Annotated in this window: 97 protein-coding genes, 7 tRNA genes and 1 pseudogene (2 of these 105 cut by a window edge); 56 read left to right on the forward strand and 49 right to left on the reverse strand. The window is 60.7% G+C overall.

Annotated features, from left to right (window positions below):
• From ccoP (P7C00_RS10440) to ccoN (P7C00_RS10475), 8 genes are all read right to left on the reverse strand, one after another.
• Positions 1-647: the 5' portion of a cytochrome-c oxidase, cbb3-type subunit III gene (ccoP, locus tag P7C00_RS10440; RefSeq protein ID WP_404938864.1), read on the reverse strand. 331 nt of this gene lie to the left of the window's left edge; 647 of the gene's 978 nt are visible here — the first part of the coding sequence; it begins with the start codon at positions 645-647; its stop codon lies off the left edge, out of view.
• Positions 644-829, reverse strand: a complete 186-nt coding sequence (locus tag P7C00_RS10445; RefSeq protein WP_011060239.1) for a CcoQ/FixQ family Cbb3-type cytochrome c oxidase assembly chaperone — start codon at positions 827-829, stop codon at positions 644-646. Before P7C00_RS10445 ends, ccoP (P7C00_RS10440) begins: the two co-directional genes overlap by 4 nt.
• Before the next feature lie 5 nt (positions 830-834).
• Entirely contained in the window at positions 835-1,443 is a 609-nt protein-coding gene (gene ccoO / locus P7C00_RS10450; RefSeq protein ID WP_011060240.1) for a cytochrome-c oxidase, cbb3-type subunit II, read from the reverse strand.
• On the reverse strand, positions 1,443-2,885 hold the full coding sequence (gene ccoN / locus P7C00_RS10455; RefSeq protein WP_159897364.1) for a cytochrome-c oxidase, cbb3-type subunit I: 1,443 nt from the start codon (positions 2,883-2,885) through the stop codon (positions 1,443-1,445). The genes ccoO (P7C00_RS10450) and ccoN (P7C00_RS10455) overlap by 1 nt, the downstream gene beginning before the upstream one ends.
• 494 nt (positions 2,886-3,379) lie before the next feature.
• Positions 3,380-4,321 carry a cytochrome-c oxidase, cbb3-type subunit III gene (ccoP, locus tag P7C00_RS10460; protein WP_123725348.1) on the reverse strand — a complete coding sequence of 314 codons (942 nt, stop codon included), beginning with the start codon at positions 4,319-4,321 and terminating at the stop codon, positions 3,380-3,382.
• The gene (locus P7C00_RS10465) at positions 4,318-4,548 is read right to left on the reverse strand and encodes a cbb3-type cytochrome c oxidase subunit 3 (protein WP_123725347.1); all 231 of its coding nucleotides are present in this window, start codon (positions 4,546-4,548) and stop codon (positions 4,318-4,320) included. The genes ccoP (P7C00_RS10460) and P7C00_RS10465 overlap by 4 nt, the downstream gene beginning before the upstream one ends.
• A gap of 3 nt (positions 4,549-4,551) precedes the next feature.
• Positions 4,552-5,160 carry a cytochrome-c oxidase, cbb3-type subunit II gene (gene ccoO / locus P7C00_RS10470; RefSeq protein ID WP_123725346.1) on the reverse strand — a complete coding sequence of 203 codons (609 nt, stop codon included), beginning with the start codon at positions 5,158-5,160 and terminating at the stop codon, positions 4,552-4,554.
• A 10-nt stretch (positions 5,161-5,170) separates the two neighbouring features.
• On the reverse strand, positions 5,171-6,595 hold the full coding sequence (gene ccoN, locus P7C00_RS10475) for a cytochrome-c oxidase, cbb3-type subunit I (protein ID WP_346631799.1): 1,425 nt from the start codon (positions 6,593-6,595) through the stop codon (positions 5,171-5,173).
• 99 nt (positions 6,596-6,694) lie between these two features.
• On the opposite strand from ccoN (P7C00_RS10475), the gene P7C00_RS10480 reads away from it, so the two are divergent.
• Entirely contained in the window at positions 6,695-7,390 is a 696-nt protein-coding gene (locus tag P7C00_RS10480) for an alpha/beta family hydrolase (protein WP_346631798.1), read from the forward strand.
• Between the two features lie 166 nt (positions 7,391-7,556).
• Here the strand turns inward: P7C00_RS10480 and P7C00_RS10485 are convergent, their stop codons facing one another.
• The 3 genes from P7C00_RS10485 to acnA form a co-directional block, all read right to left on the reverse strand.
• Positions 7,557-9,122 (reverse strand): PAS domain-containing methyl-accepting chemotaxis protein, encoded by a 1,566-nt coding sequence (locus tag P7C00_RS10485; protein ID WP_346631797.1) that lies wholly within the window; start codon positions 9,120-9,122, stop codon positions 7,557-7,559.
• A gap of 217 nt (positions 9,123-9,339) precedes the next feature.
• Complete coding sequence (locus tag P7C00_RS10490; RefSeq protein WP_346631796.1) at positions 9,340-10,131, reverse strand: CPBP family intramembrane glutamic endopeptidase; 792 nt, start codon at positions 10,129-10,131, stop codon at positions 9,340-9,342.
• Positions 10,132-10,309: 178 nt separating this feature from the next.
• Complete coding sequence (gene acnA, locus P7C00_RS10495) at positions 10,310-13,051, reverse strand: aconitate hydratase AcnA (protein ID WP_404938866.1); 2,742 nt, start codon at positions 13,049-13,051, stop codon at positions 10,310-10,312.
• Positions 13,052-13,259: 208 nt separating this feature from the next.
• On the opposite strand from acnA, the gene rlmM reads away from it, so the two are divergent.
• Both rlmM and tusA read left to right on the forward strand, forming a co-directional pair.
• Complete coding sequence (gene rlmM / locus P7C00_RS10500; RefSeq protein ID WP_404938868.1) at positions 13,260-14,333, forward strand: 23S rRNA (cytidine(2498)-2'-O)-methyltransferase RlmM; 1,074 nt, start codon at positions 13,260-13,262, stop codon at positions 14,331-14,333.
• 218 nt (positions 14,334-14,551) lie between these two features.
• Entirely contained in the window at positions 14,552-14,803 is a 252-nt protein-coding gene (gene tusA, locus P7C00_RS10505) for a sulfurtransferase TusA (RefSeq protein ID WP_047302965.1), read from the forward strand.
• Here the strand turns inward: tusA and P7C00_RS10510 are convergent.
• The gene (locus P7C00_RS10510) at positions 14,800-16,209 is read right to left on the reverse strand and encodes an MATE family efflux transporter (RefSeq protein ID WP_404938870.1); all 1,410 of its coding nucleotides are present in this window, start codon (positions 16,207-16,209) and stop codon (positions 14,800-14,802) included. The genes tusA and P7C00_RS10510 overlap by 4 nt on opposite strands.
• A 188-nt stretch (positions 16,210-16,397) precedes the next feature.
• On the opposite strand from P7C00_RS10510, the gene pdxB reads away from it, so the two are divergent.
• Positions 16,398-17,540, forward strand: coding sequence for a 4-phosphoerythronate dehydrogenase PdxB (pdxB, locus tag P7C00_RS10515; RefSeq protein WP_346631792.1), 1,143 nt, complete (start codon positions 16,398-16,400; stop codon positions 17,538-17,540).
• A 75-nt stretch (positions 17,541-17,615) separates the two neighbouring features.
• On the opposite strand, the gene P7C00_RS10520 is transcribed toward pdxB, so the two are convergent.
• Positions 17,616-17,795 carry a PA1571 family protein gene (locus tag P7C00_RS10520; protein WP_346631791.1) on the reverse strand — a complete coding sequence of 60 codons (180 nt, stop codon included), beginning with the start codon at positions 17,793-17,795 and terminating at the stop codon, positions 17,616-17,618.
• Between the two features lie 259 nt (positions 17,796-18,054).
• On the opposite strand from P7C00_RS10520, the gene P7C00_RS10525 reads away from it, so the two are divergent.
• A complete protein-coding gene (locus P7C00_RS10525; protein WP_404938872.1) occupies positions 18,055-19,833 on the forward strand; it encodes an ABC transporter transmembrane domain-containing protein in 1,779 nt (592 codons plus the stop codon).
• 135 nt (positions 19,834-19,968) lie between these two features.
• Here the strand turns inward: P7C00_RS10525 and P7C00_RS10530 are convergent, their stop codons facing one another.
• Positions 19,969-21,897, reverse strand: coding sequence for a transglycosylase SLT domain-containing protein (locus tag P7C00_RS10530; protein WP_346631789.1), 1,929 nt, complete (start codon positions 21,895-21,897; stop codon positions 19,969-19,971).
• A gap of 213 nt (positions 21,898-22,110) precedes the next feature.
• Between P7C00_RS10530 and P7C00_RS10535 the strand changes: the two genes are divergently transcribed.
• Positions 22,111-24,030 carry an ATP-binding cassette domain-containing protein gene (locus P7C00_RS10535; RefSeq protein ID WP_404938874.1) on the forward strand — a complete coding sequence of 640 codons (1,920 nt, stop codon included), beginning with the start codon at positions 22,111-22,113 and terminating at the stop codon, positions 24,028-24,030.
• Positions 24,031-24,117: 87 nt separating this feature from the next.
• Here the strand turns inward: P7C00_RS10535 and P7C00_RS10540 are convergent, their stop codons facing one another.
• Complete coding sequence (locus P7C00_RS10540) at positions 24,118-24,555, reverse strand: universal stress protein (RefSeq protein ID WP_123724037.1); 438 nt, start codon at positions 24,553-24,555, stop codon at positions 24,118-24,120.
• Between the two features lie 101 nt (positions 24,556-24,656).
• Between P7C00_RS10540 and P7C00_RS10545 the strand changes: the two genes are divergently transcribed.
• From P7C00_RS10545 to P7C00_RS10590, 10 genes are all read left to right on the forward strand, one after another.
• On the forward strand, positions 24,657-25,094 hold the full coding sequence (locus P7C00_RS10545) for a hypothetical protein (protein WP_346631788.1): 438 nt from the start codon (positions 24,657-24,659) through the stop codon (positions 25,092-25,094).
• A 557-nt stretch (positions 25,095-25,651) separates the two neighbouring features.
• A complete protein-coding gene (gene fadB / locus P7C00_RS10550; RefSeq protein ID WP_404938876.1) occupies positions 25,652-27,799 on the forward strand; it encodes a fatty acid oxidation complex subunit alpha FadB in 2,148 nt (715 codons plus the stop codon).
• Between the two features lie 28 nt (positions 27,800-27,827).
• Positions 27,828-29,003: an acetyl-CoA C-acyltransferase FadA gene (fadA, locus tag P7C00_RS10555; protein WP_346631786.1), complete on the forward strand. Its 1,176-nt coding sequence runs from the start codon at positions 27,828-27,830 to the stop codon at positions 29,001-29,003.
• 99 nt (positions 29,004-29,102) lie between these two features.
• On the forward strand, positions 29,103-29,339 hold the full coding sequence (locus P7C00_RS10560; protein ID WP_019093731.1) for a DUF1653 domain-containing protein: 237 nt from the start codon (positions 29,103-29,105) through the stop codon (positions 29,337-29,339).
• A gap of 114 nt (positions 29,340-29,453) precedes the next feature.
• Complete coding sequence (gene topA, locus P7C00_RS10565) at positions 29,454-32,066, forward strand: type I DNA topoisomerase (RefSeq protein ID WP_404938878.1); 2,613 nt, start codon at positions 29,454-29,456, stop codon at positions 32,064-32,066.
• A 165-nt stretch (positions 32,067-32,231) separates the two neighbouring features.
• Positions 32,232-32,756 (forward strand): DUF6586 family protein, encoded by a 525-nt coding sequence (locus P7C00_RS10570; RefSeq protein ID WP_346631785.1) that lies wholly within the window; start codon positions 32,232-32,234, stop codon positions 32,754-32,756.
• 50 nt (positions 32,757-32,806) lie between these two features.
• Positions 32,807-33,850 (forward strand): hypothetical protein, encoded by a 1,044-nt coding sequence (locus P7C00_RS10575; RefSeq protein ID WP_404938880.1) that lies wholly within the window; start codon positions 32,807-32,809, stop codon positions 33,848-33,850.
• Positions 33,850-34,866 (forward strand): hypothetical protein, encoded by a 1,017-nt coding sequence (locus tag P7C00_RS10580; protein ID WP_404938882.1) that lies wholly within the window; start codon positions 33,850-33,852, stop codon positions 34,864-34,866. The genes P7C00_RS10575 and P7C00_RS10580 overlap by 1 nt, the downstream gene beginning before the upstream one ends.
• A 3-nt stretch (positions 34,867-34,869) precedes the next feature.
• On the forward strand, positions 34,870-35,427 hold the full coding sequence (locus P7C00_RS10585) for a LemA family protein (RefSeq protein ID WP_346631782.1): 558 nt from the start codon (positions 34,870-34,872) through the stop codon (positions 35,425-35,427).
• A gap of 157 nt (positions 35,428-35,584) precedes the next feature.
• A complete protein-coding gene (locus P7C00_RS10590) occupies positions 35,585-35,818 on the forward strand; it encodes a hypothetical protein (protein ID WP_011060267.1) in 234 nt (77 codons plus the stop codon).
• 106 nt (positions 35,819-35,924) lie between these two features.
• On the opposite strand, the gene sulA is transcribed toward P7C00_RS10590, so the two are convergent.
• Together sulA and lexA are read right to left on the reverse strand one after the other, a co-directional pair.
• Entirely contained in the window at positions 35,925-36,398 is a 474-nt protein-coding gene (gene sulA / locus P7C00_RS10595) for an SOS-induced cell division inhibitor SulA (RefSeq protein ID WP_346631781.1), read from the reverse strand.
• A 10-nt stretch (positions 36,399-36,408) separates the two neighbouring features.
• A complete protein-coding gene (lexA, locus tag P7C00_RS10600) occupies positions 36,409-37,014 on the reverse strand; it encodes a transcriptional repressor LexA (protein WP_123724029.1) in 606 nt (201 codons plus the stop codon).
• A 251-nt stretch (positions 37,015-37,265) separates the two neighbouring features.
• Between lexA and P7C00_RS10605 the strand changes: the two genes are divergently transcribed.
• Entirely contained in the window at positions 37,266-37,973 is a 708-nt protein-coding gene (locus tag P7C00_RS10605; RefSeq protein ID WP_016967101.1) for a TetR/AcrR family transcriptional regulator, read from the forward strand.
• Between the two features lie 200 nt (positions 37,974-38,173).
• Positions 38,174-39,172, forward strand: coding sequence for a beta-N-acetylhexosaminidase (gene nagZ / locus P7C00_RS10610; protein ID WP_404939947.1), 999 nt, complete (start codon positions 38,174-38,176; stop codon positions 39,170-39,172).
• A 52-nt stretch (positions 39,173-39,224) separates the two neighbouring features.
• On the opposite strand, the gene P7C00_RS10615 is transcribed toward nagZ, so the two are convergent.
• The 3 genes from P7C00_RS10615 to mfd are packed head-to-tail and all read right to left on the reverse strand — an operon-like array spanning position 39,225 to position 45,953.
• Positions 39,225-41,915 (reverse strand): SNF2-related protein, encoded by a 2,691-nt coding sequence (locus P7C00_RS10615; RefSeq protein WP_404938884.1) that lies wholly within the window; start codon positions 41,913-41,915, stop codon positions 39,225-39,227.
• An 11-nt stretch (positions 41,916-41,926) separates the two neighbouring features.
• The gene (locus P7C00_RS10620) at positions 41,927-42,493 is read right to left on the reverse strand and encodes a CsiV family protein (protein WP_346631779.1); all 567 of its coding nucleotides are present in this window, start codon (positions 42,491-42,493) and stop codon (positions 41,927-41,929) included.
• A 10-nt stretch (positions 42,494-42,503) separates the two neighbouring features.
• Positions 42,504-45,953, reverse strand: coding sequence for a transcription-repair coupling factor (mfd, locus tag P7C00_RS10625; protein ID WP_346631778.1), 3,450 nt, complete (start codon positions 45,951-45,953; stop codon positions 42,504-42,506).
• A gap of 353 nt (positions 45,954-46,306) precedes the next feature.
• Between mfd and P7C00_RS10630 the strand changes: the two genes are divergently transcribed.
• A complete protein-coding gene (locus P7C00_RS10630; protein ID WP_346632073.1) occupies positions 46,307-47,770 on the forward strand; it encodes a glyceraldehyde-3-phosphate dehydrogenase in 1,464 nt (487 codons plus the stop codon).
• 159 nt (positions 47,771-47,929) lie between these two features.
• Here the strand turns inward: P7C00_RS10630 and P7C00_RS10635 are convergent, their stop codons facing one another.
• On the reverse strand, positions 47,930-49,222 hold the full coding sequence (locus tag P7C00_RS10635) for an MFS transporter (RefSeq protein WP_346631777.1): 1,293 nt from the start codon (positions 49,220-49,222) through the stop codon (positions 47,930-47,932).
• Between the two features lie 383 nt (positions 49,223-49,605).
• On the opposite strand from P7C00_RS10635, the gene P7C00_RS10640 reads away from it, so the two are divergent.
• Together P7C00_RS10640 and sthA are read left to right on the forward strand one after the other, a co-directional pair.
• Entirely contained in the window at positions 49,606-50,526 is a 921-nt protein-coding gene (locus tag P7C00_RS10640) for an FAD:protein FMN transferase (protein WP_346631776.1), read from the forward strand.
• Positions 50,527-50,727: 201 nt separating this feature from the next.
• A complete protein-coding gene (gene sthA, locus P7C00_RS10645; RefSeq protein ID WP_011060278.1) occupies positions 50,728-52,122 on the forward strand; it encodes a Si-specific NAD(P)(+) transhydrogenase in 1,395 nt (464 codons plus the stop codon).
• Between the two features lie 42 nt (positions 52,123-52,164).
• Here the strand turns inward: sthA and P7C00_RS10650 are convergent, their stop codons facing one another.
• Complete coding sequence (locus P7C00_RS10650) at positions 52,165-52,887, reverse strand: glycerophosphodiester phosphodiesterase family protein (RefSeq protein WP_016967735.1); 723 nt, start codon at positions 52,885-52,887, stop codon at positions 52,165-52,167.
• A gap of 49 nt (positions 52,888-52,936) precedes the next feature.
• A complete protein-coding gene (locus tag P7C00_RS10655; protein ID WP_404938886.1) occupies positions 52,937-53,524 on the reverse strand; it encodes a PilZ domain-containing protein in 588 nt (195 codons plus the stop codon).
• Between the two features lie 94 nt (positions 53,525-53,618).
• Between P7C00_RS10655 and P7C00_RS10660 the strand changes: the two genes are divergently transcribed.
• The 3 genes from P7C00_RS10660 to P7C00_RS10670 all read left to right on the forward strand — a co-directional run bounded on the left by P7C00_RS10660 (position 53,619) and on the right by P7C00_RS10670 (position 56,876).
• A complete protein-coding gene (locus P7C00_RS10660) occupies positions 53,619-54,869 on the forward strand; it encodes a lipoprotein-releasing ABC transporter permease subunit (protein ID WP_102863763.1) in 1,251 nt (416 codons plus the stop codon).
• Between the two features lie 7 nt (positions 54,870-54,876).
• Complete coding sequence (lolD, locus tag P7C00_RS10665) at positions 54,877-55,560, forward strand: lipoprotein-releasing ABC transporter ATP-binding protein LolD (protein ID WP_404938889.1); 684 nt, start codon at positions 54,877-54,879, stop codon at positions 55,558-55,560.
• 71 nt (positions 55,561-55,631) lie between these two features.
• Positions 55,632-56,876: a lipoprotein-releasing ABC transporter permease subunit gene (locus tag P7C00_RS10670; RefSeq protein WP_404938891.1), complete on the forward strand. Its 1,245-nt coding sequence runs from the start codon at positions 55,632-55,634 to the stop codon at positions 56,874-56,876.
• Between the two features lie 54 nt (positions 56,877-56,930).
• On the opposite strand, the gene P7C00_RS10675 is transcribed toward P7C00_RS10670, so the two are convergent.
• Positions 56,931-58,292 carry a heavy metal sensor histidine kinase gene (locus tag P7C00_RS10675; protein WP_404938893.1) on the reverse strand — a complete coding sequence of 454 codons (1,362 nt, stop codon included), beginning with the start codon at positions 58,290-58,292 and terminating at the stop codon, positions 56,931-56,933.
• Entirely contained in the window at positions 58,292-58,972 is a 681-nt protein-coding gene (locus P7C00_RS10680; protein ID WP_346631770.1) for a heavy metal response regulator transcription factor, read from the reverse strand. Before P7C00_RS10680 ends, P7C00_RS10675 begins: the two co-directional genes overlap by 1 nt.
• 212 nt (positions 58,973-59,184) lie before the next feature.
• On the opposite strand from P7C00_RS10680, the gene P7C00_RS10685 reads away from it, so the two are divergent.
• The gene (locus P7C00_RS10685; protein WP_404939949.1) at positions 59,185-59,682 is read left to right on the forward strand and encodes a plastocyanin/azurin family copper-binding protein; all 498 of its coding nucleotides are present in this window, start codon (positions 59,185-59,187) and stop codon (positions 59,680-59,682) included.
• 68 nt (positions 59,683-59,750) lie between these two features.
• Complete coding sequence (gene queF / locus P7C00_RS10690; RefSeq protein WP_402891288.1) at positions 59,751-60,581, forward strand: NADPH-dependent 7-cyano-7-deazaguanine reductase QueF; 831 nt, start codon at positions 59,751-59,753, stop codon at positions 60,579-60,581.
• Between the two features lie 60 nt (positions 60,582-60,641).
• Here the strand turns inward: queF and P7C00_RS10695 are convergent, their stop codons facing one another.
• Both P7C00_RS10695 and P7C00_RS10700 read right to left on the reverse strand, forming a co-directional pair.
• On the reverse strand, positions 60,642-60,905 hold the full coding sequence (locus P7C00_RS10695) for a DUF4404 family protein (RefSeq protein ID WP_102863756.1): 264 nt from the start codon (positions 60,903-60,905) through the stop codon (positions 60,642-60,644).
• Between the two features lie 122 nt (positions 60,906-61,027).
• A complete protein-coding gene (locus P7C00_RS10700) occupies positions 61,028-61,648 on the reverse strand; it encodes an HAD family phosphatase (RefSeq protein ID WP_404938895.1) in 621 nt (206 codons plus the stop codon).
• Between the two features lie 204 nt (positions 61,649-61,852).
• On the opposite strand from P7C00_RS10700, the gene P7C00_RS10705 reads away from it, so the two are divergent.
• Positions 61,853-62,539, forward strand: coding sequence for a VacJ family lipoprotein (locus P7C00_RS10705; protein ID WP_346631766.1), 687 nt, complete (start codon positions 61,853-61,855; stop codon positions 62,537-62,539).
• A gap of 66 nt (positions 62,540-62,605) precedes the next feature.
• On the opposite strand, the gene P7C00_RS10710 is transcribed toward P7C00_RS10705, so the two are convergent.
• Positions 62,606-62,905 carry a PilZ domain-containing protein gene (locus P7C00_RS10710; protein WP_346631765.1) on the reverse strand — a complete coding sequence of 100 codons (300 nt, stop codon included), beginning with the start codon at positions 62,903-62,905 and terminating at the stop codon, positions 62,606-62,608.
• A 277-nt stretch (positions 62,906-63,182) separates the two neighbouring features.
• On the opposite strand from P7C00_RS10710, the gene rssB reads away from it, so the two are divergent.
• Both rssB and rssC read left to right on the forward strand, forming a co-directional pair.
• The gene (gene rssB, locus P7C00_RS10715) at positions 63,183-64,364 is read left to right on the forward strand and encodes a two-component system response regulator RssB (RefSeq protein ID WP_102864100.1); all 1,182 of its coding nucleotides are present in this window, start codon (positions 63,183-63,185) and stop codon (positions 64,362-64,364) included.
• On the forward strand, positions 64,364-64,846 hold the full coding sequence (gene rssC / locus P7C00_RS10720; RefSeq protein ID WP_102863752.1) for an anti-sigma factor antagonist RssC: 483 nt from the start codon (positions 64,364-64,366) through the stop codon (positions 64,844-64,846). The genes rssB and rssC overlap by 1 nt, the downstream gene beginning before the upstream one ends.
• A gap of 72 nt (positions 64,847-64,918) precedes the next feature.
• Here rssC and tal read toward each other — a convergent pair whose 3' ends face one another.
• The 9 genes and pseudogenes from tal to P7C00_RS10765 form a co-directional block, all read right to left on the reverse strand.
• Positions 64,919-65,845: a transaldolase gene (gene tal / locus P7C00_RS10725; RefSeq protein WP_317072265.1), complete on the reverse strand. Its 927-nt coding sequence runs from the start codon at positions 65,843-65,845 to the stop codon at positions 64,919-64,921.
• A 178-nt stretch (positions 65,846-66,023) separates the two neighbouring features.
• Positions 66,024-67,025 carry a tRNA dihydrouridine(20/20a) synthase DusA gene (dusA, locus tag P7C00_RS10730; protein ID WP_404938897.1) on the reverse strand — a complete coding sequence of 334 codons (1,002 nt, stop codon included), beginning with the start codon at positions 67,023-67,025 and terminating at the stop codon, positions 66,024-66,026.
• A gap of 427 nt (positions 67,026-67,452) precedes the next feature.
• Positions 67,453-68,556 (reverse strand): hypothetical protein, encoded by a 1,104-nt coding sequence (locus P7C00_RS10735; protein ID WP_404938899.1) that lies wholly within the window; start codon positions 68,554-68,556, stop codon positions 67,453-67,455.
• Entirely contained in the window at positions 68,553-70,634 is a 2,082-nt protein-coding gene (locus P7C00_RS10740) for a glycosyltransferase (RefSeq protein WP_404938901.1), read from the reverse strand. The genes P7C00_RS10735 and P7C00_RS10740 overlap by 4 nt, the downstream gene beginning before the upstream one ends.
• Positions 70,635-70,684: 50 nt before the next feature.
• Positions 70,685-71,377, reverse strand: a complete 693-nt coding sequence (locus tag P7C00_RS10745) for a 2OG-Fe(II) oxygenase family protein (RefSeq protein WP_346631726.1) — start codon at positions 71,375-71,377, stop codon at positions 70,685-70,687.
• A gap of 5 nt (positions 71,378-71,382) precedes the next feature.
• Entirely contained in the window at positions 71,383-72,759 is a 1,377-nt protein-coding gene (locus tag P7C00_RS10750) for a polysaccharide pyruvyl transferase family protein (RefSeq protein WP_404938903.1), read from the reverse strand.
• On the reverse strand, positions 72,756-74,030 hold the full coding sequence (locus P7C00_RS10755; RefSeq protein WP_346631724.1) for an ABC transporter ATP-binding protein: 1,275 nt from the start codon (positions 74,028-74,030) through the stop codon (positions 72,756-72,758). The genes P7C00_RS10750 and P7C00_RS10755 overlap by 4 nt, the downstream gene beginning before the upstream one ends.
• A 20-nt stretch (positions 74,031-74,050) precedes the next feature.
• Positions 74,051-74,299 (reverse strand): annotated as a pseudogene (locus P7C00_RS10760) (ABC transporter permease); the annotation flags it as partial.
• Between the two features lie 282 nt (positions 74,300-74,581).
• Positions 74,582-75,232, reverse strand: a complete 651-nt coding sequence (locus tag P7C00_RS10765) for an NAD(P)H-dependent oxidoreductase (protein ID WP_346631723.1) — start codon at positions 75,230-75,232, stop codon at positions 74,582-74,584.
• 99 nt (positions 75,233-75,331) lie between these two features.
• Between P7C00_RS10765 and P7C00_RS10770 the strand changes: the two genes are divergently transcribed.
• Both P7C00_RS10770 and P7C00_RS10775 read left to right on the forward strand, forming a co-directional pair.
• Entirely contained in the window at positions 75,332-76,192 is an 861-nt protein-coding gene (locus P7C00_RS10770) for a LysR family transcriptional regulator (RefSeq protein ID WP_346631722.1), read from the forward strand.
• A 183-nt stretch (positions 76,193-76,375) separates the two neighbouring features.
• On the forward strand, positions 76,376-77,947 hold the full coding sequence (locus tag P7C00_RS10775; RefSeq protein ID WP_346631721.1) for a diguanylate cyclase: 1,572 nt from the start codon (positions 76,376-76,378) through the stop codon (positions 77,945-77,947).
• Between the two features lies 1 nt (position 77,948).
• Here P7C00_RS10775 and P7C00_RS10780 read toward each other — a convergent pair whose 3' ends face one another.
• Both P7C00_RS10780 and P7C00_RS10785 read right to left on the reverse strand, forming a co-directional pair.
• Positions 77,949-78,473, reverse strand: a complete 525-nt coding sequence (locus P7C00_RS10780) for a GNAT family N-acetyltransferase (protein WP_346631720.1) — start codon at positions 78,471-78,473, stop codon at positions 77,949-77,951.
• 30 nt (positions 78,474-78,503) lie between these two features.
• Entirely contained in the window at positions 78,504-79,088 is a 585-nt protein-coding gene (locus tag P7C00_RS10785; RefSeq protein WP_346631719.1) for a GNAT family protein, read from the reverse strand.
• A gap of 241 nt (positions 79,089-79,329) precedes the next feature.
• Between P7C00_RS10785 and P7C00_RS10790 the strand changes: the two genes are divergently transcribed.
• The 3 genes from P7C00_RS10790 (at position 79,330) to P7C00_RS10800 (ending at position 82,958) form a co-directional block, all read left to right on the forward strand.
• On the forward strand, positions 79,330-80,154 hold the full coding sequence (locus tag P7C00_RS10790; RefSeq protein ID WP_346631718.1) for an arylamine N-acetyltransferase: 825 nt from the start codon (positions 79,330-79,332) through the stop codon (positions 80,152-80,154).
• Between the two features lie 117 nt (positions 80,155-80,271).
• Positions 80,272-81,093 carry a hypothetical protein gene (locus P7C00_RS10795; RefSeq protein ID WP_346631717.1) on the forward strand — a complete coding sequence of 274 codons (822 nt, stop codon included), beginning with the start codon at positions 80,272-80,274 and terminating at the stop codon, positions 81,091-81,093.
• A 323-nt stretch (positions 81,094-81,416) separates the two neighbouring features.
• The gene (locus P7C00_RS10800; protein ID WP_346631716.1) at positions 81,417-82,958 is read left to right on the forward strand and encodes a nucleobase:cation symporter-2 family protein; all 1,542 of its coding nucleotides are present in this window, start codon (positions 81,417-81,419) and stop codon (positions 82,956-82,958) included.
• A gap of 62 nt (positions 82,959-83,020) precedes the next feature.
• Here the strand turns inward: P7C00_RS10800 and P7C00_RS10805 are convergent, their stop codons facing one another.
• From P7C00_RS10805 to P7C00_RS10815, 3 genes are all read right to left on the reverse strand, one after another.
• Complete coding sequence (locus P7C00_RS10805) at positions 83,021-83,602, reverse strand: SH3 domain-containing protein (protein ID WP_346631715.1); 582 nt, start codon at positions 83,600-83,602, stop codon at positions 83,021-83,023.
• Between the two features lie 95 nt (positions 83,603-83,697).
• Positions 83,698-84,855: an MFS transporter gene (locus P7C00_RS10810; protein ID WP_346631714.1), complete on the reverse strand. Its 1,158-nt coding sequence runs from the start codon at positions 84,853-84,855 to the stop codon at positions 83,698-83,700.
• Positions 84,856-85,459: 604 nt separating this feature from the next.
• A tRNA-Asn gene (locus tag P7C00_RS10815) sits at positions 85,460-85,535 on the reverse strand.
• A gap of 270 nt (positions 85,536-85,805) precedes the next feature.
• Here P7C00_RS10815 and P7C00_RS10820 point away from each other — a divergent pair.
• Complete coding sequence (locus tag P7C00_RS10820; protein ID WP_346631713.1) at positions 85,806-86,039, forward strand: hypothetical protein; 234 nt, start codon at positions 85,806-85,808, stop codon at positions 86,037-86,039.
• Positions 86,040-86,045: 6 nt separating this feature from the next.
• Here the strand turns inward: P7C00_RS10820 and P7C00_RS10825 are convergent, their stop codons facing one another.
• Positions 86,046-86,243, reverse strand: a complete 198-nt coding sequence (locus P7C00_RS10825; RefSeq protein ID WP_253167079.1) for a hypothetical protein — start codon at positions 86,241-86,243, stop codon at positions 86,046-86,048.
• A gap of 131 nt (positions 86,244-86,374) precedes the next feature.
• Positions 86,375-87,571, reverse strand: a complete 1,197-nt coding sequence (locus tag P7C00_RS10830) for an amino acid aminotransferase (protein ID WP_346631712.1) — start codon at positions 87,569-87,571, stop codon at positions 86,375-86,377.
• Between the two features lie 336 nt (positions 87,572-87,907).
• Between P7C00_RS10830 and uvrB the strand changes: the two genes are divergently transcribed.
• The gene (gene uvrB, locus P7C00_RS10835; protein ID WP_346631711.1) at positions 87,908-89,923 is read left to right on the forward strand and encodes an excinuclease ABC subunit UvrB; all 2,016 of its coding nucleotides are present in this window, start codon (positions 87,908-87,910) and stop codon (positions 89,921-89,923) included.
• 112 nt (positions 89,924-90,035) lie between these two features.
• On the opposite strand, the gene P7C00_RS10840 is transcribed toward uvrB, so the two are convergent.
• Positions 90,036-91,526 (reverse strand): MDR family MFS transporter, encoded by a 1,491-nt coding sequence (locus P7C00_RS10840; RefSeq protein WP_404939951.1) that lies wholly within the window; start codon positions 91,524-91,526, stop codon positions 90,036-90,038.
• Positions 91,527-91,575: 49 nt separating this feature from the next.
• The gene (locus P7C00_RS10845; protein WP_346631710.1) at positions 91,576-92,622 is read right to left on the reverse strand and encodes an HlyD family secretion protein; all 1,047 of its coding nucleotides are present in this window, start codon (positions 92,620-92,622) and stop codon (positions 91,576-91,578) included.
• Positions 92,623-92,852: 230 nt separating this feature from the next.
• Between P7C00_RS10845 and gltX the strand changes: the two genes are divergently transcribed.
• From gltX to P7C00_RS10905, 12 genes are all read left to right on the forward strand, one after another.
• Entirely contained in the window at positions 92,853-94,334 is a 1,482-nt protein-coding gene (gene gltX / locus P7C00_RS10850) for a glutamate--tRNA ligase (RefSeq protein WP_346631709.1), read from the forward strand.
• A 279-nt stretch (positions 94,335-94,613) separates the two neighbouring features.
• A tRNA-Ala gene (locus P7C00_RS10855) sits at positions 94,614-94,689 on the forward strand.
• An 80-nt stretch (positions 94,690-94,769) separates the two neighbouring features.
• Positions 94,770-94,845 (forward strand) — tRNA-Glu (locus P7C00_RS10860).
• Positions 94,846-94,897: 52 nt separating this feature from the next.
• Positions 94,898-94,973: transfer RNA gene (locus tag P7C00_RS10865), tRNA-Ala, on the forward strand.
• Positions 94,974-95,051: 78 nt separating this feature from the next.
• Positions 95,052-95,127, forward strand: a tRNA-Glu gene (locus P7C00_RS10870).
• Between the two features lie 52 nt (positions 95,128-95,179).
• A tRNA-Ala gene (locus P7C00_RS10875) sits at positions 95,180-95,255 on the forward strand.
• 78 nt (positions 95,256-95,333) lie between these two features.
• Positions 95,334-95,409: transfer RNA gene (locus P7C00_RS10880), tRNA-Glu, on the forward strand.
• A 183-nt stretch (positions 95,410-95,592) separates the two neighbouring features.
• A complete protein-coding gene (locus P7C00_RS10885) occupies positions 95,593-96,132 on the forward strand; it encodes a TetR/AcrR family transcriptional regulator (RefSeq protein WP_346631708.1) in 540 nt (179 codons plus the stop codon).
• A 29-nt stretch (positions 96,133-96,161) separates the two neighbouring features.
• Entirely contained in the window at positions 96,162-96,995 is an 834-nt protein-coding gene (locus P7C00_RS10890) for an alpha/beta fold hydrolase (RefSeq protein ID WP_346631707.1), read from the forward strand.
• Positions 96,996-97,041: 46 nt separating this feature from the next.
• Positions 97,042-97,476, forward strand: a complete 435-nt coding sequence (locus tag P7C00_RS10895; RefSeq protein ID WP_404938905.1) for an acyl-CoA thioesterase — start codon at positions 97,042-97,044, stop codon at positions 97,474-97,476.
• A gap of 179 nt (positions 97,477-97,655) precedes the next feature.
• Positions 97,656-98,615 carry a tRNA-dihydrouridine synthase gene (locus P7C00_RS10900; RefSeq protein WP_346631705.1) on the forward strand — a complete coding sequence of 320 codons (960 nt, stop codon included), beginning with the start codon at positions 97,656-97,658 and terminating at the stop codon, positions 98,613-98,615.
• 113 nt (positions 98,616-98,728) lie between these two features.
• Positions 98,729-99,175 (forward strand): Hsp20 family protein, encoded by a 447-nt coding sequence (locus tag P7C00_RS10905; protein WP_346631704.1) that lies wholly within the window; start codon positions 98,729-98,731, stop codon positions 99,173-99,175.
• A gap of 49 nt (positions 99,176-99,224) precedes the next feature.
• Here P7C00_RS10905 and P7C00_RS10910 read toward each other — a convergent pair whose 3' ends face one another.
• A complete protein-coding gene (locus tag P7C00_RS10910) occupies positions 99,225-102,503 on the reverse strand; it encodes an EAL domain-containing protein (RefSeq protein WP_346631703.1) in 3,279 nt (1,092 codons plus the stop codon).
• An 84-nt stretch (positions 102,504-102,587) separates the two neighbouring features.
• Positions 102,588-103,478 (reverse strand): LysR family transcriptional regulator, encoded by an 891-nt coding sequence (locus P7C00_RS10915; protein WP_346631702.1) that lies wholly within the window; start codon positions 103,476-103,478, stop codon positions 102,588-102,590.
• A 153-nt stretch (positions 103,479-103,631) separates the two neighbouring features.
• Between P7C00_RS10915 and leuC the strand changes: the two genes are divergently transcribed.
• The 7 genes from leuC to P7C00_RS10950 all read left to right on the forward strand — a co-directional run bounded on the left by leuC (position 103,632) and on the right by P7C00_RS10950 (position 112,849).
• Positions 103,632-105,050: a 3-isopropylmalate dehydratase large subunit gene (gene leuC, locus P7C00_RS10920; protein WP_123723620.1), complete on the forward strand. Its 1,419-nt coding sequence runs from the start codon at positions 103,632-103,634 to the stop codon at positions 105,048-105,050.
• Between the two features lie 10 nt (positions 105,051-105,060).
• Positions 105,061-105,705: a 3-isopropylmalate dehydratase small subunit gene (gene leuD / locus P7C00_RS10925; RefSeq protein ID WP_346631701.1), complete on the forward strand. Its 645-nt coding sequence runs from the start codon at positions 105,061-105,063 to the stop codon at positions 105,703-105,705.
• A gap of 95 nt (positions 105,706-105,800) precedes the next feature.
• Positions 105,801-106,565 carry a class I SAM-dependent methyltransferase gene (locus P7C00_RS10930; RefSeq protein WP_404938907.1) on the forward strand — a complete coding sequence of 255 codons (765 nt, stop codon included), beginning with the start codon at positions 105,801-105,803 and terminating at the stop codon, positions 106,563-106,565.
• Positions 106,566-106,616: 51 nt separating this feature from the next.
• Positions 106,617-107,699 (forward strand): 3-isopropylmalate dehydrogenase, encoded by a 1,083-nt coding sequence (leuB, locus tag P7C00_RS10935; protein WP_102863665.1) that lies wholly within the window; start codon positions 106,617-106,619, stop codon positions 107,697-107,699.
• A gap of 54 nt (positions 107,700-107,753) precedes the next feature.
• A complete protein-coding gene (gene asd / locus P7C00_RS10940; RefSeq protein WP_102863663.1) occupies positions 107,754-108,866 on the forward strand; it encodes an aspartate-semialdehyde dehydrogenase in 1,113 nt (370 codons plus the stop codon).
• A gap of 181 nt (positions 108,867-109,047) precedes the next feature.
• A complete protein-coding gene (locus P7C00_RS10945) occupies positions 109,048-110,058 on the forward strand; it encodes an aspartate-semialdehyde dehydrogenase (protein ID WP_346631699.1) in 1,011 nt (336 codons plus the stop codon).
• A 205-nt stretch (positions 110,059-110,263) separates the two neighbouring features.
• Positions 110,264-112,849, forward strand: a complete 2,586-nt coding sequence (locus P7C00_RS10950; RefSeq protein WP_404938909.1) for a FimV/HubP family polar landmark protein — start codon at positions 110,264-110,266, stop codon at positions 112,847-112,849.
• A gap of 73 nt (positions 112,850-112,922) precedes the next feature.
• Here the strand turns inward: P7C00_RS10950 and P7C00_RS10955 are convergent, their stop codons facing one another.
• Entirely contained in the window at positions 112,923-113,582 is a 660-nt protein-coding gene (locus P7C00_RS10955) for a M24 family metallopeptidase (RefSeq protein ID WP_346631697.1), read from the reverse strand.
• Positions 113,583-113,800: 218 nt separating this feature from the next.
• Between P7C00_RS10955 and truA the strand changes: the two genes are divergently transcribed.
• On the forward strand, positions 113,801-113,844 hold the beginning of the coding sequence (truA, locus tag P7C00_RS10960; RefSeq protein ID WP_346632067.1) for a tRNA pseudouridine(38-40) synthase TruA. 781 nt of this gene lie beyond the right edge of the window; only the first 44 of its 825 coding nucleotides appear in the window; its start codon is at positions 113,801-113,803; its stop codon lies off the right edge, out of view.

Genomic DNA, 113,844 nt, shown 5'->3' on the forward strand with positions numbered 1-113,844 from the left:
GCAACGTCACTGACGCCCTGTTCCTTGATCACGTCCACCCAGGCGGGCATCACCGCGTGGCGACCGCCCATGATGGTGGCCTTGATGGTTTCCGGCTCGCCGCCCCAGCGCCAGTCGGCGTCGGTCAGGTTGGGGAAGCCATAGGCGCCCTTGGCGTCGGAACCGTGGCAGACCGAGCAGTTGGAAGCGAACAGGCGACCGCCCATTTTCAGGGCTTGCGGGTCCTTGGCCACTTCTTCGATAGGCATGGCGGCGTACTTGGCGAAGATCGGACCGAACTTGGCGTCCGACTTGGCCATTTCCTTTTCCCATTCATGCACGCCGGTCCAGCCGGACTGGCCGTTGGCGAACGGGGTCTGCTTCTCGTTATCGAGGTAGTTGTAGCCAGGCAGGACGCCTTTCCAGTTGCCCAGGCCCGGGTACAGCACCAGGTAACCCAGGGCGAAGACGATGGTGCCGACGAACAGCATGAACCACCACTTCGGCAGGGGGTTGTCGTACTCCTCGATCCCGTCGAAGGAGTGGCCGACCGTCTCGTCGGTCTGCTCGGTGCGCTGGCCCTTGCGGGTCGACAGCAGCAGCCAGGTCAGGGCGAAGATGGTACCCAGACTGAGGACTGTGACGTACAGACTCCAGAACGTAGTCATTCTTTGTTACTCCTAGAAGCTTGCTCGACGTGCTTGATGGCGTCGGGATCATCCGCGAACGGCAGCAAGGTCGCGTCTTCAAACTCGGACTTGCGCTTGGGGCTGAACACCCAGAGCGCCAAGCCGATGAAGGCCACCATCACAACAAGGGTGCCCAGGCCACGAATCATCCCGATATCCATCTAGATCACCGTTTGCTTTTGATGATGGTGCCCAGGCCTTGCAGATAGGCCACCAGCGCGTCCATTTCGGTTTTGCCCTTCACGGCATCCTTGGCACCGGCGATGTCTTCGTCGGTGTAAGGGACGCCGAGCGTGCGCAAGACTTCCATTTTCTTCGCGGTGTCTTTGCCGTCGAGCTTGTTTTCTACGAGGAACGGATAAGCCGGCATCTTCGACTCGGGAACAACGTTGCGCGGGTTGTACAGGTGCGCACGCTGCCAGTCATCGGAGTAGCGGCCGCCGACACGGGCCAGGTCCGGGCCGGTACGCTTGGAACCCCACAGGAACGGGTGGTCCCAGACGCTTTCGCCGGCCACCGAGTAGTGACCGTAGCGTTCGGTTTCAGCACGGAACGGACGGATCATCTGCGAGTGGCAGCCGACACAGCCGTTGGCGATGTACACGTCGCGGCCTTCCAGTTCCAGTGCGGTGCGCGGCTTCATGCCTTCCACCGGCTTGTTGGTGACGTCCTGGAAGAACAGCGGGACGATCTGGGTCAGGCCGCCGATGCTGACGGCGATGACCATGAAGAAGGCCAGTAGGCCAATATTCTTCTCGACTACTTCGTGCTTCATCAGTGAGCTCCAACTACAGCGATCTGAGCGGCGGCTTCAGCTTCAGCCGGGTTCGAGGCGCGAACGGTACGGAACACGTTGTACGCCATGATCAGCATGCCGGTGGCGAAGAACGCACCGCCCAGAGCACGGACGATAAAGCCCGGGTGGCTGGCTTGCAGTGCTTCGACGAAGGAGTAGGTGAGGGTGCCGTCATCGTTGATTGCACGCCACATCAGACCCTGGGTAATACCGTTGACCCACATCGAGGCGATGTAGAGCACGGTACCGATGGTAGCCAGCCAGAAGTGGGTGTTGATCAGGCCGGTGCTGTGCATCTGCTGACGACCGAAGACTTTCGGAATCAGGTGATACAGAGCGCCGATGGAGATCATCGCTACCCAGCCCAGAGCGCCGGCGTGTACGTGGCCGATGGTCCAGTCGGTGTAGTGCGAGAGCGAGTTGACGGTCTTGATCGCCATCATCGGACCTTCGAAGGTCGACATGCCGTAGAACGCCAGGGATACCACCAAAAAGCGCAGGATCGGGTCGGTGCGCAGCTTATGCCAGGCGCCCGACAGGGTCATCATGCCGTTGATCATGCCGCCCCAGCTGGGTGCCAGCAGGATGATCGACATGGCCATGCCCAGGGACTGGGCCCAGTCCGGCAGAGCGGTGTAATGCAGGTGGTGCGGACCGGCCCAGATGTACAGGGTGATCAGCGCCCAGAAGTGCACGATGGACAGGCGATAGGAGTAGATCGGACGCTCGGCCTGCTTGGGTACGAAGTAGTACATCATCCCCAGGAAGCCGGTGGTCAGGAAGAAGCCCACGGCGTTGTGGCCATACCACCACTGGATCATGGCATCAGTCGCACCGGCATAGGCCGAGTAGGACTTGAAGAAGCTGACCGGCAGGGAGGCGTGGTTGACGATGTGCAGCATCGCGGTCACCACGATGAAGGCACCGTAGAACCAGTTACCGACGTAGATGTGCTTGGTCTTGCGCTTGGTGATGGTGCCAAAGAACACCAGGCCGTAGGTGACCCAGACGATCGCCAGCAGGATAGCCAGAGGCCATTCCAGTTCGGCGTATTCCTTGGTGGTGGTGTAACCCAGTGGCAGGGTCACGATCGCACCGACGATCACCGCTTGCCAACCCCAGAAGGTGAAGGCCGCAAGGCTGTCGGAAATCAGTCGCGTCTGGCAGGTTCGCTGCACGACATAGTAAGAGGTGGCAAACAATGCACATCCACCGAAGGCGAAGATCACCAGGTTGGTGTGCAGCGGGCGCAGGCGTCCAAAGGTCGTCCATGGCAGACCGAAGTTCAACTCCGGCCAGACCAGTTGCGAGGCGATGAAGACACCGAGCCCCATGCCAAGGATCCCCCAGACCACCGTCATGATGGCGAACTGGCGGACTACCTTATAGTTATAAGCAGTCGGACTGATTGCTGTGCTCATTCTAAGGTTCCACGGTTTGGGTGTTTTATTAGGGATAAAAATCGGCCGCAAGTATGGAGAAAGCAGGGGGTCATTGCAACGCGCCATGACCTGGGTCAATGCGTTCCATGCCTGATTCTGCGGCCTTTCCCTATGCCGAGTAGGGACAAAAAATGCCCTCGGACAAAATGTCGCAGTGGACAAAAAACTCGGGGTGTCAGGTCAGATGTAACCGGGTGTGTGGAAGCCCGCGGATCAGCTGACAGGCGGTAAGCCAGTCGACAGCCGGTATAAACCAGCCTTTGCGGCCTGTCATCGAGCGAAAGCTTCGAACGTCTAGGATACCGATGGCCTGTGACCGGTCATTACCAGTGCGCTTCGGGGCAAGCTTAGACCTGATTCGGATCAGTGCAAACGCGGCGGGGGAGAGGGGTGCGACACTTGGTCGCAAAGAGGCAGGGGGAACTTCAAGTGACAGGCTGCAAGTTGAAAACCTGCAGCCTGCGGATGTTGCCTTACTGGTCGTTTGCGGCTTGTTGCTTGTTGCCGTGGGAGAGGCTGTACACGTAGGCGGCCAGCAGTTGCACCTTGTCATTGCCGAGCAGTTCGCTCTGCGCCGGCATATGGCCCTGGCGACCGTGGCGGATGGTCTGTTGCAGTTGCGCCAGGCTGGTGCCGTAGATGAAGCCGGCAGGCTGGGTCAGATCGGGCGCGCCCATGATCTCGGTGCCCTTGCCGTTGGCGCCGTGGCAGGCTACGCAAGTGGTGCTGAATGCTTGCTGTCCGGCCAGCAGGTCAGCATCGCTGTCTGCAGGCAGAGGCAGGCCGGCCAGTTCATGACGAACATAGGCCGCAACGTTCTTCACCCCGTTTTCCTTGAGCACTTCACCCCAGGCCGGCATGGCCGCCATGCGGCCGCCCATGATGGTGGCCTTGATGGTGTCAGCGCTGCCGCCCCACCGCCAGTTGTCGTCCGCCAGGTTGGGGAAGCCGAAAGCACCCTTGGCGTCAGAGCCGTGGCACACCGAGCAGTTGGAAGCGAACAGGCGTCCACCCATCTTCAGTGCTTGTGGGTCCTTGGCCACTTCTTCCACGGGCATGGCAGCGAATTTGGCGAAGATCGGCCCAAATTTCACGTCCGCCTTGGCCATTTCCTTTTCCCATTCCTTGGTCTGGGTCCAGCCGTCTTCATAGCCCGGCAGGATGCCTTTCCAGTTGCCCAGACCCGGGTAGAGGATCAGGTAGCCCACGGAAAACACCAGGGTCCCGGCGAACAACAGGAACCACCATTGCGGCAGGGGGTTGTCGTACTCCTCGATGCCATCGAAAGCGTGGCCCATGGTCTGGTCCACGCTGCCCTTGGTTTCACCCTTGCGGGTGCCGACCAGCAGCCAGGTCAGGCCGATCAGGCTGCCGATGGTCAGTACGCAGATCCACGTACTCCAGAAGGTGGTCATGGCCGAATGCTCCTTGTCGCAGGCTCTTGAGGTTGAGCGTCATCAGATGAATGGCCGGCGTGCGCCGCGCCCGGCGCCGGATCGTCGGCGAAGGGCAGCAGGCGTGCCTGGGCAAACTCGGGGTTGCGTTTGGCGTTGAATACCCAGATCGACAGGCCGATGAAGGCGATCATCACCACCAGGGTCCCGAGCCCGCGGATCATGCCGCTATCGAGTTCAAAACCCATGGCTCACCTCTTGCTCTTGATCGCAGTGCCAAGCACTTGCAGGTAGGACACCAGGGCGTCCATCTCGGTCTTGCCCTTGAGCGAGGCGGTGGCCCCGGCGATGTCGTCGTCGGTGTAGGGCACGCCGAGGGTGCGCATGACCTTGAGCTTGGTTTCGGTATGGCTGCTGTCCACCGGTGCTGTTACCAGCCACGGGTAGGCCGGCATCTTCGACTCGGGCACGACGTTGCGCGGGTTGTACAAGTGCGCACGGTGCCAGTCATCGGAGTAGCGGCCGCCGACACGGGCCAGGTCCGGACCGGTACGCTTGGAACCCCACAGGAACGGGTGGTCCCAGACGCTTTCACCGGCCACCGAGTAGTGACCATAGCGTTCGGTTTCAGCGCGGAACGGACGGATCATCTGCGAGTGGCACTGTACGCAGCCTTCGCGGATGTAGATGTCACGGCCTTCCAGTTGCAGGGCGGTGTAGGGCTTCATGCCTTCCACCGGCTTGTTGGTGACGTCCTGGAAGAACAGCGGGACGATCTGGGTCAGACCGCCGATGCTCACCGCGAAGACCATCAGCAGCATCAGCAGGCCGACGTTTTTTTCAATCGTTTCGTGTTTCATGGCGGACTCCTCAGGCCATCTGCGCAGCGGCGTTGACTTCGGCTGGCACGGCGGCACGTACGGTGCGCCAGGTGTTGTAGGCCATCAGGAACATGCCGCTGAGGAAGATCGCACCACCCACCAGTCGCACGATGAAGCCTGGGTGGCTGGCCACCAGGGTTTCGACGAACGAGTAGGTCAGGGTGCCGTCTTCGTTGACTGCACGCCACATCAGGCCCTGGGCGATGCCGTTGACCCACATCGAAGCGATGTAGAGCACGGTACCGATGGTGGCGAGCCAGAAGTGGGTGTTGATCAGGCCGACGCTGTACATCTGCTCGCGACCGAAGACTTTCGGGATCAGGTGGTACAGCGCGCCAATGGAGATCATCGCCACCCAGCCCAGAGCGCCGGCGTGTACGTGGCCGATGGTCCAGTCGGTGTAGTGGGAGAGGGCGTTGACGGTCTTGATCGCCATCATCGGACCTTCGAAGGTCGACATGCCGTAGAACGCCAGCGACACAACCAGGAAGCGCAGAATCGGGTCGCTGCGCAACTTATGCCAAGCGCCCGAGAGGGTCATCATCCCGTTGATCATGCCGCCCCAGCTTGGCGCCAGCAGTACCAGGGACATCACCATCCCCAGGGATTGTGCCCAGTCCGGCAGAGCGGTGTAGTGCAGGTGGTGCGGACCGGCCCAGATGTACAGGGTGATCAGTGCCCAGAAGTGCACGATGGACAAGCGATAGGAGTAAACCGGACGCTCGGCCTGCTTGGGTACGAAGTAGTACATCATCCCCAGGAAGCCCGCGGTCAGGAAGAAGCCCACGGCGTTGTGGCCGTACCACCATTGCACCATCGCATCGGTCGCACCGGCATACACCGAGTAGGACTTGGTGAAGCTGACCGGCAGTTCCAGGTTGTTGACGATGTGCAGGATGGCCACGGTGATGATGAAGGCGCCGAAGAACCAGTTACCCACATAAATGTGTTTGGTCTTGCGCTTCACCAGGGTGCCGAAGAACACGATGGCGTAGGCCACCCAGACAATGGTGATCAGGATATCGATCGGCCATTCCAGTTCGGCGTACTCCTTGGAGCTGGTGTAGCCCAGTGGCAGGCTGATAGCCGCCAAGAGGATGACCAGCTGCCAGCCCCAGAAGCAGAACGCGGCGATTTTCGGCGCGAACAACTGGGTCTGACAGGTGCGTTGCACCGAGTAGAACGAGCTGGCAAACAGTGCGCAGCCGCCAAAGGCGAAGATCACTGCGTTGGTGTGCAGCGGACGTAGACGGCCGAAGCTGGTCCACGGTAGATCGAAGTTGAGTTCGGGCCAGACCAACTGGGCAGCGAGAAAAACCCCGAGCCCCATGCCGACGATGCCCCACACCACCGTCATAATGGCGAATTGGCGGACCACCTTGTAGTTGTAGGCGGTACTGATAGAAGTGTTCATGGTTCCCCATCCACGGTTCAGCTGAAGTGAAAGCGACTGCGCACGGCAAGGCGCGCTCACTTCGTCTGGAGTTATAGGCAGACTAAAAGCGAGGCAAGCATGAGCAATGAGCACAAGGCCAGTATTGACGGGGATCAATGGGCGCAGTGCGTGCGCGAGCGGGGCTGGTTATGGGAGGTCGCCGCTGTTGCCGACCCGTTGCAGGCACCGACCCTGATCCTGGCCCACGGTGCCGGCGCGCCAATGGACAGCGGGTTCATGAGCGACATCGCTGCACGCCTTGCCGGGCATGGGGTGAACGTCTTGCGCTTCGAGTTTCCCTACATGGCCCAGCGGCGCCTGGACGGTGGCAAGCGACCGCCCAACCCGGCACCCAAGCTTCTGGAGTGCTGGCGCGAGGTGCATGCCTTGGTGCGACCTTATGTCACTGGGGTTTTGGCGGTGGGCGGCAAGTCCATGGGCGGGCGGATGGCCAGCTTGCTGGCCGATGAGCTGGCTGCCGATGCCCTGGTGTGCCTGGGCTATCCCTTCTATGCCGCCGGCAAGCCGGAGAAGCCGCGAGTGGCGCACCTGGCCGAACTGGTGACACCGACCCTGATCGTGCAGGGCGAGCGTGACGCCCTGGGTAATCGCCAGGCGGTCGAAGCCTACTCACTGGCACCTGCTATCGAGTTGCACTGGCTGACGGCCGCTGATCACGATCTCAAGCCCCTGAAGGCTTCCGGTTTCACCCACGAGCAGCACCTGGAGTCCGCGGCGACCAAGGTCGCTGCGTTCCTGCAAGCGCCGACCTGATCCTGTAGGAGCGAGCTGGCTCGCGAAGTGTTCACTCGGTCCTCGAACTTGTATCGCGGTGAAGATTTATCGCGAGCAAGCTCGCTCCAACATTTGTTGGGCGGGTTTGCGGGCATAAAAAAACCGGAAGCCTTGGCTTCCGGTTTTTTGTCGCCAGTCCAGGGACTCAGCGGTTGAAGCGCTCCACCAGCGAGTACTGCGTGTGCGCCGTGCGGGTCAGGGCTTCGCTGAGTTCGGCCGAGTGCTGGGCCTGCTCCGAAGTCTGGTCCGCCAGTTGCGCGATGGTGCTGATGTTGCGGCTGATTTCTTCGGCCACCGAGCTTTGCTCTTCGGTGGCTGCAGCGATCTGGGTGGTCATGTCGGTGATGTTGGCCACCGCTTCACTGATGCCCACCAGCGCCTGGTCGGCTTCCAGCACCCGGGCCACGCCTTCTTCGGCCTGACGGTGACCGGCATCCATGGTTTGCACTGCGGTGGCGGCGGTTTGTTGCAGCTTGGCGATCAGGGTGTGGATCTGTCCGGTGGACTCGCTGGTGCGTTGCGCCAGCTGGCGCACTTCATCGGCGACCACGGCAAAGCCGCGGCCCATTTCCCCAGCGCGCGCCGCTTCGATGGCGGCGTTCAAGGCCAGCAGGTTGGTCTGGTCGGCGATGCCCTTGATCACATCCACTACGCCGCCGATCTCGTCGCTGTCCTTGGCCAGTTGGGTCACGGTCAGGCCGGTTTCGCCCACCACCACCGACAGGCGCTGGATGGCTTCGCGGGTTTCCCCGGCGATATCCCGGCCGCGACCGGTGAGACGATTGGCCTCCTGGGTAGCGTCAGCGGTGCGTTGTACGTGACTGGCCACTTCCTGGGTGGTGGCGGCCATCTGGTTGACCGCTGTGGCCACCTGCTCGGTCTCGACCCGCTGACGTTCCAGGCCGCTGGAGCTGTTGTGGGCCAGGGTGTCGGACTGTCGAGCCTGTTCGTTGAGGTGCTCCGCAGTGTCCTGCAAGCGGGTCAGGCAAGTCTTCAGGCGGGCTTCCTGGCTCAAGATCGACATTTCCAGGCGCGCCTGGGCGCCACGGCTGTCGGTGTACATCTGGGCGATCAGCGGGTCGGAAGTGGTTTGTTCGGCCAGGCGCAGCAGGCGCTTGAGGCCTCGTTGCTGCCAGCTCAGGCCCAACAGGCCCAGCGGCACCGAGAGGGCTGCGGCCAGGGCAAAGCCCCAGTGGGAGTTGAGCCAGGCGCCGATCATGAAGCTCAGTTGGCTGACCAGAATGAACGGCAGCCAGTCCTGAAGGATCGGCAACCACTTGTCACGCTTGGGAATGGCCGACTTGCCCTGGTTGATGCGCTGATAGAGGGCTTCGGCGCGGCGCACCTGTTCGGCAGTGGGCTTGACCCGTACCGATTCGTAGCCCACCACCTGGTTGCCTTCGAACACTGGTGTCACATAGGCGTTGACCCAGTAGTGGTCGCCGGTCTTGCAGCGGTTCTTGACGATGCCCATCCATGGCAAGCCTTGTTTCAAGGTGCCCCACATGTGCGCGAACACTGCCGCGGGTACATCAGGGTGACGGACCAGGTTGTGCGGCGCGCGAACCAGTTCTTCACGGGAGAACCCACTGATCTCGACAAAAGCATCGTTGCAGTAGGTGATCACGCCTTTGGCGTCGGTGGTGGAAATCAACCGTTGTTGAGCCGGGAAGGTACGTTCGCGCTGAGTGACAGGCTGGTTATTACGCATGGTTTTTCAATCCGCAAGGCTTTGATGGGTTGTCGGCCGCTTCAGCCGATTATTGAAATTATTTTTCAATAATCGGCGCTGGGTCTCATTGGCAGAAGCTGTCGCTTGCAAAATGCGCCACCGAGGTTCCGGTGGCTTTGGCGAGGCGCTAATCATTGACCTTCTTCCTTGATAGTCAATTGTCCTGAAGTACTGGTTTTGACAACTTTTCGCTGGGTTATCCGGCGAGCATCGGATAGGTGAACAAGCCGAAATGCAGCAGATTGAGAGCAAAGTGAGTGGCGATTGCCGCACCCAGGCCACCAAAGCGATAGGCCAGACCGTAGCCGACCCCGGCGATGGCCGCCAGTAGGGTCCATTGCCAGCCAGCACCCAGGTGTACCAGGCCGAATAGCAGGGCCGCACACAGCAGTGCCAGGTTTTCGCCATAGGGAAGGGCCTTGAACCTCCGGCCCAGGCCGCCCTGGATGTAACCACGGAACAGCGCTTCCTCCACCAGGGTCACCAGCAGCAGATTGTTCAATACCCACAACCAGGCCTGATCCGGCCATTTCGGCGCCCAACTGATGATTCCCAGCAGCAATGCGCCACCCAATGCGGCGACTGCGCACACCGCCAGGGCCAGCACCGTGGCGTAGAGCGACAGGCGCAGCGAGCGCCGACCGACGATCCAGGGGCAGACCAGCAGCAGCCAGAAGCCGATCAGCGGTTTGTCCTGATTCAGGTACATGGAGAAGGGCACGGCGTCGTCGGTAAAACGCTGCGGATCAATGGCCCGGCCGTTGTAAAAGCCTGGCAGCCAGTGCATGGCCAGGGCCAGGGCGATCACCACGAACAGGCCGTGGCCCAGGTATTGGCCGATGCGGCTGCGTTGCTGGCGTACGGCGAATCCGGCGCAGAGCAGCAGGAAGATCGAGAGGGCGGCCAGCAGTCCCAGTTGCCCGTAGCTCAGAGCCAGTGCGTAGCCAATAGAAAGGAGTGCCAGATACATCCATGGCAAAGCGGTCATGTGGAATCCTTGTTGCAAAAGAAAGGGGTGTTGCAGAAACGTTGTTCAGCGCCGGATCTGTAGTCGCCATTGCGACCGGTGAGTCAGCTTCGGCGGGCGGCAAGTATAACCAGCTGAGTTTTGTACGACAGCCCGACGAAAAACACCGCCCTAAGGCGGTGTCTGGTTTCGTAGCGGATCAGGATGCAATCAGCTGTCGCAACACGTAGTGCAGGATCCCTCCAGACTTGAAGTACTCGACTTCGTTCAAGGTATCGATGCGGCACAGCACCTCGATTTTCTCCTGGCTGCCATCCTCGCGGGTGATCACCAGGGGCAGGTTCATCCGTGGAGTCAGTTCCACATCGCTCAGGCCAAGGATGTCCAGGGTCTCCTTGCCGGTGAGTTTCAGACTCTTGCGGTTCTGGTCGAGCTTGAACTGCAAGGGCAAGACCCCCATGCCCACCAGATTGGAGCGGTGAATACGCTCGAAGCTTTCGGCAATCACCGCCTTGACCCCCAGCAGGTTGGTGCCCTTGGCGGCCCAGTCACGACTGGAGCCGGTGCCGTACTCCTGACCGGCGATGACCACCAGCGGCGTGCCCGAGGCCTGATATTTCATGGCTGCGTCGTAGATCGACATTTTCTCGCCGCTGGGGATGTAGAACGTATTGCCGCCTTCTTCGCCGCCGAGCATTTCGTTGCGGATGCGGATGTTGGCGAAGGTGCCGCGCATCATCACTTGGTGATTGCCCCGACGCGAGCCGTAGGAATTGAAGTCCCGGGGTTCCACGCCCTTGTCCCGCAGGTAACGGCCGGCAGGGCTGTCGGCCTTGATATTGCCGGCGGGAGAGATGTGGTCGGTGGTCACTGAGTCCCCCAGTAGCGCCAGTACCCGGGCACCGCTGACGTCCTTGATTTCCGGCAGGGGGCCGGCAATGTCGTCGAAGAAAGGGGGATGCTGGATGTAGGTGGAGTCGTCCTGCCAGACATAGGTGGCGGCCTGGGGCACGTCAATGGCTTGCCATTGGGCATCACCGGCAAACACCTCGGCGTATTCCTTGTGGAACATCCGCGTGTTGACCTGGGCCACAGCCTCGGCGATCTCCTTGCTGCTGGGCCAGATGTCCCGCAGGTACACCGGCTGGCCGTTCTTGTCTTGACCCAGCGGTTCGCTGCTGATGTCGATACGCACTGTGCCGGCCAGGGCATAGGCCACCACCAGGGGCGGGGAGGCCAGCCAGTTGGTTTTGACCAGCGGGTGCACCCGGCCTTCGAAGTTGCGGTTGCCCGACAGCACTGAAGCCACGGTGAGGTCGGCTTGCTGGATGGCTTTCTCGATCGGCTCCTGTAGCGGACCGGAGTTGCCGATGCAGGTGGTGCAGCCATAACCCACCAGGTCGAAGCCCAACTGGTCCAGGTAAGGCGTGAGCCCGGCGGCCTTGTAGTAGTCGGTGACCACCTTGGAGCCAGGGGCCAGTGAGCTCTTGACCCAGGGCTTGCGTTGCAGGCCTTTCTCTACAGCTTTTTTCGCCACCAGCCCGGCCGCCATCATCACGCTGGGGTTGGAGGTGTTGGTGCAGGAGGTGATTGCGGCAATGACCACCGCACCGTTTTTCAGGCGGTAGGTCTGGCCTTCGTACTGGTAGTCGGTTTCTCCCACCAGATCGGCATTGCCCACGGCGACACCGCCGCCGCCCTCGCTTTCCAGGCGACCCTCTTCCTTGCTGGTGGGCTTGAACTGCAGGTCGAGGAAGTCAGTGAAAGCCTGGGCCACATTGGGCAGTGCAACCCGGTCCTGCGGCCGTTTTGGTCCGGCGAGGCTGGCTTCCACGGTGCCCATGTCCAAGGCCAGGCTGTCGGTGAACACCGGCTCCTTGCCCGGCAGGCGCCACAGGCCCTGGGCCTTGCTGTAGGCCTCGACAAGTTTCACCAGTTCGCTCGGGCGCCCGGACAGGCGCAGGTAGTCGAGAGTGATCTCATCCACCGGGAAGAAGCCGCAGGTGGCGCCGTATTCCGGGGCCATGTTGGCAATGGTGGCGCGGTCTGCCAGGGGCAGGTCGGCCAGGCCATCGCCATAGAACTCGACGAACTTGCCCACTACGCCCTTCTTGCGCAGCATCTGGGTCACCGTCAGCACCAGATCGGTGGCGGTGATGCCCTCCTTGAGCTTGCCGGTGAGTTTGAAGCCGATGACTTCCGGGATCAGCATGGACACCGGCTGGCCCAGCATCGCCGCCTCTGCTTCGATCCCGCCCACGCCCCAGCCCAGCACGCCGAGGCCGTTGATCATGGTGGTGTGGGAATCGGTGCCCACCAGGGTGTCGGGGAAGGCGTAGGTGCGGCCGTCCTCGTCCTTGGTCCAGACCGTGCGCCCCAGGTACTCCAGGTTGACCTGATGACAGATGCCGGTGCCCGGCGGTACCACACTGAAGTTGTCGAAGGCGCTCTGGCCCCAGCGCAGGAAGGCATAGCGTTCGCCGTTGCGCTGCATCTCGATGTCGACGTTCTGTTCGAAGGCGCTGCTGCTGGCGAACTTGTCCACCATCACTGAGTGGTCGATCACCAGGTCCACGGGGGACAGCGGGTTGATCCGTTGTGGATCGCCACCGGCCTTGGCCATGGCGGCGCGCATGGCGGCCAGGTCGACCACGGCGGGCACGCCGGTAAAGTCCTGCATCAGGACACGAGCGGGGCGGTACTGGATTTCCCGGTCGGAGCGACGCTCCTTGAGCCAGGCGGCGAGGGCCTTGAGGTCGGCACCGGTGACGGTCTTGTCGTCTTCCCAGCGCAGTAGGTTTTCCAGCAGGACTTTCAGTGACATGGGCAGGGCGTCGATATCGCCCAGGCTCTTGGCGGCGTCCGGCAGGCTGAAATAGTGATAAGTCTTGTCGTCGACTTTTAGGGTTTTAAGGGTTTTCAGGCTATCGAGGGATGGCATTGAATGACTCCTTGTGGCCCGCACGGCTACGGGCCTGTGATACGGACAGAGAGTTAACCTAGCTCTGTTTGGGGCTTATAGCTAATCACTGGACTCCTGGGTTCAGTCCAAGGTTCCGAACTCGGTTATCATGCGCCGGTTTTCGTGACAGGCTTTGCTACAGGGCAGGTTTGCGCATCGATTCGTCGCCATTTGCCCAGGAGATTCAATGAACACCCTGTTTATCCATTGCCGGCCCGGTTTCGAGGGTGAAGTCTGCTCCGAGATCGCCGACCACGCGGCCCGGCTGAATGTTGCCGGCTACGCCAAGGCCAAACCCAGCACCGCCTGCGCCGAGTTCATCTGTACCGAGGACGACGGCACCCAGCGCCTGATGCAGGGGCTGCACTTTGCCGACCTGATCTTCCCCCGGCAGTGGGCCCGTGGCGGTTTCGTCGAGCTGCCGGAAACCGACCGCATCAGTGTGATCCTCGCCCATCTGGCCCACTTCCCCCAGTGCGGCAGCCTGTGGCTGGAAGTGGTGGACACCAACGACGGCAAGGAACTGTCGAACTTCTGCAAGAAGTTCGAAGGTCCGCTGCGCAAGGCCCTGACTGCTGCCGGCAAGCTGGTGGAGGATGCCGCCAAGCCGCGCTTGCTGTTGACCTTCAAGAGTGGGCGTGAAGTCTTTGTCGGACTGGCGGATGCCGGCAACTCGGCCATGTGGCCGATGGGCATTCCACGGTTGAAGTTCCCGCGGGAAGCGCCAAGCCGTTCGACCCTGAAACTGGAAGAGGCCTGGCATCACTTCATCCCCCGGGATCAGTGGGACGAGCGTCTGCACAGCGACATGACCGGAGTCGACCTGGGCGCGGCGCCGGGCGGCTGGACCTGGCAGTTGGTCAATCGCGGCATGCTGGTGACGGCCGTCGATAACGGCCCGATGGCCGAAAGCCTGATGGACACCGGCCTGGTGCAGCACCTGATGGCGGACGGCTTTACCTTCAAACCACGGCAGCCGGTGGACTGGATGGTCTGCGACATCGTCGAGAAGCCGGCGCGCAACGCCGCACTTCTGGAAACCTGGATCGGCGAGGGTCATTGTCGCGAGGCCGTGGTCAACCTGAAACTGCCGATGAAGCAGCGTTACGCCGAAGTGAAGCGTTTGCTGGAGCGGATTGAAGAGGGCTTTAAAGCGCGGGGGATTCGTGTGGCGATCGGCTGCAAGCAGCTGTATCACGACCGCGAGGAAGTCACTTGCCACCTGCGCCGTCTGGATGTGAAAAAGCCCAAATCGGCGTAGCCCCGCCATACCACGCAACGCCCCGTAGGAGCCGGCTGCCGGCGAAAGGGCCCTGGAGCCTTGTGTTGCCCAGGAGGACGTTTTCGCTGGCAAGCCAGCGCCTACACCCGCCAGCTCTTGCGGGCGCGGGGTGTTGTGGTGACGCCCGCAGGATCACCGCAACAGATGACCGGATGGCGCCATTGCGCGACAATGGCCGCCTGTTTCAGGAGTGAACCATGAGTCAAATCATCGATACGCCGGTTGACGGCACCCTCGACGCCACCGGTCTCAATTGCCCCGAGCCGGTGATGATGCTGCACCAGCACATTCGTGACCTGCCCGCCGGCGGGTTGTTGAAAGTGATCGCTACCGACCCCTCCACCCGCCGCGACATTCCCAAGTTCTGTGTGTTCCTTGATCACGAACTGGTGGCGCAGCAGGAAGAGGCTGGCACCTATCTCTACTGGATTCGCAAGAAGCTCGATTAACCCGCCGAACGGCCGATGCGGATCTGCTTGCGCGCACTGCGTGTCAGGCGGATCAACAGCATCAGCGCTGCGCAGGTCAAACCGGCAATCAACCCCTCCCACAGACCGCTCGGGCCCCGCGCCGCTCCGAACCAATCGGTCAGGCCCAGGGCGTAGCCCACCGGCAAACCAATCCCCCAGTAGGCGAACAAGGTCAGGATCATGGTCACCCGGGTGTCCTGATAGCCCCGCAGTGCGCCGGCGGCGGTGACCTGAATTCCATCGGAAAACTGGAACAACGCCGAGTACACAATGAGCATCGAGGCCACCTGGATCACCATCGGGTCGTTGGTGTAGATCGAGGCGATGGGTTCGCGCAGCAGGTACATCAGGCTCGCCGACAAGCAGGCGTAGGCCAGTGCCGCGCCCATGCCGACTCCGGCGCTGAAGCGTGCGTCGCGCGGTTGCTGGCGCCCCAGAGACTGGCCGACCCGTACCGTTACGGCCATGGCCAGGGAGTAGGGGATCATGAACATCAGGGCGCTGACGTTGAGGGCGATCTGGTGTCCGGCCACTACTGTGGCTCCCAGGCTGCCGATCAACAGGGCAATCACCGCGAAGATGCTCGACTCGGCGAATACCGCGATGCCAATGGGCAGACCGATACTCACCAGGCGCTTGATCACCGCCCATTGTGGCCAGTCGAACTGGCTGAACAGCTGGATCTTGCGATAGGCCGGCGCCCAGTGAACCCAGCCGGCCATGCCCAGCATCATGACCCACATCACGATCGCCGTGGCCCAGCCACAGCCGACGCCACCCATGGCCGGCACGCCGAAGTGACCATAGATGAAGATGTAGTTGATGGGGATGTTGAGGGCCAGGCCACAAAGCCCGATGACCATGCTCGGCACTGTGCGGCCCAGTCCGTCGCTCAAGCAGCGCAGCACGTAGTACAGCGCGACTGCCGGCAGGCCGCTGGCGATGCCGTGCAGATAGCCCATGCAGGGTTTGATCAGTTCCGGGTCGACCTTCATCAGGTGCAGTATCGGTTCGGCGCTGATCAGTATCAGCGTGGCCGAGATGCCGGTCACTACAGCCAGCCACAAGGCCTGGCGCACCAGCGGACCGATCTCATGCAGCGTGCCGGCACCAAAGCGCTGCGCCACCTTGGGTGTGGTGGCCAGCAGAGTGCCGGTCATCAGCAGGAACACCGGAATCCAGATCGAGTTGCCCAGGGCTACGGCCGCGAGATCCCGGGGACTGACCCGACCGGCCATGACGGCGTCGACAAAGCCCATGGCGGTGGTGGCCACCTGGGCAATCATGATGGGCAAGGCCAGGCGCAGCAGGTCGCGCAGTTCGCGCCCGACCCGGGCAGGGCGGCTGGTGGCAGGGGTGAGGGGGGTGTCGGTCACGGAATTCACGGGGCGTAGCGTCCATAGGTGTGTTGCGCGGGACGCGACAGTCTACGCGTTGACACTCTGGTCAGGAAAAAATCCAGTGTTGTGGATTTGTAATGGCACGCCGCCGGGAAATGAGCGCTCGGCCTCAAGCCGTGCTGGCTCGCCCTGTCATCTGCGCCTACACTGCGGCTCCGCACGAGGAGCCTGCCATGTTGATTGTTGCCGACGAAAATATTCCCCTGATCGAAGAGTTCTTTGCCGGTTTCGGCGAGATCCGGCGTTTCCCCGGGCGCGCCATTGATCGGGCTACCGTGGAGCAGGCGGATGTGTTGCTAGTGCGCTCGGTGACACAAGTCGACCGCCAATTGCTGGAAGGCAGTCCGGTGCGGTTTGTCGGCACTTGCACCATCGGCACCGATCATCTGGACCTGGACTACTTCCAGCAAGCGGGGATCAGTTGGTCCAGTGCGCCGGGCTGCAATGCCCGTGGTGTGGTGGATTATGTGCTGGGCAGTCTGTTGACCCTGGCCGAGATCGAAGGGGCGGATCTGGCTCAACGCTGTTACGGCGTGGTGGGGGCCGGTGAAGTCGGCGGGCGTTTGATCAAGGTCCTGCGTGGTCTGGGTTGGCAGGTCCTGGTCTGTGACCCGCAGCGACAGGCAGCGGAAGGCGGTGACTACGTCAGCCTGGAGCAATTGATTGAACGTTGCGACGTCATCAGCCTGCATACGCCTCTGGCTCGGCAGGGCGAGCATTCCACCTGGCACCTGCTGGATCGGCAGCGCTTGAATCAGCTCAAGCAAGGTACCTGGCTGATCAATGCGGCCCGTGGCCCGGTGGTGGATAACCAGGCGCTGCGTGAAGTGTTGCTGCAGCGTGAGGATTTGCAGGCGGTGCTGGATGTCTGGGAAGAGGAGCCGACAGTGGATCGCGAGCTGGCGGACCTCTGCGTGCTGGCTACGCCCCATATCGCCGGCTACAGCCTGGATGGCAAGCAGCGTGGCACGGCGCAGATCTACCAGGCCTATTGCCGCTTCCTCGGTCAGGCTGAACAGGTCGGCCTGGCCACCTTGCTGCCGGCGCCGTGGGTGTCGCAAGTCAGCCTGAATGCCAATGCCGACCCGGCCTGGGCCCTTGCGATGATCTGTCGGGCGGTGTACGACCCGCGCCGTGATGATGCGGATTTTCGCCGCAGCCTGGCGGATGATGTTGCCCAGCAACGCAGCGCCTTTGATGGCTTGCGCAAGCATTATCCGGAGCGTCGCGAGATCGACGGGCTGCAAGTGCGGATTCAGGGTGATTCGCCAGCTCTGAGCCAGATCGTCCGAGCCCTGGGCGCCAGCGAACTCTGAACCCGTGCAAGCAGTATTGCGCGCGCATAAAAAACCCGGCCGTCTGGCCGGGTCAAGAGGACGTGAGGCTGAGTGTCAATCTTGCTGAGCAGGCTTGACCAGTCGCTTTTCCAGTTCGCGGCAGGCGTTCTGGATCATGTCTTCAGTAATAGGTACTTCGCGACCCTGGGCGTCGATGATGGCACACCCCAGAGACTGGTTCGGCTGGGTACGGATCACTTGAATCTTGTCATTGCTGCTGTGTTGCAAGGACATGGCCTGTCTCCTCATCAGGTTGTGTGCTTACTCTAGAATGGCCGGGTGACCAAGCTGTTACAGAACTCCGCAAGGGCTGGCCCGGCGACTTCACTCCAACAGAAATGCCCGGGGAGTGCCAGCCACAGATTAGACCGATAATCTCTAGGCTCTAGTGTCAGCGGTCATAATCAACCTGACTCATTGTGATTTAGCAAAGTTCCTGCGAATTCCTCTCGTTGCTGCCGCTACAACGGGTCGGTCGCCGGTGCGCCAATGGATGAACTGCATGCTCTCTTCTCGTCATCGCCGGGCGTTGCATCTGGCCAGCCGTTTTATCGCTCCCTACCGTTGGCAGGCGCTTGGTGCCTTGCTGGCATTGATTGTCACTGCGGGCATCACCCTGTCCATGGGGCAGGGGATTCGCCTTTTGGTGGATCAGGGTTTCATGACCCAGTCCCCGCATTTGCTGAATCAGTCCATTGCTCTGTTCCTGCTGCTGGTCCTGGCCCTGGCGGTAGGCACTTTCGTGCGTTTCTATCTGGTGTCCTGGATCGGTGAGCGCTGTGTAGCGGATATCCGGCGCCAGGTGTTCAATCACCTGATCTACCTGCATCCCGGATTCTACGAGAACAATCGCAGTTCGGAGATCCAGTCGCGACTCACGGCGGACACCACCTTGCTGCAGTCGGTGATCGGTTCTTCGTTGTCGTTGTTCCTGCGTAATGCGCTGATGGTGTTGGGGGGGATCGTCTTGCTGTTCGTCACCAATCCCAAGCTCACCAGCATAGTGGTGGTGGCCTTGCCTCTGGTGCTGGTGCCGATCCTGATTTTCGGCCGTCGGGTGCGTAGTCTGTCGCGGCTGAGCCAGGACCGGGTCGCCGATGTCGGCAGCTATGTGTCCGAGACGCTTGGTCAGATCAAGACGGTCCAGGCCTACAACCACCAGGCCCAGGACGAGCAGCGTTTTGCCGTGACGGTGGAGCAGGCCTTCGATACCGCGCGCAAGCGTATTGTCCAACGTGCCTGGTTGATCACCCTGGTGATCGTGCTGGTCTTGGGCGCGGTGGGGGTGATGCTCTGGGTCGGTGGCATGGATGTGATCGCCGGGCGCATTTCCGGTGGTGAGCTGGCGGCGTTCGTGTTCTACAGCCTGATCGTCGGTAGCGCCTTCGGCACCTTGAGTGAGGTCATAGGCGAACTGCAACGCGCTGCCGGGGCTGCGGAGCGGATCGCCGAACTGCTGCGGGCGGACAACATTATCCAGGCACCCAGTAGCGGCCTGGTGAGCTTACCGGCACGCGTGCGGGGTGATCTGGAACTGGACGGCCTGGGCTTTTCCTATCCGTCACGGCCGGACCGCTACGCCGTCGATGGCCTGAGCCTGAAGATCCATGCCGGAGAAACCCTGGCGTTGGTCGGGCCGTCCGGGGCGGGCAAATCCACCCTCTATGATCTACTGCTGCGTTTCTACGACCCGCAGCAGGGGCGGATACTGCTGGATGGCGTGCCCCTGACCCAGCTCGATCCGCTGGATCTGCGGCGCTGTTTTGCCCTGGTGTCGCAGAGTCCGGCGCTGTTCTACGGCAGCATCGAAGAGAACATTCGCTACGGCAATCCTGATGCGACCCTGAGCCAGGTCCAGGACGCGGCGAAGATCGCCTATGCCCACGAGTTCATCGAGCAGATGCCAGAGGGTTATCAGACTCATCTAGGGGATGGCGGGCTGGGGCTTTCCGGCGGACAGCGACAACGCCTGGCAATCGCTCGCGCGCTGTTGGTGGATGCGCCGATCCTGTTGCTGGACGAGGCCACCAGCGCCCTGGATGCGCAGAGTGAGCATCTGATTCAGCAAGCCTTGCCCAGCCTGATGAAGAACCGTACCACCCTGGTGATCGCTCATCGCCTGGCCACGGTGAAAAATGCCGACCGGATTGCGGTCATGGACCAGGGCAGGCTGGTGGCCGTGGGCACTCATCAGCAACTGATTGCCAGCAACCCGCTGTATGCGCGCCTGGCGGCCCTGCAATTCAACGACGGCCCTCAGGCACCTGTGTAGGAGCCGGCTGGCCGGCGAGAGCGGCCATCAGGTTGGCGCCGAGCTCGAAGGCCTCTTCGCTGGCAAGCCAGCTCCCGTGGGGGTGGCAGCCCAATAAAAAGCCCGCATCACTGCGGGCTTGTGGGGAGGCTGGCTTCACTGATCGTCGAAGTAGCGCTCATGCCAGTCGACCAGCGGCTGTGGCGAGTTGAGCTTCTGGCCGTAGATCACCGAGTAGGACAGCACGTTCTGCACATACTGGCGGGTTTCGTCGAAGGGAATGCTTTCCACCCACACGTCGAAACTCAAGTGGTCGGCGCCCTTGAGCCATTGACGCACCCGTCCAGGCCCCGCGTTATAGGCGGCAGATGCCAGTACCCGGTTGCCGTTGAACTGGCTGTGGACCTGGCTCAGGTACGCCGCACCCAGTTGGATGTTCTTGTCCGGGTCCAGCACTTGCTGGGGAGAGGCCAGGGGAATGCTGAACTTGCGCGCGGTCTCCTTGGCAGTGCCGGGCATCAATTGCATCAGGCCGCTGGCGCCCACGTGGGAACGGGCATCGTCCATAAAGGCGCTTTCCTGGCGGGTGATGGCGAACACCCAGCTGGAATGCAGGCCACGGACCTTGGCTTCGCGCACCAGGGTGTCGCGGTGAGCCATGGGGAAGCGGATGTCCAGGTCATCCCAGTACTGGGCCTGGCTGATGGTGCGAATGGCCGGGAAGTACCATTTCAGGTCGTAGGCCAGCCTGGCCTGGGCCACCATTTCGTCGCGGTTGAAGTGCCGGCTGACGTGGTACCACTCACGGCGACCGTCGACGATCTGGCCTCGGGCATGAAACTCCAGGGCGCGACGCACGCCTGGGGTATTGCGCACCTTGTTGATGACCGCCTGGCTCAACATCAGCGGCTGGTTGTTCAGCTGATAAGGGGCCTTGGCGTGATCGGCGGCGAGGAAACCGTAGAAGTCACGCTCCCGGGCCAGGCCTTTGAACAACACCAGGGCCTGGGGGTTCTTTGGCTGGGCCAGTTCCAGGCTGCGCGCCTGCCAGTAGCGCCAGCGGTTGGTGCTGGCCAGGTCCTGAGGCAGCTTGCGGGTCAACTGGTAGGCATCTTCCCAGCGCGCCAGACGCAGCAGCAGGCGCAGGCGCCATTCGGAGACGGTGTTGTCCCGCAGCTCGGGGTCGTACTTGGTCATGACGTCCAGAGCGCGGCTATCGAAGCGCCGGGCCAGGGTCAGGCCGATTTCGCGGGCAATGGCCACTTTTTCGTCACGGGAGAAGTGCATGCTGCTGGCATAGCCGTCCAGCAGGGCCATGGCCTTGTCCGGGTCCTGGCGAGCCAGGCGGCGCAGGCCCAGGCCGACCACGTCGGACATCGCTTCATCGGCGGGCTGGAAGCGCGAAGGCTGGCTCAGTAGCTCCGGTTTTTGTGCCACGTCCACCAGCAGGCGGCCCTGGGGCGCGAGGGTGGTCATGCTCTTGACCAGGCTGTTGGCCAGGGGATAGTTGCGGGCTTCGGCCGCCAGCTTGGCCCGCTGCCAGCGCTTCTGTTCGGTCAGTTGGCCTTCGGCGGCCCATTGGGCGAACAGCGCGTCACAGGCGGCCGGTTGGGATTTGCCGGTCAGCCAGAGCTTTTCGGTGGCGGCGTAGCCCTCGGCCTTGAGGTTATGGCCCAGTTGGTACTGGCCGTTGAGGCAGTCCAGCTCGGTGAAGTTGAGTTTTGGGTCGTAATACCGGGTGAAGGTGGCCCAGTCGCCGCGTTCCGCCAGCCAGCGCAACCAGCGCAGTTTCATCCAGTTGGCTTGAGGCAGGTCGCCATGTTCGGCGAGGAATTTCTCGATCTCGGCGTTGCTGGCGCTCTTCAGGCGGGCGGTAAGTTCGTCATAGGCCAGGTAAGGCTCCAGCGGGTAGTCGCGCAGGGCATCGGCATAACGGAAGTAAGGGCCTGAATCGCCCTTGGCCAGGGCGCGCTTGGCTTCATCGTAATATTGGCGTTGCTGGGTCAGGTCCGCCGCCTGTGTGGATTGGACGGCAGTGGCGGAAAGAAGCAGACAGGATAAAAGGCTGAAAAGGCGACTGCGCATGAGACATCCGGGCAGAGAAATCATGACAAGTGCCGACAGGGCCAACACTGATTGTTCACTAGCTTAGCCTTTTGCCAGCAACCGGTGAAAGCTTTGCCGAGCCCTTGGCATCAGTTGGCAACAAAAGTGCCTTCGGGGTCGCCGGTGGCGAAATAGCGGGCCTTCTGAGGGCGCAAGTCAGGTAGAATGCGCGCCCGGTTTTTGGAGAAGAACATGACCCTGCTCAAATTCAGCGATGTGTCCCTTGCTTTCGGCGCCATGCCGTTGTTGGACAAGGTGTCCTGGCAGATCGCCCGTGGTGAGCGGGTGTGCATCATCGGCCGTAACGGTACTGGCAAATCCAGCATGATGAAGCTGGTCAAGGGCGATCAGAAGCCCGACGACGGCTCCGTATGGCGCGCACCCGGTCTGAAGATCGGCGAATTGCCCCAGGAATTGCCTGTGGCCGACGAGCGGACCGTGTTCGACGTGGTTGCCCAGGGCCTGGACGGTGTTGGCGAGCTGCTGGCCCAGTACCACCATCTGAGCCAGAACATCGTCACCGACGCCGATCTGGAAAAACTGATGCACGTCCAGCACGACCTCGAAGCCCGTGACGGCTGGCGCCTGCAGCAACTGGTGGACAGCACCCTGAGCCGCCTCCAGCTGCCCGCCGACAAGACCCTCGCCGAGTTGTCCGGTGGCTGGCGGCGTCGCGTGCTGTTGGCGCAGGCCCTGGTATCCGAGCCGGATCTGCTGCTCCTCGACGAGCCGACCAACCACCTGGACATCGGCGCCATTGCCTGGCTGGAAGAGGCGCTGAAGGATTTCCAGGGCGCCGTCCTCTTTATTACCCACGACCGTTCCTTCCTGCAGAACCTGGCCACCCGCATCCTCGAACTGGACCGCGGTGGCCTGATCGACTGGAACGGCGACTACGCCAGCTTCCTGGTACACAAGGAAGCCATGTTGGCGGCTGAAGAGACCGCCAACGCACTGTTCGACAAACGTCTGGCCCAGGAAGAAGTGTGGATTCGCCAGGGCATCAAGGCCCGGCGTACCCGTAACGAGGGGCGTGTGCGGGCCCTCAAGGCGCTGCGCGTGGAGCGTAGCGAACGTCGCGAGCGTACCGGCAAGGCCAATATCCAGCTGGAAACCGCCGACAAGTCCGGCAAACAGGTGATGGTGCTGGAGAATGTCAGCTTCGCTCACCCGGACGGCCCGTTCCTGGTCAAGGACTTCTCCATGGTCCTGCAGCGCGGCGACCGCATTGGCCTTCTGGGCGCCAACGGCACCGGCAAGACCACGTTGCTCAAGCTGATGCTCGGCGGCCTGGTGCCTAGCAGCGGCAAGGTGGAAGAGGGGACGCGGATCGACGTGGCCTACTTCGACCAGTTGCGCCATCAGTTGGACCTGGAAAAGACCGTGATCGACAACGTTGCCGAAGGTCGTGACTTCATCGAGATCGATGGGCAGAGTCGTCACGTCCTCAGCTACCTCGGTGACTTCCTGTTCAGCCCGCAACGTGCTCGTACGCCGGTCAAGGCATTGTCTGGCGGTGAGCGTGCCCGGTTGTTGTTGGCGAAGCTGTTCAGCAAGCCGGCCAACCTGCTGGTCCTCGACGAACCGACCAACGACCTTGATGTGGAAACCCTCGAGCTGCTGGAAGAGGTGTTGCTGACCTTCCAGGGCACCGTGCTGATGGTCAGCCACGACCGGGCCTTCCTCGACAACGTGGTGACCAGCACCCTGGTCTTTGAGGGTGAAGGCAAGGTTCGCGAGTACGTTGGCGGTTATCAGGACTGGCTGCGCCAGGGCGGCTCGCCGCGGTTGCTGGGGGTTACCGAGAACAAGTCCGGCAAGGCCGAACTGAATTCCGCCGTGGTTGCGCCGGTGCAAGCCGCAGCGCCAGCCCCTGTGCAGGACGCTCCGGCGAAGAAGAAGCTCAGCTACAAATTGCAGCGTGAGCTTGAGGCGTTGCCGGGGCAGATCGATGCCATGGAGCAACAGATCGCCGGGGTCGAGGCGGAAATGGCCGATGCCGGCTTCTATCAGCGCCCGGCGGCTGAAACCGCTGCGGTCATTGCCCGGTTGGAGCAGTTGAATGCCGAGCTGGAGCAGATGGTCGAGCGCTGGGCCGAACTGGATGCCTGAGTGACTGGCGAGTGATAAAAAAGCCCGACTTCAGCGTCGGGCTTTTTTTCGCAGCAGTTACCGGTTTGGCAGCTGTCGGGCGAGGGCTTAGCGTTTGGCCAGGTGCACAGCCAGCACGTCACACGGTGCGCCGTGCAGGACGTCATTGGCGGTGGAGCCCAGCAGCAGGGCCAGGCCATGACGGCCGTGGCTGCCCACCACAATCAGGTCGCATTCCTGTTCCTTGGCCAGATGGTGTATTTCCTGGCGCGGCTGTCCATAAGTCAGGTGACTGTATTCCTTGGTCAGCTCTGGGTACTTGTGGATCAGTCGATCCAGGCGTTCCTTGGCTTGGTCGAACTGTTGCTGCTGCAGTTGCGAAAGATCCATGGGCACGTCACCGCCGAAGGCCATGGCCATCGGTTCGACGATGTGCACCAGGGACAGCTTGGCCCCATTGCTCACCGACAGCTCGCGAGCGCGGTGGATAACAGGATCGCACTCTTCGGTTAAATCTACGGCGACCAGAATATGGTGGTAGGACATGAGGCGCTCCTCCTGAGGATTGCAATAGTTTCAAGTATGGCTGGTTTCAAGCGGGTTGGTTTCACCCAGGCCCCGCTCATCAAAAAATCGAGAGTACTGATATGACGGTCTGGATAGTGGTGTCAATCCTTGCGGTGGTTCTGAGCCCGTTGGCGTGGCTGCGGCCCTCGCGCCGCCAGAGCGGCTTGATCGCCTTGCGCATGGAGGCGCGGCGCATGGGGTTGGCCATGCAACTGGCACCCCAGGAATGGCCGCATTGGCTGGGTCAGGAGCCGCCCAATCCTTGCCCGCAATACCACCGGCCGAGGCGCAGCGCACAATCGGCCTGCTGGAGTTACTGGCAGATAGCCCCCGGGAGCTGGGTCAATCAGTGGCGTGAGCCCTGTGTCGATGAGTCGCTGCTCCAGCATCTGCAGACCTTGCCGCCAGGGGTCTTCAAGGTTGAAGCGGACAAGCAGCTGATTGCCCTGTACTGGAGCGAGCGCGGCGAGGTCAGTGTTCTGCAGGATATCGCCTCGGTGCTCAAGGCCTTGGCCTGAAGCCATGGATGAGGGCACCCGCCGCAATCGTGGGTGTTTGGCAATAAAAAGCCCGACTCAGCATCGGGCGGGATGGCCAGGCAGGCCGGTAATCTTGTTTGAGCCACTCTCGGGTGGCTTCTTGCTGTCTGGGCTGTGCCCCTATTCGATAAAAACTTTCTGATCTTTTCTTCAGATATATCCCCAGCTTAGTCGTTATCGTTCCCTGTGGGCGGACGATTTAGGGCGATTTTTCTAAATATTGATCCTATGAATGGCGATGAATGCAGGGTCGTGTTGATCGTCCGGGGAGCAGTGAAGTGACCGCAAAGTCGCGTTTCAAACAGCGTTTTGTACGATTGACAATTGTCGGATTTTCCCTGAATGTGGCGTACCCAAATCAAACGGGCGTATGAAATGAGCGTTTGCATCGCAGGCGGCTCTATACAGAATCCCGACTATCGCGTTGGCGGGTGTGCCTGGCGGATTGGCGTTAGCATCGACGGTGACGTTAGTGCCAAGCCAGAAGTCAGCGTCCGACGTGTACTGTTCAGCTTCCATATCGTGGAGATCAGTTGATGATTTACGAAGGTAAAGCCATCACGGTTAAGGCTCTTGAAAGTGGCATCGTCGAATTGAATTTCGACCTCAAGGGTGAGTCCGTCAACAAGTTCAACCGTCTAACCCTGAATGAATTGCGTCAGGCTGTTGACACCATCAAGGCAGATGCTTCGATCAAGGGCGTGATCGTCAGCAGTGGCAAGGACGTGTTCATCGTCGGCGCCGACATCACCGAGTTTGTCGACAACTTCAAGCTGCCGGATGCCGAGCTGGTGGCTGGCAACCTCGAAGCCAACAAGATCTTCAGCGATTTCGAAGACCTCAACGTGCCGACCGTTGCCGCGATCAATGGCATCGCCCTGGGCGGTGGTCTGGAAATGTGCCTGGCCGCGGATTACCGCGTCATGGCTGCCAGTGCCAAGATCGGCCTGCCGGAAGTCAAGCTGGGCATCTACCCGGGCTTCGGCGGTACCGTGCGTCTGCCGCGCATCATCGGTGCCGACAACGCCATCGAGTGGATCGCTGCTGGCAAGGAAAACCGTGCTGAAGACGCGCTGAAAGTCGGTGCCGTCGATGCTGTGGTTGCTCCCGATAAACTCAAGGATGCCGCTCTGGCCCTGGCCAAGCGCGCCATTTCCGGCGAGTTCGACTACAAGGCAAAGCGTCAGCCTAAGTTGGAAAAGCTCAAGCTCAACGCCATTGAGCAGATGATGGCTTTCGAAACCGCCAAAGGTTTCGTTGCCGGCCAGGCGGGTCCGAACTACCCGGCGCCGGTGGAAGCGATCAAGACCATTCAGAAAGCCGCCAACTTTGGCCGCGACAAGGCTCTGGAAGTAGAAGCCGCCGGCTTCGTCAAACTGGCCAAGACCTCTGCCGCACAGAGCCTGATCGGTCTGTTCCTGAACGATCAGGAGCTGAAGAAAAAGGCCAAGGCCTACGACGAGATCGCCAAGGACGTGAAGCAGGCTGCCGTGCTGGGCGCCGGCATCATGGGCGGCGGTATCGCCTATCAGTCTGCCTCCAAGGGCACGCCGATCCTGATGAAGGACATCAACGAGCACGGTATCGAGCAGGGTCTGGCAGAAGCCGCGAAACTGCTGGTAGGCCGCGTTGATAAAGGCCGCATGACCGCAGCGAAGATGGCCGAAGTGCTCAATGGCATTCGTCCGACCCTGTCCTACGGTGATTTCGGCAACGTCGACCTGGTGGTCGAAGCCGTAGTCGAGAACCCCAAGGTCAAGCAGATCGTGCTGGCTGAAGTGGAAGGTCAGGTCAAGGAAGACACCATCCTGGCGTCCAACACCTCGACCATTTCCATCAGCCTGCTGGCCAAGGCCCTCAAGCGTCCGGAAAATTTCGTCGGCATGCACTTCTTCAACCCGGTGCACATGATGCCGTTGGTTGAAGTGATCCGTGGCGAGAAGTCCAGCGAACTGGCGGTAGCGACCACCGTTGCCTACGCCAAGAAAATGGGCAAGAACCCGATCGTGGTCAACGACTGCCCAGGCTTTTTGGTCAACCGCGTACTGTTCCCGTACTTCGGCGGTTTCGCCAAGCTGGTCAGTGCCGGTGTGGATTTTGTGCGCATCGACAAGATCATGGAAAAATTCGGCTGGCCAATGGGCCCGGCGTACCTGATGGACGTGGTCGGCATCGACACCGGTCACCACGGGCGTGACGTGATGGCTGAAGGCTTCCCGGATCGCATGAAGGATGATCGTCGTTCGGCCGTGGACGTGCTCTACGAAGCCAAGCGCCTGGGCCAGAAGAACGGCAAAGGTTTCTACGCCTACGAGACCGACAAGAAGGGCAAGCAGAAGAAGGTTGCCGATCCATCGGTGCTGGAAGTGCTCAAGCCAATCGTCTACGAACAGCGTGAAGTCAGCGACGAAGACATCATCAACTGGATGATGATCCCGCTGTGCCTGGAAACCGTTCGTTGCCTGGAAGACGGCATCGTTGAAACCGCTGCCGAAGCTGACATGGGCCTGGTCTACGGTATTGGTTTCCCTCCATTCCGTGGCGGTGCGCTGCGCTACATCGATTCCATCGGTGTTGCCGAGTTCGTTGCCCTGGCCGACCAGTACGCCGATCTGGGCGCGCTGTACCACCCGACCGCGAAGCTGCGTGAAATGGCCAAGAACGGCCAGAGCTTCTTCGGTTAAGCGCCCACACTAGAGCGAGAGTGAACATATGAGCTTGAATCCTAGAGACGTCGTGATTGTCGACTTCGGTCGTACTCCGATGGGCCGCTCCAAGGGCGGCATGCACCGCAACACCCGCGCCGAAGACATGTCGGCGCACCTGATCAGCAAACTGCTGGAACGCAACAGCAAGGTCGACCCGGCGGAAGTCGAGGACGTGATCTGGGGCTGCGTCAACCAGACCCTGGAGCAGGGCTGGAACATCGCGCGCATGGCGTCGCTGATGACCCAGATCCCGCACACCTCGGCTGGCCAGACCGTCAGCCGGCTGTGTGGCTCGTCCATGAGTGCCCTGCACACTGCTGCGCAAGCGATCATGACCGGCAACGGTGACGTGTTCGTGGTCGGCGGCGTCGAGCACATGGGGCACGTGAGCATGATGCACGGTGTCGATCCGAACCCGCACATGTCCCTGTACGCGGCCAAAGCCTCGGGCATGATGGGCCTGACCGCCGAGATGCTGGGCAAGATGCACGGCATCACCCGTGAGCAGCAGGACGCCTTCGGCGTGCGTTCCCACCAGCTCGCCCACAAGGCGACTGTGGAAGGCAAGTTCAAGGATGAGATCATCCCGATGCAGGGCTACGACGAGAACGGTTTCCTGAAACTGTTCGATTACGACGAAACCATCCGTCCCGAGACCACCCTAGAGAGCCTGGCGGCCCTGAAGCCGGCGTTCAACCCTAAAGGTGGTACCGTGACTGCCGGTACTTCGTCGCAGATCACCGACGGCGCCTCGTGCATGATCGTGATGTCGGCCCAGCGTGCCCAGGATCTGGGCATCCAGCCGCTGGCAGTGATCCGTTCCATGGCGGTGGCGGGTGTGGATCCGGCCATCATGGGCTATGGTCCAGTACCGGCCACGCAGAAAGCCCTGAAGCGCGCGGGCCTGGGCATCAACGATATCGACTTCTTCGAGCTCAACGAAGCTTTCGCCGCACAGGCCCTGCCAGTGCTGAAAGATTTGAAAGTGCTCGACAAGATGAACGAGAAGGTTAACCTGCACGGCGGCGCGATCGCCTTGGGTCACCCATTCGGATGCTCCGGTGCGCGTATCTCCGGGACCCTGCTCAACGTCATGAAGCAGAATGGCGGCACCTTCGGTGTGTCCACCATGTGCATCGGCCTTGGCCAGGGCATCTCGACCGTCTTCGAACGCGTTTAAGCGTTGGGTTGATGGAAGCCGGGGCCCTGTGCCCCGGTTTTTGTTTTTCTGTAGATTTATTTGTTTTTATTTTGAAAAGAATTGCACGAGGGCCAGAGCATGCAGTTACAACCCGGGCTCTATCAGCATTACAAGGGGCCGCAGTACCGCGTTTTCAGCGTGGCGCGGCACTCGGAAACGGAAGAAGAAGTGGTGTTTTACCAAGCCCTGTATGGGGATTACGGCTTTTGGGTACGCCCCTTGAGCATGTTCCTGGAGTCGGTCGAAGTTGACGGCGAGCAGGTCCCACGCTTTGCTTTGGTGCAGGCCGAACCCAGTCTTTTTTCACCGGCTTGAGCGCAGGTCGCGCAGTACCCTGCGCTTGACCTCACCTTGTTGCCACTATATATAGCGGGGCCGCGTCAGGCGCCAACCGCCTTTCACTTCTCGAATTCAGGAATTTTCTGATCCATGGGCAAATCGCTGGTCATTGTGGAATCCCCGGCTAAGGCCAAGACCATCAACAAGTACTTGGGCAACCAATACGTGGTGAAGTCGAGTATCGGCCATATCCGAGACCTGCCCACCAGCGGTTCGGCGAGTGCCGCCAAAGAGCCAGCCGCCAAGCGTGGCAAGGCCACTGCGGGCGAAGCCCCGGCCTTGTCGCCGAAGGAAAAAGCGCGCAAGCAGCTGGTGTCACGCATGGGCGTCGACCCCGAGCACGGCTGGAAGGCCAAGTACGAAATCCTTCCTGGCAAGGAAAAGGTCATTGAAGAGCTGCGCCGCCTTGCCAAGGATGCCGACACCATCTATCTCGCAACGGACTTGGACCGCGAAGGGGAAGCCATCGCCTGGCACCTGCGGGAAGCCATCGGCGGTGACGACAGCCGCTACAAGCGCGTGGTGTTCAACGAAATCACCAAGAAGGCAATCCAGGAAGCCTTCTCCCAGCCGGGCGAGCTGGATATTCATCGGGTCAACGCCCAACAGGCTCGTCGCTTCCTCGATCGTGTGGTGGGCTACATGGTCTCGCCGCTGCTGTGGGCGAAGATTGCCCGTGGCCTGTCTGCCGGCCGCGTGCAGTCGGTTGCGGTGAAGCTGGTGGTGGAGCGTGAGCGTGAGATTCGTGCCTTCATCCCTGAAGAATACTGGGAAGTACACGCCGACCTGGGCACAGCCAAGGGCTCGAATGTGCGTTTTGAAGTAGCCCGTGAAAACGGCGAGGCCTTCAAACCGCTCAATGAAACACAGGCGATGGCTGCCCTGGAGAAGCTCAAGGCTTCGGCCTACAGTGTCGCCAAGCGTGAAGACAAGCCCACCAGCAGCAAGCCGTCGGCGCCTTTCATTACGTCTACCCTGCAGCAGGCCGCGAGCAATCGCCTGGGCTTCGGGGTGAAGAAGACCATGATGATGGCCCAGCGTCTGTATGAGGCTGGTTACATCACCTATATGCGTACCGACTCCACCAACCTCTCGGCTGATGCCGTGGCGATGGCGCGGACCTATATCGAAGATGAGTTCGGCAATAAGTACCTGCCGGCCTCGCCTAACGTCTACAGCAGCAAGGAAGGGGCTCAGGAGGCGCACGAAGCGATTCGTCCGTCCGACGTGAATACCCATCCAAGCAAGCTGTCGGGCATGGAACGTGACGCTGAGCGCCTCTACGAGCTGATCTGGCGCCAGTTCGTCGCCTGCCAGATGCTGCCGGCGCAATACTTGTCCACCACCGTCAGCGTCGCTGCTGGTGACTTCGAGCTGCGCGCCAAGGGCCGCATCCTCAAGTTCGACGGTTACACCCGGGTCATGCCGCAGATCAGCAAGCCGGGAGACGACGACGTATTGCCGGACATGGCTCAGGGCGAAGTGCTGAAGTTGATCAAGCTCGACCCGAGCCAGCACTTCACCAAACCGCCGGCGCGTTACTCCGAAGCCAGCCTGGTGAAGGAAATGGAAAAACGCGGTATTGGCCGTCCTTCGACCTATGCGGCAATCATTTCCACTATCCAGGATCGCGGTTACGTGACCTTGCACAACCGTCGTTTCTATTCGGAAAAGATGGGCGATATCGTCACTGAGCGTCTCTCCGAGAGCTTCTCCAACCTGATGGACTACGGCTTCACTGCCGGTATGGAAGAGAACCTCGATGACGTGGCTCAAGGCGAGCGCGACTGGAAAAACGTCCTTGACGAGTTCTATGGCGACTTCAAGAAGAAGCTCGAAGTGGCCGAGGGCGCTGAAACCGGCATGCGTGCCAATCAGCCGGTGATGACCGATATTCCGTGCCAGACCTGTGGTCGGCCGATGCAGATTCGTACCGCCTCCACTGGCGTGTTCCTGGGGTGCTCGGGTTACAGCCTGCCACCCAAAGAGCGTTGCAAGGCCACCGTCAACCTGGTGCCGGGCGACGAGATCGCTGCGGACGACGAGGGTGAATCTGAATCCCTGGTACTGCGCGGCAAGCACCGTTGCCCGATCTGCAGTACGGCGATGGATGCTTACCTGCTGGATGAGAAGCGCAAGCTGCACATCTGCGGTAACAATCCGGATTGCGCCGGCTACGAGATCGAAGAGGGCAGCTACCGGATCAAGGGCTATGAAGGTCCGAGCCTGGAATGTGACAAGTGCGGCAGCGAGATGCAGCTCAAGACAGGTCGTTTCGGCAAGTTCTTCGGTTGCACCAACCCGACCTGCAAGAACACCCGCAAGCTGCTGAAAAGCGGTGATGCGGCGCCGCCGAAGATGGACCCGGTGAAGATGCCTGAGCTGAAATGCGAGAAGGTCAACGACACCTACATCCTGCGCGACGGTGCTTCGGGCCTGTTCCTGGCTGCCAGCCAGTTCCCGAAGAACCGCGAGACCCGTGCACCGCTGGTGCTGGAGCTGATCCCGCACAAGGATGAGATCGATCCGAAGTATCACTTCCTCTGCGAAGCGCCGAAGAAGGACCCGGATGGTCGTCCAGCCGTGGTGCGCTACAGCCGCAAGACCAAGGAGCAGTACGTGCAGACCGAGGTCGATGGCAAGCCTACCGGCTGGCGTGCCTTCTACGATGGTGGCACTTGGAAGGTCGAAGACAAGCGCTAAGCGACTGTCGTGCTGGGGGACTTGTTTTCTGGCACATCGATGAAAAAGGCCGCATGACATCTTCGGGTGTCATGCGGCCTTTCTTTTGTCTTGCGGCAAGTTGGAGTGATCCTTGAAACTGTGCCATCCGCATCCGGTTCTCTTCCTATAGTGGAGGCTGCCTATATGGCCCACGAGCTCTATACCCGTACCAATCAGAAGATCTACTTTGCCGGCTTGTCCCTGGAAGCCCTGGGTCGGGCTGAAGAGGGGCGGGCGATGAACGCCCAGGCGCTGGTCCAGGCCGGGCGCGAGTCGGTGTTGTTTCATCTCTATGGAGCCTTGCTGGGGCTTTGTCACGAGATTGCCGGCTTCTACCGCTTGCCCCAGGCCAATGCTCCCCGGGTCGAGCAGATCCTCAATCGTGAAGTGCTGCAGAGCATTGCCATTCCCGAACTGGCGGAATTGGTGGAACTGGCGCATAGCCCGCAAACCTGGCTGGCGCAATTGTTGTCCGCTTACGGGGAGCTGTTCCAGCCGCCGCGTGCGCCGCACAAGCCCAAGGGGGACGTGACTCAGCCGCTGATTGTGGCGGTCAACCTGAATGAAGAGGAGTCGGAAGAGGAGTTGAGTCGTGAAGAGCTGGAAAGCTGGCGACAAAACCTCAAGGCCCTGGCCATTCGCTTTCGTGACGGCTTGAACGAGTGTTGAACCTTAGCGTCGCTTGATGCGCGGCGCGTTTAATTGATCAAGGAAGATTCATGTTGTTCTTCTTGCGTGACCAGGCGCTGGTTCGCCTGCTGAGCGATTGCCAGATGCGAGTCATCAACGCTCAGTCCAAGACGGATCTGCTGGAAGTGCTCGACCGGCTGGAGATATTCCCCGGCGGCCTGGAATTCGATCATGTGCAATCAATAACGCTCTTGGTGCTGGCGTTTGCCGCGCTCGCGGCTGGGTTGTTGATGGATGGCATGGGCGGGATGTTCTGGGTGTTTGTGGCTCTTTGTTTCTTCAGCTACCGGGTCAGCAAAGGCGTCTCTGGGACGTTGACGGATCTGGCGGCGAGCATTACCCGCAAGTGCATGATGTTGGGCAACGATTTGAGCGAACTCGACAGTAGCGCTGACTGGCGCCTGAAGAGACTGGACAACGAGTTCACCGATTACCAGCGGGGCAGCGAGAGTGAGCGGCGCCGTATCCTGGACTCGCTCCAGGGGGTGTATCGAGGAGAGTGGCATTCGCTGGCATTCGAGTATCACCATCTACGATATGTGATCTCCAGTCGCGAGCGCGGGGCCAGCGGAGACTTCAGGACGGTTTACACGAACTACCACCGCTACAGTCTGGTGGTGGATTTTCCTTGGGTGAGGGAGATTGCGGTTCGATCCAGTCCCTTGGAAATACAGCTGTCGGGACAGCCCTTCAAGACCGACCGCGACGATTTCAATCAAACCTTTGTGCTGCGCGGCATGGACTCGGCCCTTTGCGAGCACTTCGCCAGGCCTGCGACGCTGGATTTGTTGATGGAGCTTTCGCGTCAGCTCCATGGGGTCAATCTGGAGTTCTCCAGCCAGGGACGGCTCTGCCTGAGCTTCAACAATGAAGACACCATGGCTTATGTCGATCCGGGGTTGTTGAGTGATCTGGCGGTCTTTCGTGAGCGGATCGAGGCTGGCATCGAGTTGCCGAAGTTGTATCCGTTGTTGGGGCTGATAGAGCGGCTGGCCCAGCAGCACGACGGTCATGTTGTTCCTGCTAGCGTTCCACAGGCTGCTGAACCCGGCGAATTGATCAAGGAAAAGTGATGCAGTTTCTCAAGCATGATGCCGAGCTGGTCCGGTTGTTGGCCAACTGCGATTCGGAAGTTGCGCGCGCCAGGTCCAACGAGGATCTGCTGAAGGTCATCGACAAGCTCCGTACCTTCAAGGGGGGGGTGGCGTTCGATCATGCCCAGCCCCTGGTGCTGTTGATGCTGGCTATTGCTGCGGCCGTGCCTGCGATGGCCGGTGTGATCCCGATGGTGTTTGTTGCGGCGTGCCTGGGTTTTGCCAGTCTGTACATCTGGATGAGCCGTAAGGCAGCCTTTGACGAGCTGCCGAAGAAGATAGCTCGTAAGTGTTCGTTCCTCAGTAATGGTCTGTGGGACCCGGGTGGATCAGCTGATGAGCGTTTCAGTCAGCTGAGTGATGAGTTTGACGACTATGACCGTGGCAATGACAGTCGTCGCATCGAGGCTTCGGCCAAGGGAACCTATCAGGGAGCTCGGCATGAGCTGTCTTTTGTCTTTCACCACCTGCGTTATGTGAACTCTCATATCAAGAACAAATCCGATGGCGAGTCCGAGCGGGTGTACGAGAGCTTCGATCGCTTCAGCCTGGTAGTGGACTTCCCCTGGGTGAAGGGCGTGGCAGTGCGCAGCAATCTCCCGGATAAGAAAGTTGCCAAGCGCAAGGTTTTCGAGACCACCTTCGATGACTTCAACAGGACTTTCATGTTTTGTGGCGATAGCGAGCTGGCCTGCGCGAGGTTCGCAACGCCCACCACCCTGGTTTTCTTGCTGAGTCTTTGCCAGCGGCTGAAGAACGTGAATCTGGAGTTTTCCAGCCAGGGCCACTTGTGCCTGAGCTTCGATGATGCCGAAGTCATGGCCTATCAGGACCCGGGAACCCTAGAGGATCTGCCGGGCTTCTACGCAAAGATCGAGAAGGGGCTGAAATTGCCGAACCTGTTTCCGGTTCTGGCCCTTGTGCACGAGTTGGCGGAGTTGCAGGACAACAATTTCGAGCTTCCGCTGACAGTCACTGATGATATGGAGCAGTAGGTTATGGAGTTGTTGCTAGTCATTGCGATTGTCTTGGGTGTTCTTGCCTATGTGCATTACAACAAGATCGTCGGTGCATATAACCGTGTGCAGCGGGCCTGGTCGGATGTGCTGACCTACCAGAGGCAGAAGATCAAGGTGCTGGATGTGCTTGAGCCGCAAGTGGCCGGTTTTCAGGCTTATGAGAGCCAGTTGCTGGAGAAAATAGTCGGGCTCCGTGGCGCTATCGCCAGCTTGCCGTCTGTGGCGGATGGCGATGCGCTGAAGTCGGTGGATCAGGGTACCAAGGCGTTGCTGGGAGGGTTGAATCTGGCGTTTGAAGCCTATCCTGAGCTCAAGTCCGCTGGGCTGATGAACAACTTGATGCGTGAAGTTGCCGAGCAGGAAAGCAATGTCAGCGGCGCCATTACACTGTTCAATCTGAATGTGGAGCATTTCAATAACAGCATTCAGTTGTTTCCCGGCTCGCTGGTCAATCGGTTGACCCTGAGAAAGTCACGGGTCACGCCGTTTTCCGACAGCCAGGCGTCGGCGGGTTTTGAATACAAGCCGAATTTCTGAGGGGCTCTGCTGCGCCTCTGTGGCAGGTTCGGGTTAGCGTTCATCGGGTGGAGAAGGGAAGGGGAGCGTCGAGCAGTAGCCGCTGCCATGCAAGATCCTGAGCGAGGCTGGGGTTATGACTGATATAATCCCCGCCTTTCGTGGAGACCAGACCTTTATGCCAACGTCCTTTCTAGAAATTGTCGAATTGCCAGACGGCCGTATCGAGCTGCGCAGAGCTGAGGACGAGGGTTCTCTGGTTACTTTGGATTTCTCCGAGGATGCCAAAGCCTTTTTGCAAGGTCAGCATGTGGAAGTGGCCAAGGCCATGTTGAGCGTCGGCGTGCAGATGGCCGGACGCCTGGTTGAAGGTGAAATCGATAAAGAAGACGGTCCACGGGTTCTCCACTAAGCCCGTTTATCGGTTTTCTTCCGGTTATTCGTCATATTTATTTCGGCTTCTCAATCCTGGAGAAGCCTCGCGTCATTCAAGCGCATTTACAGCGACTTCCCGGTGTTTATCCCAGGCGAATATTCAGGCTTTGCGCATCACCCGTGCGTGCGGCGCTGATCAGTTGTTGCCGGGCGCTGCCGCTTAGCGGGTTCAGCCAACTGACCACGGTATGGCTGCGGCCCAGTCGTAAGGCTTCACAGGCCAGCTGCTGCGGGCTTTGATTGCCCCGTGGATGCAGCAGCAGGATGCGCTCGCGATTCAGTCCAGCCTCTCGCAACCAGCTCTGGGTCAGGCTGGATGGAGGGGCGATCAGGGTCAGCCAGCGAGCGTCCTGATCCTGGCTCAGCTCCCTGAGAATGGGGGCCAGAAGGTTCAGGCAGTTCCCGGTGGCGCCGCGTAACGACAGTTCACTGAAGGCTTCTGGATCTTTGTTCCAGGGCGATTCGACTGCTTCCTTGAGTACAGGCGCCAGTGGCTGGGCCAGGAACGCTTCGAACAGTGGCAGTTGTGCTTGCTGTGGTGTCTGGGGGAACTGCATGGAGCCTCCTTTAGCGGCGAATGACGCCGACACTCAAGCCTTCGATCACCAGGTCCTGATCTTTCAGGTTGACTTCGATGGGGGCAAATTCCGGATTCTCGGCGATCAGCCAGACTTTGCTGCCTTCGCGTTTGAAGCGTTTGACCGTTACCTCGTCGCCGATCCGTGCGACTACAACCTGGCCATTGCGGGCTTCGCGGGTGGTGTGCACCGCGAGCAGGTCGCCGTCGAAGATGCCGATGTCCTTCATGCTCATGCCTTGGACCCGAAGCAGGTAGTCGGCGCGAGGGTGAAAGAAGGTCGGATTGATGTTGCAGGACTCTTCGATGTGCTGCTGGGCCAGAATGGGGGCGCCGGCGGCAACACGACCAATGATGGGCAGCGAGTCGTCGGTTTTGGCTTCGAAGCCGGGGATACGGATGCCGCGAGAGGCTCCCGGAGTCATCTCGATGGCGCCTTTGCGGGCCAGGGCTTTGAGGTGTTCTTCGGCGGCGTTGGGCGACTTGAAGCCCAGCTCCTGGGCAATCTCGGCGCGTGTGGGGGGATACCCGTTGTCTTCAAGGCAGCGTTTGATAAAAGCCAGAATCTCAGCTTGGCGTGGCGTCAGTTTTAGCATGTCGATCGCTCTGTCTTTTTATACAGTGACTGGGATTATATACAGTGAACGTCACTTGGCAATCCTCCTTTTTCCCGGGTCGGCCGGGCGGTCGTCATCCTGATGGTGGAATCCGTCGCCGATGCCTGGCTACAGAGGTCGGCAGGTATGATTAAATAGCGCGCCGAACGGTCTCTGCAGAGGCTGGCAGGCTTGACATTGCAGAGCCTGAAACGTATGTTTCAAACAAGTGTTTGTCAGGCGGAGTAGCCATGGCCCAGTCGGAAACCGTTGAACGCATTCTCGATGCTGCCGAGCAGTTGTTCGCGGAAAAAGGTTTTGCCGAAACCTCGTTGCGGCTGATCACCAGCAAGGCCGGGGTCAACCTGGCGGCAGTCAACTATCATTTCGGTTCCAAGAAGGCGTTGATCCAGGCAGTGTTCTCGCGCTTTCTTGGGCCTTTCTGCATCAGTCTTGATCGCGAGCTGGAGCGGCGTCAGTCAAAACCGGACAGCAAGCCGAGTCTTGAGGAACTGTTGGAAATCCTCGTCGAGCAGGCGCTGGTGGTGCAGCCTCGTAGCGGCAACGACCTGTCGATTTTCATGCGTCTGCTGGGACTGGCCTTTAGTCAGAGCCAGGGCCATTTGCGGCGTTATCTGGAAGACATGTACGGCAAAGTATTCCGCCGCTATATGTTGCTGGTTAACGAAGCAGCGCCGCGTATTCCTCCCATCGAATTGTTCTGGCGTGTGCACTTCATGCTGGGTGCTGCGGCCTTCAGCATGTCCGGGATCAAGGCGCTGCGCGCCATCGCCGAGACTGATTTCGGGGTCAATACCTCCATCGAGCAGGTGATGCGGCTGATGGTGCCGTTCCTCGCTGCCGGCATGCGTGCCGAAACCGGGGTCACGGACGAAGCCATGGCTAGCGCTCAGCTCAAGCCGCGTAGCAAGTCGGCCCCGGCAGTCGCCAAGGCTTGACCTCACGGGTGGGCGCGACAGCTTACATCCGCTAAGCTAGCCGCCCATGCCGATTCTCGTTTTTACCCCCTGTGCTTTCCTCTCGTCGATGTCGATCGGTTCGGTCGTGCCCATCGCGGATGCGGCCCTGCCTGCGTCTCCAGGAAGCCATCGTTGATGGCGCGCGCATTTGTGTTTAAGGAAATTTTATGACCGTTGGCCTGCAAGGCTCCTTGATGGTGGACGTCGCCGGTACCTGGCTGACGGCTGAAGATCGCCAACTCCTGCGTCAGCCGGAAGTGGGTGGATTGATCATCTTTGCTCGCAATATCGAGCATCCGCGCCAGGTGCGCGAGCTCAGTGCGGCGATCCGCGCCATCCGTCCAGACCTGCTGTTGGCGGTGGATCAGGAAGGCGGCCGGGTGCAGCGGCTACGCCAGGGCTTTGTTCGTCTGCCGGCCATGCGCGCACTCGCGGACAACCCGAATGCCGAGTACCTGGCTGAACAGTGTGGCTGGATCATGGCCACTGAAGTGCTGGCGGTGGGGCTGGATCTGAGCTTCGCTCCGGTCCTGGACCTTGATCATCAGCGTAGTGCGGTGGTGGGCAGTCGGGCTTTCGAGGGGAATCCGGAGCGCGCGGCGCTGTTGGCCGGGGCCTTTATCCGCGGTATGAACAGCGCCGGGATGGCGGCCACGGGCAAGCATTTCCCCGGACATGGCTGGGCCGAGGCCGATTCCCATGTAGCGATCCCCAACGACGAGCGCAGCCTGGATGAGATTCGCGCCAAGGACCTGCTGCCGTTCGCTCGTCTGAGCAAGCAGCTGGCGGCAGTGATGCCGGCTCATGTGATCTACCTGCAAGTCGACCCCCAGCCGGCCGGTTTCTCTCGGCGCTGGTTGCAGGACATCCTGCGCGGCGAACTGCAATTTGACGGGGTGATCTTCAGTGATGACTTGTCCATGGCCGGCGCTCATGTGGTGGGGGATGCCGCGAGCCGGATCGAAGCTGCTCTTGGCGCCGGTTGTGACATGGGCCTGGTGTGTAATGACCGTGCTGCGGCCGAGTTGGCATTGAGCGCGGCTCAACGCCTTAAAGTGCAGCCGTCGCCGCGCATTGCACGGATGCGTGGCCAGGCGTTTGCCAATGTCGAGTACAAGCAGGACCCTCGCTGGCTCAAGGCCCTGGAGGCGTTGAGGGCTGCCCAGTTGATTGACTGAGGACGCCTGACTAAATGGGCGCCAGGAGCAACTCCCGGGTGCCCACATTGGGTCAGCGGCCGGCTTTCTTGTCCGGCAGCGGGGCGAACAGGGCTTCGATGTCTTCGCTCTGCAGCTTCCAGTCGCCGGCCTTGCGCCCGTCCAGCACGCCTGCCGCCAGGTCCGACTTCTCTTGTTGCAGGAGCTGGATCTTCTCCTCCACGGTGCCCCGGGCAATCAGCTTGTAGACGAACACCGGTTTTTCCTGGCCGATGCGGTAGGCACGGTCGGTGGCCTGGCTCTCGGTCGCCGGGTTCCACCATGGATCGTAGTGGATCACGGTGTCGGCCTCGGTGAGGTTGAGACCTACGCCGCCGGCTTTGAGGCTGATCAAAAAGATCTGCAGCTTGCCGCTCTGGAAATCCCGCACTGGCGTGCGCCGGTCCCGGGTCTGGCCGGTGAGCAGGGCGTAGGCGATTTTGCGTCGTTTGAGCTCGGCTTCGATCAGGCTCAGCATCGAGGTGAACTGCGAAAATAGCAGAATGCGCCGGCCTTCTTCGAACAGCTCCTCAAGCATCTCCATCAGGCTGTCGAGTTTGCCCGACGAGCTGCCCCGTGCCGGGGGCGAGTCGTTGACCAGGCGCAGGTCGCAGCACACCTGGCGCAGCTTGAGCAGGGCTTCGAGGATAATGATCTGGCTGCGCGCCACGCCTTTGCGAGTGATCTCGTCGCGGACTTTCTTGTCCATGGCCAGGCGCATGGTTTCGTAGACATCACGTTGCGCCTCGTTGAGCTCGACCCAATGGATGATCTCGGTCTTGGGCGGCAACTCGGTGGCCACCTGCTCTTTGGTACGGCGTAGCAGGAAGGGTTTGATCCGGCCGTTGAGGTGCTGCAGGCGCACTTCGCTGGCGTGCTTTTCGATGGGCACTCGGTAGTCGCGGTTGAAGCTCTTGGCGTCGCCGAGCCAGCCCGGCAACAGGAAGTGGAATAGCGACCAGAGTTCACCCAGATGGTTTTCCAGGGGCGTGCCGGAGAGGCACAGACGCTGTCGGGCATTAAGCTCCCGCGCGGCCTGGGCAGCCTTGCTCGACGGATTCTTGATGTATTGAGCCTCATCCAGAATCAGCATGTGCAAGGGCTGGGCTGCCAGCAGCTCGACGTCCTTGGGCAGCAATGCGTAGGTGGTCAGCAACAGGTCGTATTCGGCCAACTGCTTGAAGTGTTTTTTGCGCCCGGCACCATGCAGTGCCAGCACCTTGAGCTGGGGAGTGAAGTGCGCCGCTTCGTCCAGCCAATTGGGAATCAGGCTGGTGGGCATGACCACCATGCAAGGGCGGTCCAGGCGGCCGGCGTTTTTCTCACTGAGGATATGCGCCAGGGTCTGCAGGGTTTTGCCCAGGCCCATGTCATCGGCGAGGATGCCGCCCACTTCCAGTTGGCGCAGGGACTGCATCCAGCTCAAGCCTTCCTGCTGATAGGGGCGCAGGGTGGCATTCAACCCCTCCGGTACCGGCGCCGAGTAGTCCTTGATGTCGCGCAGGCGCTGGGCAAATGTGCGGATATGTTCACCGCCTTCCCAGAGCAGCGGCAGGTCCTGCAGTGGGTTCAGGCGTGTGGCATCGGCGCTGCTCAGGCGCAGGGTGGTTTCTCCGGGCTCCTGCAGATAGAACTCCCCCAGGGTTGCCAGCACCGGTTTCAGGCGGCCGTAGGGCAGTGCCACTTGCAGCGGGCCGTGCAAGGAGTTGGGTCGGTTGGGAATGTTCACCAGGATCAACTCGTCGTCACGGCGCCTGGCCAGGCGCTCCGGGTTGAGGATCTCGGTGTGGGAGCGCATCAGGTTGAGCAGGATCGGCAGCAGGCTCAGACGCTCGCCATTGACGATGATCCCCAGCTCCAGGTCGAACCAGTCGCGCCCAGGGGCTTCGTCGACACTGGCGTACCAGTCGTCCACGGCGGTCAGGTCGAAGCCGAAGCCTTCGTCGATCTGCAGCTCCCAGTTCCGGTTGCGCAGCTTGGGCAGCTCATTGAGGGTGAAGGTCAGCCAGGCGCTGTCGTTGACCATCTCGAACAACTCGCCGGCGCTTTCCGGTAATGCCTTGCTCTGCCGAGTGGCGATCTTGAAACCCAGGTTTCGCAGCTGTTCGCGCCAGCCTTGTTCCAGCTCAGGGTGGCGCTTTATGCGCAGGGTCTGATGTTCCTGGCGGATGATCACATCGGCATTCTTCTGGCCGCTGACGTACTCGCCCATGTAGTTGAATGACAGTGCGGCACGGTGCTGGATATAGCGTTGCATCTTGCCGTTGCGTGGTTCGAAGGCGCTGAATTCGATGCTTGCCAGCCACAGGCGCGGTACGGGTTGAACATCATCCAGCAAGTGCTGTGGCAGGGCGGCGGGGCGGCGGCTGTCGAGGACGGCGGAGAGCTTTTCCAGCAGTTCGGCATCCTTGGCTGCGGCGGGGAAGGCCAGGGTTTCTTCCACTTGCAGCAGCACGGCGGCGATGTGTTTGCAGTTGCTGCGGACCGGGCAGGTGCAATGGGCGTCGATCAGCAGCAGGTTGCCCTTGCTCGATTCCCGCAGGCTGATGTTCTGCCGATAGACATTGCCTCCGGAGCCTTCGCAACTGGCGATGATAGCGCTGTCTCCAGCGGTAACGATGCGTACACGTCTTTCCAGGGTGTAGCGCCGGCCGCGCTCCAAGGTTTGTTCCTTGAAGCGATTGACCCAGGATGGGGCCAGGGGTTTGGTCAGGGGCGGGGTCATAGGGACTTCGATCAGTCCGGTATTTCAGTTGGAGCAGGGCGAGGTGCCGGTGCGGTGAGCGAGGTGATCTTGATCAGCAGCGCCAGATGGCCGTTATCCAGGTAGTTGAGCTGACCGTTCTTGGTGTGACTTTGCTGCTTCAGGCGCTCGCTACGGGTCACCAGGCCATTGCTGTCGATCTGGTTGATCCAGAAATCCGCGTCCACATCAGTGAAGCGCCCGAGCTTGAGGTTCAGGGTGCCTTCGATGGGGAACTGGCCGAATTGTTCCGGCCCGTCGCTGAGGGCCACCTTGACCGGGGTTTCCCCCAGGGTCTGCTGCCAGGCCTTGTGCAGCAGCACGCTGTAGTTGCCGCTGGCATTGAGCTTCTCGACGATCCCGCCCAGGGATGGGGTGCGCTGGCTGTCCGGGCTCAGATGTTGAGCGCCGGTGGCCCAGTCTTCCGGGGCGGCACGGCTGAGGATCTGCGGCTCGGCGTTCTGCCGGACAAGGATCATTTCCACCTGATACAGGTCGTCGGCAAACGCCATCGGCGCGACCAGAGTCAGGAGCAGGGTCAGGGAGCGGAACAGGCGCATGGGGCGTCCTTCAAGCAGTTTTCGGGGTGAGGCGTTCAAACAGCGCCTCCAGTGTATTAAAGCGCTCTTCCGGGCGTTCCATTGGCACCATGAACTTGAACAGGGTTGCGCCTTCGAATTTGTAGCGTTTGGGTTGGCCCTGGATCAGTTTGATCAGCGCCAATGGGTCCACTGGAGTATCCGCGGCAAACTCGATGCGCCCGCCTTGAGGGCCGCCGTCGACCTTCTTGATTCCCAGGGTTTCGGCCTGGAGTTTCAGCAGGGTCAGGCGGATCAGGTTCTTGGTGGGCTCGGGCAGCAGGCCGAAGCGGTCGATCATCTCCACTTGCAGATCCTTCAGGCCGTCCTCGTCGGTCGCCGAGGCGATGCGCTTGTAGAGGATCAGGCGGGCGTGGACATCCGGCAGGTAGTCCTCGGGAATCAGTGCCGGCAGGCGCAGGTTGATTTCCGGGCCGCCCCCCAGAGGCTGGTCGAGGTTCGGCTGCTCGCCCTTGCGGATGGCTTTCACCGCGCGCTCGAGCATCTCCATATAAAGGGTGAAGCCCACAGCCTGGATCTGCCCGCTCTGGCCGTCGCCCAGCAGTTCGCCGGCGCCACGAATTTCCAGGTCGTTGGTGGCCAGCACGAAACCGGCCCCCAGGTCCTGGGTGTTGGCGATAGCTTCCAGGCGCTTTTCGGCGTCCGGGGTGATTTGCTGGCGCGGTGGTGTCAGCAGGTAGGCGTAGGCCTGGTGGTGACTACGGCCGACCCGGCCACGCAACTGGTGCAGTTGGGCCAGGCCGAACTTGTCGGCGCGCTCGATGATGATGGTGTTGGCGCTCGGCACGTCGATCCCGGTCTCGATGATGGTCGAGGCGATCAGCACGTTGAAGCGCTTGTGGTAGAAGTCGCTCATCACCTGTTCGAGTTCGCGTTCGCGCATCTGCCCATGGCCGATGCCGATCCGTGCTTCGGGCACCAGTTCCGCCAGGTCGGCGGCGCATTTCTCGATGGTTTTCACGTCGTTGTGCAGGTAGTACACCTGGCCGCCACGCAGCAGTTCTCGCAACAGGGCCTCTTTGACCGTGCTCTTGTTCTGCTCCATGACAAAGGTGCGCACCGACAGGCGTCGCGCCGGTGGCGTGGCGATGATCGACAGGTCTCGCATGCCCGAGACCGCCATGTTCAGGGTCCGAGGGATCGGCGTAGCGGTCAGGGTGAGGATGTCGACTTCGCTGCGCAGGGCCTTGAGCTGTTCCTTCTGGCGCACCCCGAAACGGTGTTCTTCGTCGATGATCACCAGCCCCAGGTTCTTGATCTTCACATCGTCCTGCAGCAGCTTGTGGGTGCCGATGACGATGTCGATCTTGCCTTCGGCCAGGTCCGCCACTGCGGCATTCACTTCCTTGGTCGATTTGAAGCGGCTCATCACTTCCACGGTCACCGGCCAGTCGGCGAAACGGTCGCGGAAGCTGTTGTAGTGCTGTTGGGCGAGCAGGGTGGTAGGTACCAGGATTGCCACTTGCTTGCCGCCGTGGACTGCAATGAAAGCGGCGCGCATGGCCACTTCGGTCTTGCCGAAGCCCACGTCGCCACAGACCAGTCGGTCCATCGGTTTGCCCGAGAGCATGTCTTCGCGCACGGCCTCGATGGTGCTTTGCTGGTCCGGGGTTTCCTCGAAGGGGAAGCCGGCGCTGAAGGTGGCGTAGTCGGCCTTAGGGTCGGCAAAGGCATAGCCTTCCCGGGCGGCGCGGCGGGCGTAGATGTCCAGCAGCTCGGCCGCCACGTCCCGCACCTGTTCGGCGGCTTTGCGCTTGGCTTTCTGCCAGGCTTCCGATCCCAGGCGGTGCAGTGGGGCGAGTGCATCGTCGCTGCCGGTGTAGCGGGCGATCAGGTGCAGGTTGGCCACGGGCACATAGAGCTTGGCGCCCTCGGCGTATTCCAGAGTGAGGAATTCGGCGACCTGATTGTCGATTTCCAGTGTGGCCAGCCCCAGGTAGCGGCCGACACCATGATCGATGTGCACGACCGGCGCGCCTTCACGCAGCTCGGTGAGGTTCTTGATCACCGCGTCGTTGTTGGCATCGGCGCGTTTTTCCCGGCGCCGGCGCTGCATCACTCGCTGACCGAACAACGGGCTTTCCGCCACCAGGGCCAGGGCCGGATCGTCCAGCACCAAACCTTCGTCCAGTGGAGCGATGGTGATCGCAAGGCGCTCCTTGCTGGCGACGAAATCCGGCCAGCTGTCGACGGTCTTCGGCCGCAGCTTGAGGCGTTCCAGCAACTCCAGCAGCACTTCCCGGCGGCCGGCGGATTCGGCGGTGAACAGCACTCGGCCGGGGAATTCGTCAAGAAAGCCCGAGAGCGCCGCCAACGGTTGGTTGGCCTTGGCCTCGATGGCCAGGTTGGGCAATTCGTGGGCTGGGAAACGTTCGCGGCCGACGCCGGTCTCGATATCCTGTTGGCTGGCCACCACGCGCGGCCAGTTTTTCAGGCGGGCGAAGCAGTCTTCCACCGGCAGGAACAGTTCTGCTGGAGGCAGGAGGGGGCGCGATGGATCGACGCGGCGCTCTTCGTAGCGGTTGCGCACATCGTTCCAGAAGTTTTCGGCGGCCTGCTCGATGCCCGGCAGGGAGAACACCTGGGTGTCCTGGGGCAGGTAGTCGAACAGGGTCGAGGTGTCTTCGAAGAACAGTGGCAGGTAGTACTCGATACCGGCCGGGGTAATCCCGCTGCTCAGGTCCTGGAAGATCGGGCAGCGGCGGAAGTCCACATCGAAGCGTTCGCGAAAGCGCGCCTTGAAACGGGTCACCGCTTCTTTCTGTAGAGGGAATTCCTTGGCCGGCAACAGGCGCACCGAGTCGACCTTGTCGATGGAGCGCTGGTTCTCCGGATCGAAGGTACGCAAGGTCTCGATTTCGTCGTCGAACAGGTCGATGCGGTAAGGCAACTTGCTGCCCATGGGGAACAGGTCGATCAGGGCGCCGCGCACGGTGAATTCGCCGTGTTCATAGACAGTGTCGACGTAGCGGTAGCCGCTGGCTTCCAGGCGGGTGCGCATCTGTTCCACATCGAGCTTCTGGCCAACGTCCAGCACCAGGCTGCTGCCCAGCAGGAACTGGGTCGGCGCCAGGCGGTGCAGGGCGGTGGTGATCGGCACCACCAGCACACCGTGCTCCAGTTCCGGGAGTCGATACAGGCTGGCGATGCGCTGGGAAATGATGTCCTGATGGGGCGAGAACAGATCGTAGGGCAGGGTTTCCCAATCGGGGAAATGCAGCACCGGCAGATCCGGGGCGAAGAAGCTCAGCTCCTGTTCCAGCCGGTCAGCGCTTTGGCTGTCGGCAGTCAGCAGGAGGGTAAAGCGCTTGGCAGCGCTGGCGGCTTCGGCGATGGCCAGGCTCAGGGCGGCACCGGGCAGATTGCCCCAATGCTGTTTACCGGCGGCGGCAGGGAGTAGCGGTAGACGCAGGACGGGCACGGACGGTCAAGCTCCAAGCGTTGCGACAAAGTCGGTAATTGTAACGGTCCCGGGCGGCCACTGTCAGTGGCTGATGCGTCTATTACGCCGGTTAGGGGAAATGTAGTGGCTATGACAACAAAATGCGCTTTTTACAGCGAAATGTAGTGCCGGATCGGGCTGGTGTTACGGAGGGTTACAGACAGGTTGCCGGCATGTTCAAAAAATTGACGGTGCTGGAAGCCCCGGTTTTACTGGGCTGTAGCGCAGTGATATTTTTTTGCAAGGGCTTTTTGTTACCTTCTGCACGACAGGCGCGCATTGCTACGAGAGGGACTCGGCGTCATAATGTAGCCCCTTTTTTCTGCCCCTACATGTGGAAGGTTCCCGTGACTCAGAAGCCCGACCAGTGTCTTGGTGAATGGATCGACCGTGAAGCACTCGCAGAAGCGATGATTCCGCTTATCGGTCAGCTTTACCGCAATAACAATGTGGTGAGCTCGATCTATGGCCGCAGCCTGATCAACCAGTCTGTCATCGCGATTCTCAAAGCCCACCGCTTTGCTCGCCACCGTTCCTCCGACGATAGCGAACTCTCCGTCCACGAAACATTCCCTCTGCTTAAAGCCATGAGCGAGCTCAAGCTCGGCGCGGCTTCGGTAGACCTGGGCAAGTTGGCGTTCAAATTCCGTAACGAAGGCAATGGCCGCAGCGCCGAGCAGTTCGTTCGCGAAGAAATGGCTGATGTGGTTGGCCAGCAAAATGCTTCGGCTCGCAAAGGCACTGACGTGGTGCTGTACGGTTTCGGTCGTATCGGCCGTCTGCTGGCGCGCATCCTGATCGAGAAAACCGGTGGTGGCGACGGCCTGCGTCTGCGTGCCATCGTCGTGCGCAAAGGCGCCGAAAACGACCTGACCAAGCGCGCCAGCCTGCTGCGTCGCGATTCGGTGCACGGTTCGTTCAACGGCACCATCACCATCGACGAAGAAAACAACACCATCACCGCCAACGGCAACCTGATCCAGGTGATCTACGCGAAGAACCCGACCGAGGTGGATTACACCCAGTACGGCATCAAAGACGCGCTGCTGGTGGACAACACCGGTGTATGGCGTGACGCCGATGGTCTGGGTCAGCACTTGGCCTGCCCGGGTATCGACCGCGTTGTTCTGACCGCGCCTGGCAAAGGCAAGCTGAAGAACATCGTGCACGGTATCAACCATGCCGAGATTACCGCTGACGACAAGATCGTGTCCGCCGCTTCCTGCACCACCAACGCCATCGTGCCGGTGCTGAAGGCTGTGAATGACAAGTTCGGCATCATCAATGGTCACGTCGAAACCGTTCACTCGTACACCAACGACCAGAACCTGATCGACAACTTCCACAAAGGCGATCGCCGTGGTCGTTCCGCTGCGCTGAACATGGTCATCACCGAGACCGGTGCTGCTACCGCTGCTGCCAAGGCCCTGCCTGAGCTGGCCGGCAAGCTGACCGGTAACGCGATCCGCGTTCCGACGCCAAACGTGTCGATGGCTATTCTCAATCTGAACCTTGAGAAAGCCGCCACCCGTGAAGAGATGAACGAGTACTTGCGCTACATGGCGCTGCATTCTGATCTGCACAAGCAAATCGACTTCGTCAACTCGCAGGAAGTGGTGTCCACCGACTTCGTGGGTTCGCGTCACGCCGGTGTGGTCGACGCTGAAGCGACCATCGTTCAGGACAACCGCGTTGTTCTGTATGTCTGGTACGACAACGAGTTCGGTTACAGCTGCCAGGTAGTACGCGTGATGGAAGACATGGCTGGGGTCAACCCGCCAGCGTTCCCACGCTAAGCGACAGCTGAAATGAAAACGCCCCGACTCGTCGGGGCGTTTTTGTTTGCGGCTATCGCCGGCAAGTCGATTCTTGCAACAACGTCGTTCCCGCAGGTTTCGCCGACAAGCCACGCCGGCACAATCCCTTAGGAGCCGGCTTGCCGGCGAAGCTGTGTATCAGGCGCCGCCAGCCGCTTGCGCGGTACGCAGTTCGTGGCGGTTGCCACGGAACAGTACCAGGGTAGCGATCAGCCCCAGCACCGCCGCGCCACTGAGCCAGATGCCCGGTGCTGCCTGGTTACCCAGTACATGGATCAGGTAGGTGCAGGCCGCTGGAGTAAAGCCGCCGAAGGTCGCAGTGGCCAGGCTGTAGGCCAGGGAGAAGCCGGTGGTGCGCACTTCCACTGGCATGATTTCAGTCAGCGCCACCACCATCGCGCCGTTATACGAGCCATAAAGGAAGGACAGCCACAGCTCGACGATCAGCAGGTGACTGAAGCTGGGGTTGGCTACCAGCCAGGACAGCGCTGGGTAAGCGGTGAAGATGGCCAGAATGGTCGCGCCCAGTAGCAGTGGCTTGCGGCCGATCTTGTCCGACAGCGAGCCCATGACCGGCAGCCAGAAGAAGTTCGACAGGCCGATGCACACGGTCACCAGCAGGGCGTCGAAGTCCGACAGGTGCAGCTCGGCCTTGCCGAAGGTCGGGGTGTAGGCGGTGATCAGGTAGAAGGACACGGTGGTCATTACCACCAGGGCCATGCCGGCGATGACGATGCCGAAGTTCTGGCCGATGGAGCGGATGATTTCCTGCAAGGTAGGGCGATGTTTGCGGGCCTGGAACTCGGGTGTTTCCTCGAGAGAGCGGCGGATCATGAAGATCGCTGGAACAATCATGCAGCCCACCAGGAACGGCACGCGCCAGCCCCATTCACCCATTTGTTCGGGGCTCAGCCAGTGGTTCAGACCCACCCCCAGCAAGCCGGCAAACACCACGGCCGCCTGTTGGCTTGCCGATTGCCAGCTGACGAAGAAGCCCTTGCGGCCCGGCGTCGAGATCTCGGCCAGGTACACCGACACGCCGCCCAGCTCCACGCCCGCGGAGAAGCCCTGCAGCAAGCGACCCAGTAGCACCAGCAGCGGGGCGGCGACGCCGAGGGTGGCGTAGCCCGGCACACAGGCAATCAGCACGGTGCCCGCGGCCATTAGTGCCAGGGTGATGATCAGGCCCTGGCGGCGGCCGTGACGGTCGATGTAGGCACCGAGGAAGATCGCCCCCAGGGGGCGCATCAGGAAGCCGGCGCCAAAAGTGGCCAGAGACAGCATCAGTGAGGCGAAGGCGCTGTCGGCAGGAAAGAAGGTCTTGGCGATTGCCGTGGCGTAGAAGCCATAGACCATGAAGTCGAACATCTCGAGAAAGTTGCCGCTGACAACGCGAAAGATCGCCTTGCCTTTGCCCGTGGTCGTGGACATTTTTTCACTCACTTTGGCTGTCTTGTTAGCAATCCCTGGTCGTTATGCGTCCCTTACTGCAAAGTCGGGGCTCGAGGCTGCACGCTGAACAGTTTTGTAACCATATGTGTATGAGGGCCTTCAGGCAACAAAAACTCTTGGATGGGTTTGATGGCTCTAGGTCAAGGCTTATGCAGTAAACGAGGGGTGAGGGGAGGCGCGCGAGCAGGTTCCGTCTGTCGCATAATGGCGTCTTGTGTGGCGAATCGACCCTCCGGGGCGGTTGATCAGGAGGGATAGCCTTGTTGGGTAAGTGTCGGTATCTAGGGGGCGCATTGTGGGGGGCGGCAGTGCTTTTGCAGGGATGCGGTGGCGATCGCCTGGAAAGCATCTCTGGTCCGACCATGGGTAGCACCTACTCCGTACAGTACGTGCGTCATTCCAATGGCCCGGCAGTGTCTTTGGTCAAGCGCGAAATCGACGGGATCCTCGCTGAGGTCGACCGGCAGATGTCCACCTATCGCAGTGACTCGGATATCGAGCGTTTCAATGAGCTGCCGGCCAACAGCTGCCAGTCGATGCCAGAGCCGGTGCTGCAATTGGTGCGTGTCGGCGAACAGTTGTCTCGTGACAGTGACGGGGCCTTCGACCTGACAGTGGAGCCCTTGCTGAATCTCTGGGGCTTTGGCCCCCAGGGGCGTGAGGAAAAGGTCCCCAGTGCCCCGGCGTTGGCGCAGGTACAGCAGCGGGTTGGGCATGGAAACTTGCGTATCGAGGGTGCGCAGCTGTGCAAGGACGCGGCCGTGGAGGTGGATTTCAACAGCATTGCCGCTGGTTACGCTGTGGATCGAATGGCTGCCCGGCTCACGGAATTGGGCGTCGACAACTTTCTGGTTGAGGCCACCGGCGAGCTCAAGGCGGTGGGCCACAAGGTGGACGGCTCGCCCTGGCGCATCGCCCTGGAGGAGCCGAGGGACGACCAGCAGGTGGCCCAGCGGGTGATCGCCCTGGACGGTTATGGCGTATCCACGTCCGGCGACTACCGTAATTATTTCGAGCAGGACGGTCAGCGTTTTTCCCATACGTTCGATGCCCGGGTCGGCAAGCCCATCACTCACAAGCTGGCCTCAGTGACAGTGATTCATCCTTCGGCACTCATGGCCGATGGCCTGTCGACGCTGTTACTGATTCTTGGGCCCGAAGCGGGCTGGGACTACGCGGAAAAACACCGCATTGGCGCATTTTTTGTGATGCGTGCCGATAAAGGTTTCGTCACACGCAGCAACCCGGCCTTCGATGCGTTTCTGGGCGGGCAAAAACAATAACCCTGCGCACGCTTGTGGGCCCTGTAGTGCAGGCAAAAGTAGCCTACGACGCGACCAAGGGTTAATGTGCGCGGCGTTGACGCTTCTATAGACTGTGCCCGGGTTCGTAACCGAGCCAAATTGATCCTTCATGTCGCTGGCCGCGGCATGATTTAGCCGGAGATGCCAGAAGGGCATCTCGGCCTGTTCTGAGGAGTACGCATGGCTGTCTACAACTACGACGTAGTGGTGCTGGGCTCAGGCCCCGCTGGAGAAGGTGCGGCAATGAACGCCGCGAAAGCAGGACGCAAAGTGGCGATGGTCGATAGCCGTCGCCAGGTCGGCGGTAACTGCACCCACTTGGGTACCATTCCGTCCAAGGCCCTGCGTCACTCGGTCCGGCAGATCATGCAGTTCAACACCAACCCGATGTTCCGGGCTATTGGCGAGCCGCGCTGGTTCTCTTTCCCGGACGTGCTCAAGAGCGCCGAGAAGGTCATCTCCAAACAAGTGGCTTCGCGCACCGGTTACTACGCCCGCAACCGGGTCGATGTGTTCTTCGGTACTGGCAGCTTTGCCGACGAGCAGACCGTGGAAGTGGTCTGTGCCAATGGCGTGGTGGAAAAGCTGGTAGCCAAGCACATCATCATCGCCACCGGCTCGCGCCCGTATCGCCCGGCGGACATCGATTTCAGCCACCCGCGTATCTACGATAGCGACACCATCCTCAGCCTCGGCCACACCCCGCGCAAACTTATCGTTTATGGCGCCGGGGTCATCGGCTGCGAATACGCCTCGATCTTCAGTGGTCTTGGCGTGCTGGTTGAGCTGGTGGACAACCGTGGCCAGTTGCTGAGTTTCCTGGACTCGGAGATTTCCCAGGCCCTGAGCTACCACTTCAGCAACAACAACATCACCGTGCGCCACAACGAGGAATACGACCGCGTTGAGGGTGTCGACAACGGAGTGATCCTGCATCTGAAGTCGGGCAAGAAGATCAAGGCCGATGCCTTGCTCTGGTGCAACGGCCGTACCGGCAACACCGACAAGCTGGGCATGGAGAACATCGGCGTCAAGGTCAACAGCCGCGGCCAGATCGAAGTTGACGAGAACTATCGCACCTGCGTGCCAAACATCTATGGCGCCGGTGACGTGATCGGCTGGCCGAGCCTGGCCAGTGCCGCCCATGACCAGGGCCGCTCCGCTGCCGGCAGCATTGTCGACAACGGTAGCTGGCGCTTCGTCAACGACGTACCGACCGGGATCTACACCATTCCCGAGATCAGCTCCATCGGCAAGAACGAGCAGGAGCTGACCCAAGCCAAGGTGCCATACGAAGTTGGGAAGGCGTTCTTCAAGGGCATGGCCCGGGCGCAGATCGCCGGCGAGCCGCAAGGCATGCTGAAGATCCTGTTCCACCGCGAAACCCTGGAAGTCCTTGGCGTGCACTGCTTCGGCTACCAGGCTTCGGAGATCGTGCATATCGGTCAGGCGATCATGAGCCAGCCGGGCGAGCTCAATACCCTGAAGTACTTCGTCAACACCACCTTCAACTACCCGACCATGGCCGAAGCCTATCGGGTAGCGGCGTACGACGGCCTCAACCGGCTTTTTTGAGCGGCTCCGGCCGGTGGCCTGAGCCGGCCGGGGAGACCGATTTCAGTAATTCTCGAGAGTGGCGCTGGCCAAACCGGGAAAGTCTGTAATCAGGCTATCTACGCCGAAGTCGGCGAGCCTGCGCATCAGCGCAGGCTCGTTGACCGTCCACACCGACACATGCAAGCCCTGACGCTGCGCTCGTTGCAGCCGCTCCGGGGTGCACAGGGTCCAGTTCAGCGCAAGAATCTCGCAGCCATAGCTCTGGGCGACCTTCAATGGGTCGAGCCAGGCGTATTCGGCTACCAGCCCGCGAGACAGGTCCGGGGTCAGCTCGACTGCGGCTTTCAGCACTTCCCGAGAACTTGAGGTCACCGTGACCTTGTCCAGCAGGCCGAAGCGTTGGGCCATTTCCCGAATTGCCAGCACGGTGGTGGCGGCGCGGGTGCGCGAGGCGCTCTTGACCTCCAGCTGCCAGTGTTCGAAATCGCATTTTTCGAACAGTTCTTCCAAGCGCGGAATGGGACAGGGGCTGACCCAGCCCGGGCCGCCTTTGCGCGCATCGTAGGTCACCAGTTCGGCGGCGGAATGCTCTACCACCTTGCCGCGCCGGTCGGTGGTGCGCTTGAGGGTCGGGTCGTGAATCACCATCAGCTCGCCGTCCATGGACAGGTGCAGGTCGAGCTCGCAACGGCGCACGCCGTGCTTGAGACATTCCTGAAAGCTGGTCAGGGTGTTTTCCGGTGCTTCGCCTTTAGCGCCGCGATGGCCATAGATCAGGGTCACAATTGCTCCTTCACGGATGTTGTTCCTTAAGAGGGGTCAGGCTTGCGGCTCAACCAGCGGCGGGATCACTCTGTTCCCGGGCCAGGCGGCGTTGCTGGGCCTGTTTTTGCAGGATATAGCGCGCCAGTAGCTGGCGCTGGGCATCGGTCAATGCTTCGAATTCGGTGCCGATCTCGAAGGTGCCGAAGCTGTGTGGCTCGCAATGGGTAACCCGAGCTCGCAGCAGCAGGCCCAGGGCTTGCGGCATCAAGAGCAGTTTCACTGCCAGTTGGCTGCCGCTGGGATAACTAAGATGGTGGTTGAACTCGATGCCGCCTTCGGAAAGGGTGACCGGCTGCGGCTCCCCGAACTTGCCGAACACCGTCTGCGCCACCACCTGGCTGAGCAGGTCGATGCGCTTGTTCATGGCCTTGAGGTAGCTGGCCAGGGTGCGATCGCGCTCGCTGACCTGGCGCAGCAGGTGCTGGGATTCGAATTCACTCAGGTGCAGTTCGCTGAGCAAATTGAACAGCGGAGACTCATCCTGCAACACTTCCTTGTTCGCCGCGTCGTGGGCGGACAAGGGGCTAATTTCCAGTGCGATCGTGTCCTCGATACGGTAGTATTCGCGGCGATCTTCTTCATCTAATGTCGACATGGCGAACCCATGGTAGAGGCAGTGGTCTGAGTGTAAAGCTGCTTACCAGGCCCCGCCACAAGGACGTCTTCTTTTCCTCTGCACAAGCCCCGACATGTTCAGACCTCTGTTTGCTTTTATCGGCACGCGTTACACCCGTGCAAAGCGTCGCAATCATTTTGTGTCATTCATTTCCCTGACCTCGATGATCGGACTCGCCCTCGGCGTGATCGTGATGATCGTGGTGCTGTCGGTGATGAACGGCTTCGATCATGAGATGCGCACCCGCGTGCTGGGCATGGTTCCCCACGCCACCATCGAATCCGGTGAACCCATCAGCGACTGGCAAAGCCTGGCCGACAAGGTCAAGCAGAACCCGAAAGTGCTGGCGGTGGCGCCCTTCACCCAGATGCAGGGCCTGCTGACCAACAATGGCCAGGTGCAGAAAGTGCTGCTCAACGCCATAGATCCTGGCAAAGAGCGGCAGGTGTCGATCATCGACCACTTCATGCAGCAGGGGCAGTTGGATGCTCTGGCTCCTGGCAGTTTCGGTATCGTCATCGGCGACAAGGCGGCCGCCAAGCTGGGTGTTGGCCTGGGAGACAAGCTGACCTTCGTTGCCCCGGAGGTCACGGTAACCCCCGCCGGCATGTTCCCGCGGATGAAGCGTTTTACCGTGGTGGGCATCTTTCACGTTGGCGCTGGCGAGATCGACGGCTACCTGGGCTTGACCAACCTTGAAGACCTGGGTCGCCTGCATCGCTGGAAGCCGGATCAGGTCCAGGGCCTGCGGTTGAAGTTCGACGACCTGTTCCAGGCTCCACGCACTGCTTGGGAAATCGCCCAGCAACTGGGTGAGAATCATTTCTACGCTCGTGACTGGACCCGTACCCACGGCAACCTGTACCAGGCCATTCGCATGGAAAAAGCCATGATCGGCCTGCTGTTGCTGCTGATCGTCGCGGTGGCTGCGTTCAACATTATCTCGACCCTGGTGATGGTGGTGAACGACAAGAAGGGCGACATCGCCATTCTGCGCACCCTGGGCGCCACGCCGGGCACCATCATGGCGATCTTCATGGTCCAGGGCACGGTGATCGGTGTGGTCGGTACCCTGATCGGCGCTGTGCTGGGGATGCTTGCCGCGTTGAATGTCAGCGCCGCGATCTCCGCCCTCGAAGGCCTGATCGGACACAAATTCCTGAACGCCGACGTGTACTTCATCGACTACCTGCCGTCGCAACTGATGGCCGAGGACGTGTTGATGGTCTGCGGTGCGGCGCTGGTCCTGAGTTTCCTCGCCACCCTGTATCCAGCCTGGCGTGCAGCGCGCACCCAGCCTGCGGAGGCGCTACGTTATGAGTGAGTTGGGCATGAGTGAAAAAGCAATCCTGAGCTGCCGTGACCTGGGCAAGTCCTACGAGGAAGGCCCGGAGTCTGTGGTGGTCCTTTCCGGCCTGCAACTGGAGCTGCATCCGGGGGAGCGAGTGGCCATCGTGGGTACGTCCGGTTCTGGCAAAAGTACCTTGCTCAACCTGCTGGGCGGTCTGGATACACCGACCAAAGGCAGTGTCTGGCTGGCCGGCGAGGAGCTTTCGGCACTGGGTGAAAAGGCCCGGGGTCAATTGCGCAATCGTGCTCTGGGTTTTGTTTATCAGTTCCACCACTTGTTGCCAGAGTTCACCGCTCTGGAAAACGTCTGCATGCCGCTGCTGATCGGCCGCACGCCGATCCCTGAAGCCCGTCAGCGTGCAACCGCGCTGCTGGAGCGAGTCGGCCTGGGTCATCGCCTGGAGCACAAGCCGGCCGAGCTGTCCGGCGGTGAGCGTCAGCGAGTAGCCATCGCTCGGGCCCTGGTGAACCAGCCGGGGCTGGTGATGCTCGACGAACCCACCGGTAACCTCGACTCCCATACTGCCCAGGGCATTCAGGACCTGATGCTGGAGCTCAGCACTTCGATGCGTACCGCCTTCCTGGTGGTGACGCACGACATGAACCTGGCCCGGCAGATGGATCGCGTACTGCACCTGCAAGAAGGTCACCTGATCGCCATCTGATGCGGCCGCACGCGGTGTCGGCGGCTTGTCCGTCGACACCGGGTCATTAATTTTTCCAGGGTGCCTTGCCCATGTTCAGACCCTTATCGATCTTTATCGGCACGCGCTACACCCGCGCCAAGCGGCGCAATCGTTTTGTCTCGTTCATTTCCATGACCTCGATGATCGGCCTCGCCCTGGGCGTGCTGGCGATGATCGTGGTGCTGTCGGTGATGAACGGCTTCCAGCGGGAAATGAGCTCGCGCATCCTCGGTATGGTGCCTCACGCCACCATCGTGGGGGTCAAGCCCATCGATGACTGGCAGCCAGTGGCCGCTGCGGCGCTGAAGAATCCGGAAGTCACTGCGGCGGTGCCCTTTACCGAGATGGAGGGCATGCTCTCCTACAAGGGGGCGATGCAACCGATCCAGATCAGCGGTATCGATCCGGCCCAGGAGGGCAAGGTGTCCATCGTTGCCCAGCATATTGTCCAGGGCAGCCTGCAAGACCTGAAACCCGGCGAATTCGGCGTGGTGATCGGCGAGATCACGGCCCGGCGTTTCCGCTTGAATGTCGGCGACAAGCTGACCCTGATCGTGCCTGAAGTGAGCACGGCGCCAGGGGGCATCACCCCGCGTATGCAGCGCCTGAACGTGGTGGGGGTGTTCAAGGTGGGCGCCGAACTGGATGGCTCCATGGGCCTGATCCATATGGCCGATGCGGCGCAGATGCAGCACTGGCAGCCCAATCAGGTGCAGAGCGTGCGCCTGGCGGTCAAGGATCTGTATGCCGCACCACAGGTAGCGGTGGATATCGCCAAGGGCTTGGGTGCGGACTTCCGGGCCGATGACTGGACCCACACCCAAGGCAGCCTGTTCAGCGCGATGAAGATGGAAAAGACCATGATCGGTCTGTTGCTGCTGATGATTGTCGCAGTGGCAGCGTTCAACATCATTGCCACCCTGATCATGGTGGTGAACGACAAGGGCGCGGACATCGCGATCCTGCGCACTATTGGCGCCACGCCGCGGCAAGTGATGGCGATTTTCATGGTTCAGGGCACGGTAATCGGGATTGTCGGTACCTTGATTGGTGGCGTGCTGGGGGTCATTGCGGCGTTGAACGTGAGCGAGCTGGTGGGCTGGCTGGAGCGGATCAGCGGCCAGCAGATTTTCAGTTCCGACGTGTACTTCGTCAGCAATCTGCCTTCCGAACTGCAGGGTGGGGATGTGGCGCTGATCTGCGGTGCCGGCTTCGTTCTGAGTTTCCTGGCGACTGTGTATCCGGCCTGGCGCGCGTCCAAAGTCGAGCCGGCTCACGCTTTGCGGTATTCCTGAGATCCGCTTTCGCCGGCAAGCCGGCTCCTGCCTGATTGGTGTAGGAGCCGGCTCTTAACGCTTGCTCGGCAACTCGATCACAAAGCGGGTCCAGCCCGCCTCTGATTCGCAACGGATCTGCCCGCCATGGGCACGAATGATCGATTGCGTGATCGCCAGCCCCAATCCCGCATGTTCACTGCTGCCCTCGCGCCGCGCCGGGTCTGCCCGGTAAAAGCGGTCGAACAAGCGCGGCAGTACCTCCCTGGCAATACCCTCTCCACTGTTTTCGATGCTCAGGCTCAAGTTCTGTGGGCTGTCGCTGATCCGTACCTGGACCGATCCTCCAGGGGGAGTGAAGCGCAGGGCATTGTCCAGCAGGTTGGACAGCGCTCGGCGCAGCATGCTGCGATCGCCGACAAAGCCGGCATGGCCTTCACGACTCAGGCTGACGTTCGTGTCTTCCGCCAGAGGCCCATAGAACTCCAATAGCATGTCGGTTTCCTCGGCCAACTCCAGTGCTTCGCGTTTCGGGGCCAGCAGCCCGTGGTCGGCCTTGGCCAGGTACAGCATGTCGTTGACCAGTTGTGCCATCCACTGCAGTTCCTCGAGGTTGCTGTGCAAGGCTTCGCGGTAGTCTTCGATCGGTCTCGGACGGGTCAGGGTGACTTGGGTATGGGTCAGCAGGTTCGATAGGGGCGTGCGTAATTCGTGGGCAATATCGGCGGAAAAGGCCGAAAGGCGTTGGAAGGATTCCTCAAGGCGGCTGAGCATGGCGTTGAAGCTGCTGGCCAGGTCGGCCAGTTCGGCGGGCATCTGTGCCTGGGGCAGGCGCTGGGTCAGGGAACTGGCGGATACTCCTGCGGCCACTGCGCTCATGCGGCGCAAGGGGCGCAGACCGCTGCGGGCGGACCAGACGCCAAGCAGGGCAGTGGCCAGGGCCGAGAGGCCTACGGTGAGCCAGATCAGATGCTGCATGCGCTGCAGAAAGTGCTGGTGGTGGGTGATATCCAGCAGCAGGGCCAGCCGTGGCGAGTCGGCTTGATCTGGCTTGAGCGGCGCGGTGTAGATCCGGTAGGCGGCGCTGCTCAGATTCAGGCTGTGCAGGCCGGTGTCGCTGGGCAAGGAGGCGGGCAGGGCAGGAGCACTGTCGAACCAGAGCTGGCCGTCGCTGCCGATGATCCGCAGGGCCAGGTCCGGTTGATGGCTTAGCTCATCCTGCAGCCTTGCCTGATGCCGGGCAAAATCCCTGGCCTCGGTCACATCCCGCAAGACGCTGCGCAGGGCGATCAGCTTGCCGTCCAGCAGTTGCTGGTCCAGCTCGATGAAGTGGGCTTCGCTGGCGCGACTGAACAGCACCCCTGCCAACAACGAGACCACGGCAGTGCAGGCGGCGAACAGCAGCGCCAGGCGTGCGCTGAGTGACAGGCGGCGCATCAGGCCGGATGCTCTTCGAGCACATAACCCATGCCGCGTACGGTATGGATCAACTTGTTCGGGTAATCGTCATCGATTTTCAGGCGCAGGCGGCGGATCGCCACTTCGATGACGTTGGTGTCGCTGTCAAAGTTCATGTCCCAGACCTGGGAGGCGATCAGCGATTTGGGCAGGACTTCTCCCTGGCGTCGCAGGAGCATTTCCAGCAGGGCGAACTCCTTGGCGGTCAGATCGATGCGCTGGCCGCTGCGTTCTACGCGGCGGCGGATCAGGTCCAGGCGCAGGTCAGCCAGTTGCAGAGTGGTTTCCTGGGCAATCACACTGCCCCGGCGCAGCAGGCTGCGAACCCGGGCCAGCAGTTCGGAGAAGGCGAAGGGCTTGACCAGATAGTCGTCGGCTCCCAGCTCCAGGCCGTGGACTCGGTCCTCCACGGCGTCCCTGGCGGTGAGAAACAGCACTGGCATGTCCAGGCCGGCGCTGCGTACGGCCTGGAGGATCTGCCAGCCGTCGCGCCCCGGAAGCATCACGTCGAGAATCAACAGCGCGTAGTCACCGGTCAGCGCCAGGTGCTGGCCGGTATTGCCATCTGCCGCCAGCTCGGCATTGAAGCCGGCCTCGCTCAGGCCTTGGCGCAGGTACTGGCCGGTTTTCGGCTGGTCTTCGACGATCAACAGTTTCATGGTGGCACTCGTGGCTTGTGGAGCCCGGGCTTTATACCTTGCCGGGGCCCCTGGGCAGATCAAACTGACAAAGTTGTAATCTAGCCGTCAGCTGGCTGGCAGCGCTGGGCCGTTAGAGTTTGCCACATGCTCAATCCTGATCTTGTTGGAGCCTGATGATGAATCTGCAAAACCTGTTGTTGCGAAGCCGCTCGGCCGTGGGAGGCTGTCTGATGCTGTTGAGCGTTCCGCTATGGGCATCACCGGCAGCCTCTTATGACTTCGGTCAGCCGGCCGCGGCCGCTAAGGCCACTCGGGTTGTCGAGGTGGTGATGGGCGATATGTCGTTCAGTCCCAAGGCCCTGGAGATCAAGGCCGGCGAGACCGTACGTTTTGTGTTGATCAACAAGGGGCAGCTGCTCCATGAGTTCAACTTGGGCAATGCGGCGATGCATGCCGAGCACCAGCAGGAGATGCTCAAGATGCAGCAAAGCGGGATGCTTACGCCTACGGCAATGAAAACCATGGATCACGCAGCCATGGGGCACGGCTCCATGGCGGGCATGGATCACGGCATGCAGCATGATGATCCCAACAGTGTGCTGGTGGAGCCGGGCAAGCAGGCCGAGCTGACCTGGACCTTCAGCAAAAGCGGCAGCCTGGAGTTCGCCTGCAATATTCCCGGGCACTACCAGGCGGGCATGGTCGGCAAGCTGACGGTCAGTCCGTAAGCGCTCGGGGCTCAAAGGTGGAAGCAAAGGCTGGTAGAATCCGCTGATTCTTCAGTCAGGTTTCCGCCATGCATCCCGCAGCCGAACATTCGCCGCTGGGCAAGTCCAGTGAATACGTTTCCACTTACACGCCATCCCTGCTGTTCCCGATTCCTCGGGCGGCGAAATGGGCCGAGCTGGGCTTGAGTGCCGATACCCTGCCGTATAAGGGAGTGGATTTCTGGAACTGCTTCGAATTGTCCTGGCTGCTGCCTTCGGGCAAGCCGGTGGTGGCCATTGGCGAATTCAGCATTCCTGCTGATTCGCCGAATATCATCGAGTCCAAGTCTTTCAAGCTGTACCTCAATTCGCTGAACCAGACTCCATTCGCTGATCGAACGACGCTTGAGGCGACTTTGCGTCAGGATCTCTCAGCCGCGGCAGGCAAGCCTGTGGGTGTGCGTATTCGCAGCCTTGGGGAGGTCGAGGCGCAAGGTGTAGTGGCACTGCCAGGCATCTGCATCGACGAGCTGGATATCAGCGTCGACAGCTATGAGCATCCGCGACCGGAACTGTTGCGTTGCGATGACTCGCAAGTGGTGGAGGAGAGCGTGCACAGCCACTTGCTCAAATCCAATTGCCCTGTGACCAGCCAGCCGGACTGGGGCAGTGTCGTGGTGGAGTACCGTGGTGCGGCGCTGGATCACGCCAGCCTGCTGGCCTATCTGGTGAGTTTCCGTCAGCACTCGGACTTTCATGAGCAATGCGTGGAGCGGATCTTCCTTGATCTGCAGCGGTTGCTCAAACCCGAGAAACTCACCGTCTACGCTCGCTATGTGCGTCGTGGCGGGCTGGATATCAATCCGTACCGCAGTACCGAAACGGCGGAGTTCGCCAATCAGCGATTGGTTCGCCAGTAAGCAGAAGCCCCGCAGATGATGCGGGGCTTTGTTTTTATGGGGTGGTGTTGTCGGGCGCCATCAGATACCGATGTTGCCCAGGGTCTGGACGATATTGCGCAGGGTTCCGGCGATGGCCGGATGTTCCAGTTCGAAGCGTTCCACTGCCAGGTTGACGCCGTCGGCGAGGCTGGCGTCGTGGGTGCTGGTCTCCAGCTTGAGTTGCAGCTCGATCTGCTGCATCAGTTCCTGCAGATTGGCGCGCTCGGCTTCCGAAAGCGGTGGGTTCTGCTCCAATTGCTCGCGCAGGGTATCGAGTTGTTCTTGCAGTTCGCGGGCAGGCATGGCGTTCTCCCTTTATTGATAGGCACAGGGATGGACCGCGCGGTTGAGGCAAAGGTCCATGCCCACGGCTTAGAGTAATCCACTCCCAGGCACTGTGCATGATCCTGATCAACAGGCTTATGTCAGGGTTTTTCGCCTTTGAGCCGGCGCAGTTCGATGTCCGCCAGGCAGGTGTTCAAGTCCCCCAGGTGGTCGATAACCGAGTGCACCCCCAGACCGAAAAGTTGCATGGTGGCCTTGCCGCGCTTGAGTTCGCGCTCTTGCTGGCTCAGCGCTTGCCATTCGCTGGGCGTCAGGCCGCACAGGGAGCCGCAGGAAGCCAGGCCAATGGTCCAGAGACCGGCGTTGAGCCCCGACTGCAGAAGTTGTGGTTCGCCGCTGACCAGTACGCAGCCATCGAGGTGGGACACCTTGAGGGTCATCAGTGCCTGCCAGCAGGCGTCGGGAGCGGGCCAGGGAGCGGGGACGGCGGGAGTGGGTTTGATCCAGTCGGGCAGGGCGGCTGCCAGGTGGCTGCTGCTGGCGCAGGGTAGTTGCTCGAGCCAGGCACAGGGAATGCCCAGTTGTTGCAGATCACGCAAGGTATCCAGCGCACCGGGAGTGGTGCGGGCCTGTTCCGGGCCAGGGCGCGTGGTGGTTTGCAGGCGCGAGCGCGCACCGAAATCCACCAGGCAGCCACTGAGGCCGAAGAGCACGGCGGTCAAAGGCGCTGCAGTCTGGGCTAAGGCATCGGCGTGGGGCATATCAACGTCCTTGAAATTCCTTTCGAGGCTAGCCGGGGAAGATGACATGCAGGTGACAGTGAGGTGAATGCGAACAGGATTGACTGACTGATACGTGAAGGCTGCTTGCAGTGATGCTGCCTAAACAGGCCTATCCGTTTTATACTCCTGAGCCTAACCTCAGGGCATAGCCCCACGAGAGAACAATCCAAGGAGTTTCCTGCTATGCGCTGGAGCCGTTATCTAGTTCCGCTATGTATGAGTGCCGGTGTGACGCTGGCTCCCCTGGTCGCCCAGGCGGCCGAAGAGGACCCATGGGAAAGCATCAACCGTCCCATCTTCACGTTCAACGACACCCTCGACACTTATGCCCTGAAGCCATTGGCTCAAGGCTATCAGGCTGTAACGCCGCAGTTTCTGGAAGACGGCATCCACAACATGTTCCGCAACCTCGGTGACGTCGGCAACCTGGCCAACGACGTCCTCCAGGCCAAGCCCCGTGCCGCCGGTGTGGATACTGCGCGCCTGCTGATGAACACCACTTTGGGTCTGGCGGGCTTCTTTGACGTCGGTACCAAGATGGGGCTGCAGCGCAACGACGAAGACTTCGGACAGACCCTCGGCTACTGGGGCGTGGGGAGCGGTCCCTACGTGATGTTGCCGTTGCTGGGCCCTAGTACCCTGCGTGATGCGCCGGCCAAGTATGTGGACAGCTACACCTTGCCTTATCGCTACATGAACGACATTCCCGCGCGCAACATCACCATGGGCGTGAACGTGGTTGATACTCGTGCCAGCCTGCTGGCTGCGGACAAGCTGATCCGCGGTGATCGCTATACCTTCATTCGCAATGCCTATCTGCAGAACCGCGAATTCAAGGTCAAGGATGGTCAGGTCGAAGACGACTTCTGATCAGGCGATTGTCCTGCAGAAACTGAAAAGGCGGCCTTCAGGCCGCCTTTTTCATGGGGGAGACGTTTACTTCATCTTAAGGATTGTAAGCCCAAGTTTCTGGCTTCCACCCTCCTGTGAGTTGACCCAGACCACTTCCGTCTCCGCTTCCAGGCCTCTGAGGGCTGCGTGCTCCGAGTCGATACGCACACTCAGTTGGTCGCCGACCTGGAATGAGCGGGGTGCCTGGACCTGCATACCGCTGCTGGAAAGGTCAATGCAGACCGCTTCTATCACCTGTCCCTGGTGGATCAGCGTGACCTCGGCATCCACCCGCATACGGATGTAATCGCGCTTTTCACTGTAGTCACGCTGGTTTTGATTCATGGGTTCCATCCTGCGATTGAGTTGCGGTTTTAGCGGTTTTTATAACTCCCGGTGATTTGCGGTGTAAAGACGTCAGGCGACCATCGGCATGAGCTTGAAACGCCCCGCGGATGGGAGTACCGTCTGCGCCTTAGAAGGGCACCTCTGATAAGCGGGCGTGCAGGGCTGAAGGTCCTGGCTCCACTTCCAGAGTGGCTAGAAAGCGAATCCAGTAGCGTGCGCCAGCCTCCCGGGCCGAGCCACCTACGCCAACCTAATTCTGGCGCCGTTTGCCCACATGCAAAAAACCAGTGCCACGCTGCTGATAATCGATGACGACGAAGTAGTACGCGCGAGTCTCGCGGCCTATTTGGAAGACAGTGGCTTCAGCGTACTGCAGGCTGCTAACGGCCAGCAGGGTCTTCAGGTATTCCAGCGCGACAACCCCGATCTGGTGATCTGCGATCTGCGCATGCCGCAGATGGGCGGTCTCGAACTTATCCGTCAAGTGACCGAGTTGTCGCCGCAAACCCCGGTGATAGTAGTTTCGGGCGCGGGCGTGATGAACGACGCGGTTGAAGCGCTGCGCCTGGGTGCGGCGGACTACCTGATCAAGCCTCTGGAAGACTTGGCCGTGCTCGAGCACTCGGTGCGTCGAGCCCTGGATCGTGCGCGCCTGCTTCTGGAAAACCAGCGTTATCGAGAAAAGCTCGAAGCCGCCAACCGCGAACTCGAGGCCAGCCTCAATCTGCTTCAGGAAGATCAGAACGCCGGTCGCCAGGTGCAGATGAACATGCTGCCCACCAGTCCCTGGTCGATCGATGAGTTTAATTTCGCGCACCAGATCATCCCTTCGCTCTACCTGTCGGGGGATTTCGTCGACTACTTCCGTGTCGACGAGCGTCGGGTAGCCTTCTACCTGGCTGACGTTTCCGGCCATGGTGCGTCATCAGCCTTCGTCACCGTGCTGTTGAAGTTCATGACCACGCGCCTGCTGTTCGAATCCAAGCGCAACGGTACCTTGCCGGAATTCAAGCCTTCGGAAGTACTGGGCCATATCAACCGTGGCCTGATCAGTTGTAAGCTGGGCAAACACGTCACGATGGTCGGTGGAGTCATCGACGAGGAGACTGGTTTGTTGACCTATAGCATTGGTGGGCACTTGCCGTTGCCGGTGTTGTATACCCCAGACAGTGTGCGTTATCTGGAAGGGCGTGGTTTGCCGGTGGGCCTGTTCAACGAGGCTACCTATGAGGACCACATTCTGGAACTGCCCCCGGTGTTCAGCCTGACGCTGATGTCCGACGGCATTCTGGACCTTTTGCCCGAACCTACACTCAAAGAAAAAGAAGCGGCCTTGCCTGAACGGGTGAGAGCGGCGGGCGGCAGCCTGGATGGCCTGCGGCAAGTTTTTGGATTGGCCACGCTAGGGGAGATGCCGGATGATATCGCCCTGTTAGTGTTGAGCAGGAACCTTTAATGAGTACCGGTAGAATCCAGTTCGCCGAGCAGGACGGCACCTTCGTTCTGAAGTTCATCGGTGAAGTGCGCCTGACCCTGTGTTCGGCGTTGGATGCAACTATTGAGCGGATTTTCACTGCGCTGAACTTCTCGGCGATCGTGATCGACCTGACTGAAACCCGCAGCATCGACAGCACCACTCTGGGCCTGCTGGCCAAGTTGTCGATTCTGTCGCGGCAGAAGGTAGGTCTATTGCCCACCGTCGTCACCACCCACGAAGACATTACCCGGCTGTTGCAGTCCATGGGTTTCGATCAGGTGTTCAACATCGTCGATCGTCCGATTCCTTGCCCGGAATGCCTGGCTGACTTGCCTTCCCAGGACCAGTCGGAAGAAGTAGTGCGGATCAAGGTCCTGGAGGCTCACAAGATCCTGATGGGCCTCAACGACTCCAACCGCGAAGCCTTCCACGATCTGGTGAACGCCCTGGAGCGTCACTGATTCGCTGAAACGCACGACATAAAAAAGGGCGAACCCGTGAGGGTTCGCCCTTTTTGCGTTACCACTGAGCAATCAGAGCTTGGCAGCCAGCAGGGCTTCGAGCTTTTCCTGGTCACGGGCAAACTGGCGAATGCCTTCGGCCAGTTTCTCGGTGGCCATGGCGTCTTCATTGGAGGCCCAGCGGAACTGGGATTCGTTCAGGCTCTGACGGGCTTCGCCGGGCTTGCCCGGGCTCAGCTTGCGCTCTAGCTTGCCAGTGTCGGCTGCGAGCTTCTCGATCAGGTCCGGACTGATGGTCAGGCGGTCACAGCCGGCCAGTTGCTCGATCTGGTTCAGGTTGCGGAAGCTGGCACCCATGACCACGGTCTTGTAGTCGTTGGCCTTGTAGTAGTTGTAGATGCGGGTTACCGACTGTACGCCCGGATCATCGGCGCCGGTGTAGTCGCTGCCGTTGGCTTTCTTGTACCAATCGTAGATCCGACCCACGAATGGCGAGATCAGGAAAACTCCGGCTTCGGCGCAGGCCACGGCCTGGGCGAAGGAAAACAGCAGGGTCAGGTTGGTCTGGATGCCTTCGCGCTCCAGCTTCTCGGCGGCACGGATGCCTTCCCAGGTGGAAGCGATCTTGATCAGCACTCGATCGCGCCCTACGCCAGCTTTTTCATAGAGTTCGACCAAGCGATGGGCACGCTTGAGCATCGCGTCGGTGTCGAACGACAGCCGAGCGTCCACTTCGGTGGAAATGCGACCGGGAATGACCTTGAGAATCTCCTGGCCGACAGCCACGCCAAAGCGATCGCTGGCCAGGCCAACATCGCCCTTGCAGTCACTGACACAAGCGTTCAACAGGTCGGCATAGCCAGGAATGGCCGCGGCCTTGAGCAGTAGCGAAGGGTTGGTGGTGGCATCCACCGGCTTGACCCGGGCGATGGCGTCGAAGTCGCCGGTATCGGCTACCACGGTAGTGATTTTCTTCAGTTGTTCCAGCTTGGAAGTCATGAGCGTGCTCTGTCCTATGGGTCTGATGACATTACCCGAGCGCTGTCAGGCGCTCAAGGGCGCGGAAGGCTTACAGCGGCCCCGAGGGCTGTGACCTGAAAACAGGTGTTTGAATGCAGGGGCGTGATTCAGGTAATTGAGATACCAAAAGCCGGATCAGGTTCAACCCGGCTGACGGTTAACGCCCTTCAAGCAGTTGCCCAGCCTGATCCAGCAGGCCCAACGGGTCCTTGGTCTTGTGAATATCCACCGACAACAACTGGCGAAACTTGCGAGCCCCGGGGAACCCGGTTCCGAGTCCCAGCACATGGCGAGTGATGTGGTGCATCGCGCCACCACAAGCCAGATGCTCGGCAATATAAGGTCGCAGTTGCGCCAGAGCTTCGGCCCGGGAAATTACCGGTGCGGTGCTGCCGAACAGCTGTTGGTCCACCTCGGCCAGCAGATAGGGATTGTGATAAGCCTCGCGACCCAGCATCACCCCGTCAAAGGTCTGCAGATGTTCATGGCAGGCCTCCAGGGTCTTGATTCCACCGTTCAGGATGACTTCCAACTGCGGGAAATCCGCTTTCAACTGTGCCGCCACGTCATAGCGCAGTGGTGGAATATCCCGGTTCTCCTTGGGCGAGAGCCCTTCGAGAATCGCGATTCGCGCATGCACGGTAAAACTGGTGCAGCCGGCATCCTGGACCTGGCCGACGAAATCACACAGTTCGGCATAACTGTCGCGACCGTTGATCCCGATTCGATGCTTGACCGTCACCGGAATCGACACCGCATCGCGCATGGCCTTCACGCAATCGGCCACCAGCGCCGGATGCCCCATCAGGCAGGCGCCGATCATATTGTTCTGCACCCGATCGCTGGGGCAACCGACATTCAGGTTGACCTCGTCATAACCGTGCTCCTGGGCCATGCGCGCACAGGCCGCAAGATCCGCTGGAGTACTGCCGCCCAGTTGCAGCGCCAGAGGATGTTCGGACTGGTGATAGCGCAGGAAGCGCTCATGATCGCCGTTGAGCAAGGCGCCGGTGGTGACCATCTCGGTGTAGAGCAGGGTGTGTTTGGACAGTAGACGGAGGAAGAATCGGCAGTGACGGTCGGTCCAATCCATCATCGGCGCCACGGAGAAACGACGGGAAAAGGTTTGCTGTAGGGAAGCTTCGGTGTTCAAGGGCATGAGGTTCTGCTTTGAGACGTTACGGCGGCAAATGAAGCAAGCTTCTTCGCAGCGTGAACAAAAAAATCTGATAGCGCGGAGTTTATCAGGAAAGCGCAGGGGCAATTTGTTTGTCCCCGGGATCGACGGGGGGTGATTGGCAAGTTAACGAGTTACGCCAACTATCCGCCCCAATCGCACTGCGGAGTAATACCCGACCATGACGCCGAACCTCAGCCATACCCCCGCGCAAATGCACCAGGAAAGAACCTTCGTCCCAGCCGCCGACGCTGTCCAGGGCTATGCGCTTGACCAGCATGCAGGCGCCGGAAATGGCTTCGAAGTTGGTTGGCCGGGCCGGCAGGGCTCGCGGTGCTGGAGAAAGTCGGAAAACAAGCGGGGCGATAGCCAGGCCAGGCCCGATAGGTTGAGGGCGCGGACCACCACATCACAGGATTGCGGCATGGGCCACCTCGAAACGTTTCGCCCAGGAGTTGGCCTCGCGGAACTGCAGGGTATTCGCCAGCGGCTCGCTGAACGCCAGGGCTTGGCGCATCACTTGGGCGATGTCCGCGGCGGTGTCACTGAGAAAGACTCCTGGTGTGTGGCGGCGAACGTTCATTTCGCCAAAGACGGTGCTGACCACCGGCAGGCCCAGGGCTCGGTATTCGTAGTACTTGATCGGATCGACAAAGCGGGTGATGTCGTTTCTCTTGAACGGAATCAGCCCGACGTCGAATTCGCTCATCGCCACCAATGCGGCTGGGTGCGATAGCGCCGGTAAGCGCAGGACATTGGCGGGTAGTACGACGGGAGAGGCGCCGTGTTGCGGACCTATCAGGCGTACTTCGGCTTCGGGGAAGGCCTGGGCCAGGGCGAGGATGAAGTCCCAGTCGAACCACTTGGCGAGGGTGCCGATGTAGCCGAATACGGGGCGAGCCGCATGGGCCGTGGATCGGCACAGTGGCAGGGACGGCAGCCGTTCGCTGGCACAGCCATTGAGCAGCAGGCGTGCATTGACCTGTTGCTGCAACCAATAGTGCTGCAGGCTCGAGCAGGAGGTCAGGGCGGTGGTCACGGCTCTGGCCGTTTCGAGTTGGCGTTGCTGCATGGCGCGCCGGGACCAGCCGCTATAGAAAGCCGGCACGTTGTCCATCACGTCATAGAAACTGCCGACGAAGATCGGCTCGCGCAGCAGTTGCAGGGCCAGTCGCGAGGGCTTGCCGATGCCTAGCTGGGTCGGTTCCTGAGCGAAGTCCCTGACCTGCTGCATCAGGCGTCCCCAGAACAGTCGATTCAACCACCCCGAACCGGGCAGGGGCTCTATCGGTAGGGCCCGAGGGCGGATCAAGGTCAGCCAGTCAGGCAGAGGTTCACTGGGAGGGGCGGGCGAGTGCTGCTGCAACAGGTCACGGGGAACCGGGAGGCGAGTGGGATAGGGTTCGATCCACAGCACCGGAGCCTGGGTGCTGGCATGGAACTGTCGAACCAGTTCATGGGGCCGCTGGTCGAAACTGTGCCAACTGACAGGCGACAGATAGACCAGTCTCATGGCTCCTCCCGGGAGGCGTGCGGGACCCATGGGCGGTCCCACTTGGCTTCATAGAAAGCCTTGTTGCGGTTGAACAGTTGCTGGCGCTGGTTCTCGGGCATCTGCTCGAAGGACGCGGACAGGTGGTGATGAACGAACACGTCCTCAGCGAAGGCACAGGACAAGCCGGCTTGCTCGACCCGGCGGCAATAATCGTCGTCCTCGAAAAAGCCCAGCCCGAAGGCTTCGTCCAGGGGGCCTATGCGCTGATAGGTCGACCTGGACATCATCACCGCGAAGAAACCGAGGGTGGCGCAAGGCACGCTCAGGCCGGCGTGGCGCCAGGTGTATTGGCGGGCACGGATGGCCATCTCCCGTGAGTCCTGATAGCGGATGTCGATCTTTGCTTCATTGCCGATGTTGTTGGTAACCGGTCCGATCAGACCGAGCCCAGGGTCGCGCTGCAAGTGGCGGCGCAGGGTCTGTGCCCAGCCGCAGGTGACCTGGGTGTCATTGTTGAGCAGTGCCAGGAACTCGCCCTTGGCCAGGGCCAGGCCCTGATTGTTGGCGGCGGCGAAACCCAGGTTGCTGCTGTTGAGAATCAGCGAGTGTCCGCTGCCCGCTGACCACTGCTGGAGGAACTCGACGCTGCCATCGGTGGAGGCGTTGTCCACGACGATGACTTCCAGCGGCTCGCCCAGGGGATCGGCGGCCAGGCTCGCCAGGCAGTCCCGAGTGAAGGCCAGGTTGTTGTAGGTCACCACTATCACGCTCACCAGCGGTTGCGGGTCAACGCTCTCAGTCAGGGCGAGTAGGACCTGTATCCGGTGCTGCCAGGTCTGCTGCGCGGCAAAGGCCTGGCGTTGCCGAGAAGCAGCACTGCATCCAGGCTCCTGCAACGCTCGGGCGATGGCATTGATAAAAGCCGGTGTGTCTTCGGCGATGGCGACCTGTTGCTTGAACTCGTGCAGCTCAGGGAGATCCACCGTCACTACCGGTTTACCGGCGCTCAGGTACTCATAGACCTTGACCGGGTTGGTGGCCAGGGTCAGCGGTTCGATACGGAACGGCAGGATGCAGACGTCGAAAGCCTGCAGATACTCGGACAGCTGCGCATAAGGAATCTCGCCCGTGAGCTTGATATTGGTGTGGCCCCGCAGCCGTGCGCCGATACGCGCGGTATCAGCGCCGATCAGCAGTACGCTGCAGTGGGCAAATGCTTCGGCTATGGCAGACACTAGGTCCACGTCGAACCAATGGGCCAATGCACCGTAGTAGCCGATTACAGGGCGTTTCTCCGGATCTTGATAGCAGTGCTCCGTGGGTGTTGAGAAGTAGTCGAAGTCGGCGGCGTTTCGCAGAACCGCTCGCTGCTGGGCAGGTGTGCTTGGAATCTGCGGGTGCCAATGCTGTTCAAGCCATGCCGAGGCAAACAGCACCACATCGGCTTCGCGGATCAGACTGCACTCCACTTGTTGCAACTGCGCGGCGTTGTTGCCAAACCCCTGATGGTGATCCATGCAGTCATAGACCACGCGACTGTTGGGCAGCACTCCAGCCACGGGAGCCCAGAAAGGGTGCTGGATCAGCGATACCACCTGGGGCGAGTTCGCCCAACTCAGGAGCTCACCGACGCTGCGCCGCAACTGCCAGATCAAGGTTTCATCCGGTACTGCGTGGTAAATGATCGGCGCGGTGTGGGCAAAGAGCCGCACTTCGAACAGGCGCCCCGTTTCATCAAGAGGGCGCAGCGTAAAACCGTCGCGTGGGTCATCCTCCAGAGCGGCCGCGATGTAGAACACGCGGCGTCCGCCAAGGCTCAACTGCTCGGCCAGGTGTTGCGGGCGCTGGTGTCGAAAATCCCAGTCGATGACGCCCCAGAATATGTAGTCGGGCGAATTCTCCAGCGGCTCCTGCAAGGGGCAAAGGGGAGGTTGAAACAGACGGTCGGTTATTGCCTGGCGGCGCAGTGCTCGCCGCATTGACGACATTTGGCGATAAATTCGGCTCAGCAAGGCACGCAGAGGATAGGGCAGTGGCAGTCTCCGATAGGTGTTGTGCAGGTGCCTGAACATCGCTTTGGGGTCAGGCCGTGACATTCCCGGTTTCCTTTAGGGCTATGACGTTGCCATTCAGGTTTGCGCAGGGTTTAGTCATGAGGCCCTTCATAGTCATGCAGAGGAGTCTGTTCATCGGCTGGCCACATCGAGCTGAGAGAGCCGGCACGGTAGAAGGTCACGGTCATGCTGCGGCGTGAGGTCCGGCAGTTGTCCACTACCTGCGATACGGCGTGCCATGAATGCTCGGCACGCACCAGGACGGCAGAGTTACCGACCAGAGGCGGGATCACTGCTACCACATCTGTCGGATCCGCAGAGCCGAGGATGTTCAGGCAGCCACCCTCTTTGATGTCCCAGGATTCGTTGAAATACAGGATATGGGTCACCAGCTTGTCGCTGAGGTCGGGATGGGGGCCCAGGCAGGCCTGCGGTCCATAGTGAAATACATTGATTTCCATGGGGGCTGTGCGCAGGTCCAGGTCAGTCAGTGTCGACATCGCCAGACGATAGGCCGCTGAGGTCAGTTCTGTAGCGAGCGCCAGCCATGCGGGGCTAAGCCCTTCGGGGTGGACGATGCGCCCAGTGCCCATTTCCACCAATTGCCGCGCCTGGTACTCATAGTCTTTTTCGCCACCATATCCATAGACCCGCTTGAAGGCGTCATGGGGGTAGGTCGCTGCCAACGCAGCAGCGTCTTGCGCTGTGTACAGACCATCGATCTGGCCCCAGCGAAAAGGTTGGCTGTGCAACGGCCGTTTGGTGAGCATCGTCAGATCTAGCATCCTGTTCATCTTCCCAGTAGATGGTTGAAACGGCGTCGAAGGGAACGCAGTGGCGCAGTGATGCGAAAGGAGCTGGAGCGATATACCCGATCGAGTTCGCCGCAGGCGTGTCCCATGAGTTCCTGTTGTTGCCACTGTTGTTGTTTCAACTGTTCCATTTGCTTGTGCATTGCCTCCAGCTCAGCCTGTTTTTCCAGGCATTCCTCACGCCAGTCCAGATGACTCTCTTCCAGTAGTCCAGGCAGTGTCTGCCAGAGTCGGTCCATTGACTGGCGGGTGGGGCGGCGGCCCTGGCTGATGAGTTCGGCGACTCGATCCCAATGGCGCTGCAATTGCTCTCGGGCATCGACCAGGTGCGGGCAGGGCGTACGCCGCACCAGGCGCTCCAGGAACCACTGGGGATCTATCTCTTGAACAGCGTGCAGGGGGTGGATTCCTTCGTAGTCCCTGAGGGCGGTGTACTTGCCCAGGTCCAGGCGGGCCGAGCTGAAAAGGGGCACACCGAAGGCCAGGGCGGTGATCGCCAGGTGGTAACTGTGGCCGATCACGCCTTGGGCGTGGCCGAGGATTTCGGCCAGCAGCAGCGGTGCTGGCCAAGTGGGCAGGCATATGGCCCTTGGCAGGTCGTCGCCAAGAATCGATTCGTGATCTCCCAGTACCGGGCCGATGGGCAACAGCAGCAACTGCCACTGGGCAAACAGCGGGTTGTGGGTTTTCCACAGTTGCAGGAACCCCTCCAGGCCGGCAATCGCATGCAACACCAGATAGGGCCCGTGCAAGCCGGCCTGTTCACAGAGTTGGCGGTATTCCACGGAGGGCTGCTGCAGGTCGATCAGGTTGGGCAGGCCGAATGCGGTATCCGGCAGTACCTCGACCCGGGCCTGATCGCTCAGCGCCGACAGGGTGTCTTGAGACAAGGTATCCCGTACTTGTACGTGGGGGCTGAGTTCCAGGGCCCGTTTGACCAGAGGGACCGCCCAGGTCGGCACGTTGTTGCAGTGCATGCCCGGGGCATTCCAGATCAGTGGTACATCGTGCTGCAGGGCAATCAGTGCGGGGGACAGCCAATAACCCGTGGGATGGTGGATCTGCGGGTCTGGCGGGTAATACCCCGGGGCCACCAGTTTGTCGAAGCGGATGATGAACCCCCCTCCGATCAGTACCCCGTCCAGGGTCTCGATCAACCGGGGCAGCTCGCTGACCGAGGTGACGGTGTAGGGCCACTGTGGTGTGGTGCGGGCGTTATAGGAGAAAGCATGCAGGTGCACAGTGCCCAAGCGCGCCTGCAACTCGGCTGCGGCGATGAGGGGAAACAACAGATCGCCGTAGTTGGCCACGTCAAAGGTACCGAAGATCGCTACCTGCCACTCCTTGTCCTTCATGAGTGTTCCTCGATCGTCCTGGTTGTTTGCCCTTCGCGGGTGACGGGCTTGATGTGCAAGTCGACCATGCCCAGAAAGTGCTTGTTGCCCGGCAGAGTGTCGAAGGCCAGGAGGGCGACCTGCTTTTCAATCAGGTGGGAGGTTTCTTCCGTTTCGCCATCCATCAGCTTGAGGGTGATGTGGTAACGCCCGGCAGCCAGGTTGGCTGCGAACTGCAGACGGATCGAAGCGCGGCGCCAGCCATCTTCCGAGGCGCTGCTCTGCAGAGGCGCATTGATTCCGCTGATCACCAGCAGCCTGGCCTCCTGGATGGTCAGGCTGATGTTGGGGCGGGTGACGGTGTCGCTGACGAGCGTGTCGATGGCGATCTCGATGGTGTCGCCATGGACAAAGCTCGAGTACAACGCCCCGGTGTTGCTGAAGACCGCCGAAGTGATGCGTCCTTCATTGGTGCCAAAAGCTATGCCGTGTTCCGGGTTGAGCGCTGTCTTGGCCGTGACCTGGACGGCGCCGGCGCTGGCCCAGCGTCGCTGTTCGTCGCGCATGTCCAGCAGGTAGAGCTCGGCCATCGTTTCCGGCGCGCCACTGGCGCGTATTTCGCCGTTGCGCAGATACACGGCGCGGTTGCAGAAGCGCTTGATCAGGCTCATGTCGTGAGACACGAACAGCAGGGTCATGCCTTGCCGCGTCAGGCGCTCGAGGCGCTCCAGGCACTTGAACTGAAAGGACGCGTCGCCGACGGCCAGGGCTTCATCGACAATCAGGATGTCCGGCTCCACGCACACCGAGACGGCAAAGGCCAGGCGTACCAGCATGCCGCTGGAGTAGGTCCGGGTGGGCTGGTCGATGAACTCACCGATATTGGCGAAGGCGGCGATTTCCTCGAAGCGTGCTTCGATTTCCGTGCGCTTGAGCCCCAGCACCGCACCGTTCAGGTAGACGTTCTCGCGGCCGGTGAACTCCGGATTGAATCCCGAGCCCAGCTCCAGCAAGGCAGCGATCCGGCCGTGGCGGGTCAGGCTGCCGCAAGAGGCACCGGTGGTGCCGCAAATCAGTTGCAGCAAGGTCGATTTGCCGCTGCCGTTGCGCCCGATGATGCCCAGGGCTTCGCCTTTGCGAATCTCCAGGGAGACCTCTTTCAAGGCCCAGAACTCGCGATAGCGCTGTTTGCCGCGAGGCAGCAGCAATTGCAGCAGACGATCTCGAGGCTGGTCGTAGATCTGATAGCACTTGCCCAGGCCCTGGGTCTTGATCACTGGGTCAGAGCACATCGGCAAACCCCTGGTGGGCCTTCTTTCACGTAGTTGACGTTACTCGGGATCAGTCCCGGTGCACGGCTGATGCATTCTGAAAATAGGTTGAAGATCATCATGCCGGTGAGCACCAGCAGCATGAGCAGAGGGTTGAGGAAGGACCAGAGCAGGCCGGCGATCGATCCTCGATAGCGGCCTGTGACCTCACGCTCGATCAGTGCCAATAGCAGTTCCCGATGGTGCCAGGGCCTGAACGTGAAACGGTTAAGCGTGTTACCCCCAATCAACGTCCGCTCCTTGGTGATCAACTTCCAACACCGCCATCCGTACGACCTGGAAATTCACAGGAACGGGACGGCGGTTTGAATCGAATATTTTATGAGTTGTGTATAGACCACAAATGCATGATTCGACGGTGTTTTTGTGAGCTTTTTGATGACCCACGTCGATGAGGGGATGCCTGTTGAGAAAAGACGAAGAAGCGGAAGGAGTTCCGTCTGGGTGAGGGGGCGCAGGCAGGTCGGGAACCGGCGGAAGCTGTCAACTGCTCCACCGGCCTTTTACGGGTATCAGGGGCGGCGTGCTGCCAGATACTCGGCCAGGTCTTGTGCCTGGCGCGCGGTCGCTTGCCGGGAGGCCTGGTCGATGTCAGGCCCGAGAATGGTTTTCTCCACCACCAGCGAGTGCTGGTCGGCAATGCCGATGAAGTTCAGCCAGGCCTCGATGTAGGGTTTCTGGAAATCGAACGCTTGGGCCGGAGTGTTCGACTGGGCTGAAAAATCCAGGCCGCGGGCGTAGCTCACCACCGCTGTCTTGTTGCGCAACAGGCCCTGCAGCCCGTGCTCGGGGTCGAAGCTGAAGAGGACTCCCTGGTGCGATACCAGGTCAATGAAATGCTTGAGCTTGTAGGGAATGCTGAAATTCCACAGCGGTACGGAGAGCACCAGCAGGTCGGCTTGATGCAGAGGGGCGGCGAGTTCCTGGAGTCGGTCCCAAGCGGCTTGCTCGCCAGCATTCAACGGCTGGCCGGCGAGTCGGGCGTACTTGGCGTCCATTGCCGTTTGATCGAGCTCCGGCAGTTCCAGGCTCCACAGGTCCAGGGTGCTGGCTTGGGTGTCGGGTACCTGTTGTTGATAGCGCTGGATAAAACTGCGGGCGATTTCCTGGGAGGCAGAGCGACGCAAGCGAGGGGAGCATTGGATGTGCAGAAGCCGGGTCATGAACGAGTCTCTTGGTGGGCAGGGATGACCGCTATTGCAACATAGTTGTTTTTTAAATATAAATTGTCGATTGCAGTCTTATTGATGGAGTATTGAAATATGTTTGATGCCTTGCTACTCCGCACCTTTGTCGCGGTTGTCGATGAGCAGGGGTTCAGTCGTGCGGCGCACAAACTGCATTTGACCCAGTCGGCGGTCAGCGGCCATCTGCGGCGCCTGGAACAGCAGGTCGGCAAGCCGCTGTTGCAACGCACCACCCGTTCACAGCAACTGACAGCCGATGGCGAGCGGCTGATGGCCTACGCCCGGGCCATTCTGGCGTTGAACCGCGACGCCTGGACCGAGTTGACCCGGGTGCCATTCCACGGGCGTGTAGGAATTGGATTGTCGGAGGATTTTGCCGAGCCCCGTCTGCTGCGTGCATTGCTGGATTTTGCCGGGCAGTTCCCGGGGATCCAGCTTGATGTGCAGGTGAGCATTCCTGGTACCCTCCTGGATCTTCTGGCCCAGGGCAGTTTGCAGCTGGTGGTGGGGTCCTTGTGCGAAACAGCAGCGCCGGGCCAGTTGCTCTGGTCCGAACCCCTGGTCTGGGCCGGTCTGCCGCCATCAGTGACGCCTTTGCCCGAGCCTTTGCCTCTGGCGCTGTTTCCTGAGCCTTGTCCTTATCGGGCGGTGGCCTTGGGGCGGTTGGCCAAAGCCGGCATTGCCCAGCGTACCGCCATGCTCTGCAGCAGCAATTCGGCCTTGCGTGCAGCGGTGCTGTCGGGCTTCGCCGTGGCGCCCATGGCGGTCAGTCAGTTGGGAGCAGGGCTCTGTGCACTGGGGGCGGAATACGGTTTGCCAGAGTTGCCTCAGGCTCAGTTTCGACTGTTTACTGCCCCCGACGCGGACCCGGCCGTTGTGGCGGCGCTGACTCAGGTCATCGTCGAATATTGTTCCAGCCGGCGATCCGCGCTTTAGGCATCGCCCTCTGCGGCCGATAACCCCTGGGTGGGGCAAGATCGAATGCGGTTGCGAGCGGCCCCAGCCTGCGTTCGAATGCCACGGAACCGATGCTTTACAGGGGGCTGGTCATTGAGCCAGTCTCGAAAACAACCAGGGATCTGCCCTGTAGCTCAGGCCTTTCCCGTCAGGACGATCCTTTTGCCTGTCCCCATTTACGACTCTCAACACGCCCCGGGCGGCACCCTGAAGCGTTTGCCGCTGCTCAAGGCCGCGGTGGCCTTCATCGCCACGGTGTTCCTGTGCCTGTGCGGTTTGCTCTACCTCCAGCTGGAGCAGTCCTGGCGCCATGACCTGATGCAGGCAGAGGTCAACTCCACCAACCTGACTCGGGCCATTGCCCAGCAGGCGGAGGACACCTTCATGGAAGCCGACCTGGTGTTGATGAGCCTTTCCGAGTGGATCCAGGCCATCGGTGAAGGGCCCCGTCAGCGCCAGCGCCTGCAACAGATCTTTGCCCGCCGGGTACAGGCCCTGGTGCAGCTCAGCGGGGTGTTTCTCTATGACAAGGAAGGCCAGTGGGTCGTCAGTTCCTTTAACGATTCGCCTCACGGCAAGGATGTGGCGGACCGCGACTACTTCAGGTTCCACCAGCAGAACGCTTCGCTGCAGGCGCATATCAGCCCGGCGATTCGCAGTCGCGCCAATGGCGAGTGGATCATCCCCATTTCGCGGCGGATCAATGACCAGGACGGGAATTTCCAGGGAGTGCTGATGGCCGGCATCAAGCTGGCGTACTTCGACCAATTCTTCAAAAGCTTCAATATCGACGAGCAGGGCGTGATGTTCCTGGCGTTGTCCGATGGCACCCTGATCGCACGGCGGCCGTTCGAGGAGCGGCAGGTGGGCGCCTCCCTGTCCCGGGGCGAGATCTTCAGCAAGTACCTGCCCGAGGCCACCTCCGGCAACGCCATGATCACCTCGATCGTGGATGGGGTGACGCGCTTGTATGGCTATCGCCAGTTGCAGGCGTATCCGCTGGTGGTGGCGGCGGCAAACTCCAAGGATTCTATTCTCAAGGGCTGGTACGCCTCGGCCTATCAATCCACAGCCATCGTCGCTCTGGTGCTGCTGGGAGTGGGGCTGTTCGGCTGGGTGTTCGTGAGCCAGGTGCGCAACAACGAGCGGATCGAAACCGACCTGCGCAAGGCCCAGGAGGCGTTGGAGGTGATTGCCACCCATGACAGCCTGACCGGTCTGGGCAATCGGCGTCTGTTCGAACGCTCCCTGGAGATCGAGTTCGGTCGTGGGGCACGGCAGGGCACTGCGCTGAGCCTGATCATGGCCGATATCGATTACTTCAAGCGTTACAACGACACCTACGGCCATGTGGCCGGCGACCATTGTCTGGCGCAAGTGGCTCAGGCGCTGAAGGGATGCTGTCAACGCAAGACCGATCTGGCCGTGCGTTATGGCGGGGAAGAGTTCGCGGTGCTGCTGCCCGATACCGATATACACGGTGCCCTGGCCATGGCCGAACAGATTCGCCAGAGCGTCATGGAGCACAACATCAGCCACTCCGGCTCTCCAGTGGGGCGCGTGACCATCAGCCTGGGCTGCTACTCCTTCGTGCCCTCGGGGCGTGACAGCATCGAGGTCTTCATTGAGCGGGCGGATGCTGCGCTGTATCAGGCCAAGGCCACGGGTCGCAACCGGGTGATGGCCCTGGCTGTGGAGAGCGCCGAGGACCTGCTACAGCGCTCCGACCGTTGAGTCATTGCCAGGCTTTGCAAAAGATCTGATTGGCGTAGGTATTGCCACCAAACTCATAGGTGGTGGTGCCTGTAGCGTCATATCCCTGGGCCCGGTAGAAGGCCAGCGCCGAATGATTTTCCGACCAGGCGGTGAGCCACAGGCAGGGTGCCCGTTGCGTCCGGGCGAAGTTTTCGGCTTGCCGCAACAGCGCTTGGCCGACGCCTTGTCGATGAGCGTGTCGCTGTACATACAACCGCACCAACTCCATTCCTTGAGCCAGATGTGCCTGGGGCGCCCGGGTGCTGTTGGCGATTTCCACGAAGCCCAGCACGTGTTCATTGCGTTCTGCCAGCAGCAGGATTCTGTGAGGGTCCGCCAGGCGCTGCTGGAACTGCTGAGGCGCGTAGACGCTCAAGGCTTCCTCGGCCAGATCGGCACGCATGCCGTCAGTGGCATAGGTGTCGAGGAAGACCTGGGTGGCGAGGCCGCTGATACACAGGGCGTCCTCATGGCGGCCTTGACGAAAGGAGAGGGGGGTAGACATGACTGCATCCTTGTAGGTGATTGCCGAGATTCAGCGCGGCCAGGACTGGCCGAGCAGGTGTTGCAGATGCTGGCGTACGGCGGGCCACTCATCATCGATGATGCTGAACCGTACGGAGTTTCGCTTGCGGCCATCGGGCATGATGCGCTCGTGACGCACAATGCCTTCCTGGTGTGCGCCGAGACGCAGGATCGCCGCGCGGGATTTATGGTTGATTTCGTCGGTGGTGAACTGCACCCGTACGCAGGCCATGTCTTCGAATGCGTGGCGCAGCATCAGGTACTTGGCCTCGGTGTTGACGAAGCTGCGCTGCCAGCGGCTGGCGATCCAGGTGCTGCCGATTTCCAGCTTGCGGTTGTTCGGGTCGATCTTCCAGAAGCGGGTACAGCCTATGACTTCGCCTGTAGACCTGAGCAAGGTGACAAAGGGTTGCACGCTGCCGGCCTCGCGCCCCTTGAGCGCCACCTCCAGGTAATGATCGATGGTGCTGGGAGAGGGCACCACGGTGAAGGGCAGGTTCCACAGTTCACCGTCCTGTGCGGCATTGACCAGGGCGTCGGCATCGCTGGCTTGCAGGGGACGCAGAATGATCCGCGGGCCTTCCAGTGGTGGCATGGCGTGTGGCTCTCCAGGTGGGGCGAAGGGGCTGGGCGCTGGCTATTACAGAATCACCGCCAGGTCTTGGCAAGAGCCAATCCGGGGCCAATGCGATAAAAAATATCAGCCGAATCGATTGTTGGATTACCCCGTTTCTGGCTTATACATATCCTCGACCTGGCAGGGGCCGGTGCTGGACAAACGGATCGGCACAAGATTCTCCGCAGCCCTGCGCGACACTCATTTCAAGGATTTGTGCATGAGCCAGCCGCACCTGATGAACATTGACCTCTATTTACGCCGACTGGGTTACCCCAGCGCGCCGCCGCCGACCCTGGAAACCCTGCGGGAGCTGCAATGGCGGCATGTCTGCGAGTTTGCCTTCGAGAGCCTTTCCACCTTGTTGCGGCTGCCGGTGCCCATCGACCTGGGTACGGTGGAACGCAAGATTCTCCAAGAAGGGCGCGGTGGGTATTGCTATGAACTCAATCAGACCTTCCTGGTGTTGTTGCAGCATCTGGGCTACGAGGCCCGAGGCATCACCGGGCGGGTGGTCATGGGGGGGCCGGAAGATGCGCTCACCGCGCGCAGTCACAGGTTGACGCTGGTGCACTTGGACGGACAGCGCTACATCGCCGATGTCGGCTTCGGCGGCATGGTGCCCACGGCGCCCTTGCTGCTGGATACCGAAGCAGAGCAGGCGACGCCCCACGAGCCCTATCGCATTACCCAGCGAGACGGCAGTTACACCCTGCGCGCCAAGGTCATGGATGAGTGGCGGGCCCTGTACGTCTTCGATCTGCAGATACAGGGCGATGTGGACTACGAAATGGGCAACTGGTACGTCTCGACTCACCGTGATTCACCTTTCCTCGGCCAGTTGAAGGTGGCGCTGATCGGGCCGGGGGTGCGTCGAACCCTGAATAACGGCAACTACGCCTTGCATCGCATGGGGCTGCCCAGCGAGCGGCGGCAGATCACCGATGCGGGGGAACTGATGCAGTTGTTGCGAGACGAGTTTGCCTTGCGTCTGCCGGAGCATCCCGAGCTGTCGCGAGTGCTCGAAGGCTTGCTGGAGGACTGATCACGACCTGCCGCACCGGGGGTGGGAGCCGAATACGGAAGTGCTTCCCGATTAAATTCCCAGACTGGCGCTCCATAGAATCCACCGGCAAACCGGCAATTTTCTATGGAGAGAATCATGCAGAAAATATATCGATCCACGGTGTCCAGCAGTACCGCAACACCGCTGCGGCGTTTCAAGCAGGGGCTGTTCGCCGCGCTGCTGGCAGTGGTCAGCCTGTGTTCCACCAGCAGCTTCGCGGTCCCCAACCCCGACGGCAACTACAACTTGAGCATGGACGCCCGGGCCGGGTCGCCCTATCCACCGTCCGACAACTACAGCGCCGATCTCAAGACTTCCGGAGTCGGGCCAGCGTTCACGGTGCCGGTGAGCCGGCACCACATCATCGCCTATAACCAACTGCGGGATTTCTACATGTCCGTGGTGCAGCGTGGGCACTTGAAGGAGCTGAAGGGCTTCTGGGACGGTTTTGGCGGGCGTTTCCTCAGCTATGGCCAGGACAATCGGGTCAACGTCACCCCGCCGGTAGCGGCGGACTATGACCAGGCCAAGACTTTGCTCGAGGAGATCGGTCGGGGCGTGGTGCGGGCCAATGCGGGCGTGCCGCCACGGCCTCTGGGTTGGGACACCTTCCATGGCTTCTACACCTGGATGCCCTGGAACCTGTTTCTCGGTCCGAATGGTCGCAATGATGACCCGGGTGAGCAATTCGAAACCAATGCCCAGTACATCATCAACAACAAGGACACCTGGAACACCATCATCAATGTGCGCGACAACATGCTGAGCTATCAGCGTGACGGCAACGTGAAGACCCTGGCCGACATCAACTCGCAGCTGCTGCGCTTGTCGGCGCGGACCCGGGTCTATCCGCTGGTCAGCGATCAGTGGATTCGTATCGCACCTAATGTGTACAAGATCCGCGTGCCGGCCAACTGATTCGTCTTTTTGTGTGCAGTAAGGGTCGATCCAGCCAATGGATCGACCTTTTTTTTGCGTTGCGTTTCAGAAGGTGGGTCTGGGGTCGAGGGGGGGAGGGGCGCTGCACAGCCCCTGTGAATCCGATGTTGAGTGGTGGCTCTGGGGCGGCCTTTCAGGCTGGAAAGAGGGTGATCCACGCAGTCCGAGCAGGGCTTTTTATCGGTGAATCAGCAGGGGGAAAGTGCCCGAAGGTTGACCGATAAACTGTATACAATCCTATGGACAGTTGTCTTTGTTGTTGCATACAGTGTGCGCATAACAAAAACAGGGAACCCCACACCATGAATACGCCCCAGGTTTCACAGCAACGTCCCGAAGATGAAAATTTGGGTATTGCCGCGAATATGGCTTATGGCCTGCAACACGTTCTGACCATGTATGGCGGTATCGTTGCGGTGCCACTGATCGTCGGCCAGGCAGCCGGTCTGTCGCCGGCGGAAATCGGCCTGCTGATCGCCGCTTCGTTGTTCGCAGGGGGGCTGGCAACCTTGCTGCAAACGCTTGGTGTGCCGTTTTTCGGCTGCAAGCTGCCGTTGGTTCAAGGGGTGTCCTTTGCGGGCGTTTCGACCATGGTGGCGATTGTCACCAGCAGCGGGGAGGGCGGCTTCCAGTCAATTCTGGGGGCGGTGATTGCGGCTTCGCTGATCGGCCTGCTGATTACGCCGGTGTTCTCTCGCATTACCAAGTTCTTTCCCCCGCTGGTCACCGGCATTGTCATCACCACCATCGGCTTGACGCTGATGCCCGTGGCGGCGCGCTGGGCCATGGGCGGCAATAGCCGCGCGGCGGATTTCGGCAGCATGTCGAACATCGGTCTGGCGGCTCTCACCCTGGTGCTGGTGCTGCTGTTGAGCAAGATCGGCAGCGCGGCGATTTCCCGGCTGTCGATTCTTCTGGCCATGGTCATTGGTACGGTGATCGCGGTGTTTCTGGGCATGGCGGACTTCTCCGGTGTTGCCCAGGGGCCGATGTTCGGCCTGCCCACGCCGTTCCACTTCGGTATGCCGACTTTCCATGTCGCGGCGATCCTGTCGATGTGCATCGTGGTCATGGTGACTCTGGTGGAAACCTCGGCGGACATCCTGGCGGTGGGTGAAATCATCCATACCAAGGTTGACTCCAAGCGCCTGGGAGATGGCTTGCGTGCCGATATGCTGTCGAGCATGATCGCGCCGATCTTCGGTTCCTTTACTCAGAGTGCTTTTGCCCAGAACGTCGGGCTGGTGGCGGTCACCGGAATCAAGAGTCGTTTTGTGGTGGCTACCGGGGGCGTGTTTCTGGTGATCCTCGGCCTGCTGCCCTTCATGGGGCGGGTGATCGCTGCGGTGCCCACCTCGGTGCTGGGCGGTGCCGGTATCGTACTGTTTGGCACCGTGGCGGCCAGTGGCATTCGTACCCTGTCCAAGGTCGACTACCGCAACAACATGAACCTGATCATCGTCGCAACTTCCATCGGCTTCGGCATGATCCCGATTGCTGCGCCGAGCTTCTACGATCACTTCCCCAGCTGGTTCGCGACGATCTTCCACTCGGGCATCAGCTCGTCGGCGATCATGGCGATCCTGCTGAACCTGGCGTTCAACCATTTCACCGCGGGCAACTCTGACCAGCAGTCGGTGTTCGTCGCCGGCACCGAGCGCAGCCTGCGCTTCCAGGACATCGCCGTGCTGCGTGAAGGGGACTACTTCAGCGGTGGCAAGCTGCACGATGCCGAAGGCAATGAAGTGCCGCTGGTGGCTGAGGTTTCGGGGCAGTCGTCGAATTCGCCAGGAGACGGTTCGGCACCGAGCCATGCTCGAGGCAGTGCGCAAACCACGCACTGAGTGCAATCGTTTCGCCATAAAAAACGGCGCCCTGAAAGGCGCCGTTTTTTATCGAAGAGTGATTATTCGAGGTTGTCCAGGGGCTCCAGGGCTTGCAAGACCTCGGGGTTGTCCTTGTACTGCCCGCGCAAGGTTGCGAGCTGGCGATCATGGCCGACGCAGACGTCATTGACGGCTTTCTCCAATTCGGCCCGGCGCTCCTCGTCATACGCTTCCTCGCCGGCAAAGTGCTGGCAATCTTCGTGACGCTGGATAAAGGCCGTGACCTCGGCCGGCAGCTGTGGGCCGCCGTAGTGACCGCCCAGTTGCAGGCGTTTTTCCTCGACCCAGCCACTGTAGTCCTCGCCGTTTTTGGCGATGTACATGACTTGGGCCCAGCCGCTGTCGGTGGAGGCGTACAGGGTCAGGCCGTCGCCCGGAATCACATAGAGTTTCTGGTTCACGCAGGCGGCGTTCGGCGCGCTGTGAAAGTGCAGCCGTCCTTCGCCTATGACCTTGGCTTCCAGGGGCGGTCTGTATTCGCCGGCTTCCAGGGAGGCGTTGTCGCTCAGAGTGGCGCAATCCACCGTGGAGGCGGCCAGGGCCGGCAGGGGTAACACAGACAACAGCCCGCACAGGGACAGCAGGCGCAGAGGTCGGTCCATCGCAGAGTTTCCATCAGGGGATTCGGATGGCGCGATGGTAATGACAAAGAGGCCGCCTGTGAATGTTTCCAGGCCGCCTCTTCGAGAAGCGTGACTTACTCCGTGACTTTGCTGAACTGCCCCTGGCGCACCAGGGACAGAGCAAATACCACCACCACTGCGGCAGCGGCCGACAGGGTCAGGGGCAAGCCATAGCTGCCGCCACTCATGGCGGCACCACTGAGCAGCGGTCCCAGCAGGCTGCCGATGCCCCAGAGCAGACCGGCGCTGGCATTGGCGGTCACCAGATCCGCTCCGCTGAAGGATTGCCCGATCAGCACGATCGCCAGGGTGTAGATGCCGCCCGCCGCTGCGCCGAGGATGACCAGGCTCGGCCAGAGCAGGCCGGGGGACGCCATCAACAGCGGCAGGCACAGGCCGATCAGCAGGGCGATGATGCCGCAGCCGAGGTAGATCCCCGGGCGCCCCAGCTTGTCCGAGAGCCAGCCCAGGGGGAACTGGAACGCTGTATCTCCCAGGAGAATGATGGTCACCATCAGTGCCGCCAGTTTGATGCTGTAGCCATGCGTAGCCGCGTACACCGGAAATAGTGACAGCACCACGCTGTCGAAGAAGGCGAAGAACAATATGCCCACGCACAGCGCCGGGGCGATGCGGATAAAGCCCAGCACCGAGAAGGTCCGGCTTTCCTCGTGAGGGCTTGGGGTGTCTTCCTGGGGCAGAGTCAGCCAGACCACGGCGATCGCCACGGCATAACCTAGGCTGACAATGGCGAGTACGAGCGGCCCCTCGGTGCCCAGCAGTGACACCAGGCCTGGGCCCAGCAGTTGGAAGAAGGTGAAACAGGTGGTGTAGACCGCCACCAAGCGGCCGCGGGTGGCGTCTTCGGCCATTTCATTGACCCAGGTTTCCCCGAGGATAATGATCAGCCCCGCCCCAAGTCCCATGGCGACTCGGGCCAATCCCAGGCTGAAGAGGCTGGCGCCCGGCAGTTCCAGGGCTGCCACGCTCAGGGCACAGAAACTGAAACACAGCAGGTAGATCTGGCGCCGGGTCAGGCGCTGGCACAGGGCATTGACCAGGAATGCCGAAAGCATCATGCCCGCCGCAGGCAGGGCTGACATGATGCCAATCTGGTTGTTCGACGCGCCGGCCTGATACAGGCGCAGGGCAAGGATCGGCACTGTGGAACCGATGCTCAGGCCGACAATGGAAATGCCCAGGATCAGGGCGGCTAGCAAGGCTTTGTTCATGATCAAGACTCGCGCCTGAAGGTTCAGGCGGCAAACAATAGAGGTGTTGCGCACGCTGCGTAACAACGCACGCCGAGATACGGGCGATGGCCGGGCATGTGCCATTGGCGTAGAAGCCGGCTTGCCGGCGAAGCAGTCATCGAGTGGTAGTTGCTCGTCAGGACGTCTTCGCTAGCGAGTCAGCTCCTGCAACCGGCGCAAAGGTGGCGGCGCGGTGCCAGGCTCAATCGCGGCTAGCGAGTGTCCGGGTGCGGAGAGAAGGTGAAGGCAAACAGGACGCTACGGCGCCGACGATTGATCGCGCAGTCATGCTGGGCAACAGCCAGGGTTGCCGAGGGGCTCATCGAGGGGGAGGGGCACGGTGACTGTGCTGGCAGAAACATCACATCGTCTGGCTGCTTGGATAGAGAGGCGCACAGCCTACGTCAGGCCTTTGCGGTAATGCAACAGGGGGGGGCGAGGGAGTTTCTGCCGTGCAACGCTGATGCATCCGCAGGTCTGACTGACAGGCGGATTATTTATTCGTTGGGGAGTTTTGCTTGAGCTGATTGGCCGAAAGAGCAGGGCGCTCTCATGATGAAAAAGGCAAATCAGTATAGGAATATGGCTCCACGACCTGGACTCGAACCAGGGACCCAGTGATTAACAGTCACTTGCTCTACCAACTGAGCTATCGCGGAATGCGCCGTATCTTACTGATTCAGAAAGGGAAGTCAACAAGCCGTGAATATTTTTTTCAGTGCAGCGAGGATCTGAATGATCTGCTGACATTACTTCGAGGGTTTTATCGGCTAGCGGGCCTATACGTGATCCGATAGGGGCTACCATGGCTCCCCGGAAGTGGTTTCACGCGCTGCCGGCCTTAAGTCGCAGAGGTAAACCTTTATGATTCGCTTCGATTTGTCCCAGGTTCCTTCCCGGTTTTTCGCACCTCGCTGCGGGGTGCTGTCATGAGCATCGAGCAGATCAATCTGCCCAAAGGGGTGGGGCCTCAGGCCAGCAAGCTGTTGGACGCCATTGTTCAGGCCGGATCGGCGCCCGATCTGAATCGTGCCGGCGGTAAGGCCGAGGGTTTTGTCCTCGGGCTGGAAAGTGCCAAGGCCATCAAGAGCCAGGTGGCCGAGGCGCTGTACGTGGCCTTTGATGATGCCGCCAGCCAACGTTTGGCTGAACTGAAGGGTTGAGGCTGCTCAGCCACCAAAGGTCAGGGTGCCGAGCATCAGCTTGGCCATCAGCGAGCTGGCCGCCAGTTGCACCAGCCACAAGGCCAGCCCGCCGAGAAATACGCCGAGAGCAATTTGCAGTACCAGGCTTTTCTCGCGTTTTTGCGAGCGAGGCAGGTAATGCTCCAGTTCGTCGCGGTCGGCCCGCAGGTCATCGTTTTTCATCGGTTTCTCGATCAGCAGGGGAACACAGGGTCACAGTCTAGAGGCTGTGGGGCCAGGCAGGGGAATGGCGCGACGCCGACAAAAAAAAGGGGAAGCCTGTTGGCTTCCCCTTTTGTTAGCGCTGCGGTGAATCAGATCACCTGCAGGATGGCCTTGGTCACCACGTCGATGTTGTTCTGGTTCAGCGCGGCCACGCAGATGCGGCCGGTGTCCAGGGCATAGATACCGAACTCGTTGCGCAGGCGGGTCACTTGCTCAACGGTCAGGCCCGAGTAGGAGAACATGCCGCATTGGCGACCGACAAAGCTGAAGTCGTGCTCAGGGGCGCCTTTGGCCAGCAAGTCGACCATCTGGGTGCGCATGCCGCGAATCCGCAGGCGCATTTCCGCCAGTTCCTGCTCCCACTGGGCGCGCAGTTCCGGGTTGTTCAGCACTGCGGCAACGATGGTTGCGCCATGGGTTGGCGGGTTGGAGTAGTTGGTGCGGATCACGCGCTTGACCTGGGACAGCACGCGAGCGCTTTCTTCCTTCGAGCTGCTGACGATGGACAGGGCACCGACACGCTCGCCGTACAGCGAGAACGACTTGGAGAACGAGCTGGAGACGAAGAAGGTCAGGCCCGACTCGGCGAACAGGCGCACTGCGGCGGCGTCTTCGTCGATGCCGTCGCCAAAGCCCTGATAGGCCATGTCGAGGAATGGCACGAGGTTTTTCGCCTTGACCACTTCCAGGACGTTTTTCCAGTCCTGAGGGCTCAGGTCGACACCGGTCGGGTTGTGGCAGCAGGCGTGCAGCACCACGATCGACTGGGCCGGCAGGGCGTTGAGGTCTTCCAGCAGACCGGTACGGTTCACATCGTGGGTGCTGGCGTCGTAATAACGGTAGTTCTGCACCGGGAAGCCGGCGGTTTCGAACAGCGCGCGGTGGTTTTCCCAGCTTGGATCACTGATAGCGACCACGGCGTTGGGCAGCAGTTGCTTGAGGAAGTCGGCACCGATCTTCAGTGCGCCAGTACCGCCGACGGCCTGGGTGGTCACTACGCGGCCAGCGGCCAGCAGGGGCGAGTCGTTGCCGAACAGCAGCTTCTGTACCGCCTGGTCGTAGGCAGCGATACCGTCGATCGGCAGGTAGCCGCGGGAAGCGTGTTGAGCGGCGCGAATCGTCTCGGCTTCGACAACGGCGCGCAGGAGTGGAATGCGTCCCTCCTCGTTGCAGTACACGCCCACCCCAAGGTTGACCTTGTTGGTACGGGTGTCGGCGTTGAATGCTTCGTTGAGGCCCAGGATTGGATCGCGTGGTGCCATTTCGACAGCGGAGAACAGGCTCATTTTTACGGCGGCTCTGAATGGAGTGTGGAGGGACGTGTCGCGCTCCAGCCGAATGCACTAGAGCGGTGCACAAACGGGGAGCTAGTATAGAGGCCATCATCGCGGCGGGCGACAGCCGATTGACCTTTTGCGGCAAGTTTTTCGCTTTATTTTTCGACCGTTAGTCTTATTGCAACATCCTGGGTGTTAGCGGGTGTCAGGCCTTTCCCTTGAAAGCCGTAGTATTTGGCTCCACATCTAGCACATTCCCGTTTTTTCCTCGGCGACATGGGTCGTACGCGGTCTTTCTCGTTCCTGTACGGTATCGCCGCGCACGAATGATCCCAGAGGTACGTTATGTCCGAATTCCAGCTAGTCACCCGCTTCCAGCCCGCCGGCGACCAGCCGGAAGCCATCCGTCTGATGGTCGAAGGCATCGAGGCCGGGCTGGCGCACCAGACCCTGCTCGGTGTGACCGGTTCGGGCAAGACGTTCAGCATCGCCAACGTGATCGCCCAGGTACAGCGCCCGACCCTGGTGCTGGCGCCGAACAAGACCTTGGCCGCGCAGTTGTACGGTGAGTTCAAGGCCTTCTTCCCGAACAATGCGGTTGAGTACTTCGTTTCCTACTACGACTACTACCAGCCCGAAGCTTACGTGCCGTCCTCGGACACCTTTATCGAGAAGGACGCCTCGATCAACGACCATATCGAGCAGATGCGCCTGTCTGCCACCAAGGCGTTGCTGGAGCGCAAGGACGCGATCATCGTGACCACGGTGTCCTGCATCTATGGTCTGGGCAGTCCGGAAACCTACCTGAAAATGGTCCTGCACGTGGACCGCGGCGACAAACTTGACCAGCGTGCTTTGCTGCGGCGTCTGGCGGACCTGCAATACACCCGCAACGACATGGACTTTGCCCGCGCCACCTTCCGTGTGCGCGGCGATGTGATCGACATCTACCCGGCGGAATCCGACCTGGAAGCGATCCGCATCGAGCTGTTCGACGACGAGGTGGAAAGCATCAGCGCCTTCGATCCCCTGACCGGCGAAGTGATTCGCAAGCTGCCGCGTTTCACCTTCTACCCCAAGAGCCATTACGTGACCCCGCGGGAAACCCTGCTGGACGCCATCGAGGGGATCAAGGTGGAACTGCAGGAACGCTTGGAATACCTGCGCTCCAACAACAAGCTGGTGGAAGCCCAGCGTCTGGAGCAACGCACCCGATTCGACCTGGAGATGATTCTCGAACTGGGCTACTGCAACGGCATCGAGAACTACTCGCGCTACCTCTCCGGCCGTCCCGCCGGTGCCGCGCCACCCACCTTGTACGACTACCTGCCGGCGGATGCGTTGCTGGTGATCGACGAATCCCACGTCAGCGTGCCGCAGGTCGGTGCCATGTATAAGGGCGACCGCTCGCGCAAGGAAACCCTGGTGGAATACGGCTTCCGCCTGCCTTCGGCGCTGGACAACCGGCCGATGCGTTTTGATGAGTGGGAAGGAGTCAGCCCGCAGACCATCTTTGTTTCCGCCACCCCGGGCAACTATGAGGCTGAACACGCCGGGCGCGTGGTGGAGCAGGTGGTACGCCCCACCGGTCTGGTGGACCCGCAAGTGGAGGTGCGCCCGGCCCTGACCCAGGTGGACGATCTGCTATCGGAAATCACCAAGCGCGTGGCGGTGGAAGAACGAGTGCTGGTGACCACCCTGACCAAGCGCATGGCCGAGGACCTCACCGATTACTTGGCCGACCACGGCGTGCGCGTACGTTACCTGCACTCGGACATCGACACCGTGGAGCGGGTGGAAATCATTCGCGATCTGCGCCTGGGCACTTTCGATGTGCTGGTGGGGATCAACCTGCTGCGTGAAGGCCTGGACATGCCGGAAGTGTCCCTGGTGGCGATTCTCGATGCCGACAAGGAAGGCTTCCTGCGTTCCGAGCGTTCGCTGATCCAGACCATCGGCCGGGCCGCGCGTAACCTCAATGGCCGGGCGATTCTCTATGCCGACCGCATCACCGGCTCTATGGAGCGGGCGATTGGCGAGACCGAACGCCGGCGCGACAAGCAGATTGCCTTCAACCTGGCCAACGGCATCACCCCCAAAGGGGTGTTCAAGGATGTCGCCGACATCATGGAAGGCGCCACAGTGCCGGGGTCGCGCAGCAAGAAGCGCAAGGGCATGGCCAAGGCCGCCGAAGAAAGTGCCCGTTACGAAAACGAACTGCGTTCGCCCAGCGAGATCACCAAGCGCATTCGCCAGCTCGAAGAGAAAATGTACCAACTGGCCCGGGACCTGGAGTTCGAAGCGGCGGCGCAGATGCGCGACGAAATCACCAAGTTGCGCGAGCGCTTGCTCACCGTTTGACGCCGCTTAATCCCTCGTAGGAGCCGGCTTGCCGGCGAAGAGGCGCTCAAGTTCTGTGCATGGATCGAGAGTCTCTTCGCTGGCAAGCCAGCCCCAGCAGGCAATTCGTGGGTCAGTGGGCTTCTCCTGCCTTCAGACCCTTGGGTAGGGCTTTGGTCAACAGCACCGCCAGCATGCTGATGCCCAGGGCGATGCCGACAAAGTGGAAGGCGTCGTTGTAGGCCATGATCATCGCCTGCTGATGGGTGATCTCGCTGAGCTTGCCCAGTGCCGCGGTTTCATTGCCGAATTTGTCGGTGAGGTTCGCCAGGCGTTCCGCCACCTGGGGATTACTCGGTACCAACGCTTCACGCAGATAGTCGAAGTAGGTCTTGGTTCGGGCGTCCAGCAATGTTGCCAGCAGGGCGATGCCAATGGCACCGCCGAGATTGCGCAGGATGTTGAACAGGCTGGAAGCCGATCCCGCGTCCTGGGGTTGTATATAAGCCGTGGCAATCAGCGAGATGGTGACCATGATCAGCGGCTGGCCCAGGGCGCGGATGATCTGGATCTGATTGAACTGCGGCCCGGCGAAGTCCGGGTTGAGCACCCCGGAAGAAAAGCTCGCCAGCCCGAACAGGCCAAATCCCAGGGCGCATAGCCATTTTGGCGAAACGAATTGCATCAGCTTGGGCACCAGCGGAATCAGGAACAGCTGCGGCACGCCCATCCACATGATCACTTCGCCGATCTGCAGGGCGTTGTAGTTCTGGATTTGCGCCAGGTACAGCGGCAAGAGGTAGATCGAACCGTACAGACCAACGCCCATGCCCAGGCTGGAAATGCTCGACAGGCCGAAATTGCGATTGCGCAGGATGCCCATGTTGATCAGAGGATTGGGCCGGGAGAGTTGCACGATGACGAAGGTGATGAGGCTGATCAGGGCAATGCTGCCCAGGGTCACGATCAGGCTCGATTCCAGCCAGTCCTTGCGATGCCCCTCTTCCAGGAACACCTGCAAGCAGCCCAGGCCCAGGCCGAGGGTGAAAATGCCGACGTAATCGGTGCTTTTCAGCAGCTCCCAGTGGGCTTCCTTCTTCTCCAGGCCATAGAGCAGACCGGCGATCATCAGCAAGCCTGGCGGTACATTGATATAGAAGATGTACTCCCAGCCCCAGTTTTCCGTGAGCCAGCCGCCCAGGGTCGGTCCGATAGACGGGGCGAAGGTGGCGGTCATGGCGAACATCGCCATGCCCTTGGCCCGATGGTGCTCGGGGAGCTTGATCAGGGTCAGGGTGAACGCCAGGGGAATCAGCGCGCCGCCGGTAAAACCCTGCAGGGCGCGGAACACGATCATGCTTTCCAGGCTCCAGGCCATAGAGCAGAGCAGGGAGGCGATCAGGAAACCCACCGAGACCCAGACCGCCAGCCGCCGTGCCGATAGCAACTGCACCAGCCAGGCAGTGAGGGGAATCATGATGATCTCCGCCACCAGGTAGGAGGTGGAGATCCACGAGCCTTCCTCCAGGGTGGCGGACAGTGCGCCCTGGATGTCCTTCAGCGAGGAGTTGGTGATCTGGATGTCGAGCACCGCCATGAAGGCGCCGAGCATGGCGCTCATCACCGCGATCCAGTCGCGCCGGCTGGGCTCGCCTTGCGGACGCAGCAGTTGATCACCGGCCATCGACAGGGTCTTTGATATTCACTTTGACAGTGACCGACATGCCCGGGCGGATCTTGCCCTGTAGGGGATTATCGGCAGCGAAGGTCAGCTTTACCGGAATGCGCTGTACCACCTTGGTGAAGTTGCCGGTGGCATTGTCCGGTGGCAGCAGGCTGAACTGTGCGCCGGAGGCGGCGAACAGGCTGTCGACCCGGGCCTGGATCGGTGTGTCGCCGTAGGCGTCGAAGGTCAGTTCGGCCTTTTGTCCGGGCAGCATGTGGCCGATCTGGGTCTCCTTGAAGTTGGCCTGGACCCAGATGTCCTGGTCCGGAACGATCGACAGCAGGTAGGCGCCTGCTTGCACCACCTGGCCGTTGCGTGCGGCGCGTTGGCCGATGATGCCGCCGATGGGGGCGTGGATTTCGCTGCGGGTCAGATTCAGTTGGGTTTGGGCCAAGTCTGCCTGGGCATTGGCGATCTGTGCATCGAGGCGCTTGATTTCGGCGCTCAGTGCGTTGACTTGCTGGCGCTGGGCTTGCAGGTCGGCCTCGGCCTTGGTCACCTGGGAGCGGGCGATATGGTTGTCGGCGGACAGGGTGGTCACCCGTTCTTCAGAGACATAACCGGGTTTGCGCAGAGCCTGGGCCCGGGAAAGGTCGATCTGCGAACGGCCGAGGCTGGCTTGGCTCGATGCAACCTGGGCCTGGCTCGCGGCAATCAGGCTGGCTTGTTGGGTCAGTTTGCTCTGGGCTTGCAGGCGTTCGGCTTCACGGGTGGCGAGGGCGGCCTGGGCGCGGTCCACCGCCAGTTGGAAATCCTTGCCCTCCAGGCGTACCAGCAATTGACCCTTGGCCACATGCTGGTTGTCTTGCACCAGGACTTCGTCGATCCGTGCACTGAGTTGGCTGGAGACCCGGGTGATTTCACCCTGCACATAGGCGTTGTCGGTGGTTTCATAAAAGCGCCCATGAAACCACCAGTGGGCGAGGAAGCCCAGGACGACCAGTAGCACCAGGGACAGGAAAACGAACAGGCGACGCTTGAGTTGGGCAGGCATGGGCAGGCTGTAGTCAAAAAGTGTAAGGAAATTTATCAGTGGGCGAATCTGTCAGATAGCTCGTGGGTGGTAAATGCCAGGTGCTGATATTTGGCCATTCATGGGCTCGGCAGCGGTCTGTAGTCGCAACCTTGGCTTAAATGCCCTCCTCACTGGAGCCGGGCCGGGGTCGCCTGTTACCATTCGCCCCCTGTTTTATTCCTCGTTTTTCTATCTTTTCGAGACATGCCATGACCACCGTCCGCACGCGCATCGCGCCATCGCCTACCGGGGACCCCCACGTAGGTACCGCTTACATCGCTTTGTTCAACTATTGCTTTGCCAAGCAGCACGGCGGTGAGTTCATCCTGCGGATCGAAGACACCGATCAGTTGCGTTCGACTCGCGAATCCGAGCAGCAGATTTTCGATGCCTTGCGCTGGTTGGGTATCAACTGGAGCGAAGGGCCGGATGTGGGCGGTCCCCATGGTCCGTATCGCCAGAGCGAGCGGGGCGACATCTACCAGAAGTACGCTCAGCAACTGGTGGACCTGGGCCACGCCTTCCCGTGCTTCTGCACTGCTGAAGAGCTGGATCAGATGCGCTCCGAGCAGATGGCTCGTGGCGAAACCCCGCGTTATGACGGCCGTGCCTTGCTGCTGTCCAAGGAAGAAGTGGCCCAGCGTCTGGCGGCCGGCGAGCCTCACGTGATCCGCATGAAGGTGCCGACTGAAGGTGTCTGCGTGGTGCCAGACCTGCTGCGTGGCGATGTCGAGATCCCGTGGGATCGCATGGACATGCAGGTGTTGATGAAGACCGATGGCCTGCCGACCTACTTTCTGGCCAACGTGGTCGATGACCACCTGATGGGCATCACCCACGTGCTGCGTGGCGAAGAGTGGCTGCCTTCGGCACCGAAGCTGATCCTGCTCTACGAGTACTTCGGCTGGGAGCAGCCGCAGCTGTGCTACATGCCATTGCTGCGCAATCCGGACAAGAGCAAGCTGTCCAAGCGCAAGAATCCGACCTCTGTGACCTTTTATGAGCGCATGGGCTTCATGCCGGAAGCCATGCTCAATTACCTGGGGCGCATGGGTTGGTCGATGCCGGACGAGCGCGAGAAGTTCTCGTTGCAGGAAATGGTCGATAACTTTGATCTTTCGCGGGTATCCCTGGGTGGGCCGATCTTCGATATCGAGAAACTGTCCTGGCTCAACGGCCAGTGGCTGCGTGACCTGCCGGTGGAAGAGTTCGCCAGCCGTGTGCAGACCTGGGCGCTGAATCCTGAGTACCTGATGAAGATAGCGCCTCATGTACAAGGGCGGGTGGAGACCTTCAGTCAGATCGCACCGTTGGCCGGCTTCTTCTTCGCCGGTGGCGTGACCCCGGATGCCAAGCTGTTCGAATCCAAGAAGCTCTCTGGCGATCAGGTGCGGCAACTGATGCAGTTGATCTTGTGGAAGCTCGAAAGCCTGCGCCAGTGGGAGAAAGACAGCATCACCGCGACCATTCAGGCAGTGGTCGAATCCTTGGAGCTGAAGCTGCGTGACGCGATGCCGCTGATGTTCGCCGCGATCACTGGCCAGGCCAGCTCGGTGTCGGTGCTCGATGCCATGGAGATCCTTGGCCCGGACCTGACTCGTTTCCGTCTGCGCCAGGCTATCGACCTGCTCGGCGGCGTATCGAAGAAAGAAAATAAGGAATGGGAAAAACTGCTGAGCGCCATCGGCTGATAGCGCTTCGCGGCAGGGGAGCTGCCAGGGGCAGCGGGCTTTTCGACTACGCTTGAGTCTCAGGCGCGAGGCGGGTTGGTCGCTGACCAAGTAGGCTACTGGCGGCTCGCGGCGCCCCTTTTACGGGAGTTGGCGCGGGCTGGTGAGACTGAAAAAGCCAGGGTTTTTAGGGCGGGGCGGTAAGTGGTTGTTATCCCGGCAAATTTTTTTTCAAAATGCGGAAAAAAAATTGACAGCCTTCCGATCGCCCCTTAAGATTCGCCCCGTCCTCACCGACGAGGGGCTATAGCTCAGCTGGGAGAGCGCTTGCATGGCATGCAAGAGGTCGACGGTTCGATCCCGTCTAGCTCCACCAAATTTGCAGTTCAAGGCCTGGCCACACCGGCCTTGAATCGATCAGTACTCAGCACTGATCAGTTGTATAGAAGGGTTTGCGTCCCCTTCGTCTAGTGGCCTAGGACACCGCCCTTTCACGGCGGTAACAGGGGTTCGAGTCCCCTAGGGGACGCCAGTTTTACACAAGCGATGTTGCAAGATGTCGCTGCGCCGCGAGGCGAAAATCCGGGGCTATAGCTCAGCTGGGAGAGCGCTTGCATGGCATGCAAGAGGTCGACGGTTCGATCCCGTCTAGCTCCACCAATTTACAGTTCAAGGCCTGGCCACACCGGTCTTGAATCGATCAGTACTCAGCACTGATCAGCTGTTAGAAGGGTATGTGTCCCCTTCGTCTAGTGGCCTAGGACACCGCCCTTTCACGGCGGTAACAGGGGTTCGAGTCCCCTAGGGGACGCCAGTTTTACACAAGCGATGTTGCAAGATGTCGCTGCGCCGCGAGGCGAAAATCCGGGGCTATAGCTCAGCTGGGAGAGCGCTTGCATGGCATGCAAGAGGTCGACGGTTCGATCCCGTCTAGCTCCACCAATTTACAGTTCAAGGCCTGGCCACACCGGCCTTGAATCGATCAGTACTCAGCACTGATCAGCTGTTAGAAGGGTATGTGTCCCCTTCGTCTAGTGGCCTAGGACACCGCCCTTTCACGGCGGTAACAGGGGTTCGAGTCCCCTAGGGGACGCCACGTTTACCCGCTATGCGGGATTTTTAAGGGTCATTCAATCATTGAATGGCCCTTTTGTTTTTCTGGCGTCCGGCCAACTCTTACTTTCTTCCTCAGCCTGCACTTCTGACCGGCGGTCACACTGGCGACTTGCGGAAAATTATTATGAGAATAATATTTTGTCCGTAATATTCGGAGGCAACGATGAACGATAAAAAAGCTCAAACCCGCGAACGTATTCTCCAGGCTGCCAGTTCGGCGTTGATCCAGCGCGGCCCGGCCGAACCGAGTGTGGGTGAGGTGATGGGGGCTGCCGGGCTGACGGTGGGTGGCTTCTATGCGCACTTCGAGAGCAAGGATGCGCTGATGCTTGAGGCGTTCACCCAATTACTCGCCCACCGACGTGGCTTGCTCGATGAGATGGATGCAGGTTTGAGTGGTGAAGAGCGCAGGGCGCTGACGGCAGCGTTCTATCTATCGCGCAAGCACCGCGACTCCACTGAGCAGGCCTGCCCGATTCCGGCATCGGTGGGTGAGCTGGGGCGGCTTCCAGAGAGTTTTCGCAAGGCTTTGAGCGAGCATATGGAGCTGATGGTTGCGCAGTTGGCCGCCAGTCCCGAAGACACGGACAAAGCCCTGGCAGATATGGCGCTGATGGTTGGCGGGCTGTCCCTGGCGCGTGCTCTGGGGCCAGGTGAGTTGTCCGATCGTCTGCTGCGTGCCGCCAAGTCGGCAGTTCTATGACCTGAAGTTCGGTTGCGAGGTAGTGGGTGATGAGCGGATTGAGCTGGATTCGTGGTGTCAATGGCACTCTGGGCTGGGTAGCTCCTCAGTGGGCGGCGAATCGGATGCGCCAGTTGTTCATGACTCCCCGTGAGCTGCCGCCCCGAGAGTGGGAGTTACCCCTGCTGGAGTGTGCTGAGCGTCTGACCTTGCGCTTTGGTCTTTCTGCCTTGCGTTGGGGGCAGGGGCCGACAGTGTTGCTGATGCATGGCTGGGAAGGGCGACCCACTCAATTTGCCAGCCTGATCGAGGCGCTGGTGGCGGCTGGTTATACCGCAGTAGCGCTGGATGGTCCTGCTCACGGCCGCTCTCCGGGAGATGAGGCCAATGTGGTGTTGTTTGCCCGAGCGATGTTGGAAGCTGCGGCGGAATTGCCGCCCTTGCGCGCAGTGATTGGCCACTCCATGGGCGGTGCCAGCGCCATGCTCGCTGTGCAGTTGGGGCTGCGCACCGAAACCCTGGTCAGTATCGCTGCGCCGGCTCGGATTCTTGGTGTGTTGCGAGGTTTTGCCCGCTACATGCGCTTGCCGCCCAGGGCGCGCTCGGCCTTTATCCGTCAAGTGGAGAAGGATGTGGGGATGCGCGCGGCGACCCTGGACGTGGCTCAATATCAGTTGGAGATGCCTGGCCTGATCATTCATGCCGAAGATGATCGGTTTGTATCGGTCAAGGAGTCGGAATTGATCCACCAGGCCTGGTTCGACAGTCGCTTGCTGCGCTTGAGTGAGGGTGGTCATCAGCGGGTATTGGCTGACCCCCGAGTGATCGATGCCGTGATTACCCTGGTCACCGGACGCCATCTCCAGGCGCGCCAATCGGCCTGAGCATCCGTTACACTGCCCCGGTCAAAAATCTGACCGGGAGTTGGGCATGAGTTGGGATCTGGCAACGCCATTCGTTATCGATCTGCAGGTAGTGGCCGAGGATATCGATGGCCTGGGGCACGCCAACAATGCGGTCTACGTGACTTGGCTGGAGCGTTGCGCCTGGCGTCATTCGCAACGCCTCGGGCTGGATCTGGCCGAGTACCGTCGCCTGGATCGGGCGATGGCCGTGGTACGGCATGAGATCGACTACCTGGCCGCGGCTTACGAAGGGGATGAGTTGCAACTGGCCACCTGGATCGTCGATTGGGACCAGCGTCTGAAGATGACTCGACGTTTCCAGCTGGTCCGTCCGAGCGATGGCACTACCCTGTTGCGGGCCCAAACCACCTTTGTCTGCATCGAGCTGTCCAGCGGCAAGCCCAAGCGCATGCCCACCGAATTCCTTGAGGGCTACGGTCCGGCCCGGCAGGGCTCGTGATCACCTTTCCCTCTCCGTAGGAACTGGCTTGCCGGCGAAGACGTGTTCATGGGGGCGGCAGGGTCCATTCGCTGGCTAGCGCAACATCCCCAGGCCGTTCCTACAAAACTCCTGTTGTCGGGTGAAACCCAGTAAACTGGCGGACGTTTTTTCGCCTGATTTTTCGTTGAGTGTGTTTCATGCAAATTGCCTTGGCGCCCATGGAGGGGTTGGTCGACAACATCCTGCGGGATGTATTGACTCGTGTTGGCGGGATCGACTGGTGTGTCACCGAGTTCATCCGCGTCAATGACCGTCTACTGACGCCTGCCTATTTCCACAAGCTCGCCCCCGAGTTACTGCAAGGCGCGCACACTGCTGCCGGCGTGCCTTTGCGCGTGCAGTTGCTGGGGTCCGATCCGGTGTGCCTGGCGGAAAATGCCGCGTTGGCCTGCGAGCTGGGCAGCGAGGTGATCGACCTGAACTTCGGTTGTCCGGCCAAGACCGTCAACAAGTCCCGGGGCGGGGCGGTGCTGCTTAAGGAGCCCGAACTGCTGAATCAGATTGTCGAGCATGTGCGGCGAGCAGTGCCCGCGCATATCCCGGTCACGGCAAAAATGCGCCTGGGTTTCGATAGTCCGGACGGTTCGCTGGTGTGCGCTACGGCGCTGGCCGAGGGCGGCGCGGAGCATATCGTGGTTCACGCACGGACCAAGGTCGATGGCTACAAGCCGCCGGCCCACTGGGAGTGGATTCCACGGGTGCAGGACGTGGTCAAGGTGCCGGTGTTCGCCAACGGCGATATCTGGAGCGTCGAGGATTGGCGGCGCTGTCGGGAGATCAGTGGCGTGGAGGACATCATGCTCGGTCGTGGGCTGGTCTCGCGTCCGGATCTGGCCCGGCAGATCGCTGCGGCTCGGGCGGGAGAGGAGGTGGTGGAAATGTCCTGGGCCGATCTGCAGCCCATGCTCCAGGACTTCTGGGCCCAGGTGGTGGTGCAACTGACACCCCGTTCGGCGCCGGGCCGTCTCAAGCAATGGCTGGCCATGCTGACCCGCAACTATCCGGAGGCAGTTGAGCTGTTTACCGCTCTGCGTCGGGAAACCGATCTGGATCAGGTGGGGCGCCTTTTGGGCATGCCCCACAGCGAGGCAGCGTAAAAAATTCAAAAAACGCCTCTTGAAATGTCAGGGCCTATCCCTATCTCTTGGGTACGCGACGCCGAATTCGGGTCGCGGAGATAACCACTCGCTGACTATCAGGAGAAATACCCATGAGTACTGCATTTTCCTTGGCTCCACTGTTCCGTTCCTCTGTCGGCTTCGACCGTTTCAATGATCTGTTCGAGTCGGCACTGCGTAACGAACCGGGCAGCAGCTACCCACCCTACAACGTTGAGAAACACGCCGACGATGAGTACCGCATCGTCATCGCGGCCGCCGGCTTCCAGGAAGAAGACCTGGAGCTGCAAGTGGAAAAAGGCGTGTTGACCGTGAGCGGTGGCAAGCGTGACGCCAATGAAGGCGTTACCTACCTGCATCAGGGCATTGCCCAGCGGGCATTCAAGCTGTCCTTCCGCCTGGCCGACCATATCGAGGTCAAGGCGGCGGCCCTGAGCAACGGTCTGCTGAATATCGACCTGCTGCGGGTCGTGCCGGAAGAGGCCAAAGCCAAGCGCATCCCGATCAACGGTGCGCAGCAGCCGGCTCTGCAACACTAAGACCGCTGCAAAAAAAAGGGCGCCCTGGTGGCGCCCTTTTTTGTGGCCGTCACTTCAGCAGTTTCATGAACTCGCTCAAGGGCAGCGGCCGGCTGTGCAGGTAGCCCTGGTACAGGTGGCACTCCAGTCCCTGCAGAAACTCCAGTTGCTGCGGTGTTTCCACGCCTTCAGCGATCACCTTCAGGTTCAGGCTGCGAGCCATGGCAACGATAGCTCGGATGATTTCCGCATCGTTGGGGTCGTGGGTCGCATCGCGGACAAATGACTGATCTATCTTCAGGGTGTCTACCGGCAAGCGTTTGAGGTATGTCAGGGAGGAGTAGCCGGTGCCAAAGTCGTCCATGGCAAAACTGACACCGAGTTTTTTCAGTCGACGCATCTTGTTGATGGTGTCATCCAGATTCTGGATCACGATGCCTTCGGTGATCTCCAGCTTCAGCAATGATGAGGGCAGGGCATGGGCGCTCAGGCTGTGTTCGATTCTTTCGACAAAGTCGTTCTGGCGAAACTGTCGTGGGCTGATGTTGACGCACAGACTGAAGTGGTACGGGTCCACCAGGCCTTGTTCGATCAGTTGGCTGAAGGCCAGGCAGGCCTCATCGAGAATCCAGGTGCCCACTTCAAGGATCAGGCCGCTGTCCTCCAGTACCTTGATGAACTCCGTCGGTGATTGCGCCCCCAGCTCCGGGTGCTGCCAGCGCACCAGGGCCTCGGCGCCGACGATGCGGTTGTCGCGGGCATCCACCTGAGGCTGGAAGTGCACGCTGAATTCGCCGCGGGACAGGGCCAGACGCAGGTCGGTTTCCATGCGCAGTCGTTCGCTGGCGGCCTTTTGCATGGTGTTGTGGTACATCTGCGTGGTGTTGCGCCCGGAGTCCTTGGCACGGTAAAGGGCGATGTCGGCGCGCTTGAGCAGGTCGGTGGGGGTCGAACCGTGATCGGGAATCAGCGCCACACCGATGCTGGGGGTGACTTGCAGGCGCTGGCCGTCGAGGAACATCGGTTCCGAGAGCAGCTCGCGCAGGGTTCCCGCCAGTTGCCGAACTTGTTCGCTGACCTCGTTGCGCGAGCCTTCCAGGCCGCTGAGCAGTACCACGAACTCATCGCCGCCCAGGCGCGCGACGGTGTCTTCCATGCGCACGCTGGCTTCCAGTCTGGCGGTGATGATCTTCAGAACGGTATCGCCCACCGGGTGCCCCAGGGAGTCGTTGATGTGCTTGAAGTGGTCCAGGTCGAGGAACAGCAGGGCGCCCCGCAGGTTGTGGCGCTTGAGCAGAGCGATCTGCTGGCTCAGGCGGTCCATCAGCAGGGCGCGGTTGGGCAGGTTGGTCAAGGGATCGTGGTAGGCCAGGTGGCGGATCTGTGCCTGGGCATTCTTCAGCAGGCTGACGTCCCGGGCCGTGAGCAGCAGGCATGGGGTCTCATTGAGGATGATCGGCTCCACCGAGACCTCGAGGGTGAGGATTTCCCCGCGCTTGTTACGCCCGAGCATTTCCAGGTGATGCACCCGGCCCTTGAGCCTGAGCTCCGCCAGCAGCGTGGCGAGCTGGGCCTCTTCGGCCCAGATGCCGACCTGGTACATGGTGCGGCCGAGCACTTCATCGGTGCGGTAGCCGGTCAGGCGGCAGAAGCCGTCGTTGACCTCCAGGTAGCGGCCGGTGTCGCGCTCGGTGATGGTGATGGCGTCGGGGCTGGAGTGGAAGGCCTTGGCGAATTTTTCTTCGCTGGCCTTGAGAGCGGCCTCGGAACGCTGTTGCTGGGTGATGTCTCGCAGTGTGGTGACGATGCACGGCTGCTTGTCGACGGTAATCAGGCGGCTGGAAATGATGCAGGTCAGCGCCTGGCCGTTCTTGTGATTGACCACCACTGCCACGTTGTTCAGTGCCTGTTCGCGAATCACCTGTTCGATGCGCCGCAGGCGCGGGGCGGAGTCTTCCCAGAAGCCGATCTGCTCGGCGCTGCGGTTGATCACATCTTCCTGGGTCCAGCCGAAGGTCTGGGTGAAGCTTGAATTGATCTCGATGAACTGGCCGGTTTCCAGCAGGGTCAGGCAGATAGGGTCTGGGCTGACCTGGAACAGGCTGGCGAATTTCTCCTCGGAAGTGATCAGGCGCTGTTCGCGTTCCACCTGCTCGGTGATGTCCAGCAGCGTTCCGGCCATGCGCAGTGGACTGCCCTGCTCGTCGCGATAGAGGCGGGCGCGGCTCTCCAGGTAGCGCGAGCTGCCGTCCGCCAGCTGCACCCGATAGGTCAGCTGGTAGTTGCCCGCGGGGCCTTCTCGCAGGCTGCGATAGGCATCGCGCATGCTGTCGCGTTCTTCAGTGGGTACACCCTCGAAAAAGGCTTCGAAGGATTCATGGAAGGGCGCGGGCTCCAGGCCGTGCAATTGCGCGGCACGGGCCGAGCCATAGAGCATGCCGCTGGGAATGTGCCAATCCCAGGTGCCCAGTTGCGCCGAGTCCAGGGCCAGGTCGAGGCGTTCCTGGCTGTCCTTGAGGGCTTGTTCGGCTCTTTTGCGTTCGCTGGTATCGAGAAAGGTGCTCAGCAGGTAGGGCTTGCCTTCCAGTTCGATTTTCTGCGCGCTGAGAATGCCGTCGTGGATCTGGCCATTGCTGGCGCGGAATTGGACTTCGAGGCTGGCGGCCTGGCCCTTTTTCTGTACGGCCTTGATCAGTTGGGCTCGCTGTTCGGGATTGACCCACAGACCGATCTCCAGGGTGGTGCGGCCTATCACGTGCTCGGCGGGCCAGCCGAACTGGCTTTCGAAGTATTGGTTGGCTTCGCTGATCAGGCCATCTTCCAGGCGGGTCAGCAGCACCATGTTGGGGCACAGGTGGAACAGGGTGGCGAAACGTTTTTCCGAACTGCTGAGGGCCTCCTCCCGCTGGCGTTGGTGGGTGATCTCGCGGATCACCCCGATCATTCGGGGCTTGCCGTGCTTGTCCGGCAGCACGCTGCCGTTGATCTCCAGCCAGTGCAGACTGCCATCGGGCCAGCGAATGCGGTGGTGCATGGCGTGTTCCAGGGGCGCCCCCGCCAGCACCGAGTGAAAAGCCCGCACGGTCCTGGCCCGGTCTTCGATGGGGAGCAGATCGAGGTATTCGAGGTTTTCCGGCAGGGGTTGGCGCGGATCGAAGCCGAACAGTGCCTGAGTGCCCCGGGACCAGCTGATCTGTCCGCTTTCAATATCCCAATACCAGGCTCCCAGTCGTGCGCCATTGAGGGCGGCGAGCAGCTGCGGCGCGCTTTCCCAGCTTTGTTCCGACTCCCGAGGGTCGACAGCATGGATGCGCGGCATGGGTGGAATACGGTCAGCGGGTTTTGGCATGGGTGTCAGGCCTTGAGCTGAGTCATTCGTTTGGCGCGGGATACTCATGACAGTGCGGCGTGGCACGGGCTATACCCGGAAAAGCTATGCCGGGTTCCCTGGCCAATCGACTTGTGCATCCAGTAAGGCCATGAAAGCCCGCGCAGCATTCGACAGCGTCCGTTCGGTATGCAGGATATAGCCTAGCTGGCGTCGCAGCTGTATGCCCGGTAAAGGAATGCGCGCCACTTGATCGTCGAGCATGGTGCGGGGCAGGACGCTCCAGGCCAGACCGATGGAAACCATCATCTTTATAGTTTCCAGGTAGTTAGTGCTCATGGCGATGTTCGGTGTCAGGCCCTGGGCTTCAAACAAGCGTTGGACAATATGGTGAGTAAAGGTATTGCCGCCGGGGAAAACCGCCGGGTGCAGGGCGATGTCCGCCAGGCTGACCTGGCCGTTGCTGACCAGCGGATGCTCCGGAGCTGCGACGAAGTCGAGGGGGTCGTCCCAGACCGCAGTCGCCTTGATCAGGCTGTGGGGCTCGGGCGCCAGGGTGATCACCGCCAGTTCGGCGCGGCCATGGAGAATTTCCTCATAAGCCACTTCGGAATCCAGAAACTGTATGTCCAGGGCCACCTGGGGGTAGCGTCGGGTAAAGGCCCGCAGCAGCGAGGGCAGGCGATGCAGACCAATGTGGTGGCTGGTGGCAAGGGTCAGGCGGCCGCTGACTTCCCCGGTGAGATTGGTCAGGGCGCGGCGGGTGTCGTCCAGCACGTTGATGATCTGGTAGGCCCGGGGCAGCAGCGCGCGTCCGGCTTCAGTCAGGCCGATCTCGCGGCCCAGGCGATCGAACAGCCGTACATTGAGTTGCTGCTCCAGCCCGGCGATACGCTTGCTGATGGCTGGCTGGGTCAGGTGCAGGCGTTCGCCGGCGCCGGAGAAGCTGCCGGTCTCGGCGATGGCGATAAAGGCGTTGAGATTGGCCAGGTCCATGATCGTATTCCAGTTGGTTATCCAAAGCATGAAAAATATGAATTTGAGTTATTTAATCTAACGCCATAGCATCAGCCTCACAAGCCAAGGGGTTATTGATCGGCCGACGATCAGGGCCCGGGGCATAGAAACAAGCTGATGAGGAATGGTCCGATGGCCGGCAAGACGCTCTACGACAAGCTCTGGGATTCGCATTTGGTCAAGCAGCGCGACGATGGTTCGGCGCTGATCTATATCGATCGTCACATCATCCATGAAGTGACCTCGCCGCAAGCGTTCGAAGGCCTGCGTCTGGCCGGGCGCAAGCCTTGGCGCATCGATGCCAACATCGCCACCCCGGACCACAACGTACCGACCACCCCTGAGCGCAAGGGTGGGATCGAAGCGATTGCCGATCAGGTCTCCCGTCTGCAGGTGCAGACCCTCGATGACAACTGTGACGAATACGGCATCGTCGAATTCAAGATGAACGACGTGCGCCAGGGCATCGTCCACGTGATCGGTCCGGAGCAGGGCGCGACCTTGCCGGGCATGACCGTGGTCTGCGGTGACTCCCACACCTCGACCCACGGCGCCTTTGGTGCCCTGGCCCATGGCATCGGCACTTCCGAGGTGGAGCACGTGCTCGCCACCCAGTGCCTGGTGGCCAAGAAGATGAAGAACATGCTGGTGCGCGTGGAAGGCACCTTGCCGTTTGGCGTGACCGCCAAGGACATCGTCCTTGCTGTGATCGGCAAGATCGGCACCGCCGGTGGCAACGGTCACGCCATCGAGTTCGCCGGCAGCGCGATTCGTGACCTGTCCGTTGAAGGCCGCATGACCATCTGCAACATGTCCATCGAAGCCGGTGCCCGTGTCGGGCTGGTGGCGGCGGATGAAAAGACCGTGGCCTACGTCAAGGGTCGTCCATTCGCCCCCAAGGGCGCTGAATGGGATCTGGCCGTCGAGGCCTGGAAAGACCTGGTGTCCGATGCCGATGCCCAGTTCGACACCGTGGTTGAGCTCGACGCCGCGCAGATCAAGCCGCAAGTCAGCTGGGGCACTTCGCCGGAAATGGTTTTGGCCGTGGATCAGAACGTGCCGGACCCAGCCAAGGAAATGGATCTGGTCAAGCGCGACTCCATCGTCCGTGCCTTGAAGTACATGGGTTTGAGCGCCAACCAGGCAATCACCGACATTCAATTGGATCGCGTGTTCATCGGTTCCTGCACCAATTCGCGGATCGAAGACTTGCGTGCCGCGGCGGTGATCGCCAAGGGCCGTAAAGTGGCCTCCACCATCAAGCAGGCGATCGTGGTCCCGGGTTCGGGACTGGTGAAGGCCCAGGCCGAATCGGAAGGCCTGGACAAGATCTTCCTCGAAGCCGGTTTCGAATGGCGTGAGCCGGGCTGCTCGATGTGCCTGGCGATGAACCCGGATCGCCTGGAGTCCGGTGAGCATTGCGCGTCGACGTCGAACCGCAACTTCGAAGGGCGCCAGGGCGCTGGTGGGCGTACCCACCTGGTCAGCCCGGCCATGGCCGCCGCCGCCGCTGTCAGCGGTCGTTTCGTCGACGTCCGTGAATTGATCTAAGGAGCGCAGCATGAAAGCTTTCACCCAGCACAATGGTTTGGTCGCGCCTTTGGATCGTGCCAACGTAGACACCGACCAGATCATCCCCAAGCAGTTTCTCAAGTCGATCAAGCGCACCGGCTTCGGTCCGAACCTGTTCGATGAGTGGCGCTACCTCGACGTGGGCCAGCCTTACCAGGACAACTCCAAGCGTCCGTTGAACAAGGATTTCGTCCTCAACGCCGAGCGTTACCAAGGGGCCAGCGTGCTGCTGGCGCGGGAGAACTTCGGCTGCGGCTCGAGCCGTGAGCACGCACCCTGGGCCCTGGAAGAGTACGGTTTCCGCAGCATCATCGCGCCGAGCTATGCCGACATCTTCTTCAACAACAGCTTCAAGAACGGTTTGTTGCCGATCATCTTGAGCGATGCTGAAGTCGACGAGCTGTTCCAGCAGGTCGAAACCACGCCGGGTTACCAGTTGCACATCGACCTCGAGGCACAGACCGTGACCCGTCCCGACGGCAAGGTACTGAAGTTCGAGATTGATGCATTCCGCAAACATTGCCTGCTCAATGGTCTCGACGACATCGGCCTGACCTTGCAGGACGGCGACGCCATTGCCGCCTTTGAAGCCAAGCATCGGGCCAGCCAGCCCTGGTTGTTCCGCGACGCCTGATCGCTTGATCGCCGGCAAGCCGGCTCCTACAGGTTTGTGTTGTAGGAGCAGGCTTGCCAGCGAACGCTGTTCCCCCAGATCAAAAGGACCACAGCATGACCAGCAACGCCCATAGCCAGGTGGTACAGAAGCAGTTCGGTGAACGGGCCTCGGCCTACCTGAGCAGTGCCGTACACGCTCAAGGCGCCGAATTCGCGCTGCTACAAGCCGAAGTGGCGGGCCAGGGCCATGCCCGAGTCCTGGACCTGGGCTGCGGCGCCGGTCATGTCAGCTTCCACGTTGCGCCGCTGGTCAAGGAAGTGGTGGCCTACGACCTCTCCCAGCAGATGCTGGATGTAGTGTCGGCAGCCGCGCAGGAGCGTAATCTGCACAACGTTCGCACCGTTAAAGGTGCAGCCGAGCGCTTGCCGTTCGCCGACGGCGAGTTCGATTTCGTCTTCAGTCGTTACTCGGCTCACCATTGGAGCGATCTGGGCCTGGCCCTGAGAGAGGTGCGCCGGGTGCTGAAGCCCGGTGGCGTGGCGGCGTTCATTGATGTCTTGTCGCCGGGCAGTCCACTGCTGGACACTTACCTGCAAAGCGTCGAAGTGCTGCGTGATACCAGTCATGTCCGTGACTATTCGGCAGGGGAGTGGTTGCGCCAGGTCAGCGAGGCGGGGCTGCATACCCGCAGTACCGCTCGTCAGCGCCTGCGTCTGGAGTACAACTCCTGGGTCGAGCGCATGCGCACGCCAGAGGTGCTGCGGGTGGCGATTCGCGAGCTGCAGCAGGCGATGGGCAATGAAGTGCGCGAATATTTTGAGATTGAGGCCGATGGTTCGTTCAGTACAGATGTACTGGTGCTGTGGGCCGAGCGATAGAACTTTTCCGGGTGCGCCTGCGGGCGGGCCGACAGAGCAAATGAGGAACGCATGAGCAAGCAGATTCTGATTCTTCCAGGTGACGGTATTGGTCCGGAAATCATGGCCGAGGCGGTCAAGGTGCTGGAATTGGCCAATGACAAGTACAGCCTGGGCTTCGAGCTGAGTCACGACGTCATCGGTGGCGCTGCCATCGACAAGCACGGTGTGCCCCTGGCCGATGAGACCCTGGATCGTGCTCGTGCCGCCGATGCCGTGCTGCTGGGTGCGGTGGGTGGACCGAAGTGGGACAAGATCGAGCGTGACACCCGTCCTGAGCGCGGCTTGCTGAAGATTCGTGCGCAGCTGGGCCTGTTTGGCAACCTGCGCCCGGCGATCCTCTATCCGCAACTGGCCGATGCCTCGAGCCTGAAGCCGGAAATTGTCTCGGGCCTGGATATCCTCATCGTTCGCGAGTTGACCGGCGGCATCTACTTCGGCGCGCCTCGCGGCACCCGTGAGCTGGAAAATGGCGAGCGTCAGTCCTACGACACCTTGCCGTACAGCGAGAGTGAAATCCGCCGTATCGCCCGGGTCGGCTTTGACATGGCACGGGTACGTGGCAAGAAGCTCTGCTCGGTGGACAAGGCCAACGTCCTGGCTTCCAGCCAGCTGTGGCGCGAAGTGGTGGAGCAGGTGGCCCTGGACTACCCGGATGTCGAATTGAGCCACATGTATGTCGACAACGCTGCCATGCAGTTGGTGCGCGCCCCCAAACAGTTCGACGTGATCGTCACCGACAACATGTTCGGCGACATCCTCTCCGATGAGGCTTCGATGCTCACCGGTTCCATCGGCATGCTGCCGTCGGCTTCCCTGGATGCCAACAACAAGGGCATGTACGAGCCTTGCCACGGTTCGGCGCCGGACATCGCCGGCCAGGGTGTTGCCAACCCGCTGGCGACCATCCTCTCGGTGTCGATGATGCTGCGTTACAGCTTCAACCTGAACGACGCGGCGGATGCCATCGAGCAGGCGGTGAGCCGGGTGCTGGATCAAGGTTTGCGCACCGGTGACATCTGGTCGGCCGGTTGCACCAAAGTCGGTACGCAGGAAATGGGCGATGCAGTAGTCGCCGCGCTGCGGAATCTGTAATCTTTCGGGCCCACCGCACAGACGGTGGCCCACTTTTGTATAGGTGTAGTTGCGATGAAACGTGTAGGTCTGATCGGTTGGCGCGGTATGGTCGGTTCCGTGCTCATGCAGCGGATGCTTGAAGAGCAGGACTTCGATCTTATTGAACCGGTGTTTTTCACCACTTCCAATGTCGGTGGCCAGGGGCCGTCGGTGGGCAAGGACATTGCTCCGCTGAAGGACGCCTACAACATTGAAGAGTTGAAAACCCTCGACGTGATTCTGACCTGCCAGGGTGGCGACTACACCAGCGAAGTCTTCCCCAAGCTGCGTGAAGCCGGCTGGCAGGGTTACTGGATCGACGCCGCTTCCAGCCTGCGCATGCAGGATGATGCGGTGATCATCCTTGACCCGGTGAACCGCAAGGTCATCGACCAGCAACTGGATGCCGGGACCAAGAACTACATCGGTGGCAACTGCACCGTCAGCCTGATGCTGATGGGCCTGGGCGGCCTGTTCGAAGCCGGTCTGGTGGAGTGGATGAGCGCCATGACCTACCAGGCGGCCTCCGGCGCCGGCGCGCAGAACATGCGTGAGCTGATCAAGCAAATGGGCGCGACCCACGCGGCCGTCGCTGATGACCTGGCCAACCCGGCCAGCGCCATCCTCGACATCGACCGCAAAGTGGCCGAAGCCATGCGCAGCGATGCCTATCCGACCGAGAACTTCGGGGTGCCGCTGGCCGGCAGCCTGATCCCGTGGATCGACAAGGAACTGCCTAACGGCCAGAGCCGTGAAGAGTGGAAGGCCCAGGCCGAAACCAACAAGATCCTCGGTCGCTTCAAGAGCCCGATCCCGGTGGATGGCATTTGCGTGCGCATCGGCGCCATGCGCTGCCACAGCCAGGCGCTGACCATCAAGCTCAACAAGGATGTGCCGATCGCCGATATCGAAGGGCTGATCAGCCAGCACAACCCCTGGGTCAAACTGGTGCCGAACCAGCGCGACATCAGCATGCAGGAGCTGAGTCCGACCAAGGTCACCGGCACCCTGAACATCCCGGTTGGCCGTCTGCGCAAGCTGAACATGGGCTCGCAGTTCCTTGGTGCCTTCACCGTGGGCGACCAGTTGTTGTGGGGTGCAGCCGAACCGCTGCGCCGCATGCTGCGGATCTTGCTGGAACGTTGATTCTCTGAACGTTTGAAAAGGCCCGTCCCTTGCACAAGGCGCGGGCTTTTTCATGCCCATGCAGGTGCCGGCTTGCCCGCGAAGAATGCTGCCGCCCAACCACGACTTCCCCCCTGCGAATTGCCTCGTCACCGCGTGCCGGGTAAAGTGCCGCTCCCCCCGTTCCGCCTGAGGTAGCACCATGACCCCGTCCTTTGATATTGCCGTGATCGGCGCCACCGGCACGGTTGGCGAAACCCTGGTGCAGATTCTCGAAGAACGTGATTTTCCCGTTGCTAACCTGCACCTGCTGGCCAGCAGCGAGTCGGCCGGTCACTCGGTGCCGTTTCGCGGCAAGAACGTCCGTGTGCGGGAAGTCGACGAGTTCGACTTCAGCAAGGTCCAGCTGGCGTTTTTCGCCGCGGGCCCGGCGGTGACCCTGAGCTTCGCTCCCCGTGCCACAGCGGCCAATTGCGCAGTGATCGATCTCTCCGGTGCCTTGCCGTCGGCCCAGGCGCCCAATGTGGTGCCTGAGGCCAATGCCCGGGTACTGGTCGGCCTGAAGAAGCCCGTGCAACTGAGCAGCCCCAGCGCTTCGGCCACGGCGCTGGCAGTGGCGCTGGCGCCGTTAAAGGACTTGCTGGATATCCAGCGGGTTAACCTGACTGCCAGCCTGGCGATTTCCAGCCAGGGACGTGAGGCCGTCAGCGAGCTGGCTCGGCAAACCGCCGAACTGCTCAATGTACGTCCGTTGGAGCCGCGTTTCTTCGACCGCCAAGTAGCCTTCAATCTGCTGGCTCAGGTCGGTACGCCGGATGCCCAGGGACACACCCTGTTGGAAAAGCGTCTGGTGAGAGAGTTGCGGGAAGTGCTGGGGCAGCCTTTATTAAAGATTTCTGTCACTTGCATTCAAGCGCCGGTGTTTTTTGGCGATAGCTATAGCGTGACTTTGCAGTCAGGTGCCGACGTCGACCTGGCCGCGGTGAATGCGGCATTGGAGTCGGCTCCCGGCCTGGAACTGGTGGACGCCGGTGATTATCCCACTGCCGTGGGTGACGCCGTGGGCCAGGACGTAGTCTATGTGGGGCGGGTTCGTGGTGGTGTCGATGATCCGGCGGAACTGAATCTGTGGCTGACCTCGGACAACGTCCGTAAAGGTGCGGCCTTGAACGCTGTGCAGCTGGCTGAATTGTTGATAAAAGACCTGCTGTAAAAGATACTTGGCAACAATTTGCAGAATGAATCTAGCTGGGCGCTATGCTTGGCAAGTTGCTGGAGGTGAGTGGCCGTCAGGTGCTCCCGGGGCATGCAGTAAATAATCCCGCGTGGCGGTCGTTCATGATCCCGCGCAGTGCCTTATGGCAGCCGCTACAAAACCTTCTCGCTGGCCGAGGAATGTTCAAACAAAGGATGAGGCTATGGTTCAAGTTCGCAAACTGGTGTTAGCAATAGCGGCCGCCTCGGCGCTGTCCTCCGGTATGGCGCAGGCGCTTGGGCTCGGGGAGCTGACCCTGAAGTCGAGTCTGAACCAGCCTCTGGTAGCAGAAATCGAATTGCTCGATATCAAGGACCTTACTGCTGCGGAAGTGGTGCCCAGCCTGGCCCCGGCAGAAGAGTTCGCCAAGGCCGGTGTTGATCGCCAGGCCTTCCTCAATGACCTGAGTTTTACTCCAGTTCTCAATCCTGGCGGCAAGAGTGTGCTGCGGGTGACCTCGAGCCAGCCGTTGTCTGAGCCGATGGTCAAGTTCCTGGTGCAGGTGATGTGGCCCAACGGTCGTCTGCTGCGTGATTACAGCGTGCTGCTGGACCCGTCGAAGTTTTCCCCGCAAGCCGCTGCTGCTGCCCAGGCTGCGCCGGTCAGTGGCCTGGCGGTCAATGCCCCGGTCACTCGCGCCAACAAGGCCAGTAAACCTGCGCAGTACACCACTTCGGCCCGTGACACGCTGTGGGAGATCGCTGCCAGGAATCGCAATGGCGCATCGATTCAGCAGACCATGCTGGCAATCCAGGCCTTGAACCCGGATGCCTTCATCGATGGCAACATCAACCGGTTGAAGACCGGCAGGGTTCTGCGCCTGCCTGACGTGGTGCAGAGCACCGCGTTGCCGCAGCCCAAGGCCATTGCCGAAGTTGCCGCGCAGAATGCCGCCTGGCGTCAGGGGCGTCGCGCCGGTGCCCGAGGCCAGCAACAGGTGGATGCGACTCGTCGTGCAGGGGCCGACAAGGCGCCCAAGCAGGTCAACACCAAGGACAACCTGAGCCTGGTTTCTGCGGAGAACGGCAAGGCTCGCGGCAAGGGCGCCGCGGGTGACAGCAAGGCCCTGAACAACAAGCTGGCGGTGACTCAGGAAAGCCTGGACGCAACCCGCCGCGACAATGCCGAACTCAAAGAGCGCATGGCGGATCTGCAGAGCCAACTGGACAAGTTGCAGCGCCTGATCGAATTGAAGAACAACCAGTTGGCCAAACTGCAGGCTGAAGGCGCGGCCCCTGTCGCTCCGTCAGCGCCGGCGATGCCTGCTGAGCTGGTGGCCAAGCCTGAGGTTCCTGCGGCGACGCCAGTGGTTCCGGCGGTCCCGGTCAGTGAGCCGGCTGCCAGTCCGGCTCCGGATGTGCCAGCGGCCCAGGCTGACGAAGATAAATATGGTGATCTGCTGACCAATCCAATCCTCCTCGGGCTGGTCGGCGGCGGTGCGATAGTGGCTGTGTTGCTGCTGTTGCTGTTGCTGGCACGTCGTCGCAAGGCTCAGCAAGAAGCGGAAAAGCATCTGCGCATGGCTCGGGCGTTGTCCGAGGAAAATAGCGATTTCGCCGAGGAGCTGGACCTTCCTGAAGGTAGCTTCGAAGGTCTTGAAGTCCCTCCGCCAAGCGTCAAGCTCGCTCCAGCTCCAGCTCCAGCTCCAGCTCCAGAACCGGCTCCGTTGGTGACGCCAGTTCCGGCGGCGCCGGTTGAGCGAGCCACCGATGTGCTGGGGCAGGCGCAGAACCATATCGACGGAGGCCGCCTGAACCAGGCAGCGGCCATTCTTGAAGAGGCAGTCAAGCTCGAGCCGCAGCGCAGTGATCTGCGCCTCAAGCTGATGGAGGTCTATGCGCATCAGGGTGATCGCAGCGCCTTTGTCGCTCAGGAGCGGCAGCTGGTAGCCAATGGCGATAACCACGCTCAGGTCGAACAGCTCAAGAGTCGTTTCCCGGCGATGGTGGCGGTGGCGGCGACAGCGGGTCTGGCTGCGGCGGCAGCGGCTGCGGAGCTGGATGCCCAGTACGTTAAAGAGCTGCTGCTGGATGAACCTCAGCCCGCTGAGCCTGCAGCGCCTGTGGAAGGCCTGGATGCGGATTTCGATCTGAGTCTGGATGACCTGGAGGCTGCCTCGCCAGCGGTGGTGGCGGCCGAACCTGAGGTTGAGCTGGAGGAGTTCCCTCTGGACGACGACCTGAGCTTCGGCTCGGTTCTTGAGCAGCAGACTGCGGCCCAGGAAAGCCTGGATGATCTGGGGGATTTCGACCTGGATCTCGGAGCGGACCTGCCGACGGCGACCCAGAGTGATGACGACTTCCTGTTGAGTCTGGAAGACGATCTCAAGGATCTGCCGGCCGGCGATGTGCCTACCGTCACCGAGTCGACCCTGGATGATCTGGATCTGTCGGCAGATTTCGATTTGTCCCTGGCTGATGAGATGGATGCGGCGGCGGAGCCCAAGGACGCCTTTGCCTCCGAGCTGGATGATGTCAACGCCGAGCTGGATCGTCTGGCCCAGAGCCTGGATCAGCCGGAGCCGGAAACGCCAAGCTTCACGGCTGAAGATGCTGCGGCGGCACCTGAGGAGGCGGATTTCGACTTCCTTTCCGGCAGCGATGAAGTGGCCACCAAGCTGGACCTGGCCCAGGCCTATATCGATATGGGTGACAACGACGGCGCGCGGGACATCCTGGGCGAAGTGCTCAGCGAGGGTAGCGAAGGGCAGAAGAGCGAAGCGCAGGAAATGCTCGCACGACTGGCCTGAAGCAGCCCGATGCTTGAGCAGAACGGCAGCCGATAAGGCTGCCGTTTTTGTTTGTGGCACTTTTGGCGGTCATTCAGACCAGCAGGTCTTCGTAAAAGGCGCCAAAGGGGCGGGTAGGGTGGGCGATCTGGATTTCCAGGATCCACAGGCCCACTTGTGGACAGTCGGAGAAGTCCCCCAAGTCTCCGGCGCGATAGATCGCGTGGGGGAAGTCGCTGACCCGATGTCCCTTGATCTCCAGATTGAGCACCCAGCCCACTGCGCGGGCCTGCTCTTCGGCGTAGCGGTACAGCTCGGGGCCGGCCACTCGATGGGTTTTCCAGTGATCGTGCACCTGATCGAACAGGCTCTTGGCGGCAGCGGCGCAGGCGTGCATTTCCTCGTCGCGACCTACGACGAAAGTCGCTCCGCAATCGCCTTCGTGGCGATCCCAGACGACTCCGAGGTCAATGAAGAACAGGTCGTTTTCCTCCAGTTGAGGATCGCCGTCGGAGCGTTGCTTGAAGGTCTTCAGGGTGTTGGCGCCAAAACGAATCAGCAGTGGGTGCCATATACGGTCCATGCCCAAGTCCTGCAGTACTTCGAGGCCCATCTCCCTGGCGGTGGATTCGTGCATGCCGGGCTTGATCCGTCGGGCTATTTGCGCAATGGCCTCCCAGGTCATGCGCTTGGCGTGGAGCATGCCTTCCAGGCTGTAGGCCAGGCCTACGGCTTCTTTGTTGGTTGCGATCATTCATCGGCTCTCGGTCAGGGTGTTGGGTTCTCTATCGTTATGTAGATTGCTATATAGCGGCGACCTGAGGGTTGATGCAATCGTTGTCGATGGGAATCAATCTGCAACTAAACCGCGGCAGCGCATGGCGTCTGCCCCCAGCAGCCTTATAATGAGCGCCTTTGCGCATATCAGCAGGCTGTAAGTTCTTGGCAAATATAGATAACCCGGCTGCCGAAATGGCGGCCGCAGGCTTTTCCCGCATCGCTCTGGGTGTTGAATA

Origin of the sequence: Pseudomonas sp. JDS08PS003 (assembly GCF_045013505.1) — a bacterium.
Taxonomy (GTDB): Bacteria; Pseudomonadota; Gammaproteobacteria; order Pseudomonadales; family Pseudomonadaceae; genus Aquipseudomonas; species Aquipseudomonas protegens_B.

Coding starts and splice junctions, on each gene's coding strand:
- lexA (WP_123724029.1), bottom strand. CDS start 37,014: ATGCTAAAACTGACGCCACGCCAAGCTGAGATTCTGGCTTTTATCAAA.
- P7C00_RS10570 (WP_346631785.1), top strand. CDS start 32,232: ATGGCCCACGAGCTCTATACCCGTACCAATCAGAAGATCTACTTTGCC.
- P7C00_RS10530 (WP_346631789.1), bottom strand. CDS start 21,897: ATGCGCAGTCGCCTTTTCAGCCTTTTATCCTGTCTGCTTCTTTCCGCC.
- P7C00_RS10585 (WP_346631782.1), top strand. CDS start 34,870: ATGGAGTTGTTGCTAGTCATTGCGATTGTCTTGGGTGTTCTTGCCTAT.
- P7C00_RS10885 (WP_346631708.1), top strand. CDS start 95,593: ATGAACGATAAAAAAGCTCAAACCCGCGAACGTATTCTCCAGGCTGCC.
- P7C00_RS10820 (WP_346631713.1), top strand. CDS start 85,806: ATGAGCATCGAGCAGATCAATCTGCCCAAAGGGGTGGGGCCTCAGGCC.
- queF (WP_402891288.1), top strand. CDS start 59,751: ATGCATCCCGCAGCCGAACATTCGCCGCTGGGCAAGTCCAGTGAATAC.
- P7C00_RS10635 (WP_346631777.1), bottom strand. CDS start 49,222: ATGTCCACGACCACGGGCAAAGGCAAGGCGATCTTTCGCGTTGTCAGC.
- uvrB (WP_346631711.1), top strand. CDS start 87,908: ATGTCCGAATTCCAGCTAGTCACCCGCTTCCAGCCCGCCGGCGACCAG.
- ccoN (WP_159897364.1), bottom strand. CDS start 2,885: ATGAGCACAGCAATCAGTCCGACTGCTTATAACTATAAGGTAGTCCGC.
- P7C00_RS10795 (WP_346631717.1), top strand. CDS start 80,272: ATGCAGAAAATATATCGATCCACGGTGTCCAGCAGTACCGCAACACCG.
- P7C00_RS10655 (WP_404938886.1), bottom strand. CDS start 53,524: ATGTCGACATTAGATGAAGAAGATCGCCGCGAATACTACCGTATCGAG.
- P7C00_RS10785 (WP_346631719.1), bottom strand. CDS start 79,088: ATGCCACCACTGGAAGGCCCGCGGATCATTCTGCGTCCCCTGCAAGCC.
- dusA (WP_404938897.1), bottom strand. CDS start 67,025: ATGCCCTTGAACACCGAAGCTTCCCTACAGCAAACCTTTTCCCGTCGT.
- P7C00_RS10710 (WP_346631765.1), bottom strand. CDS start 62,905: ATGAATCAAAACCAGCGTGACTACAGTGAAAAGCGCGATTACATCCGT.
- pdxB (WP_346631792.1), top strand. CDS start 16,398: ATGTTGATTGTTGCCGACGAAAATATTCCCCTGATCGAAGAGTTCTTT.
- rssB (WP_102864100.1), top strand. CDS start 63,183: ATGCAAAAAACCAGTGCCACGCTGCTGATAATCGATGACGACGAAGTA.
- P7C00_RS10915 (WP_346631702.1), bottom strand. CDS start 103,478: ATGGACCTGGCCAATCTCAACGCCTTTATCGCCATCGCCGAGACCGGC.
- P7C00_RS10700 (WP_404938895.1), bottom strand. CDS start 61,648: ATGCCCCACGCCGATGCCTTAGCCCAGACTGCAGCGCCTTTGACCGCC.
- P7C00_RS10535 (WP_404938874.1), top strand. CDS start 22,111: ATGACCCTGCTCAAATTCAGCGATGTGTCCCTTGCTTTCGGCGCCATG.
- P7C00_RS10445 (WP_011060239.1), bottom strand. CDS start 829: ATGGATATCGGGATGATTCGTGGCCTGGGCACCCTTGTTGTGATGGTG.
- rlmM (WP_404938868.1), top strand. CDS start 13,260: ATGAACACCCTGTTTATCCATTGCCGGCCCGGTTTCGAGGGTGAAGTC.
- P7C00_RS10810 (WP_346631714.1), bottom strand. CDS start 84,855: ATGAACAAAGCCTTGCTAGCCGCCCTGATCCTGGGCATTTCCATTGTC.
- P7C00_RS10750 (WP_404938903.1), bottom strand. CDS start 72,759: ATGAAGGACAAGGAGTGGCAGGTAGCGATCTTCGGTACCTTTGACGTG.
- leuD (WP_346631701.1), top strand. CDS start 105,061: ATGAAAGCTTTCACCCAGCACAATGGTTTGGTCGCGCCTTTGGATCGT.
- topA (WP_404938878.1), top strand. CDS start 29,454: ATGGGCAAATCGCTGGTCATTGTGGAATCCCCGGCTAAGGCCAAGACC.
- P7C00_RS10520 (WP_346631791.1), bottom strand. CDS start 17,795: ATGTCCTTGCAACACAGCAGCAATGACAAGATTCAAGTGATCCGTACC.
- ccoO (WP_011060240.1), bottom strand. CDS start 1,443: ATGAAGCACGAAGTAGTCGAGAAGAATATTGGCCTACTGGCCTTCTTC.
- P7C00_RS10630 (WP_346632073.1), top strand. CDS start 46,307: ATGTGGAAGGTTCCCGTGACTCAGAAGCCCGACCAGTGTCTTGGTGAA.
- lolD (WP_404938889.1), top strand. CDS start 54,877: ATGAGTGAAAAAGCAATCCTGAGCTGCCGTGACCTGGGCAAGTCCTAC.
- P7C00_RS10465 (WP_123725347.1), bottom strand. CDS start 4,548: ATGGGTTTTGAACTCGATAGCGGCATGATCCGCGGGCTCGGGACCCTG.
- P7C00_RS10490 (WP_346631796.1), bottom strand. CDS start 10,131: ATGACCGCTTTGCCATGGATGTATCTGGCACTCCTTTCTATTGGCTAC.
- ccoP (WP_123725348.1), bottom strand. CDS start 4,321: ATGACCACCTTCTGGAGTACGTGGATCTGCGTACTGACCATCGGCAGC.
- fadA (WP_346631786.1), top strand. CDS start 27,828: ATGAGCTTGAATCCTAGAGACGTCGTGATTGTCGACTTCGGTCGTACT.
- P7C00_RS10615 (WP_404938884.1), bottom strand. CDS start 41,915: ATGACCCCGCCCCTGACCAAACCCCTGGCCCCATCCTGGGTCAATCGC.
- P7C00_RS10900 (WP_346631705.1), top strand. CDS start 97,656: ATGCAAATTGCCTTGGCGCCCATGGAGGGGTTGGTCGACAACATCCTG.
- P7C00_RS10945 (WP_346631699.1), top strand. CDS start 109,048: ATGACCCCGTCCTTTGATATTGCCGTGATCGGCGCCACCGGCACGGTT.
- P7C00_RS10695 (WP_102863756.1), bottom strand. CDS start 60,905: ATGCCTGCCCGCGAACTGCAAGAACAACTCGATACCCTGCGCGAGCAA.
- P7C00_RS10675 (WP_404938893.1), bottom strand. CDS start 58,292: ATGCGCCGCCTGTCACTCAGCGCACGCCTGGCGCTGCTGTTCGCCGCC.
- P7C00_RS10905 (WP_346631704.1), top strand. CDS start 98,729: ATGAGTACTGCATTTTCCTTGGCTCCACTGTTCCGTTCCTCTGTCGGC.
- P7C00_RS10910 (WP_346631703.1), bottom strand. CDS start 102,503: ATGCCAAAACCCGCTGACCGTATTCCACCCATGCCGCGCATCCATGCT.
- P7C00_RS10480 (WP_346631798.1), top strand. CDS start 6,695: ATGAGCAATGAGCACAAGGCCAGTATTGACGGGGATCAATGGGCGCAG.
- P7C00_RS10955 (WP_346631697.1), bottom strand. CDS start 113,582: ATGATCGCAACCAACAAAGAAGCCGTAGGCCTGGCCTACAGCCTGGAA.
- sthA (WP_011060278.1), top strand. CDS start 50,728: ATGGCTGTCTACAACTACGACGTAGTGGTGCTGGGCTCAGGCCCCGCT.
- P7C00_RS10485 (WP_346631797.1), bottom strand. CDS start 9,122: ATGCGTAATAACCAGCCTGTCACTCAGCGCGAACGTACCTTCCCGGCT.
- P7C00_RS10525 (WP_404938872.1), top strand. CDS start 18,055: ATGAACTGCATGCTCTCTTCTCGTCATCGCCGGGCGTTGCATCTGGCC.
- P7C00_RS10895 (WP_404938905.1), top strand. CDS start 97,042: ATGAGTTGGGATCTGGCAACGCCATTCGTTATCGATCTGCAGGTAGTG.
- gltX (WP_346631709.1), top strand. CDS start 92,853: ATGACCACCGTCCGCACGCGCATCGCGCCATCGCCTACCGGGGACCCC.
- P7C00_RS10575 (WP_404938880.1), top strand. CDS start 32,807: ATGTTGTTCTTCTTGCGTGACCAGGCGCTGGTTCGCCTGCTGAGCGAT.
- leuB (WP_102863665.1), top strand. CDS start 106,617: ATGAGCAAGCAGATTCTGATTCTTCCAGGTGACGGTATTGGTCCGGAA.
- P7C00_RS10620 (WP_346631779.1), bottom strand. CDS start 42,493: ATGCGCCTGTTCCGCTCCCTGACCCTGCTCCTGACTCTGGTCGCGCCG.
- P7C00_RS10740 (WP_404938901.1), bottom strand. CDS start 70,634: ATGTCACGGCCTGACCCCAAAGCGATGTTCAGGCACCTGCACAACACC.
- tusA (WP_047302965.1), top strand. CDS start 14,552: ATGAGTCAAATCATCGATACGCCGGTTGACGGCACCCTCGACGCCACC.
- P7C00_RS10800 (WP_346631716.1), top strand. CDS start 81,417: ATGAATACGCCCCAGGTTTCACAGCAACGTCCCGAAGATGAAAATTTG.
- P7C00_RS10640 (WP_346631776.1), top strand. CDS start 49,606: ATGGGTAGCACCTACTCCGTACAGTACGTGCGTCATTCCAATGGCCCG.
- P7C00_RS10845 (WP_346631710.1), bottom strand. CDS start 92,622: ATGCCTGCCCAACTCAAGCGTCGCCTGTTCGTTTTCCTGTCCCTGGTG.
- P7C00_RS10680 (WP_346631770.1), bottom strand. CDS start 58,972: ATGAAACTGTTGATCGTCGAAGACCAGCCGAAAACCGGCCAGTACCTG.
- P7C00_RS10560 (WP_019093731.1), top strand. CDS start 29,103: ATGCAGTTACAACCCGGGCTCTATCAGCATTACAAGGGGCCGCAGTAC.
- asd (WP_102863663.1), top strand. CDS start 107,754: ATGAAACGTGTAGGTCTGATCGGTTGGCGCGGTATGGTCGGTTCCGTG.
- fadB (WP_404938876.1), top strand. CDS start 25,652: ATGATTTACGAAGGTAAAGCCATCACGGTTAAGGCTCTTGAAAGTGGC.
- P7C00_RS10580 (WP_404938882.1), top strand. CDS start 33,850: ATGCAGTTTCTCAAGCATGATGCCGAGCTGGTCCGGTTGTTGGCCAAC.
- P7C00_RS10830 (WP_346631712.1), bottom strand. CDS start 87,571: ATGAGCCTGTTCTCCGCTGTCGAAATGGCACCACGCGATCCAATCCTG.
- ccoN (WP_346631799.1), bottom strand. CDS start 6,595: ATGAACACTTCTATCAGTACCGCCTACAACTACAAGGTGGTCCGCCAA.
- P7C00_RS10605 (WP_016967101.1), top strand. CDS start 37,266: ATGGCCCAGTCGGAAACCGTTGAACGCATTCTCGATGCTGCCGAGCAG.
- tal (WP_317072265.1), bottom strand. CDS start 65,845: ATGACTTCCAAGCTGGAACAACTGAAGAAAATCACTACCGTGGTAGCC.
- P7C00_RS10825 (WP_253167079.1), bottom strand. CDS start 86,243: ATGAAAAACGATGACCTGCGGGCCGACCGCGACGAACTGGAGCATTAC.
- P7C00_RS10890 (WP_346631707.1), top strand. CDS start 96,162: ATGAGCGGATTGAGCTGGATTCGTGGTGTCAATGGCACTCTGGGCTGG.
- ccoO (WP_123725346.1), bottom strand. CDS start 5,160: ATGAAACACGAAACGATTGAAAAAAACGTCGGCCTGCTGATGCTGCTG.
- rssC (WP_102863752.1), top strand. CDS start 64,364: ATGAGTACCGGTAGAATCCAGTTCGCCGAGCAGGACGGCACCTTCGTT.
- P7C00_RS10780 (WP_346631720.1), bottom strand. CDS start 78,473: ATGTCTACCCCCCTCTCCTTTCGTCAAGGCCGCCATGAGGACGCCCTG.
- sulA (WP_346631781.1), bottom strand. CDS start 36,398: ATGCAGTTCCCCCAGACACCACAGCAAGCACAACTGCCACTGTTCGAA.
- P7C00_RS10765 (WP_346631723.1), bottom strand. CDS start 75,232: ATGACCCGGCTTCTGCACATCCAATGCTCCCCTCGCTTGCGTCGCTCT.
- leuC (WP_123723620.1), top strand. CDS start 103,632: ATGGCCGGCAAGACGCTCTACGACAAGCTCTGGGATTCGCATTTGGTC.
- P7C00_RS10685 (WP_404939949.1), top strand. CDS start 59,185: ATGCTGTTGAGCGTTCCGCTATGGGCATCACCGGCAGCCTCTTATGAC.
- P7C00_RS10770 (WP_346631722.1), top strand. CDS start 75,332: ATGTTTGATGCCTTGCTACTCCGCACCTTTGTCGCGGTTGTCGATGAG.
- P7C00_RS10755 (WP_346631724.1), bottom strand. CDS start 74,030: ATGTGCTCTGACCCAGTGATCAAGACCCAGGGCCTGGGCAAGTGCTAT.
- P7C00_RS10705 (WP_346631766.1), top strand. CDS start 61,853: ATGCGCTGGAGCCGTTATCTAGTTCCGCTATGTATGAGTGCCGGTGTG.
- P7C00_RS10805 (WP_346631715.1), bottom strand. CDS start 83,602: ATGGACCGACCTCTGCGCCTGCTGTCCCTGTGCGGGCTGTTGTCTGTG.
- P7C00_RS10540 (WP_123724037.1), bottom strand. CDS start 24,555: ATGTCCTACCACCATATTCTGGTCGCCGTAGATTTAACCGAAGAGTGC.
- P7C00_RS10745 (WP_346631726.1), bottom strand. CDS start 71,377: ATGCTAGATCTGACGATGCTCACCAAACGGCCGTTGCACAGCCAACCT.
- acnA (WP_404938866.1), bottom strand. CDS start 13,051: ATGCCATCCCTCGATAGCCTGAAAACCCTTAAAACCCTAAAAGTCGAC.
- P7C00_RS10670 (WP_404938891.1), top strand. CDS start 55,632: ATGTTCAGACCCTTATCGATCTTTATCGGCACGCGCTACACCCGCGCC.
- P7C00_RS10735 (WP_404938899.1), bottom strand. CDS start 68,556: ATGAGACTGGTCTATCTGTCGCCTGTCAGTTGGCACAGTTTCGACCAG.
- P7C00_RS10790 (WP_346631718.1), top strand. CDS start 79,330: ATGAGCCAGCCGCACCTGATGAACATTGACCTCTATTTACGCCGACTG.
- P7C00_RS10660 (WP_102863763.1), top strand. CDS start 53,619: ATGTTCAGACCTCTGTTTGCTTTTATCGGCACGCGTTACACCCGTGCA.
- P7C00_RS10950 (WP_404938909.1), top strand. CDS start 110,264: ATGGTTCAAGTTCGCAAACTGGTGTTAGCAATAGCGGCCGCCTCGGCG.
- P7C00_RS10545 (WP_346631788.1), top strand. CDS start 24,657: ATGACGGTCTGGATAGTGGTGTCAATCCTTGCGGTGGTTCTGAGCCCG.
- P7C00_RS10930 (WP_404938907.1), top strand. CDS start 105,801: ATGACCAGCAACGCCCATAGCCAGGTGGTACAGAAGCAGTTCGGTGAA.
- P7C00_RS10590 (WP_011060267.1), top strand. CDS start 35,585: ATGCCAACGTCCTTTCTAGAAATTGTCGAATTGCCAGACGGCCGTATC.